The sequence below is a fragment of the Flavobacterium anhuiense genome, from assembly GCF_004151235.1.
Lineage (GTDB): Bacteria > Bacteroidota > Bacteroidia > Flavobacteriales > Flavobacteriaceae > Flavobacterium > Flavobacterium anhuiense_A.
The window spans coordinates 1-96934 of sequence record NZ_JUIV01000020.1 but is presented as its reverse complement, the minus strand read 5'-3'; the positions used below and the strand labels follow the sequence as shown (position 1 = coordinate 96934).

The 96934-nt window shown below is 33.2% G+C and carries 92 protein-coding genes and 2 pseudogenes; 49 read left to right on the top strand and 45 right to left on the bottom strand.

The genetic code is table 11. The features are described from left to right. Positions 1-120 precede the first annotated feature (120 nt). A complete protein-coding gene (locus NU08_RS19255) occupies positions 121-1161 on the bottom strand; it encodes a PLP-dependent cysteine synthase family protein (RefSeq protein ID WP_008462690.1) in 1041 nt (346 codons plus the stop codon). Between the two features lie 71 nt (positions 1162-1232). Further along, complete coding sequence (locus NU08_RS19250; protein WP_129748705.1) at positions 1233-3368, bottom strand: S9 family peptidase; 2136 nt, start codon at positions 3366-3368, stop codon at positions 1233-1235. Between the two features lie 69 nt (positions 3369-3437). On the opposite strand from NU08_RS19250, the gene NU08_RS19245 reads away from it, so the two are divergent. After that, the gene (locus NU08_RS19245) at positions 3438-3758 is read left to right on the top strand and encodes a YbaB/EbfC family nucleoid-associated protein (protein WP_129748704.1); all 321 of its coding nucleotides are present in this window, start codon (positions 3438-3440) and stop codon (positions 3756-3758) included. Between the two features lie 136 nt (positions 3759-3894). Here NU08_RS19245 and NU08_RS19240 read toward each other — a convergent pair whose 3' ends face one another. Then, the gene (locus NU08_RS19240; RefSeq protein WP_129748703.1) at positions 3895-4914 is read right to left on the bottom strand and encodes a threonine aldolase family protein; all 1020 of its coding nucleotides are present in this window, start codon (positions 4912-4914) and stop codon (positions 3895-3897) included. A gap of 152 nt (positions 4915-5066) precedes the next feature. Between NU08_RS19240 and prfB the strand changes: the two genes are divergently transcribed. The 8 genes from prfB to hemN all read left to right on the top strand — a co-directional run bounded on the left by prfB (position 5067) and on the right by hemN (position 12827). Further along, a protein-coding gene (prfB, locus tag NU08_RS19235; protein WP_119789908.1) for a peptide chain release factor 2 occupies positions 5067-6165 on the top strand; the annotation gives its coding sequence in 2 pieces (ribosomal slippage) (positions 5067-5129 and positions 5131-6165; 1098 coding nt in all). A gap of 61 nt (positions 6166-6226) precedes the next feature. Beyond that, a complete protein-coding gene (gene msrB, locus NU08_RS19230; protein WP_129748702.1) occupies positions 6227-6673 on the top strand; it encodes a peptide-methionine (R)-S-oxide reductase MsrB in 447 nt (148 codons plus the stop codon). A 327-nt stretch (positions 6674-7000) separates the two neighbouring features. Beyond that, positions 7001-7999 (top strand): UDP-3-O-(3-hydroxymyristoyl)glucosamine N-acyltransferase, encoded by a 999-nt coding sequence (gene lpxD / locus NU08_RS19225; protein ID WP_129748701.1) that lies wholly within the window; start codon positions 7001-7003, stop codon positions 7997-7999. 144 nt (positions 8000-8143) lie between these two features. Next, entirely contained in the window at positions 8144-9772 is a 1629-nt protein-coding gene (locus tag NU08_RS19220; RefSeq protein ID WP_129748700.1) for an acyl-CoA carboxylase subunit beta, read from the top strand. Between the two features lie 122 nt (positions 9773-9894). Then, positions 9895-10317 carry a DoxX family protein gene (locus NU08_RS19215; RefSeq protein ID WP_129748699.1) on the top strand — a complete coding sequence of 141 codons (423 nt, stop codon included), beginning with the start codon at positions 9895-9897 and terminating at the stop codon, positions 10315-10317. Positions 10318-10414: 97 nt separating this feature from the next. Further along, positions 10415-10762, top strand: a complete 348-nt coding sequence (locus NU08_RS19210) for a hypothetical protein (RefSeq protein ID WP_129748698.1) — start codon at positions 10415-10417, stop codon at positions 10760-10762. Between the two features lie 104 nt (positions 10763-10866). Beyond that, positions 10867-11343: a hypothetical protein gene (locus NU08_RS19205; RefSeq protein ID WP_129748697.1), complete on the top strand. Its 477-nt coding sequence runs from the start codon at positions 10867-10869 to the stop codon at positions 11341-11343. 119 nt (positions 11344-11462) lie between these two features. Then, positions 11463-12827, top strand: coding sequence for an oxygen-independent coproporphyrinogen III oxidase (gene hemN, locus NU08_RS19200; RefSeq protein ID WP_129748696.1), 1365 nt, complete (start codon positions 11463-11465; stop codon positions 12825-12827). A gap of 17 nt (positions 12828-12844) precedes the next feature. On the opposite strand, the gene NU08_RS19195 is transcribed toward hemN, so the two are convergent. The 8 genes from NU08_RS19195 to NU08_RS19160 all read right to left on the bottom strand — a co-directional run bounded on the left by NU08_RS19195 (position 12845) and on the right by NU08_RS19160 (position 21468). After that, a complete protein-coding gene (locus NU08_RS19195; RefSeq protein WP_129748695.1) occupies positions 12845-13546 on the bottom strand; it encodes a sulfite exporter TauE/SafE family protein in 702 nt (233 codons plus the stop codon). Between the two features lie 7 nt (positions 13547-13553). Beyond that, complete coding sequence (locus tag NU08_RS19190; protein ID WP_066032204.1) at positions 13554-14003, bottom strand: FixH family protein; 450 nt, start codon at positions 14001-14003, stop codon at positions 13554-13556. A gap of 12 nt (positions 14004-14015) precedes the next feature. Then, positions 14016-15434: a cytochrome c oxidase accessory protein CcoG gene (ccoG, locus tag NU08_RS19185; RefSeq protein WP_129748694.1), complete on the bottom strand. Its 1419-nt coding sequence runs from the start codon at positions 15432-15434 to the stop codon at positions 14016-14018. A 10-nt stretch (positions 15435-15444) separates the two neighbouring features. Further along, positions 15445-16383: a cbb3-type cytochrome c oxidase N-terminal domain-containing protein gene (locus NU08_RS19180; RefSeq protein WP_129748693.1), complete on the bottom strand. Its 939-nt coding sequence runs from the start codon at positions 16381-16383 to the stop codon at positions 15445-15447. Positions 16384-16385: 2 nt separating this feature from the next. Further along, entirely contained in the window at positions 16386-16580 is a 195-nt protein-coding gene (locus NU08_RS19175) for a CcoQ/FixQ family Cbb3-type cytochrome c oxidase assembly chaperone (protein ID WP_129748692.1), read from the bottom strand. A gap of 7 nt (positions 16581-16587) precedes the next feature. Further along, positions 16588-18771 carry a cytochrome-c oxidase, cbb3-type subunit I gene (gene ccoN / locus NU08_RS19170; RefSeq protein WP_129748691.1) on the bottom strand — a complete coding sequence of 728 codons (2184 nt, stop codon included), beginning with the start codon at positions 18769-18771 and terminating at the stop codon, positions 16588-16590. 2 nt (positions 18772-18773) lie between these two features. Continuing rightward, positions 18774-18965, bottom strand: coding sequence for a cbb3-type cytochrome oxidase assembly protein CcoS (gene ccoS, locus NU08_RS19165; protein ID WP_008462657.1), 192 nt, complete (start codon positions 18963-18965; stop codon positions 18774-18776). Between the two features lie 118 nt (positions 18966-19083). Then, positions 19084-21468, bottom strand: a complete 2385-nt coding sequence (locus NU08_RS19160; RefSeq protein ID WP_129748690.1) for a heavy metal translocating P-type ATPase — start codon at positions 21466-21468, stop codon at positions 19084-19086. Positions 21469-21670: 202 nt separating this feature from the next. Here NU08_RS19160 and NU08_RS19155 point away from each other — a divergent pair, with 202 nt between their 5' ends. Beyond that, on the top strand, positions 21671-22354 hold the full coding sequence (locus NU08_RS19155; RefSeq protein WP_129748689.1) for a Crp/Fnr family transcriptional regulator: 684 nt from the start codon (positions 21671-21673) through the stop codon (positions 22352-22354). On the opposite strand, the gene mazG is transcribed toward NU08_RS19155, so the two are convergent. The 3 genes from mazG to def all read right to left on the bottom strand — a co-directional run bounded on the left by mazG (position 22351) and on the right by def (position 24355). Further along, positions 22351-23121: a nucleoside triphosphate pyrophosphohydrolase gene (gene mazG, locus NU08_RS19150; RefSeq protein WP_129748688.1), complete on the bottom strand. Its 771-nt coding sequence runs from the start codon at positions 23119-23121 to the stop codon at positions 22351-22353. The two genes, NU08_RS19155 and mazG, sit on opposite strands and share 4 nt — an antisense overlap. Before the next feature lie 97 nt (positions 23122-23218). Next, positions 23219-23704 (bottom strand): DUF5606 domain-containing protein, encoded by a 486-nt coding sequence (locus NU08_RS19145; RefSeq protein ID WP_111366654.1) that lies wholly within the window; start codon positions 23702-23704, stop codon positions 23219-23221. Between the two features lie 60 nt (positions 23705-23764). Continuing rightward, positions 23765-24355, bottom strand: coding sequence for a peptide deformylase (gene def, locus NU08_RS19140; RefSeq protein WP_066032212.1), 591 nt, complete (start codon positions 24353-24355; stop codon positions 23765-23767). A 201-nt stretch (positions 24356-24556) separates the two neighbouring features. Between def and NU08_RS19135 the strand changes: the two genes are divergently transcribed. Continuing rightward, positions 24557-26779, top strand: coding sequence for an FUSC family protein (locus NU08_RS19135; RefSeq protein WP_129748687.1), 2223 nt, complete (start codon positions 24557-24559; stop codon positions 26777-26779). 41 nt (positions 26780-26820) lie between these two features. Here the strand turns inward: NU08_RS19135 and NU08_RS19130 are convergent, their stop codons facing one another. The 3 genes from NU08_RS19130 to NU08_RS19120 all read right to left on the bottom strand — a co-directional run bounded on the left by NU08_RS19130 (position 26821) and on the right by NU08_RS19120 (position 29644). Beyond that, positions 26821-28314, bottom strand: coding sequence for a malate:quinone oxidoreductase (locus NU08_RS19130; protein WP_129748686.1), 1494 nt, complete (start codon positions 28312-28314; stop codon positions 26821-26823). A gap of 126 nt (positions 28315-28440) precedes the next feature. Then, positions 28441-28854, bottom strand: a complete 414-nt coding sequence (gene ruvX, locus NU08_RS19125) for a Holliday junction resolvase RuvX (RefSeq protein ID WP_111424174.1) — start codon at positions 28852-28854, stop codon at positions 28441-28443. 157 nt (positions 28855-29011) lie between these two features. After that, positions 29012-29644: a PAS domain-containing protein gene (locus NU08_RS19120; RefSeq protein WP_008462642.1), complete on the bottom strand. Its 633-nt coding sequence runs from the start codon at positions 29642-29644 to the stop codon at positions 29012-29014. A gap of 262 nt (positions 29645-29906) precedes the next feature. Here NU08_RS19120 and NU08_RS19115 point away from each other — a divergent pair, with 262 nt between their 5' ends. Both NU08_RS19115 and NU08_RS19110 read left to right on the top strand, forming a co-directional pair. Continuing rightward, entirely contained in the window at positions 29907-30722 is an 816-nt protein-coding gene (locus NU08_RS19115) for a 2,3,4,5-tetrahydropyridine-2,6-dicarboxylate N-succinyltransferase (RefSeq protein WP_129748685.1), read from the top strand. 530 nt (positions 30723-31252) lie between these two features. Further along, on the top strand, positions 31253-32776 hold the full coding sequence (locus tag NU08_RS19110; protein ID WP_242502600.1) for an LTA synthase family protein: 1524 nt from the start codon (positions 31253-31255) through the stop codon (positions 32774-32776). Here the strand turns inward: NU08_RS19110 and NU08_RS19105 are convergent, their stop codons facing one another. Continuing rightward, positions 32777-33526 carry a glycosyltransferase family 2 protein gene (locus tag NU08_RS19105; protein WP_129748683.1) on the bottom strand — a complete coding sequence of 250 codons (750 nt, stop codon included), beginning with the start codon at positions 33524-33526 and terminating at the stop codon, positions 32777-32779. 127 nt (positions 33527-33653) lie between these two features. On the opposite strand from NU08_RS19105, the gene NU08_RS19100 reads away from it, so the two are divergent. Together NU08_RS19100 and NU08_RS19095 are read left to right on the top strand one after the other, a co-directional pair. After that, positions 33654-34718 (top strand): glycosyltransferase family 9 protein, encoded by a 1065-nt coding sequence (locus NU08_RS19100; protein ID WP_129748682.1) that lies wholly within the window; start codon positions 33654-33656, stop codon positions 34716-34718. Between the two features lie 21 nt (positions 34719-34739). Continuing rightward, entirely contained in the window at positions 34740-35510 is a 771-nt protein-coding gene (locus NU08_RS19095; RefSeq protein ID WP_129748681.1) for a glycosyltransferase family 2 protein, read from the top strand. On the opposite strand, the gene NU08_RS19090 is transcribed toward NU08_RS19095, so the two are convergent. Continuing rightward, positions 35491-36255, bottom strand: a complete 765-nt coding sequence (locus tag NU08_RS19090) for a Kdo domain containing protein (RefSeq protein ID WP_129748680.1) — start codon at positions 36253-36255, stop codon at positions 35491-35493. The genes NU08_RS19095 and NU08_RS19090 overlap by 20 nt on opposite strands. Before the next feature lie 83 nt (positions 36256-36338). Between NU08_RS19090 and NU08_RS19085 the strand changes: the two genes are divergently transcribed. Beyond that, positions 36339-37409, top strand: coding sequence for a glycosyltransferase family 4 protein (locus NU08_RS19085; RefSeq protein ID WP_129748679.1), 1071 nt, complete (start codon positions 36339-36341; stop codon positions 37407-37409). Positions 37410-37415: 6 nt separating this feature from the next. Here NU08_RS19085 and NU08_RS19080 read toward each other — a convergent pair whose 3' ends face one another. Beyond that, the gene (locus NU08_RS19080; protein ID WP_129748678.1) at positions 37416-38279 is read right to left on the bottom strand and encodes a hypothetical protein; all 864 of its coding nucleotides are present in this window, start codon (positions 38277-38279) and stop codon (positions 37416-37418) included. Positions 38280-38449: 170 nt separating this feature from the next. On the opposite strand from NU08_RS19080, the gene NU08_RS19075 reads away from it, so the two are divergent. Beyond that, a complete protein-coding gene (locus tag NU08_RS19075; protein WP_129748677.1) occupies positions 38450-39403 on the top strand; it encodes a hypothetical protein in 954 nt (317 codons plus the stop codon). A gap of 2 nt (positions 39404-39405) precedes the next feature. On the opposite strand, the gene NU08_RS19070 is transcribed toward NU08_RS19075, so the two are convergent. Both NU08_RS19070 and NU08_RS19065 read right to left on the bottom strand, forming a co-directional pair. Further along, on the bottom strand, positions 39406-40581 hold the full coding sequence (locus tag NU08_RS19070) for a glycosyltransferase family 4 protein (protein WP_242502599.1): 1176 nt from the start codon (positions 40579-40581) through the stop codon (positions 39406-39408). Between the two features lie 68 nt (positions 40582-40649). After that, the gene (locus NU08_RS19065; RefSeq protein ID WP_129748675.1) at positions 40650-41792 is read right to left on the bottom strand and encodes a glycosyltransferase; all 1143 of its coding nucleotides are present in this window, start codon (positions 41790-41792) and stop codon (positions 40650-40652) included. Between the two features lie 70 nt (positions 41793-41862). On the opposite strand from NU08_RS19065, the gene NU08_RS19060 reads away from it, so the two are divergent. Beyond that, positions 41863-42753 carry a hypothetical protein gene (locus NU08_RS19060; RefSeq protein WP_129748674.1) on the top strand — a complete coding sequence of 297 codons (891 nt, stop codon included), beginning with the start codon at positions 41863-41865 and terminating at the stop codon, positions 42751-42753. 23 nt (positions 42754-42776) lie between these two features. Then, on the top strand, positions 42777-43337 hold the full coding sequence (locus tag NU08_RS19055; RefSeq protein ID WP_129748673.1) for an L-threonylcarbamoyladenylate synthase: 561 nt from the start codon (positions 42777-42779) through the stop codon (positions 43335-43337). 243 nt (positions 43338-43580) lie between these two features. Here NU08_RS19055 and NU08_RS19050 read toward each other — a convergent pair whose 3' ends face one another. Then, positions 43581-44705 carry a cysteine desulfurase family protein gene (locus NU08_RS19050; protein WP_129748672.1) on the bottom strand — a complete coding sequence of 375 codons (1125 nt, stop codon included), beginning with the start codon at positions 44703-44705 and terminating at the stop codon, positions 43581-43583. 87 nt (positions 44706-44792) lie between these two features. On the opposite strand from NU08_RS19050, the gene NU08_RS19045 reads away from it, so the two are divergent. After that, a complete protein-coding gene (locus NU08_RS19045; protein ID WP_129748671.1) occupies positions 44793-45794 on the top strand; it encodes a hypothetical protein in 1002 nt (333 codons plus the stop codon). A 146-nt stretch (positions 45795-45940) separates the two neighbouring features. Here the strand turns inward: NU08_RS19045 and NU08_RS19040 are convergent, their stop codons facing one another. After that, positions 45941-46492 carry a Smr/MutS family protein gene (locus NU08_RS19040; protein ID WP_129748670.1) on the bottom strand — a complete coding sequence of 184 codons (552 nt, stop codon included), beginning with the start codon at positions 46490-46492 and terminating at the stop codon, positions 45941-45943. Between the two features lies 1 nt (position 46493). Further along, positions 46494-46667, bottom strand: a complete 174-nt coding sequence (locus tag NU08_RS22405) for a hypothetical protein (RefSeq protein ID WP_008462622.1) — start codon at positions 46665-46667, stop codon at positions 46494-46496. Between the two features lie 108 nt (positions 46668-46775). On the opposite strand from NU08_RS22405, the gene NU08_RS19035 reads away from it, so the two are divergent. Then, the gene (locus tag NU08_RS19035) at positions 46776-47060 is read left to right on the top strand and encodes a DUF2752 domain-containing protein (RefSeq protein WP_129748669.1); all 285 of its coding nucleotides are present in this window, start codon (positions 46776-46778) and stop codon (positions 47058-47060) included. A gap of 72 nt (positions 47061-47132) precedes the next feature. Here NU08_RS19035 and NU08_RS19030 read toward each other — a convergent pair whose 3' ends face one another. Further along, positions 47133-47834 carry a DUF1003 domain-containing protein gene (locus NU08_RS19030; protein WP_129748668.1) on the bottom strand — a complete coding sequence of 234 codons (702 nt, stop codon included), beginning with the start codon at positions 47832-47834 and terminating at the stop codon, positions 47133-47135. 191 nt (positions 47835-48025) lie between these two features. On the opposite strand from NU08_RS19030, the gene epsC reads away from it, so the two are divergent. From epsC to NU08_RS19015, 3 genes are all read left to right on the top strand, one after another. Beyond that, the gene (gene epsC, locus NU08_RS19025) at positions 48026-48817 is read left to right on the top strand and encodes a serine O-acetyltransferase EpsC (protein WP_129748706.1); all 792 of its coding nucleotides are present in this window, start codon (positions 48026-48028) and stop codon (positions 48815-48817) included. Between the two features lies 1 nt (position 48818). Then, complete coding sequence (cysM, locus tag NU08_RS19020; protein ID WP_129748667.1) at positions 48819-49706, top strand: cysteine synthase CysM; 888 nt, start codon at positions 48819-48821, stop codon at positions 49704-49706. Positions 49707-49850: 144 nt separating this feature from the next. Continuing rightward, a complete protein-coding gene (locus tag NU08_RS19015) occupies positions 49851-50837 on the top strand; it encodes an aldo/keto reductase (protein ID WP_129748666.1) in 987 nt (328 codons plus the stop codon). A gap of 64 nt (positions 50838-50901) precedes the next feature. On the opposite strand, the gene NU08_RS19010 is transcribed toward NU08_RS19015, so the two are convergent. Further along, positions 50902-51777, bottom strand: coding sequence for a sensor histidine kinase (locus NU08_RS19010; protein ID WP_242502598.1), 876 nt, complete (start codon positions 51775-51777; stop codon positions 50902-50904). 334 nt (positions 51778-52111) lie between these two features. On the opposite strand from NU08_RS19010, the gene rlmD reads away from it, so the two are divergent. From rlmD to NU08_RS18995, 3 genes are read left to right on the top strand one after another with little or no spacing between them, the layout of a single operon-like run. Next, positions 52112-53524, top strand: coding sequence for a 23S rRNA (uracil(1939)-C(5))-methyltransferase RlmD (gene rlmD, locus NU08_RS19005; RefSeq protein ID WP_129748664.1), 1413 nt, complete (start codon positions 52112-52114; stop codon positions 53522-53524). A gap of 7 nt (positions 53525-53531) precedes the next feature. Then, positions 53532-54074, top strand: a complete 543-nt coding sequence (locus NU08_RS19000) for a DUF6452 family protein (RefSeq protein WP_129748663.1) — start codon at positions 53532-53534, stop codon at positions 54072-54074. Further along, the gene (locus NU08_RS18995) at positions 54046-54882 is read left to right on the top strand and encodes a DUF6048 family protein (RefSeq protein WP_129748662.1); all 837 of its coding nucleotides are present in this window, start codon (positions 54046-54048) and stop codon (positions 54880-54882) included. Before NU08_RS19000 ends, NU08_RS18995 begins: the two co-directional genes overlap by 29 nt. A gap of 143 nt (positions 54883-55025) precedes the next feature. Here the strand turns inward: NU08_RS18995 and NU08_RS18990 are convergent, their stop codons facing one another. The 3 genes from NU08_RS18990 to NU08_RS18980 form a co-directional block, all read right to left on the bottom strand. Then, positions 55026-55718: an aspartate/glutamate racemase family protein gene (locus NU08_RS18990; protein WP_129748661.1), complete on the bottom strand. Its 693-nt coding sequence runs from the start codon at positions 55716-55718 to the stop codon at positions 55026-55028. 9 nt (positions 55719-55727) lie between these two features. Further along, the gene (locus tag NU08_RS18985; protein ID WP_111366710.1) at positions 55728-55964 is read right to left on the bottom strand and encodes a hypothetical protein; all 237 of its coding nucleotides are present in this window, start codon (positions 55962-55964) and stop codon (positions 55728-55730) included. A gap of 153 nt (positions 55965-56117) precedes the next feature. Continuing rightward, positions 56118-57275, bottom strand: a complete 1158-nt coding sequence (locus tag NU08_RS18980; protein ID WP_129748660.1) for a class I SAM-dependent RNA methyltransferase — start codon at positions 57273-57275, stop codon at positions 56118-56120. 136 nt (positions 57276-57411) lie between these two features. Here NU08_RS18980 and NU08_RS18975 point away from each other — a divergent pair, with 136 nt between their 5' ends. Together NU08_RS18975 and NU08_RS18970 are read left to right on the top strand one after the other, a co-directional pair. Further along, positions 57412-58176 (top strand): class I SAM-dependent methyltransferase, encoded by a 765-nt coding sequence (locus tag NU08_RS18975; protein ID WP_129748659.1) that lies wholly within the window; start codon positions 57412-57414, stop codon positions 58174-58176. Positions 58177-58263: 87 nt separating this feature from the next. Beyond that, positions 58264-58932: a ZIP family metal transporter gene (locus NU08_RS18970; RefSeq protein ID WP_129748658.1), complete on the top strand. Its 669-nt coding sequence runs from the start codon at positions 58264-58266 to the stop codon at positions 58930-58932. A gap of 72 nt (positions 58933-59004) precedes the next feature. Here NU08_RS18970 and NU08_RS18965 read toward each other — a convergent pair whose 3' ends face one another. Both NU08_RS18965 and NU08_RS18960 read right to left on the bottom strand, forming a co-directional pair. Further along, entirely contained in the window at positions 59005-61383 is a 2379-nt protein-coding gene (locus tag NU08_RS18965) for a TonB-dependent receptor domain-containing protein (protein WP_129748657.1), read from the bottom strand. Between the two features lie 156 nt (positions 61384-61539). After that, entirely contained in the window at positions 61540-62673 is a 1134-nt protein-coding gene (locus NU08_RS18960; protein ID WP_129748656.1) for a helix-turn-helix domain-containing protein, read from the bottom strand. 170 nt (positions 62674-62843) lie between these two features. Here NU08_RS18960 and murQ point away from each other — a divergent pair, with 170 nt between their 5' ends. The 12 genes from murQ to NU08_RS18900 all read left to right on the top strand — a co-directional run bounded on the left by murQ (position 62844) and on the right by NU08_RS18900 (position 72921). Further along, positions 62844-63656, top strand: a complete 813-nt coding sequence (gene murQ, locus NU08_RS18955; protein ID WP_129748655.1) for an N-acetylmuramic acid 6-phosphate etherase — start codon at positions 62844-62846, stop codon at positions 63654-63656. Positions 63657-63825: 169 nt separating this feature from the next. Further along, positions 63826-64047, top strand: a complete 222-nt coding sequence (locus tag NU08_RS18950; RefSeq protein ID WP_129748654.1) for a DUF6095 family protein — start codon at positions 63826-63828, stop codon at positions 64045-64047. A 27-nt stretch (positions 64048-64074) separates the two neighbouring features. Further along, positions 64075-64305 (top strand): hypothetical protein, encoded by a 231-nt coding sequence (locus NU08_RS18945; RefSeq protein WP_111424143.1) that lies wholly within the window; start codon positions 64075-64077, stop codon positions 64303-64305. After that, positions 64290-64604 carry a type II toxin-antitoxin system RelE/ParE family toxin gene (locus tag NU08_RS18940; RefSeq protein WP_129748653.1) on the top strand — a complete coding sequence of 105 codons (315 nt, stop codon included), beginning with the start codon at positions 64290-64292 and terminating at the stop codon, positions 64602-64604. Before NU08_RS18945 ends, NU08_RS18940 begins: the two co-directional genes overlap by 16 nt. Next, positions 64592-65164, top strand: a complete 573-nt coding sequence (locus NU08_RS18935) for a pentapeptide repeat-containing protein (protein WP_129748652.1) — start codon at positions 64592-64594, stop codon at positions 65162-65164. Before NU08_RS18940 ends, NU08_RS18935 begins: the two co-directional genes overlap by 13 nt. 2 nt (positions 65165-65166) lie before the next feature. Further along, positions 65167-65742 (top strand): DUF1572 family protein, encoded by a 576-nt coding sequence (locus NU08_RS18930; RefSeq protein ID WP_129748651.1) that lies wholly within the window; start codon positions 65167-65169, stop codon positions 65740-65742. A 15-nt stretch (positions 65743-65757) separates the two neighbouring features. Then, on the top strand, positions 65758-66222 hold the full coding sequence (locus NU08_RS18925) for a hypothetical protein (RefSeq protein ID WP_129748650.1): 465 nt from the start codon (positions 65758-65760) through the stop codon (positions 66220-66222). A 135-nt stretch (positions 66223-66357) separates the two neighbouring features. Further along, positions 66358-66729, top strand: a complete 372-nt coding sequence (locus NU08_RS18920; protein WP_129748649.1) for a DNA topoisomerase IV — start codon at positions 66358-66360, stop codon at positions 66727-66729. A 144-nt stretch (positions 66730-66873) separates the two neighbouring features. Further along, positions 66874-68793, top strand: coding sequence for a DUF294 nucleotidyltransferase-like domain-containing protein (locus NU08_RS18915; protein WP_129748648.1), 1920 nt, complete (start codon positions 66874-66876; stop codon positions 68791-68793). 2 nt (positions 68794-68795) lie between these two features. After that, positions 68796-69425: a PolC-type DNA polymerase III gene (locus tag NU08_RS18910; protein ID WP_129748647.1), complete on the top strand. Its 630-nt coding sequence runs from the start codon at positions 68796-68798 to the stop codon at positions 69423-69425. Between the two features lie 163 nt (positions 69426-69588). Continuing rightward, positions 69589-71067, top strand: a complete 1479-nt coding sequence (locus NU08_RS18905; RefSeq protein WP_129748646.1) for a hypothetical protein — start codon at positions 69589-69591, stop codon at positions 71065-71067. Positions 71068-71136: 69 nt separating this feature from the next. After that, positions 71137-72921 (top strand): cytochrome-c peroxidase, encoded by a 1785-nt coding sequence (locus NU08_RS18900; protein WP_129748645.1) that lies wholly within the window; start codon positions 71137-71139, stop codon positions 72919-72921. A gap of 66 nt (positions 72922-72987) precedes the next feature. Here the strand turns inward: NU08_RS18900 and NU08_RS18895 are convergent, their stop codons facing one another. Next, positions 72988-73491, bottom strand: a complete 504-nt coding sequence (locus NU08_RS18895) for a hypothetical protein (protein ID WP_242502597.1) — start codon at positions 73489-73491, stop codon at positions 72988-72990. Between the two features lie 83 nt (positions 73492-73574). On the opposite strand from NU08_RS18895, the pseudogene NU08_RS18890 reads away from it, so the two are divergent. Continuing rightward, a pseudogene (locus NU08_RS18890) lies at positions 73575-74531 on the top strand (AAA family ATPase); the annotation flags it as partial. 73 nt (positions 74532-74604) lie between these two features. Here NU08_RS18890 and NU08_RS18885 read toward each other — a convergent pair. From NU08_RS18885 to ychF, 9 genes are all read right to left on the bottom strand, one after another. Then, on the bottom strand, positions 74605-75354 hold the full coding sequence (locus tag NU08_RS18885; protein WP_129748643.1) for a hypothetical protein: 750 nt from the start codon (positions 75352-75354) through the stop codon (positions 74605-74607). Between the two features lie 162 nt (positions 75355-75516). Then, positions 75517-78231, bottom strand: coding sequence for a DNA gyrase/topoisomerase IV subunit A (locus NU08_RS18880; protein WP_129748642.1), 2715 nt, complete (start codon positions 78229-78231; stop codon positions 75517-75519). Between the two features lie 50 nt (positions 78232-78281). Then, on the bottom strand, positions 78282-80150 hold the full coding sequence (locus tag NU08_RS18875) for a DNA topoisomerase IV subunit B (protein ID WP_129748641.1): 1869 nt from the start codon (positions 80148-80150) through the stop codon (positions 78282-78284). 162 nt (positions 80151-80312) lie between these two features. Continuing rightward, the gene (pncB, locus tag NU08_RS18870) at positions 80313-81488 is read right to left on the bottom strand and encodes a nicotinate phosphoribosyltransferase (RefSeq protein ID WP_129748640.1); all 1176 of its coding nucleotides are present in this window, start codon (positions 81486-81488) and stop codon (positions 80313-80315) included. Between the two features lie 82 nt (positions 81489-81570). Beyond that, positions 81571-82545, bottom strand: coding sequence for a transglutaminase domain-containing protein (locus NU08_RS18865; RefSeq protein ID WP_129748639.1), 975 nt, complete (start codon positions 82543-82545; stop codon positions 81571-81573). Beyond that, positions 82546-83070, bottom strand: a complete 525-nt coding sequence (locus NU08_RS18860; protein ID WP_008462574.1) for an NADPH-dependent FMN reductase — start codon at positions 83068-83070, stop codon at positions 82546-82548. Between the two features lie 120 nt (positions 83071-83190). Continuing rightward, positions 83191-84105, bottom strand: a complete 915-nt coding sequence (locus NU08_RS18855; protein WP_129748638.1) for a YihY/virulence factor BrkB family protein — start codon at positions 84103-84105, stop codon at positions 83191-83193. A gap of 256 nt (positions 84106-84361) precedes the next feature. Continuing rightward, the gene (locus tag NU08_RS18850; RefSeq protein WP_129748637.1) at positions 84362-85039 is read right to left on the bottom strand and encodes a TIGR02117 family protein; all 678 of its coding nucleotides are present in this window, start codon (positions 85037-85039) and stop codon (positions 84362-84364) included. A 339-nt stretch (positions 85040-85378) separates the two neighbouring features. Beyond that, positions 85379-86473 carry a redox-regulated ATPase YchF gene (ychF, locus tag NU08_RS18845; RefSeq protein ID WP_091130460.1) on the bottom strand — a complete coding sequence of 365 codons (1095 nt, stop codon included), beginning with the start codon at positions 86471-86473 and terminating at the stop codon, positions 85379-85381. A gap of 294 nt (positions 86474-86767) precedes the next feature. On the opposite strand from ychF, the pseudogene NU08_RS18840 reads away from it, so the two are divergent. Next, a pseudogene (locus tag NU08_RS18840) lies at positions 86768-89471 on the top strand (TonB-dependent receptor). Positions 89472-89657: 186 nt separating this feature from the next. Here NU08_RS18840 and NU08_RS18835 read toward each other — a convergent pair. Together NU08_RS18835 and NU08_RS18830 are read right to left on the bottom strand one after the other, a co-directional pair. After that, positions 89658-90821: a hypothetical protein gene (locus NU08_RS18835; protein WP_165352487.1), complete on the bottom strand. Its 1164-nt coding sequence runs from the start codon at positions 90819-90821 to the stop codon at positions 89658-89660. Positions 90822-90991: 170 nt separating this feature from the next. Further along, positions 90992-91342 carry a 4Fe-4S dicluster domain-containing protein gene (locus tag NU08_RS18830; RefSeq protein ID WP_008462559.1) on the bottom strand — a complete coding sequence of 117 codons (351 nt, stop codon included), beginning with the start codon at positions 91340-91342 and terminating at the stop codon, positions 90992-90994. A 193-nt stretch (positions 91343-91535) separates the two neighbouring features. On the opposite strand from NU08_RS18830, the gene NU08_RS18825 reads away from it, so the two are divergent. The 6 genes from NU08_RS18825 to NU08_RS18800 all read left to right on the top strand — a co-directional run bounded on the left by NU08_RS18825 (position 91536) and on the right by NU08_RS18800 (position 96495). Then, positions 91536-92609 carry an acyl-CoA reductase gene (locus NU08_RS18825; RefSeq protein WP_129748635.1) on the top strand — a complete coding sequence of 358 codons (1074 nt, stop codon included), beginning with the start codon at positions 91536-91538 and terminating at the stop codon, positions 92607-92609. 93 nt (positions 92610-92702) lie between these two features. Next, positions 92703-93773: a 3-phosphoserine/phosphohydroxythreonine transaminase gene (gene serC, locus NU08_RS18820; protein WP_129748634.1), complete on the top strand. Its 1071-nt coding sequence runs from the start codon at positions 92703-92705 to the stop codon at positions 93771-93773. A 107-nt stretch (positions 93774-93880) separates the two neighbouring features. Further along, a complete protein-coding gene (locus NU08_RS18815) occupies positions 93881-94831 on the top strand; it encodes a D-2-hydroxyacid dehydrogenase (RefSeq protein ID WP_129748633.1) in 951 nt (316 codons plus the stop codon). A gap of 103 nt (positions 94832-94934) precedes the next feature. Beyond that, the gene (locus NU08_RS18810; protein ID WP_129748632.1) at positions 94935-95498 is read left to right on the top strand and encodes a DUF937 domain-containing protein; all 564 of its coding nucleotides are present in this window, start codon (positions 94935-94937) and stop codon (positions 95496-95498) included. A gap of 228 nt (positions 95499-95726) precedes the next feature. Further along, entirely contained in the window at positions 95727-96161 is a 435-nt protein-coding gene (locus tag NU08_RS18805) for a DUF6146 family protein (protein ID WP_129748631.1), read from the top strand. Between the two features lie 31 nt (positions 96162-96192). Beyond that, on the top strand, positions 96193-96495 hold the full coding sequence (locus NU08_RS18800) for a DUF6787 family protein (protein WP_129748630.1): 303 nt from the start codon (positions 96193-96195) through the stop codon (positions 96493-96495). On the opposite strand, the gene NU08_RS18795 is transcribed toward NU08_RS18800, so the two are convergent. Beyond that, a complete protein-coding gene (locus NU08_RS18795; protein WP_129748629.1) occupies positions 96492-96788 on the bottom strand; it encodes a hypothetical protein in 297 nt (98 codons plus the stop codon). The two genes, NU08_RS18800 and NU08_RS18795, sit on opposite strands and share 4 nt — an antisense overlap. Positions 96789-96934 lie beyond the last annotated feature (146 nt).

Sequence of the window (96934 nt, the reverse complement as noted above, 5' to 3'; positions counted from 1 at the left end):
AAAAAAAAAAAAAAAAAAAAAAAAAAAAAAAAAAAAAAAACTTATCACACAGAAAAGTTTATCACAAAAAAAACTCCATTCAAGAACGAATGGAGCTGTATATTTTGAAAAGTACTTTTATTACTTTACGAATTCAATTTTTTGAGCTTCTTCTTCATTAACACTATCAAAGAAACCTTGCTCGTTCATCCAGTCATCACTAAATACTTTACTCATGTAACGAGAACCATGATCTGGGAATATGGCAATAATATTGCTGTCTTTTGTAAATTCTCCTTCTTCAGCATATTGCTTAATGGCCTGCATTACTGCTCCAGAAGTATATCCAACAAACAAACCTTCTTTTCTGGTGATTTCTCTAGCAGAGTGAGCACTTTCCTCGTCGGTTACTTTCATGAATTTATCAATGATATCAAAATCTGTAGCAGACGGAATTAAGTTTTTACCAAGACCTTCTATACGATATGGGTAAATTTCTTTACTGTCAAACTCTTTTGTTTCATGGTATTTTTTCAATACAGATCCAAAAGCATCAACTCCTAAGATTCTAATATTTGGATTCTTTTCTTTTAAGAATTTTGCAGTTCCAGAGATAGTTCCTCCTGTTCCGCTGCAAGCAACTAAGTGCGTAATTTGTCCTTTTGTTTGTTCCCAAATCTCTGGACCTGTAGTGTTGTAGTGGGCATCAATATTTAACTGGTTGAAATATTGATTAATGTAGACTGACCCTTTTGTCTCTTCGTGCAAACGTTTGGCTACATTATAATAAGATCTTTCATCATCTGCAGAAACATGAGCAGGACAGACATACACTTTGGCGCCTAAACTTCTCAACATGTCAATTTTGTCTTTAGATGATTTTGAGCTTACAGCCAAAATGCAATTGTAACCTTTAATAATGCTTACCATTGCTAAACTAAATCCTGTATTACCAGAGGTTGTTTCGATAATGGTATCTCCCGGCGATAGAATTCCTTTTCTCTCGGCTTCTTCAATAATATATAATGCTATTCTATCTTTTGAGGAATGACCTGGGTTGAAAGCTTCTACCTTTGCGTAGAAATTCCCTTCTAACTCTTCGGTGATTTTATTTAGTTTAATAAGAGGGGTGTTTCCTATTAACTCTAAAACATTATTATAAGCGGTTATTTCTTCTTTCATAAAAAAATAGTTAATCAAAGGCCTTTTTAAATTAACCTTGATAGGTTGCAAATTTAACAAAAAATTTCTAATTAGCTTTTAATTTTTTCTAAATCTAATAAAAAACTAAATTCTTTTGCTAAGTCTTTTAAAGCCTCAAAACGTCCCGAAGCCCCACCATGACCTGCATCCATGTTGGTATCTAAAAACAAAAGCTTATTATTTGTTTTTAAATCCCTCAATTTCGCAACCCATTTGGCTGGCTCCCAGTATTGTACCTGCGAATCGTGTAATCCGGTAGAAACATACATATTAGGATATTCCTGTGCTTTTACATTATCGTAAGGCGAATACGACAACATATAATCGTAATATTTTTTATTGTTTGGATTTCCCCATTCGTCATACTCTCCTGTTGTAAGCGGAATACTGTCATCTAACATCGTGGTAATTACGTCTACAAAAGGCACCTGAGCAATAACGCCATTATACAATTCAGGAGCTTCATTTACAATTACTCCCATTAAAAGTCCTCCAGCAGATCCTCCTTCTGCATACAGATGTTCAGGAGAAGTATACTTTTGGTCAATTACAAATTTAGAGCAATCGATGAAATCTGTAAAGGTATTTTTCTTTTTTAACAGTTTTCCATCTTCATACCATTGTCTTCCTAAATCTTCTCCTCCTCTAATATGCGCTATAGCGTAAACAAATCCGCGGTCTAGAAGCGATAATCTTGTTGAAGAAAAATACGTATCCATTGTTATTCCGTACGAACCATACGCATAAAGCAACAACGGATTTTTACCGTTTTTCTCTAATCCTTTTCTATAAACCATAGAAATTGGCACTTTTACGCCATCTCTAGCAGTTGTCCAAACTCTTTCCTCTATATAATTCTCTTTATCAAACTTTCCACCTAAAACCTGTTGCTCTTTTAAGATTTCTTTGGTTTTAGTCTTCATGTTAAAATCAATTATAGAAGATGGAGTTGCCAATGATTGATAACTGTAACGCAAAATATCGGTGTCAAAATCAACATTGGTTGTAGTGTACGCATTATAGGTTTCGCTGCCAAAAGGAAGATAATAATCTGGTTCACCGTTCCAAGGCATTATTCGAATATGATTTAATCCGTTAGAGCGTTCTTCAACAACTAGATAGTTTTTAAATATTTCAATATCTTCCAACAAAACATCTTCTCTGTGCGGAATAAGATCTACCCAGTTTTTCTTTCCTGTTTTTTCTTCAGGCGTTTTCATCAATTTAAAATTGGTCGCCTTATCTTTATTTGTCAAAACATAAAACGAATCCTCGTAATGAGAAATGCTATATTCCAATCCGCGAACACGTGGTTGGAAAACCGTAAATTCTCCTTCCGGATTATCTGAATTCAAAATTCTATATTCAGTTGTCAAAGTACTTCCGCAACTAATAACAATATATTTTTTTGATTTTTCTTTACTGATAGCCACATTAAAAGTATCGTCTACTTCATTGTAAACTAAAACATCTTTATCTGAAGAAGTATTTAATTTATGTTTAAAAACTTTGTCGGCTCTTAATGTCACCTCATCTTGTCTAACATAGAAAATAGTATTATTATCATTTGCCCAAACAGAAGCTCCTGTAACATTTTCTATTTTATCGGCTAAGATTTCACCTGTTTCCAGATTTTTTATTTGAATAGTATAAATTCTTCTTCCGACAATATCTACTCCAAAACTGGCAAATTTATTATCTGGACTAATGCTTAAACCCCCTAGTTTAAAATAAGCATGTCCTTTTGCCATTTTATTACAATCAAAAAGAATTTCTTCATCTGCAGAAAGGCTTCCTTTTTTTCTAGCGAAAATTGGATAATCTTGACCTGTTTCAAAACGAGTTATATAAAAATATCCGTTATAAAAATAAGGAACCGAAGAATCGTCTTCTTTTATTCTTCCTTTCATTTCTTCAAATAGATTATCTTTTAATTTTTGGGTGTGAGAAGTCATGCTTTCGTAATAAGCATTCTCCTGATTTAAATAATCTATTACCTCTGGGTTTTCTCTGTCATTAAGCCAGAAATAGTTGTCAATTCTAGTTTCTTTATGTTTTTTTAATGTCTTTGGAATTATTTTAGCCTTTGGGGCCGATATATCATTTTGCATTGATTGAGCATTAATTTTTAAATATGAAGACGCAAAAATAGCACAAACCCAACAGAACAAAATTAATTTTTTCATAAAATATTCTATTGAATTAACACAGCAATATACTAATTTTGTCTGAAATAATTTAAAAAATCAACAAAAATGGATTTAATGGGAATGATGGGTAAACTTAAAGAAACCCAGCAAAAAATTGAAGATACAAAAAAGCGTTTAGATACTGTTTTGATTGATGAACAAAGCGCTGACGGATTATTAAAAGTTAATATTACAGCAAGCAGAAAAATAAAATCTCTTTCTATTGACGATTCTCTTTTAGAAGATAAAGAGCAACTGGAAGATTACTTAATTGTAACGCTAAATAAAGCTATAGAAAAAGCAACAAGTGTAAACGAAAGAGAATTAGATGCTGTTGCCAGAATGGATATGCCTTCTATTCCTGGAATGGATAATTTATTTAAGTAAGGGACAAAGATACAGAGATACAGAGAGGCAAAGGTTCAAAGGTTTTCTTTATTTGTCATAAAAAAAAGAGGATGTTTTTACATCCTCTTTTTTTATCCTTTGTTCCTCTGAACCTTTGCAACTTTGAACCTTTCTTTCAAAACTTCGAAAGTGTTTCCAACACATAAGTATGCATCACTTCTTTGTAATCCAAATGCGTTACAATTCTGAGTTTATTATGCCCTAAAGAACTTATTAGTATATTTTTCTGTTTCAATTTTTCAATCAATAATTGATCACTGTAACCTTCAGCTAATGAAAAAATCAAAATATTAGTTTCTACAGGCTCAATTGACGCAATCCAAGGTTTTGTGCTTAAGATTTTTGCAATTTCTTTTGCTCTGCGGTGATCTTCTGCCAATCTTTCGATATTATGAGCCAAAGCATATAATCCAGCTGCAGCTAAATAACCAACTTGACGCATCCCCCCACCCAATATCTTTCTGATTCTCAACGCTCTGTGAATATCAGCTTTACTTCCAAGCAATACAGAACCAATTGGAGCACCTAATCCTTTTGATAAACAAACTGAAATAGTATCAAAAATAGCTCCGAATTCTCTAGGATTCTGTCTTTTAGCTACCAATGCATTCCAAATTCTTGCTCCATCTAAGTGAAATTTCAAATTATGTGCATCGCAAACCTTTTTTATTTCTCTTAAATCTTCCAATTCATAACATGCGCCGCCACCTTTATTGGTCGTATTTTCTACACAAACCAAACTTGTTAGCGGACTATGATAAAATTCTGGATCGTTTATTGCCGCTTTTACTTGCGCCGCCGTAATCATTCCGCGATTTCCATCCAGGAGGCAGCAAGAAACGCCACTGTTAAAAGAAACTCCTCCTCCTTCATAATGATAAATGTGAGCATATTTATCAGCTATTAGCTGTTCGCCAGGCTGCGTATGCAGTTTTATTGCAGTCTGGTTTGCCATAGTTCCAGACGGAAAGAAAAGACCAGCTTCCATACCAAAAAACTCCGCTGTTCTGTTTTCCAATTCAATCACCGTTGGGTCCTGTTTGTATACATCATCGCCAACATGGGCGTTAAACATATACTGCAGCATTTCATAAGTAGGCTTTGTTATGGTATCGCTGATTAAATTTATTTCCATATTCTAAAAACTATATCTTATTTTTGTATGCAAAATTACGTATTACTTATAGTTATTCTCAGCAAGTTTTGGTAAAATTTAACTCGCTGGTTTCTCTAGACCAAATTAACGTAATAATTCTAAAAAACATATAAAAACCTATTAATTAATTTATGACAACAGCCGAACAAGTAAAAGGTATTGTGGAGCGCCTTGGTGCGTTGAGGAGGTATCTTTGACGTTGATGCCAAGCTAATCGAAATTGCAAACGAAGAAGAAAAAACGTTCGCACCAGACTTTTGGAACAATCCGAAAGAAGCAGAAAACATTGTAAAAAATCTTCGAAACAAGAAAAAATGGATTGAAGATTATGATAAAGCAGTTTCTCTCACTGAAGAATTACAGCTTGCTTATGATTTCTACAAAGAAGGCGAACTTTCTGTAGATGAATTGGATGAACAATATAATGTTGCTCAAGCACACATTGAAAACATCGAATTCAAAAATATGCTTTCTGACGAAGGAGACAGTTTAAGCGCTGTGGTTCAGATTACAGCTGGAGCCGGAGGAACAGAAAGCTGTGACTGGGCTGGAATGCTGATGCGTATGTACATGATGTGGGGAGAAAGTTATGGCTATAAAATAAAAGAACTTAACTTTCAGGAAGGTGACGTAGCCGGAATTAAAACCGTAACTTTAGAATTCGAAGGAGATTATTCTTTTGGATATCTTAAAGGTGAAAATGGTGTTCACCGTTTGGTTCGAATTTCGCCTTTTGACAGTAATGCAAAACGTCATACTTCATTTGTTTCTGTTTATGTTTATCCGCTTGTAGATGATAGTATCGAGATTGACATTAACCCTGCCGATATCGAAATTACGACTTCTCGTTCGAGTGGTGCTGGAGGACAAAACGTAAATAAAGTTGAAACGAAAGTACAGCTTGTTCACAAACCAACCGGAATCCAGATTCAGTGTTCTGAGACAAGGTCACAGCAGGATAACAGACAGCGCGCTATGCAAATGCTTCGTTCTCAATTGTATGAAATCGAATTAAAAAAACAGCAAGCACAACGTGCTGACATCGAAGCAAGCAAAATGAAAATCGAATGGGGATCGCAGATTCGTAACTACGTAATGCAACCTTATAAATTGGTAAAAGATGTTCGTACAGGTTACGAGACCAGCGATGTTGACGGCGTAATGAACGGAAATATCGATCCTTTCCTTAAAGCTTATCTGATGATGATGGGACAAAAGGAAGAGGAATAGTGTTCAGTCGCAGTTTTCAGTCACATTGAACCTGAAACTTGAAACTTTAAAACAAAAAGTTATGATAAAATGGGCAGATGTAATTCATTTTACAAATAAAGGAAATCCAACTCCAGACAAAAAAGTGGAGAAAACGGAAGAAGAATGGAAACAGATTCTAACTCCAGAAGAATTTCAGGTAACTCGTCTAAAAGGAACTGAAAGATCTTTTAGCTCTGAATTGTGCAGTTTATTTGATCCTGGAATTTACGAATGCAAATGCTGCGGAACGGTTCTTTTTGACGCAAGTGAAAAATTTGAATCAGGAACCGGCTGGCCTTCTTTTACACAGCCAATTAAAGAAAATGCTATTGGTTATCATGCCGACAAATCGTACGGAATGATTCGTGTTGAGGTTGTCTGCAATGTTTGCGATGCACATTTAGGGCACGTTTTCCCTGACGGCCCGCCGCCAACTGGCTTACGTTATTGCATAAATGCAGTTTCATTATCAAAAATTAAAGAATAACACATAAAAAAGCGGTTCATTAAAACGAACCGCTTTTTTTATCTCTCTCAATAAATACTTTAACAAAACAAATGTAAGCTATAACCTAGCAATTTAATTGTTTATTTTTTCCATCTAAATTTTAATTCATTTTAAACAAAACCACCAAGCCATTGTTATTCAATTCATTAAAAAAACTTCATTAAATTAATACCGTAAATGTTAATTTTTTAAAAATTGACGTATTGTTTTAAATATTTATTAAGAAACGCGAAAAAATAATTAGGTAATTAAAATGTAATTCATTTTATTTGGCAAAAAATAACCCTAGTCGATTAAAATTTGTCAATGAGATCCTATTCAATTCAAGAAATTAATGAAGTTATAAATGGCGTGATTTACGGCAGCACTTCGCAAAGCATTACCGCCACAGAACAATTAGAAAAAGCAACAACTTCGGAAATCTCATTTATCGGAAATAAAAAATACGAAAAATACTGGTCGACATCTAATGCTTCAATTGCAGTTGTAAACGAAGATATTTCAATAGAGCCTGGAGAGAATCGCGCTTTTATAAAAGTAAAAAATGCCGATTTGGCCATGTCCCAAATCCTCACCCTTTTTGCTCCCCCTGCCCCAATATTTCATCACAATATTCATAAAACAGCCACTATAGACGAAACTGCTATAATCGGCGAAGGTGCTAAAATTGGCGCTGGCTGTTACATTGGCCCAAAAGTTGAAATCGGAGCTAATGCCATAATTTATCCAAATGTTACCATTTTAGACGAATGCACAATCGGAAGAAACACAACTATCTGGTCTGGAACTGTTATTCGTGAACGTTGTCATATAGGCAGCGAATGTATTATTCATCCAAATGCCACCATTGGAGCAGACGGTTTTGGTTTTCGTCCTTGCGAAGAAAATGGCTTAGTAAAAATTCCGCAAATCGGTAATGTTATAATTGGAAACAGAGTTGAAATCGGAGCTAATACTTGCGTAGATCGCGGAAAATTTAGTTCAACTATTGTTGGAGATGGATGCAAAATTGACAATTTGGTGCAGATTGGGCATAATAGCAAACTCGGAAAGTTCTGTATCATGGCAGGAAATAGCGGTTTAGCAGGTTCCGTAACTTTAGGAAACGGAGTTATTATTGGCGGAAGCGCCTCTATAAAAGATCATACTACAATTGGAGATGGCGCTGTAATTGGTGCTGGATCTGGCGTCACTGGAGATGTTCCTGCTGGAAAAACTATGTTAGGATATCCTGCTGTTGAAGCTCGTGATGCTTTAAAACAATGGGCTTTGCTAAAACAAATGGTTTGTGGTCCTAAAAAATAATATCACTTAAAATCTAAAAAAGAAACATCCGCTAAACGGATGTTTTTTTTATTTAATACTATTTCTTAATTCATAAAGCAACTCGTTTATTTCAATTGATTTTGTAAATTAGCCAACACTATTTTATCAAATCAATACTATATCATGGATTTAAACTTCAATAAAAACGAAGATCACAATAAATTACTTCTTTCTGAATTAAAACAAAAATTTGCCAAAGTTAAATTGGGCGGAGGTGAAAAAAGAATCGAAAAACTGCATGCCGAAGGTAAAATGACCGCTCGCGAAAGAATTGCTTATTTATTGGACGAAAATTCTAAAAGTATTGAAATCGGAGGTTTTGCTGGCGAAGGAATGTATCCCGAACACGGCGGATGTCCTTCGGGAGGTGTTGTGGTAAAAATTGGCTATATCAGAGGAAAACAATGTATTGTAGTTGCCAATGATGCTACTGTAAAAGCTGGAGCTTGGTTTCCGATAACAGGAAAGAAAAATCTTCGCGCGCAAGAAATCGCAATGGAAAACCGACTACCAATTATTTATCTTGTAGATAGCGCAGGAGTTTATTTGCCAATGCAGGATGAAATTTTCCCTGATAAAGAACATTTCGGACGCATCTTTAGAAACAACGCCCAAATGAGCAGTATGGGAATCACGCAAATATCTGCCGTTATGGGAAGCTGTGTTGCTGGTGGCGCCTATCTCCCAATCATGAGCGATGAAGCTTTAATCGTTGACAAAACCGGAAGTATTTTCCTTGCGGGAAGTTATTTAGTAAAAGCTGCAATTGGCGAAACTATCGATAATGAAACTCTTGGCGGAGCAACAACTCATTGTGAAATTTCAGGTGTTACCGATTATAAAGCTAAAGACGATAAAGATGCTTTAGACAAAATCAAAAACATTGTAGATAAAATTGGTGATTTTGACAAAGCTGGCTACAGCAGAATCAAAGCCGAAAAACCTGCTTTAGATCCAAATGAAATTTACGGAATTCTTCCAAAAGCAAGAACTGAACAATATGATATGATGGAAATCATCAAACGTTTGGTCGATAATTCAGAATTTGAAGCGTATAAAGATGGTTACGGACAATCTCTTATAACAGGATATGCCAGAATTGATGGTTGGGCTGTCGGCATTGTGGCAAATCAGAGAAAAGTGGTAAAAACCAAAAAAGGCGAAATGCAGTTTGGAGGAGTTATATATTCTGACAGTGCCGATAAAGCTACTCGTTTTATTGCCAATTGCAATCAGAAAAAAATTCCATTAGTATTTTTACAAGACGTTACTGGTTTTATGGTTGGTTCAAAATCAGAACATGGCGGTATTATTAAAGATGGCGCTAAAATGGTTAACGCGGTAAGTAATTCTGTTGTTCCTAAATTTACAGTTATTGTTGGAAATTCATACGGAGCAGGAAATTACGCGATGTGCGGAAAAGCATATGATCCTAGATTGATATTCGCATGGCCAAGTGCAGAACTTGCCGTTATGGGCGGAACTCAAGCGGCAAAAGTATTGGCGCAAATAGAGGCTTCTTCTCTTAAAGCAAAAGGAGAAACAGTTGATGAAGCAAAAGAAGCTGAACTATTCGATAAAATAAAAGCCCGTTATGATGAGCAGACTTCGCCATACTATGCTGCTTCAAGACTTTGGACAGATGCCATTATTGATCCATTAGAAACCCGTAATTGGATTTCGATAGGAATTGAAGCTGCAAATCACGCTCCAATTCAAAAACCATTTAATTTAGGAGTCATTCAGGTATAACGATTTAAGAATTCTCAACAAGACGTTAAATAAAAAGTAAAAAACTTATTTTCAAGGTGTTAAAAATAAATATCTGATTAAAAATTAGTAACTTAGTACATAATTTTTAATCACACAGCATCATGGAAAATGTAAAAAGTTTGAATAAATGGGCAAATTCGCACACTTATTTACCAGTTGATTTAGTACGTATTGTTTTGGGTGGATTTTTATTTATGAAAGGTGTCTCTTTCGTTACCAATGTTCAATACCTGCATGATTTGATTTCCCCTATCGATAAGTTTGGAGGAGGTATGTTTATGCTGCATTACATTGCTCCAGCCCACATGATTGGTGGTATAATGATTATTTTCGGGCTTTTGACCAGATGGGCAATCGCAGCTCAATTACCCGTTTTATTCGGCGCTGTTCTTGTAAATTCTATGGGAAGAATGCATTCTGAAAGTTTAGTTTTAGCTATAGTCGTTTTATTAGTCTCTATATTCTTCCTCTTTTATGGAAGTGGCAAACATTCTGCTGATTATTTTTTTAAAATGCAGCAATAAACTCATAAGTCCTCAGTTACGCTGAGGACTTTTTTTTGAGTGTTAATTAATTCTATAAAATTTCTTTAATTGCGTTTTATGACTTAAATTCGCCGACATGAATTGGATTCGTAAAACCGTTATTCTTATTACACTTATACTTGCAGGGTTGTTTGCTTATCAGGCAGACCAAGCTTCTGTTCGCGTAATTGAAACGGAAAAATCCGATACCAACTTCAGCAAAGACATTCCCGATTCGTCTGCATTTATACAGCCGCAGGGAAGTTATCAGCTTGCGGCAAACATCAAAACAAATCCTACCGGAATAATTAAATGTTTTGACAACCTTTTACCACTAATTCCTCAGCATCAAACCGTTACACACAATACAGCATATACTAAACTCTTTACAACTCAAAGTAAAAAGGTTTTAGTCATACTCTATGCTTTCCATTTTTTCTGGTAAATAAATACTTGATTTTTCATTAGAAGACCTATTCTTTGTCACGCTTAAACGTTTTCAAACCGAAAACTGTTTTGCATATCATTTATTTATTACATTAAAACATTATGGAAACTACTACCACAATAATGGGAATTGTGATTTTAATTATTGTTGCTATCCCAATCTATTTTTCTGCACGTTCATCAGCAGCAAGTAAATCGAGAATTTTAAACATCAAAAAAAGATTTAACCCAAATCATCCAGAAGATTTTGATTTGACAGAATCAATCAACAATAAGACTTTAACGATTGATCAGAAAAACAATAAGTTTATTTTGATGAATTTCAATCCAAATCAGCAAGAGTCAATATATGTCGATTTAAATACAATTGCTTCATGCAAATTAGTTCCAACAACAGATGCTGGTTCTGATACTATTGTTAAAATCGACTTTGATTTTCAAGAAAAAGAAACTGGTAAAAAAATAATAATTCCATTCTATGATTTTGATGATGACCGCATCAAACAGATTAGCGTCTATCAAGATCATCAGTTTGCGAAAAAATGGCTTAAAATCATCCAAGATTCTATATCACGTTAGTTATTTAATTCAGAAAAGAGGCTCTATTTTAGGCCTCTTTTTTTTGGCCTTTACATGATATTTGTCATTTTATGTCTTGGTTTGAAGTTCTAATTTTGATGTAAACTAAATCCGTCATTATGAAAATTTCTTTGACTCAAAAGTATAATGTCCCAGGTCCAAGATATACTAGTTACCCTACAGTTCCATATTGGAATGAAGCTGACTTTACATCCGAAAAATGGATTACTACTTTAAAGCAATCATTTTCTGAAAGCAATTCAAAAAACGGAATAAGTTTATACATTCACCTGCCTTTCTGTGAAAGCATGTGCACTTTCTGCGGATGCAATAAACGCATTACAAAAAATCACTCAGTAGAAGAAAAATACATTCAGGCGGTTCTGAAAGAATGGAAAATGTATTGTGATTTACTTCCAGAAAAGCCTATAATCAAAGAAATTCATTTGGGTGGAGGAACACCAACCTTCTTTTCAAAAGAAAATTTAGAATGTCTTATTAACGGAATTTTTGATCATGCTGTAAGAGCAGAAAATCACGAATTTAGCTTTGAAGGGCATCCAAACAACACTACTCACGAACAGCTAAAAAAACTATATGATTTAGGCTTTCGCAGAGTGAGTTTTGGCGTTCAAGATTATTCTCCTACAGTTCAAAAAGCGATTAATAGAATTCAGCCTTTTCATAATGTTGCCAAAGTAACATTTTGGGCAAAAGAAATTGGCTATACTTCAATTGGACACGATATTATTTTCGGACTTCCATTTCAAACTATCGAAGATGTAGTAGATACAGTCGAGAAAACCAATTCTTTAAAACCAGACAGATTAGCATTTTACAGCTATGCACATGTGCCGTGGATAAAAGGAAACGGACAGCGAGGCTTTAATGACGAAAACCTGCCAAAGGATGCCGAAAAAAGAAAACTATATGAAATTGGTAAAAAGCTTCTGATTCAAAACGGATATCACGAAATCGGCATGGATCATTTTGCTTTAAAAGGCGATAGTTTATACAAGGCAGCTCACAACGGAAATCTGCATAGAAATTTCATGGGATACAGCGCTTCCAAAACTCAAGTTATGATTGGTTTAGGCGTTTCTTCAATAAGTGATAGCTGGTACAGTTTTGCTCAAAACACCAAAAGTCTAGAAGAATATTATGAAATTTTAGAATCGGATAAACTTCCTGTTGTAAAGGGTCATATTTTAAACGATGAAGATCTTATCATTAGAAAACACATTCTAAATCTAACCTGCGAATTGGAAACTTCCTGGACTGCAGAATCTTTAAATTTTGCTGAACTTCCTGAAGTTTTAATTGCTTTAAAAGAAATAGAAAACGATAATTTGATTATTATTGAAAACAATAAAATCACAATTACCGAAGAAGGGAGACCTTTTGTCCGTAATATCTGTATGGCATTTGACTTACATCTAAAAAGAAAGTCACCGGAAACAAACCTGTTTTCGATGACTGTATAATAACTTAAATATATCTTCTAGTGGCAGTTTGGAGTCTGCTGTACAAACAAACTCATGTTTGAGGGAGAGATATATGGAATTCCTAATCCCAATCCACGAAGGATGAATAAAACACCAATTATAACAGCTACATACGGAATTGCCTTTTGGATTTTATTTCTGAAAGGCAATTTTAATAAGGAGTTGACATAAACCACAACTGTCATTAACGGTATCGTTCCTATTCCAAATAAAAGCATGTAGAGAACCCCAAGACCAGCACTCTGCATGGCAATTGCTCCAAATAAAGCAACATAAACCATTCCGCATGGCAGAAATCCGTTTAAAAGACCAATAGTAAACAGCGATTTATAACTTTTGTTTTTAAACTGGCTCCCTAAATTCGATTTAATTTTAGAAATGATTTTATAAACAGGTTTAGAAAAATTGTATTGAGCAAATTTTTTCTCCGGAATCAAAACCACAACAATCATAATTACACCAATAATTATTGACATTTTCTGCTGCAATCCCGCCAGAAAAAAACCTCTTCCCAATAATCCAAAAATCAATCCAATTGTTGAATAAGCAGTTAATCGTCCAAAGTGATACGTCATAATCTGCATTGCCTTTTTAGCTTCATTTTGCCTATCTACAGGAAGCATCATAGCAATTGGTCCACACATACCAACGCAATGCAGACTGCTTATTAAACCTAAAAAGAAAGCAGAGAATAACATTTTATTTTTAGTTTACGTAAATAACCTCTTTAGTGAGATATTTTTTGCCTTCGTACTGCCATTCCATATTAACATCCCAACGTCCTTTTATTAATTTTTTCTGCGGAATAATGATTTCTGAATTGGTTAAAGCAATTTGAGTATTAAAATCGAATTTTTTATTTGAAGGTCTGTATAATTGAATATTTCCTTTTACTTTATCACTTTCAAATCCTGCAGGAAAAATTATCGCAACACCTTCTCCAGTATATTTGATTGATGGTTTGTGCTGCAAATCATGTGCATTCTGAATTCTTGCCATTTCTTCTTGAAAGTGTGTATCGTGTTTATAATATTCTTCTACAACCAAATCATTATCGTATTTAGAGTTTGACTGTACTTCAAAAACAAAATATAAAATAAAGGTCATAAACAATCCGAATGCAATGACGATACCTGTGCCCCAATTAAATTTCATAATACTATATTTTTAATTAAAACTTCTTGGTCCTAAGAAATTTGTAGTCGTTGTTTCTAGGAGTTCAGAACCATTATAAACTCCAATTTTTACTTTTGTTTTATCACTTTCAAGTAAAACCTCATCAATTTCAATAAATAATGTTCCTTGAGAAATTCCTTCTTTAGCTATTTTAAAGTGTTTTTTGCCAACGTTTTTAATTTCTCCTTTCTGATCAATTAATTCGAAATGTATATCGTTGTAATCTTTCATTGTTTTGTTTACGATTTTATAGGTGTAAACATTACTGATTTTTTCTCCATTATGTTGGAACAGCTGGCCAGGCAAGCGTAAAACTACTGCCTGTACATCTGTTCTCAAAAACAGCATTCCAACAAAAATACTCAATAAAATGAAGAGAACAGCTGTATATCCTTTCATTCTTGTTGTAAACTTGAAAGGTTCTTTTTTAGCAATTTCATCTTCCGAAGCATAACGAATAAGACCTTTTGGCAATCCTACAGATTCCATAATATGGTCACATTCGTCTATACAAGCTGTACAGTTTGTACATTCCAACTGTGTTCCATTTCTAATGTCAATTCCCATTGGACAGACGTGAACACATTGAAGACAATCAATACAATCGCCTTTTCCTGTTAATGCTCTATCTTCATTTTTTTTGAATTTTGCGCGTCCTTCTTCTTTTTCACCTCGAACAAAATCGTAGGCAACATTTATAGATTTATTATCCAAAAGAACGCCTTGCAACCTTCCATATGGACAGGCGATAATACAAACCTGTTCACGAAACCATACAAAAACAAAATAGAAAACACTAGTAAAGATAAGCAGTGCAATAAAATTGCTTGCCTGTTTTACAGGCCCTTGCTCAATCATTAAGAATAAGGTATCACTTCCTACCAAATAAGCTAAAAAGACATTAGCGATAAGAAAGGAAATTATGAAAAATATAGTCCACTTTAAAACTCGCTTTCTAATTTTTTCAGCATTCCATTCCATTCTTGCTAAACGAGACTGAGAACCTCGATCTCCATCAATCCAATATTCGATACGGCGGAAAACCATTTCGAGAAAAATAGTCTGCGGGCATATCCAGCCACAAAATATTCTTCCGAAAACAACAGTAAATAATATTATAAATACAACGCCGACAAGCATTGAAATTACGAAGAGGTAAAAATCCTGAGGCCAAAAAGGGAATCCAAAAATATTAAAACGACGTTCCAAGATATTGAACATCATAAACTGATTCCCATTAACCTTAATAAAAGGATTTATGAATAAAATTGCCAGCAAAACATAGCTGACAATTTTCCTATAATCATAAAATTTACCAGACGGTTTTTTAGGAAATATAAATTTTCGTTTACCACCTTCATCTATCGTTCCAATGGTATCTCTAAAAGCTTCGTCTGGTAAATTTGACATGATATTCTAATTATTTTTTAACTTCTGTGGTATCTTTTGTTGTTGCTGCAGCGGCATCGGTTTTAGGAGCACTATCGTCTACCCAAACTTCTCCTTCTGCTTCTTTTGGATCTTTTGGATTACTTCCTTGTAAAGACAGAATGTAACTAGCAACTTTTTGTATTTCTTTTGGTTTAAGAGTTCCTTTCCAAGCAATCATCCCTTTTCCATCTCTACCTCCATTTGTAATGGTGTGGAATAAATTTTTGATTCCTCCTCCTAAAATCCATCTATCGTCTGTAAGGTTTGGTCCAATCTGTCCTCCAGCATCGGCACGGTGACATGCCGCACAATTGGTTGTAAAGATTTCTTTTCCTGCCGCTAAACTTGGTGCATCAGTTAATAAAACAACTGTTTTTTCGTCCATCAAATCTGGGGCAGTTTTCATATATTCTTCAACATCTATTTTTGCCTGCGCCATTTCTTTTTTCAATTCCATTTCCTGATCATCAGCTCCTAAAACATCGTAACGAACCACATAAATTACTCCAAAAATGATGCAGATGTAGAATAAATATACCCACCATGGCGGTAAATTATTATCTAGCTCTTTGATTCCGTCATAATCATGATCCATTAATAAATCAGCTTCTTTTTCAATTGGCTCTGTTTTGGTCAATTTATGCATTAGGTTTTTAAACCAAGCACTTTCTTTGAAGCTTAAACTTTCTTCAAGTTCTTTTTGTGCTTTTTCTTCAGGCGATAATAATTGATACATTACTCGATTAACAGCACTAAGTGTAATCTCGATGGCAATCAGAATAAACAAAAAGACAAATAAAAAGAGTGATACCATTGGATATTTTACAAAAGCTGGCTTATCGCCTGAATCTATAAAATATTCCATCAAAGCAAATACGATGAAGAAAATCAACGGTACTCTAACATATACTGGGAAAAACTTTTTCATTTTTATCTATCTTTTGTAATTACACTAAGTCCTTCATCTAAAGGTATATTACTCATTTCTTGAATTTTTTCTTTTTTATAAGAGAACACCCAAACGCCTAATCCTACAAAGAAGAAGAAGAAAATCAAGAGGGAAATAATCGGGTATAATTCAACACCCGATATTGTTTCCATATTGTGTTTTATTTGTTCAAACATAATGCTGTTATTTAGTTTCTTTTACTTTAATATCAGTACCAAGTCTTTGAATATAAGCGATTAAAGCGACGATTTCTCTTTCGTTCATCGGAGTGAATTTCTCGCCTTTTGCTTCAGCTTTTTTACGGCTATCTTCGTAACTCTTAACGAAATCAGGATCGCTTTCTAAGTTTTTCTCTATCTTAACAGCCTGCTCTCTTAAAGTTTTCTGTGCATTTGCAACTTCTTCTGGAGTATATGGCACTCCTAAAGAAATCATTGCTTGCATTTTCTTCTGTGTCAATGAAATGTCCATTGGTTTGTTATCGAACAACCATTTGTAACCTGGCATAATTGATCCAGCAGATGTACTTTGCGGATTCCACATGTGGTTAAAGTGCCAGTTGTCATTGTACTTACCACCTACTCTCAATAAATCTGGTCCTGTACGTTTAGATCCCCATAAGAATGGATGGTCGTAAACAAACTCACCTGCTTTTGACTGAACTCCGTAACGTTCCACCTCGCTTCTGAAAGGACGAACTGATTGTGAGTGACATCCAACGCAACCTTCTCTGATGTATAAGTCACGTCCTTCAAGTTCTAACGGTGTATATGGTTTTACGCTTGAAATTGTCGGAATATTTGATTTTACCATAATTGTTGGCACAATCTGAATAATACCTCCAATTAAAATTGCGATTGTAGCCAGAATAGTTAACTGAATTGGTTTTCTTTCTAACCATGAGTGGAATTTCTCTCCACTCAATCTGCTACTTTTTATTGTTTGCAAAGCTGGAGCCTGAGCCAATTCATCTTCAATTGTATTACCAGCTTTTACTGTCATAATGATATTATAAACCAATGTCAGCATCCCCACTAGATACAAAGTACCACCAATAGCTCTCATCCAATACATTGGCATAATAGCAGTTACCGTTTCAAGGAAGTTTCCATAAGTTAAAGTACCATCCGGATTAAATTGTTTCCACATTGATGCTTGTTGGAAACCTGCCACATATAATGGAATTGTGTATACAATAATACCTAAAGTACCAATCCAGAAATGGAAGTTTGCTAATTTCTTAGAGAATAACTCCGATTTTGTCATTCTTGGAATCAACCAATAGATAATACCAAACGACATAAAACCATTCCAAGCTAAAGCTCCTACGTGTACGTGTGCGACGATCCAATCAGTATAGTGCGCAATAGCATTTACATTTTTTAAAGACAACATCGGACCTTCGAAAGTTGCCATACCATAACCAGTAATGGCTACGACGAAGAATTTTAAAACCGGTTCTTCACGAACTTTATCCCAAGCTCCTCGCAATGTAAGAAGACCATTGATCATACCTCCCCAAGATGGAGCGATTAACATAACTGAGAATGCAACTCCTAAATTCTGAGCCCAGTTTGGCAGTGCAGAATATAATAAGTGATGTGGTCCAGCCCAGATATAGATAAATATTAAAGACCAAAAGTGAATAATAGATAATCTATATGAGTAAACTGGTCTATTTGCAATTTTTGGAACGAAGTAATACATTAATCCCAAGAACGGAGTAGTAAGGAAAAATGCCACCGCATTGTGCCCATACCACCATTGTACAAGCGCATCCTGAACACCAGCATACACAGAGTAGCTTTTTAAACCTGAAACCGGAATTTCAATGTTGTTAAATATATGCAGTACAGCTACCGTCACAAATGTTGCGATATAGAACCAAATAGCTACATATAAGTGACGCTCCCTGCGTTTTATCATTGTACCAATCATGTTAATTCCCATTACAACCCAAATCAAAGCGATTGCAATATCAATTGGCCACTCTAACTCCGCATATTCTTTAGAAGAAGTATAACCTAGAGGAAGTGTAATTGCGGCAGCTACAATAATTAACTGCCATCCCCAGAAGTGAAGATTACTAAGAAAATCACTAAACATTCTGGCTTTTAGCAATCTTTGCAGCGAGTAATACATACCGGCAAAAAAGGCATTACCCACAAAGGCAAAAATAACTGCATTGGTGTGTAACGGTCTTAATCGGCCGTAACTCAGCCACGAAATCCCATCTGTCATGTTGGGAAAAAGGTACATTACCGCCAAGGTAAGTCCCACTAACATACCCACAACACCAAAGAGTATTGTGGCGTAAATGAATTTTTTTACAATTTTGTTGTCGTAATAAAACTGTTCCATTTCCATAATTATACTTGTTTTTCTTCGATTGGTGAATTATTATTTTGGGAATTAATTTTGGTTTCGTCATCAAAAAGAATTCTGACTGAAGGCGTATAATCATCATCATACTGTCCAGATTTAACAGCTACGATAAAGGCAATGAAGAAACAGATTGCCACAAAAATACTTACTGAAATTAATAGATAAATAACACTCATACCTTAGATTTATATTAACAAAATTACTTCGTTAAGGGCGCATAAAATATGATAATTATCATAAACAAAAAGATATGTTAAATTTATAAAAAATATCTTATAATATAATTTATAATGATTATAAATTTCTGTTACTGAAATAGTTAGACATCAACGTAACAAAACTTACAATTGTAATCGTGCTCAATGGCATAATGATAGCCGCAACTAGCGGAAGCAGATTTCCCGTAACTGCAAAAGCAAGCCCAACAACGTTGTACAGCAATGATAGCCCAAAACTCATTTTTATGATTAAAATAGCTTTATGAGAAAGCTTTAAAAAGTAATTGAGATGTGAAAATTCTGATGCATCTAAAATTGCATCGCAGGCAGGCGAAAAGACATTTACGTTTTCTGAAATTGAAATCCCTACATTACTTTGAGCCAATGCTCCAGCATCATTCAATCCATCGCCAACCATCATTACATTTTGCCCTTTTTCCTGAAGTTTCTTTATGTACTCAAGTTTTTGCTCAGGTTTTTGATTGAATATCAATTCAGTACCTTTTGGCAGAATGGCTTCCAGATTTGATCTTTCGCCATCATTGTCACCAGAAAGCACTTTTATTTTGTAATCTTTGCTCAGGTTTGCAAAAAGCTTTTCTAAACCTTCACGATATTGGTTTTGGAAAGTATATTTTCCGAAATATATCTCCCCCATTTTAATGTGTAATGCTGTTTTTTCTATTTCCGAACCATCTGCAACTATATCATTTACAAATTGCCCTGAACCAATTTTTATTTCCTTTCCGCCAATTATTGCTAGAATTCCTTTTCCTGTAATTTCTTGAAACTCTTCTACAACAATGCGTTTAGCTTCTGGCAGAAAATCGTAAAGCATTCGGCTTAATGGATGGTTTGAACCTCGCAATACATTTTTAATCAATACAATATCTGAATCTGAAATAGAATTTCCTTCATACATTATATTCGACTTTTTGTTAGTTGTAATAGTTCCTGTTTTATCAAAAACTATTGTATCAACTTTGGCAAGCTGTTCGATTACAACAGCATTTTTCAAATAAAATTTCTTTTTACCTAAAATTCGCAATATGTTTCCAAAAGTAAACGGGGCGGTGAGAGCCAGTGCACACGGGCAAGCTACGATCAATACCGCTGTAAAAACATTAAAAGCAGTATTAGCATCTTTAAAAATCCAATAACCAAAACCAGCAAATGCAATGAGCAATAATATGGGGGTAAAATATCGACTTATTGCATCTGTTATGGTCTTATGCTTCTGGTCTACTTTTTTCTGAAAAATCTCGTTGCTCCATAATTGGGTTAAATAACTTTGAGAAACAGAGTGCAAAACTTCCATTTCGATTACTTTACCAATCTGTTTTCCTCCCGCAAAGACTTTATCTCCAGATTTTTTAGTAATTGGGACTGCTTCTCCTGTAACAAAGCTATAGTCAATTTCGGCGCTTTCGCTAATTAAAATTCCGTCAACAGGAATAAGCTCCTGATTTCTTATTAATAATCGGTCTCCTTTTAAAACATCATAAATCGCTACATTATCTTCAGAAGCATCTTTATTGATTTTAGTAACCGCAATTGGAAAATAGGATTTAAAATCCCTTTCGAAACTTAAAAAACTATACGTTTTAATTTGAAACATTTTGCCAAGGAGCATAAAAAATATCAAACTGGCCAAACTGTCAAAAAAACCTGGACCGTGATCCATCAGCATATCATAAGTACTGCGAATAAACATCACTATAATTCCTAAAGCAATCGGAATATCAATATTAAGCATTCTCGTTCTAATACTGTGATATGCAGAAACATAATATCCGCTCGCTGAGTATAAGAAAGTGGGTAATGCTAAAAGAAAAATAAGCAATCTGAAAAACGGCTTATAACTATCGAGCCAGAACTCTTTCATTTCGAAATATTCTGGAAATGAAAGCAGCATAATATTTCCGAAACAGAAAAATGCAACACCCAATTTATAGGTTAAACTTCTGTCGATTTTTGCTTTTGCTGATCCGTAATTTTCTAAACTAATATAAGGTTCATAACCTATAGAACTTAGGAGATAAACTATTTCTTTTAACGAAACTACATCTGAATTAAAGGTAATTCTAACTTTCTTTTCGTGAAAATTAACTTGAGAAGTGCTAATTCCTTGCTGAAGACGATTTAGGTTTTCTAAAATCCAGATGCAAGAACTGCAATGGATATGCGGAATATTTAACGAAACAATCGAAGTGTTGCCTTCTTGAAACTCTAAAACTTTTGCTAGAATAGTTTCATTTTCTAAAAAATCATATTTTCCTTTGATGTCTTGCGGTGTGGCTCCTGGAGACTTTTCAAAATCGTAATACGATGTTAGGTCGTTGATGCTGAAAATTTCGTAAACTGTTTTACAGCCAGTGCAACAAAACTTTTTATCATCAAAATCAATTTCTTCATTTTGTTCAATAGTTAAACCACAATGAAAACAACTTTGCTCCCTCATAAACTTGTTTTTATTTGCCACAAATTTCCAATTAAAGCACAATTATTAAGATGATAATTGTCATGTTATTTTGAAATTGGATTCCTAAATTTATAAAATAAAAAGCTCAAAAAAGAACTAACCCTAATTTATAATAAATTTACCTTCTAAAGGTGGTTAAAACCCTCAAATATCCTTACTTTTGCAGCAAACAAATATTGTCATGAATAAATGTGATCAATGCATTGTACGCCAGTTAAGCTCATTAAAAGCCCTTAACAAAGAAGAAGTTATTAAGTTAGCTAGCAGCAAAACGACTTACAAAATTAAAAAAGGTGAGGCTCTTTTTGAAGAAGGCGAAGTAACAAATGGTGTTTTCTGCGTAAAAGACGGTGTTGGAAAACTTTCAAAACTGAGCGCAAACGGAAAAGACCAAATTGTTAAATTGGTAAAATCTGGCGAACTTCTTGGACAGCGTTCTATGATTAGCAATGAGCCTGCAAATTTGACTGCAAAAGCGATTGCCGACATGGAAGTTTGTTTTATTCCTAAAGCTGAAATCATCAATTTCTTTAATAATAACAATCAGTTTTCTTTAAATATGATGCAATCTGTTTGCGAAGATTTAAAGGAATCTGAGAACGAAAAAATTGCTTTAGTTCAAAAAACAGTTAAACAGAGACTTGCCGAAACTTTACTGCACCTACATGATGAATTTGGCGAAGATACCGACAAAACACTAAGAGTGCAGCTAACAAGAGAAGAACTTGCGGGTATCATTGGTACTGCAACAGAAAGCTGTATTCGTTTATTATCTGATTTTAATAAATTAGGATTAATAGAGTTAGTTGGTAAAAAAATTATGCTTAAAGATGTTCGTGCTTTAAAGAAATTGGCCGACAACTAAAGTTTTTTAGCCTCGTTCCAAAAGACATCCATTTCTGTTAGTGTCATATCCATTAATGGTTTCCCTAATTCGTTTGCTTTACTTTCTAGGTATTGAAAACGTTTAATAAATTTTTTATTGGTTCTTTCTAAAGCATCTTCTGGGTTTACATTTAAGAATCTTGCGTAATTAATCATAGAAAACAAAACGTCTCCAAACTCGTCTTCAATTTTATCTTGATTTCCAGTTTTTACTTCGTCTTGCAATTCCTGCAATTCTTCTTGCACTTTATCCCAAACCTGATGAGGTTCTTCCCAGTCAAACCCTACTCCTTTCACTTTATCCTGAATTCGGCTTGCTTTGACCATTGCTGGAAGACTTCTAGGAACGCCTTCTAAAACAGATTTTTTGCCTTCTTTAAGTTTTAATTTTTCCCAATTTTGTTTTACTTCTTCCTCATTTTCTACCTTTACATCTCCATAAATATGAGGATGGCGATGAATCAATTTATCACAGATTTCATTACAAACATCAGCAATGTCAAAATCATTGGTTTCACTGCCTATTTTGGCATAGAAAACAATATGAAGCAACAAATCACCCAATTCTTTTTTAACTTCATTTAAATCATTATCCAAAATAGCATCTCCTAACTCATACGTTTCTTCGATTGTTAAATGTCTTAATGTCTGAAGAGTTTGTTTTTTATCCCACGGACATTGCTCACGAAGTTCATCCATGATATTCAATAGTCTCTCAAATGCTTTTAACTGATTTTCTCTGCTCATTTTGAACTTTCTTTTGATTTAAACTCGATTCTGTAAAATTAAAAAATCCTGTCAAGAAAACATCTTAACAGGATTATATATGTTTAAAGAAAAACGACTATTCTTCTTTTTTAGCTTTTGCTTTTTTAGCCGCTGGAGCTTTCTTAGGTTTCTCAGCAGCAACTGGAGCTTCTTCTTTTGGTTCTTCAGCTGCAGGAGCTAAATCTGTTACCAAACCTTTTGCTTGAAGCGTGTTGTACCAGCTTAATACTTTTTTGATATCTGATGGATAAACTCTTTCTTCATCGTAATCAGGAAGAATTTGTTTAAAATAAGCAGATAAAGTAGCGTTATCTTCTTTATGAGAAATAGCTTGTCCTTTGTTTTCTTTAACAGAAATCTGCTGCATTACTTCAGTTAACGGTTTTTCGCCTTCATAAGTATAAATCGAAATTTCAGACAATAAACTTACATTGCTTTTTAGATTTACAGTAATCTTCTTCCCATCAATTAATGATTCCGCCACAAAACCTGTACGAGTTTGTACTTTTAATTCGTATAAACCTGGTTTTCCTGAAATGGCTAAAATTTTCGTTAAATTCATTTTTATTAAAATTAGTATTAAGAATTTTATTTATTTTTTGCTTCTAAGTATTTAGAAAACTTATCTTGCTTTTTTAGCTGCGTAAAATTTCATTCTATATTCCTGAGACGTTTTTCCCTCAGTAATATTTTTCAATTTCTTTTGGATTAAACGTTTTTTTAGAGATGAGATTTTATCTGTAAACAAGATTCCTTCAATATGGTCGTATTCATGCTGGATAACTCTTGCAATTAACCCGTCAAACACTTCCGTTTTCATTACAAAATCTTCTTCACAATATTCGATTGTAACAGTTGGTTTTCTGTAAACGTCTTCACGCACATCAGGAATACTCAAACAGCCTTCATTAAACCCCCACTCTTCTCCTTCTTCTTTAACGATTTTAGCATTGATAAAAGTCTTCTTAAAGCCTTTCAAATCTTTTTGTTCCTCTGAAGGAAGATCCTCATCATCACTAAAAGGCGTTGTATCTATCACAAACAAACGAATTGGCAGTCCAACCTGCGGTGCTGCAAGTCCAACTCCATACGCATTGTACATCGTCTCGTACATATTTGCGATCGTTTCTTTTAGGTTTGGATATTCTGGTGTAATATCCTGCCCTACTTTTCTTAAAACAGGATCACCGTATCCTACAATTGGTAAAATCATTTGTTTTTATTTATGTTTTAATGTGCTGTAAAAACAGAATTAAAGTTCTGATATTTCAGCTGGCAAAAATAGTAAAAAATAGTCAATGAATAATTCTAATACTGCATTATATCATATTTTTTGCAAGCCATTAAAAATCTCATCTATAATTATGCCAAAATCACTCCTACAATTCTTACCTTTGTTAGTAAACCTCTTTTTATGATTGACCGAATTTCGAAATTTACTAACAGCACTTCCTTTCTAAATGCCTCTAAAGTAACTATTGCTTCTGTTGTTCCTGTTTTAGTTTTAAATTTTCTTGGTCATTTTGAAATCGGATTTACAATTGCGCTTGGTGCATTTTACACTTATCCCAGCGACATTCCGAGTTCTCTCAGCCATAAAATAAAAGGGTTAATTGCCGCTTCTTTTATTGTTTCTGGAGTTAATCTTTTGGTAAATCTCGTTTATCCGTTTCCTTTACTTTTTTATATCTTTTTAGGATTTCTGCTTTTTTTATGTTCCATGATTTCGGTTTACGGACAGCGAGCTACCTTAATTTCTTTCTCAGCTTTATTATCGATTTCCTTATCTTTTGGACATTTGCACGAAGGTTGGGAAGCTTTTGAATATTCAGGTTTCATTTTTATTGGAGGAATTCTATATTTAATAGTATCCCTTGTTTTTCATTTCGTACAGCCTTATAAATATGTAGAATTACAAATTGCCGAAGGAATAAAACTCACTGCCAAATACCTTAAATTAAGAGGCGATTTATGGAGTCCAGAAGCCAACAGGAAAGCAATTATAGAAAAGCAGCTGGCTGTACAGGTAGAATTAAATCTTATTCACGAAGATTTAAGGAAAATGCTCATTGGAAACCAGAATACCTCTGGAACTACGAGCCAGAATAGAAAAATGCTTTTGGTTTTTATCACTTTAGTCGAAATTCAAGAATTGGCGCTATACACTTCTTTCGATCACAGTAAACTTCATGAAAAATTTGCCAAACATCCTGATGTTTTAAGAACGTATCAAAATGTAGCTTACAAACTGGCTTCGACTCTCAAAAAACTTTCAAAAAATGTCAGTCATATTAGTGTTTATGTTGACAAACATGATTTGAAAAACGAATTGGATGCTCTTGAATTTGCCATTTTTGACTACGAAAAATCATTAGGAAAAGAAGAAGCTGCTGAAGGCGTTTTAATGCTGACCAATATGCTGAAATATGCTAAAAATCAGGTTGGAAAAATTAAAACCATCCAGCGTGCGCTTTCTTTAGCAATGCAATCTTACAAACTGAAAGATCAAGACAAAGAGCTTGAAAAATTCTTAACGCCACAATATTATCCGCTTCGAACTTTAATTGAAAACTTAAGTTATTCTTCTTCAATTTTCAGACATTCGATACGATTAACGATTACTATCTTGATCGGTTTTTTTCTTGGACAACTTTTGCCATTTCAAAACGTGTATTGGATTCTATTAACCATTGTCGTAATCATGCGACCTGGTTATGGTTTAACCAAAGAGAGATCGTACAACAGAATGTTTGGTACTGTTCTGGGAGGAATTATTGCTTTTGGAATTGTATCTGTCATTCAGAATCATGTTGCGTTGAGTATTTTCTCTATTGTATGTATGCTGCTCGGAATTTCATTTACCCAAATCAATTACAAGATTAGTGCAACATTTGTCACGATGTACGTCGTATTTATCTACGGAATTCTAACCCCAGATATTAATGAAGTAATTCAGTACAGAATATTAGATACGCTCGCGGGAGCAACTTTAGCTTTTATCGCTAATCAGTTTTTATGGCCTGCATGGGAATTCATCAATACGCCTATTCATATTGAAAACACCATTCGAGCCAATAGAAATTACCTAAAAGAGATTGCAGATTTTTATAATAAAAAAGGAGAAGTTCCTACTTCATATCGTTTAGCAAGAAAAAATGCTTTTGTTGAAATAGGAAACCTGATGACTTCTTTTCAGCGTATGATGCAGGAACCTAAGTCGAAACAAAAAACAATGCCTTTGGTAAATAAATTAGTGGTTTTAAATCACTCTTTATTATCTGCTTTAGCGTCACTTTCAACTTATATTCAATCTCACCAAACCACTTCTGCATCTGATTCTTTTAATTATATTATTAAAACTATTCTAGCCAATCTAGATCATTCTATTTCTGTTTTAAGAAACGAAGTTGTGGTACAAGATACTTTTTTCGAAAAAGAAGATGTGACCTTGCAATTTGAAGAATTAAAACGTAGACATTTTACACGTTTGGCAGAAGATGACGATTTGGATAAAGAAACGCGTCAAGCCAAAATGCAGGAAGCACAAATGGTAATTGAGCAATTAATCTGGATGAGCAATCTAGCAGAAAAAATTCTAAAAAATACAACTGACTTAAAAGCAACAAATCCAGATTAATTCATCTGGATTTGTTTTTTTTTTATTGAAATATGAAAAGCTTAATTTAATTTTAAAACTTCTGCTGTTTGTTTTCTAAGCTGTTCTAAAAGTTCTGGCTTGTCGTTTAAAGTCTGTCCATAAGATGGAATCATTGTTTTCAATTTCACTTGCCATTCTGGTGTTTTAATTTGGTGAGTAAAACATCTGCTTATCAAATCAATCATGATTGCTACAGCTGTAGAAGCTCCTGGAGAAGCTCCTAATAAAACTGCTAAAGTTCCATCGTGTGTATTAATAACTTCTGTACCAAATTCTAAAACCCCACCTTCTTTTTCATCTTTTTTGATTACCTGAACACGCTGACCAGCTTTTTCTAATTTCCAGTCTTTTGAGCGCGCTGTTGGAAGATATTCGCGTAAAGCTTTCATTCTGTCTTTTGGGGACTGACGAACCTGCTCTATCAAATATTTCGTTAATGGAATATTATGATATCCTGCAGCCAACATCGGAATTAAGTTGTTACGTTTAATAGATAGAGGCAAATCTAAATAAGAACCATTTTTAAGGAAACGAGTTGAGAATCCTGCGAATGGCCCAAAAAGAAGCGCTTTTTCACCATCAATTACACGAGTATCGATGTGAGGAACAGACATTGGAGGAGCTCCAACACTTGCTTTTCCATATACTTTTGCTTGGTGTTTCGCAATTACTTCTGGGTTTGTACATTTTAGCCATTGGCCGCTTACAGGGAAACCTCCATATCCATATCCTTCTGGAACATTTGCCTTTTCCAATAAAGGAAGAGAACCTCCTCCTGCACCAATAAATACAAATTTAGTATACGCTTTACGAGTATTTCCCGTTGACAAATCTTTAATTTTAATTCTCCAAGATTTATCTTCACGCTGTTTTAGTTTTTTAACCTCATGATTGAAGAATAAAGAAACACCATCTAGTTTCTCTAAGTAATTGAACATACTTCTTGTTAAAGCACCAAAATTAACATCAGTACCAATTTCCATATGTGTTGCTGCTAATTTTTCGTCAGCACTTCTGCCTTCCATTACCAATGGCATCCATTTTTGAAGCTGTTCAAAATCGGTACTAAAAGTCATGTCAGCAAAGATTGGATTGCTCTGAAGCGCTTCGAATCTCTTTTTTAAATAATTTACGTTTTTATCTCCCCACACAAAACTCATATGAGGCACGCTTTTAATAAAATTATCCGGAGACGGCACTTTGTTTTGTTGTACCAAGTAAGACCAAAACTGGCGAGAAATCTCGAATGATTCTGCAATGCTTATTGCTTTTTTAGGATCTATGCTTCCGTCTGCCTTTTCTGGAGTATAATTTAGTTCACAAAAAGCAGAGTGTCCCGTTCCTGCATTATTCCAAGCATCAGAGCTTTCTGCTGCAGCAACATCTAATCTTTCGTAAATTTCAATTTTTATATCTGGTTGTAATTCTTTCAAAATTACTCCAAGAGTGGCACTCATTATTCCAGCGCCAATGAGTACTACATCACTATTTGAACGTATGGTTTCGTCAGGCATAACAGTATTTTTATTTAAAGTGCAAAGGTACTTTTTTAATTGCAAAAAAAAACTAATTTTTAGATGATAAAAGTTAGGATTTTCTAAAAACCATTAAATTATAAATAAAAAATACGACGAACAGCGCTATTTTTTTGCGGAAAGATAATCTTGAAGCAGAATTGTAGCAGAAATTTCGTCTATTAAACCTTTGTTCTGACGCTGCTTTTTACTTAAACCGCTGTCGATCATGGTTTGAAATGCCATTTTTGAAGTAAAACGCTCATCAACACGAATCACTTTCATGTCTGGAAAAATATTCGAAAAATGAGTCACAAAACCATTAATTACAGAAGCGCTTTCTGATGGCTGTCCGTTCATCTGCTTTGGTTCGCCAATTAAAACCGCTTCGACTTTTTCTTTAGCAAAATAATCTTTCAAAAAGTCAACCAAAGTATGGGTCGGGATTGTTGTTAAACCCGAAGCGATAATCTGCATTTCGTCTGTAACTGCAATTCCTGTGCGTTTTTGTCCGTAATCTATTGAAAGGATTCTTGGCATGTTTTAAACTTTTTAGCAAATTTAGTCTAAAATATTTTTCTAATTTTCCATTTCACTCAAAATAAACTTCTTCAAGACTATTTTCAATAAAAAAATCCGTCCTGAAAACTCAAGACGGACTTTTATCCAAATATTCAAACCTAAAAAATAACTCAATTTATCTTCCGAACAAACGGCTGAAAAAACCTCTGTGTTCTTCTTCCTCTCCTGCATCCTCTTCTTCAGAATAATTAGCAAACTTAGATTGTGACTTTTCATGTTCGTAAATCAGCTCCTTAATATATTCAACGTAAGTTCTCTTTTTCTCTTCTAAGAATCCGATCAAATACTTTTCGCTAAATTCTACTCCGCTTGCTGCTTCGATCTGCAATAACTTTTTATACAAAGGTTCAATATGCATCGCAATTACTTCTTGCGGTACAGCTTGTCTTCTTCCGAAATAATTTACAATAACGTCGTTTTCGTCGCGGGCAATTTCAAAATCTGTAATTACCCAATAGTATCTTCCTGACTTTGCAAGGTTTTTTACAATAGCATGGAAGTTTTTTCCGTTTTTAAGATTTTCCCAAAGCACTTTAAAGATTACTTTTGGCATATCTGGGTGACGTATGATATTATGAGGCTGTCCCATTAACTCATAGTCTTCGTAACCGCAAACATCTACAAATACTTCGTTGGCATATTCAATAATACCGTATGCATTTGTTTTACTCATAATAACCTGAGTTTTATCCCAGCTTACTTCTTTGTCTATAATTACTCTGTTTTGAAGGTGATTTTCTTGATTCATATTTTACTGCTTATATGATTATTTATGGAATGGAATGTTGATCAACACTGCGAAATTAAAGCGAAGAAAAAGTACAAATCCTGACTTTTGTCATATTTTGATATAAAAAAAACTTTTAGTGGTTATAGTATTAGTCAAAAACACATATAGCTTTTAGCGTTTCTACAAATAAGAAACAAAAAGTTAAATTTGTAACACTTTCAGGCGGTTTTGCTTTTTTGCATTTCTACAAATACGTTATCTTTGCCAAAAAATTAAACGTATGAATTCTTTACAGACTATAATTGAACAAGCTTGGGAAAATAGAGCTTTATTGCAAGAAACTACAACTACAGATGCCATTAGAGAAGTGATCGAATTGGTAGACGCAGGAAAATTACGTGTTGCTGAACCAGTTGGTGACAAATGGCAAGTAAACGAATGGGTTAAAAAAGCAGTTGTAATGTATTTCCCGATTCAGAAAATGGAAACATGGGAATCTGGTATTTTTGAATACCACGATAAAATGTTGCTAAAAAGAAATTATGCTGAAAAAGGAATCCGCGTGGTACCAAATGCTGTTGCTCGTTATGGTGCTTACATCTCTAGCGGTGTAATCTTAATGCCAAGTTACGTAAACATTGGTGCTTATGTTGACGAAGGAACGATGGTTGATACTTGGGCAACTGTAGGAAGCTGTGCTCAAATTGGTAAAAATGTTCACTTAAGTGGTGGTGTTGGTATTGGTGGTGTTCTAGAGCCGTTGCAAGCTGCTCCGGTTATTATCGAAGACGGTGCTTTTATCGGATCTCGTTGTATTGTTGTTGAAGGTGTTCACGTTGGTAAAGAAGCAGTTCTTGGAGCTAACGTATGCTTAACAGCGTCTACTAAAATTATTGATATTACGGGTGATGAGCCAGTTGAAATGAAAGGTTTCGTTCCTGCTCGTTCTGTGGTTATTCCTGGAAGTTATACTAAGAAATTTGCTGCAGGAGAATACCAAGTTCCTTGTGCGTTAATTATTGGAACTCGTAAACCTTCTACAGATTTGAAAACTTCTTTAAACAATGCGCTTCGTGAGTACGATGTTGCTGTTTAATTAATATAAAAAATCTTGATATAAGGGCGGTATTTACTGCCCTTTTTTTATATACACTCGGAAACAACAAAACAAAAATTAAACAAAATTTTAACAATTATTTAAAAATAAGAAAATTATTCTAGATTTGCATTTTTTTTAAAACCAACCAAAAACAAGAAGACGATTTATTTAAATGCTTTTTAATGAAAAATTACACATCCAGTTTAAAACTATTTCTTTATAGATATTTCATAATTTTTTTAATCTACCAAATTTGTAATATCCTCTTTTATATATTAAATTCTAAATACTTTGATCAAATAACCTTTCAAAATGTTTTAGGAAGCATTTTGTTTGATCTCTCAGCTATTTCATACATAACTTTTATTTTCTTAATAGCGCATGCAATTCCTGGAAACTTTAAGTATCGCCAGAACTATCAAACAATATTAAAAATTTCATTCTTTTTAGTCAATCTTCTGTTCATTGCAGCGAATCTAATTGATATTATATATTTCCGATTTACAGGAAGAAGAAGCACTTATAGCATGATTACTGCTAAAGGAATGGAAAAAGAAGCTTTAGGCTTACTCTTTTCTTTTATCAAAGAATTTTGGTATATCCCATTATTATTTATTATTCTTAGTATTCTTTTTTGGAAATCAATACCAAATTTTAAAAGCAAAAACGAAATCAAAAGTTTTACCAAAGAAAAGTTCCTAAAAGAATCTTTTTGTTTTCTAACCTCAGTTTTTCTATTACTAATTGTTGGTCGTGGAGGATTTCAGAAAAAACCTCTCAGAATTGTGGATGCTGCTAATTATAGTTCTCTCAATAATGCCCCGCTCATTTTAAATACTCCTTTTTGCATATTAAAAACAATTTCACAAAAGGAAGACATCGAAAAGGTTAATTATTTTGATAAAAAAAATCTTGATTCTATCTACAAACCCATTTTGTCTTTCAAAAATACGGGAACTGTAAATAAAAAAAATGTCGTAATAATCATCCTCGAAAGTTTTGGAAATGAAAATGTTAGCAAAAAACAAACTCCCTTTTTAGATTCTTTGATTACAAAATCTTATTATTTTAAAAATGGATTTGCAAACGGAAAAGTTTCTATTGATGCCGTTCCATCAATTATTTCGAGCATACCTAGTTTGATGAACAACTCTTTTATTATTTCTAGTTATTCTTTAAACAAAACGAATAGTTTACCTAAAATTCTTAAAAAAGAAGGATATACAACTTCATTTTTTCATGGCGCTTTTAACGGAAGCCAGAATTTTGATCAATATGCAAAAGCTGCAGGATTTGAAAAATATTATGGAAAAGATGAATATGTGGGACCTGAAGCTTTTGATGGAAAATGGGGAATTTATGATGAAGAATTTTTACAGTTTTTTGCTGGAAAATTATCTAGTTTTAAAGAACCTTTCTTCAGTACTATTTTCACTATTTCTTCTCATAATCCGTACAAGATACCAGAACGATACAAAAATAAATTCCCTAAAGGAACAACAGTCATTCAGGAAAGTATTGCATACACTGATTACTCTCTGAAACTATTTTTCAAAAATGCTAAAAAACAAAAATGGTATAACAATACATTGTTTGTAATTTCTGCTGATCATACTTCTTCTAGCGGAGAGTCAGAAATAGACAAAACCTCAATTGGAAAATTTCATATTCCAATTTTATTCTTTGATCCAGGCAATCCACAGTTTTCTGGTGTCAACAATCGAAACTTCCAACAGATAGATATTATGCCTAGCATAATAGATTATTTAGGCATAAACACTGATTTGATTTGTTTTGGAAAAAGCTTCAAGAGCAGTCAGAATTTTGCTGTATTCTATTTACAAGGAATTTACCATTGTGTTCAAGACGACTATTATATAGCCTTTGCAAACAACCAAGTTATTGGATTGTATAATTGGAAAAAAGATCCTTTATTAAAAAACAATTTACAATCTCAAAATACTTTTAAAGCATTAGAAATTTCAAATTTCTTAAAAGCTTACATTCAAAACTTTAATGAAAGAGTAGTTGAAAATAAACTTAGCCTCTAATTATCTTTTTGCTTTTTGAAGTTTTATAAGTTTAGCATATTTCATAAAAGAGAAAAAAGCCTGAATCATTGCGATTGATAATCCGTCAAGACCATTGAAGATTCCTCTTTTAAAGAAATAACAACGAATAAAAGCTACAGTACCATTAAGAACAGGTTTGAAAGCATTAATTCTTTTCCCCTGATCAAATAATTGCTGTGCATGCCAACCAGAATATTGATTCTTTTTAGCAATAATCTGATCAAAAGAATCCCATCCGTAGTGGAGAATATGTACAGCAACTTTTTTCTCATTTTGAGCAACAATCTTCTGATGTACTTTAGAATCGGAAGGATGAGCTGTTTGTTTATTAAAAAAACGAACTTTATGATCTGGGTACCATCCAGAGAAATCAATTAGTTTATCTGCTAAAAAGTTTTTTACCCTAAAACTCAATGCATCATAATTTCCTTCTAGATACTTTTTATTTAGAATAAATTCCTCAGCATCCTTATCCAAAAATTCATCTGCATCAAGATTTAAAATCCAGTCATTTTTACAAAAAGGAAGTCCGTGAGTACGCTGTGGACCATCTCCTAAAAATATCTGCTGAATAACCTGTGCTCCCTTTTCTTTAGCTATTTCTACCGTACGATCTTTACTGAAAGAGTCTACAATAATAACTTCGTCGCAAACTTTAAATAAGGCATCTATACATTTTCCAATGTTTTTTTCTTCATTGAAAGTAATAACCAGACCGCTAATTCCCATTGTTCATTTTAATTTGTTGAGCACAAAAATATAACTTTTTAATTTAGTTTAATCTTATTAATACCATCACTTGTACACTTCATAAAATAGTTTGTACTTTAGCCTTCTAATTGAACAAAAAAAATAAATGAGAATATTAGTCATTCAACAAAAAAGAATTGGAGACGTCTTAACGAGCACAATTATCTGTAACAACCTTAAAGCCAAGTTTCCAGATTCTACAATTGACTACATGTGTTATCCTAATTCGATCGATGTTCTTTTAGAAAATCCGAATATCGATAACATTATTCCGATGACTAATAAAATTCGAAAATCAACTTTTGAGTTCATTAAATTCATTTTTGAAATTCGAAGAAAAAAATATGATGCTGTAATAGACGTATACAGTAAATTAGGTACAAGCTTAATCACATTTTTCTCTGGCGCAAAATATAAAGTTTCTTATCATAAATGGTATTCTAAGATTTTTTACAATTACAGCTATGAGCGTTTCGATGCCATAAAATCAGAATTTGGTTTGGCAATTGAAAACAGATTATTGTTGCTTAAACCTTTCTTTTCTGAAAAAATAACAAATGTAAAACCAAAGATCTTTTTAAAAGAATCTGAGATTATTGAAGCAAAAAATCTTCTAAAAAGCTACAATATAGATTCTGATAAGCCATTGATCATGTTTGGTATTTTAGGAAGTGAACATTACAAAACCTATCCGCTTGACGGAATGGCAAAAATTATTGATTTTACAGTAGCCAAAACAAATGCAACTATTCTCTTTAATTATATTCCAAACCAAAAAGAGCAGGCTTTAGAAGTATATAATCATTGTTCTGAAGAAACAAAAAAGCATATCATTTTTGATTTGTATGCTACCGATTTACGCCTTTTTTTAGCAATCCTTTCTCAATGCGAAATGCTGATAGGAAATGAAGGGGGTGCTGTAAATATGGCAAAAGCACTTGAGATTCCAACCTTCTCCATCTTCACTCCGTCTGTCAGAAAAGAAACTTGGCAGCTGTTTGAAAACGAAGCAAAAAATGCTTCTATTCATTTGAAAGACTTAAAACCCGAGATCTACGAAAAGCATACTGAGCAATACATCAAAGAACATACTTTTGAATATTATGCTGAATATCCGTTGGAATTAATGCTTCAAAAACTTGATACTTATTTTCAAGAATATAAAAATTGAGAAAAGTAAAAGAAATCTCCAATGAATAGTGAAAAGCAAAAATTATCTGTCCTGATTATTACGCTTAATGAAGAACAGCATATAAAATCGCTTCTTGAAGATCTTGATTTTGCTGATGAAATAATTGTTGTAGATTCCTATAGCACCGACAAAACAATCGGCATAATTGAGTCTTTTACGAATGTAAAATTAATCCAGAATCATTTTGTAAATTATACATCTCAGCGAAATTTTGCCTTAGACCAAGCCAAAAATCAATGGGTTTTATTTATTGATGCTGATGAAAGGCTAACACCAGAATTGAAATCTGAAATTATTGCTACATTTAATTCTAAAAAAACAGCAAGCGCCTATTTTATCTACCGCATTTTTATGTTCGAAGATAGTAGACTGAATTTCAGCGGTTGGCAGACCGATAAAATTTTCAGACTTTTTGACAAATCAAAATGCAGATATAATGAGGAAAGGACCGTTCATGAGAAATTAATTGTAAAGGGACCAATTGCTTCCTTAAAAAACAAAATCATACATTTTTCTTACTCTTCTTATGAAGATTACAAAGCAAAAATGCGTAATTATGGAATTCTTAAAGCCAATGAAAAATTCTCAAAAGGAATAAGACCTTACTTTTCAATGCTTTTCCTCCATCCTTTGTACACTTTTTTATATCAATTTATAATGCGTTTTGGTTTTTTGGATGGCAGAAAGGGTATAATTGTATGTTATCTGAATGCTTACAGCGTTTACATTCGGTACAAGGAATTAAGAAGAATTACTTCTTCCAGAATTTAAGTTTCTTTTTCAAGCGCTTTTTTCGGTAGAAATTCTCTTGAAAATCTGAGGTATATTTCCATAAAGTAACGAAAATCTTTTCTTCAGGTTCGTTATAATACTTAGCATATTCATTGCTCATTGTTGCAACCATTTCTTCTAAAGGTGTCAAACGGCAAAGGTTTTTCATACGCATTTCAAAAGACATCGAATTATGAAACTCCATTCTATTTAAATCTACTAGAAAGAAATCATAATTCCCGCTAGCATTCTTTTTTATTAAAGTATTTCCTGGAGAGTGATCTAAAAATTCGATTCCTTTTTCATGAAGATCAAAACTAAATTTAGTAAACTGTCTCAAGATGTTTTCGCGGTCTGGGAAATCAGGAATTTCTACAAGTTCTCTATAAGTTAAATCAACATTGAGGTGCTCACTTACGTAATAACTGTCTTTAAGTCCCAAAATGCTAAAATTTTCAAGAAAAGCAATTGGCTCAGGAGTTCCTATTCCTTTTTGCAATAATATAGTAGCATACTCAAACGATCTCATTGCTTTCGATTTCCTAAAATACCGATAGGCAACCTTATTAATTAAATTTGGAACTTTAAATGATTTTATATTGATTGCCTTTCCATTTAAGTCAAACAATTTTATTTTGTTACGATCTCCATTTCCAAAAAGTTCACCTTTAACATTAAACATTTTGATTGTCTTAAGTATTGACTCAGTACTATTTTCGAAAATTGGATTTACTTTAAAATTCATCAGCTTCTTTTTATAAACAACAAAAATACATATACGATCTAAGACTTCAAATTATTATTGTATTTTCGTAAAAAAAAGAAAAAATGTCATTTAAGATTTTCCTGGAAACACATAACATAATTAATAGAGCAGCTGGCTTAGGAACATTCAATTATGAATTAGTAAAAGGTTTATCTACTTTAGATTTTGAAAACTGTGAATTGACTCTAAACTCGTCGAATCCTGATATCTTGAGAAAAGAATTTAAAGACAAATTTAAATATCATAAATACAACAGTCTTTCTAGACATTCTTTGTTTAGGATTCGAAAAAAATATGATTTATGGCATTCTGTAAATCAAAACACCAAAGTTGAGCCTTTTTATTGCAACAAATATCTATTAACTGTACATGATGTTCACTTTGTAGACGAAATTTCTTCAGACCCTAATCATAGAGTAAACAAATTATTTAAGGCTAAGCTAGAAAAATCGACGGCAATAACTTATATATCAGAATTTGCAAAAGCTGAAACTCACAGACACTTCAATGTTCCAAATATTCCTGAGTATGTAATTTATAATGGAAATCCAATTTCTACAATATTAGATACTTCAAAATATATTACAGACATACCTCTTGACAAACCTTTTTTCTACACTATTGGAGACTTTATAGAAAGAAAAAATTATGAGTCAATTATAAATATGATGAAACTAATAAAAGACTTTAATTTGATTATTTCTGGAAACAACAATAAAAAATATGGAGAAGAAATAAAAAAATTGATTGCAGATAATGGCTTAACAAAGCAGGTATTTTTAACTGGGAAAATAAGTGATGAAGGAAAACAATTTTTCATGAAAAATTGTACTGCATTTCTTTTTCCATCTATCAGAGAAGGTTTTGGACTTCCATCAATTGAAGCAATGACTTTTGGAAAACCTACATTTTTATCAAACAAAACTTCTCTTCCAGAGATTGGAGGTAATGCTTCTATCTATTGGGATAACTTTGATCCTGAGTATATGAAAACTATTTTATTTGATGGACTTCATGAGTATGAAACCAATAAAGTTGAAAGAGAAGCTATCATAAAAAAACGAGCAGCCGACTTTGATTGGAAAAGAACAGCTGCCGATTATTTTGATGTATATACTAAAATTTTATATTAGTCTCTTTTAAAATAAAAATTTAAACCACTGCCCAAAATTCTTCATCGAAATAAATAATTTAGAGAGTGTAAGTTTTTTTTCTTCCTGAATAAATTTTTTGATTTCGATAATATTTTTAGTTGGAAAAAAATCTAGCCTTTTCCATCGTTCTGGTTCTATATAATAGAAATTTCTAAACTCTTTAAAGTTGTTTTCATTTACTTTAATCCATTTGTTTAAGAAATCTTTATTTGTTTCTTTATTGTGTCCCCAATTTTCAAATTTAAATCTCAATTCTTCTTCGGTTCTCGATAATGATTCGTGCAAAACAAGATTATTAGTATAAATAACCTGTCCTTTTATCCTTCTACCATTAACGTACTCAGGATTATTTGTCGCAAAAATGGCTTTAGTAGGTTTATCAACATACAAAATGCCATTTGGAGTATATTTATATAAAATAACCCAAAATGCTGCAATTTGAATTGGCTTTTTTAATGGTTCTTTAATGTAAGAATCATACTTTCTAAGATCAGATATAAACTTCTTAAAATCTACAAAATACTCGTCGCAATCAATTTGGATAAGCCAGTTACCTATACCCATTTTTTGAGAAAGAAGTTTTCGCTCCCTGATCTCACACTGCATTGTTGTGAATCCAGGAACATAAAAATCATCTTCATATATAACTATTTTTTTATTGACATCAAAAACCTGAAGCCAATCAAAAAAGGAATCATCAATATTAAAATATTCACCATTCCACGTTCTTCTTTTTTTATCAATTGCCAAAAAAATTGTATCAGCATCATTATATGTTGTTGGCAAAGAATTTTTTAGTAATTCATAATCATATGAAACTAAATAACCTACTTGTATTTTACCTATCATCAAAGTCAATATAAAACTTGTTGCAAGTTACTATTTAATATCTATTTTTGTCAAAAATTGACAAGAATAATATGATTCAAAAATCATACCTGTATTTTTTTTAATTTGGATTCGCTTCTGATTTAAAAACTAGATATTTATCAAAAAATTATCCTAAAAAACGCCCTATCATGAAAATTTGTTTAATCAGTTTTGATTTCTTTAATTTTGACCACAATATTATTCTTGAATTAAAAAAAAGAAATATAGAAGCTGAACATATCGATATTTCTAAATTTAAATACAAATACACTTCAATTTTCGATAGAATAACAAATTTTTTTAATAAAAAAGTTCTTAAAAAAAACAAGAAAATAATTGAAATGGAAAAAGACGCACTTAGCCGTCTTCATAACTTAGGGCATCAGGATATCATTTTAGCAATACGTCCTGATTGCTTATCAAAAGAAACTCATTTAGAAATAAAAAAATATACCGATAAATACATTGCATATATATATGACAGCTGTCAAAGATTCCCAGTTGATCACTTGCTAGATGGTATATTTGATAAAATCTTTTCGTTTGATTTTACAGATGTTAAAAAATATAATTTCACGTTTATATCAAATTATATTTATAACGAAAAAAAAGAACTGAATGCACCAAACATCAATGAAAACATTTTTATAATTGTATCTATTGATGAACGTTTTGATTTTTTGAATAATCTTGCCAATTATTTATCAATGAACAACATTAAATTTAAATTTATTGCAATAGGAAAAAGGGCGCCAAAAAATATTAACAGCAATATAATCTTTCAGCGCAAAAAACTTTTTGCAAAAGATCTTAAGGATGATTTAGAAAATTCTAAAATATTTCTTGACCTAATAAGACATAATCATAACGGATTAAGTTTTAGAATATTTGAAGCCTTAGCCATGCAAAGAAAAATTATTACAACTAATCACACTATAAGCCAGTACGATTTTTACAACCCAAACAATATTTTAATTCTCGATGAAAACAAACCTATAGCAATTAACCCAGATTTTTTCAACACTCCTTATGAACCGCTCAATGATGATGTTTATTACAAATACACCATTGAGAATTGGGTAAAAACAGTTTTTAACATTTAGTCTTATTCTATTAAACTAAGAATTTTCTTTTCAATTGAATTGATAGAAAACGGCTCAATTATTTTTTGAGAATCAGCACTAACTTTTTCCCACATTTCTTTATTCGTGTATAACAAGATTATATTATTGACTATTTCCTGACTCGAATTTCCAACTAAAACATTTTTATTTTCCCCAAAGTCAAAGCCTTCTGCTCCAATACTTGTAGTCACGAGCGGTAAGCCAAATTCTAAACTCTGCCCTATTTTACCTTTTATTCCTGCACCATAACGAAGAGGAGCAGCAAATATTCGTGAATTTAAAAAATACGGAGAGACATCTTCAACGTAACCAACAATCTTAAAATTTTCAGAATTTAATTTTAAGATTGATTCGGGAGGATTGCTTCCTATAATTGAAATTGAAATTTCTGGATTTACTTTCCATACCAATGGCATTATTTCTTCTGCAAGATAATTTACAGCGTCTACATTTGGCTTATGGTCAAAACCTCCAATAAACAATAGATCTTTACGGTTTTCAAAAGAAATAGGATCTTCATTTTCAAAATATTGATGAATATTTCCAATGCTTATTACTTTAGAATCTTCATCATAAAATTCTTTTAAAGCATCTTTTTCAGTATCTGAAATCACGATTATCTTATCTGCATTTTTACAATTTTCAAGCTCTATCTTCAAAAACTTATCTGCTTTTTTTATCGCATCTAAATCACCAGTAAGTTCAAATTCTCTCTTAAATCTGAGATAGTGAAAATCCACCATATCAAAAAACACTTTTGCAGCAGGTTTGTTCTTTTTAATAATTGAATAATATTTCGCAAAAATCTCTGGTCTATGCAGCCACACAGAATCAGTAAAAGGAAGAACCTGTTTTATAAATTCACTCTTTGTAATTAAATTCCCATTTTTATCAACTGCAGGTTCATAAACCACCACACCCAAATTTCTAAAATATTCTACATAATCGCTTGTAAAACGATATTCTTTAAAATCTCCAAGCAAAAAAACACCAATGTTATTTTTAAGAAGTAGCTTTATAATTTCAGTTAATCTACGTGAGCCTGAATCCTTATTATATTCAGGTATTTTGGTATCAATTATAATAACGTTCTTGTTATATTCTAAATTATTGGCAAAGTCGATTACCTTTTTTTGTTTTTTAAGCTTTTTAGCCAACGATTTTAATCTAAAAAATAACTTAATTGATTTAAACATTTTCTGTGAATTGTGTTTTGAATTTAATATTACTGTTGGAAAAAAATAGCATCAAGAACTTCGTATGTTCTTTTAGTATCAAAATTATTTTCGAAAAAACTTTTGGCTTCTAAATGGTGTTTATTGTAAAACTCAGAATCATTTAACAACCTTTGAATATAAGCTGAAAATAACAATGGATCATTTGAAGTAAGACATCCATTATTTGTTTTATTGATCAAACCATCAACACCTCTTTCTGTACAAACCACGGGTAATCCATGAGATAAGGATTCTATTACTTTTATTTTTACCCCTGTTCCTGACAACATCGGACAAATAGTAATGCGTGTTTTTTTATAAACTTCGTTTAAATCTTTTACCAAAAGTAAATTTTCGACATTTTGTAATTTAGGAATGTGTTTATTAATCTTACCAACGACAGTGATTCTAATGTCTAATGGCAAAAGAGGATAAACTTTCTTAAAAAACCAGTCTGCCGATTTTACATTATGAAAATTTTCGCTAGCTACATATACTATATCAATAGTCTTTTCTGTATTTAATGAAATTTCAGTCTTTGGCAAACTATGAGCCACCAAGTGCACAGGTATTTTTAGGAACTGCGAAAAAAGATATTTTTCCTCATTCGAAATTACCCAGACACAATCGAATTTTTTCATCAAATCAATTTCTTTTTTAAAATATCTATCAAGAGAAAATTTTTTATTATCCTGAAATTGAGACGTTAAAAAGTCGTGAGTATCTACAATCCATTTTGTTTTATTTCCGTTTAATTCCATATTAAAAAGTGATGACCAATAGACATATGAAATTATAACAATATCATAGTCTCCATCATTAATTATCTTTAAGAACTGATCTTTATGTCCGAATTTCGTACGATCAAAATCCTTAAATCTACTGTTTAATTTCTTAGGGAAAGAATAATCCAAATAATAGCGAATAATATTTTCGCTCTTTTTTTTCTTTTTCAAAAGATAACCATTTTGAATTAATTTTTCTTTTTTCAACTCTTTAATAGAATCTTCTGTAAAGACATCTGAATGCTCTCCCACAAAATCAAGATGAATACTTCGGTCTTTAAAATAATTTAGAAGAGATAAAGCCCTTGAATTATTTCCCTGACTATAAGAGAGAGGATTTTCAGGGTAGAAATATAAAATTTTCATTTGAAGGTCTTATTTTAAAACCCAAAAATAGTTTATTTTTGACATTTTAAAACAGCAGTTTAAGGACAATATGACAGATATAGTTATTTTAATAAAAACATATAAAAAAGATTACAAAGCTTACACCAAACTAATACGCTCTATATCCGAATTTAATATTGATGATATTCCTGTTTATGTAGCAATCAATGATGAGGATTATGATTTTTTTAAAGCTGAAAATCAAAACAGTAGTTTGAATCTTTTAAAGGATTCTGATATATATAACTGCCCGATAAAAGATGCTTGGAGATATCAACAGGTCATAAAAAGTAAGTTTTATCTCTTAAATGTCTGCAAAAATTATCTTTGTATTGATTCTGACAGCGAGTTTATAACCCCTTTTCGAAAAAGTGATTTTCTTTTTGATGAAAACACACCTTATACAATTATTCACGAATCGAAGTCATTTTTGGAAATGATTAATAATATAGAATTAGATTCTGATACTGTCTTCTTTAAGAGCGCCCTACAGACCACTAGAAAGTTAATTGGTAACAAACATACCAAAATTTGGGATTATGGCCCATCTCCTTATTTATGGTCCTGTTTGGTATGGAAAGATTTTAACGAAAATTTTCTTTCTTCAAAAAATATGACGTTTGAAGATTTTATGAATCAAATTGACTTGGAAACACCACCATCTGAAACAGTCATTTACGGAGAATATCTTTTAAAAACTAATCTGATTCCAATTTATCCAATTGAGGGCTTCTTTAAAGTATATCACTTTAAAAAACAATTTTCTATTGAAAGACGATTCCATAATATCGAAAAACTAAAAAAAGTATACTTAGGCGTCATTTTCCAAAGTAATTGGGACAACAAAAGTATAGTAATCAAATATTTAAAACGAAAAATCAGAAAAGTCAAACTGATATATTCAAAAATTAAAAATCTTTTTGTTTCAGATAAAAACTAAAACAGAATTCAATACAACAAATCATGAACGAAGAAATAATCAATGCTTACGAAGTTATAAAAGAAGGAGGAATCATACTCTACCCTACTGATACCGTTTGGGGAATTGGCTGCGATGCGACAAATGCAGAAGCCGTTGCTAAAATCTATAAATTAAAACAGCGAGCAGAAACTCAAAGCATGATTGTTTTAATGAATAGCGAAAAAATGATGTACAACGTTTTTAAAGACATTCCTGAAGTTGCATGGCAAATTATGGATTTATCTGAAAAACCAACTACTTTAATTTTAGATGACGCTAGAAACGTTGCTCCAAATATCATAGCTGCCGACAAATCTCTTGGAGTTAGATTGGTAAAAGAGCCTTTCTGCTACAAATTGATGGAAAGAATGAAAAAACCTTTGGTTTCTACTTCGGCTAATATTTCAGGACAACCAACACCGCAAAGTTTCAAAGACATTAGTCCTGAAATCATTAATGGCGTAGATTATGTTGTAAAATTAAACCAAGACAAAATCAACGGAAAATCTTCAACCATTATCAAATTAACCAAAGATTCTCAGGTAAAAGTAATTCGCAAATAGTTTTTTTGTTTCAAGTTTCAGGTTTCAGGTTCTTGAAAAACTTTGAGTACAATTTTTATCGAAAAGTTCACAAAGAAAGATTTATTAAGAATTAAAAAAGTTCGCAAAGTTTTATCAAAATAAACTTTGCGAACTTTTTTAATTTTAATGTTCTAAAAAAATCTTCGCGCTCTTTGCGAAATTCTTAGCGCGTTTCGCGGTTAAAAAAAACTTAGAATCTCAGAACCTTAGCATCTTAGCAACTTAGACAGTTTTCAAACTCTCAATAAGCCAATCGATATCTTCTTTGGTATTATAATGACTAAATGAAATTCGGAGATTTGGTAATTTTAAATCAGTCTCCGAAAGCATTTCGTTTAAAACATGTGAAGGCTTTATACTTCCAGACTGGCAAGCGCTTCCTCTAGAAACCGCAATTCCTTTCATATCTAAACTAAAAAGTAGCATCGAAGTTTTATCTGATGAAAACGGCAAAATGATATTAATGATGTTATAAAAATCATCCTTTTTTCCGTTGATTCTAAAATCTGGGAAATGAATTTCTAACTGCTCAATCAGATATTTTTTTATACTTGAAATATAAGCTCTTTCTTCATCTAATTTTTCATAAGAAATAGACAAAGCTTTTGCCATTCCAGCTATCTGATGCACGGCTTCAGTTCCGGCACGAAGGCCTTTTTCTTGTTCTCCTCCAAATAGCAATGGCTGCAAACCAGAATTTTTTCGGATAAAAGCAAAACCAATTCCCTTTGGGCCATGAAACTTATGCGCACTAGCCAAAATAAAATCAACAGGAGTCTTTTGCAGATCGATTTCTGTCTTCCCTACTGACTGAACCGTATCTGAATGAAACAATGCATTGTATTGCTTGCAAATCAAGCCAACGCGATCTAAATCTAAAATAGCTCCCGTTTCGTTATTAACATGCATTAAACTGACTATCGTCTTTTTTTCACCAGACAATAAATTTGATAAATGTGTTAGATCTAAACTTCCGTCTGCATTGACATTAACGTAATCTACCTGAATATTATATTCTTCTTGAAGCGCCCAAACGGTATGCAAAACCGCATGGTGTTCTATCTTTGAAGTAATGATTCTTTCTACTTTCAAATCTTCAACAGCAGAACGCAAAATCCAGTTGTCGGCTTCGGTTCCTCCAGAAGTAAAAATGATTTCTTGAGCAGTGCAATTTAAATGCTTCGCAATACTCTTTCTTGAAAGTTCTAATATTGTTTTACCGTTTCGTCCAAAACTATGTGTAGACGATGGATTTCCGTAATCCTCAAGCATTATTTTCGTCATTTCCTGAATTACTTCAGGACGCATGGCAGTTGTTGAGGCATTATCTAGATATACTTTTTTCATTACTGCAAAGTTAACAAATATCAATTGTCAAATCTTAAATATCATTTGGCATTTTTTTCACTATTTTTGACACAAATAAATTTTACGATGAAAAAATATGCCGCCCTCCTATTATTTGCTCTATTCTTAAACGGATGCGATGATGGAGATTTGACCGTAGATGAAATAGACTTTGCTGATATTGAAACATCTCAAGCCTGTGACCCTACAACTAACACCTTGATTTACAAATTAAAACCTCAGGAGGCCCTTTTACTTCAAATGCCAGAAGGAGCAATTATTAACGACAACGGAACTAAAACATACACAATAGATTCACAAGGCAATGGACCATATCGAGTAGTTTATAGAGCATATGATGGGACTGTTGCAAAAGAAAACATTTGCGGTACAATTCCTCCAACCAATCCAAAAGTAACCGAAGAATGGCTTGGAATTGAAGGAGTAATAGAAATAGCAACTAAACAAATAGATCCAGAGAACACTAATGAAGACGGAGGAACCCGAATTACAGGTTATGAACACACGATTATTTTTAGAAATATAACATTTCAAAAACCAGCTGGAAAGCAAACAGAACCTGAGTTTATATTTGGAAAATATATCACTAATGTAACACCAGCCAATCTTACTTTCAAAACCAATCCAAATGGTACGGCGTATGAATGTGATGAAGTCGCCAGAGTTTACAATTACAACAATACTTTTTATCTGTCAATTGATGACATCGATCCTGCATTGTTTGAAAATGCCGTTACCCCAAGTGGTCAACCTCGTACAAGTTTAATAACATCAACGCAGAACAAAGTGTTTTACAAAACTGCAAAAGAAGGAACTGGGTCTATAACGCCAGCTTTTGTTTGTTCAAAAATACAACCATCAGCGCCTGCAATTGAAGAAACATGGACAGGCCAACTTGGCAAGCCAAATGAAAGCGGAATTATCGAAGTAACCACTACTGTAGTCGGACAGCAAGTTTTTGAACACACAATTGTGCTTAAAAATGTAATTTTACAAAAGGGAAACAGCAGCTTTAAATTGGGAAATAGTTTTGTTCTAGGAAAAATTACAAGATCAGCTACAAACTAAAAAATTGATTTCTGAAAAGAAATCACCAGAAATAATTCTTACAAAGAAACGTCTGTTTTTTGAGATGATTTTACAACTAAATCGAATCAAAAAACAGACGTTTTTTTATGCTTTAAAACGAAGTATTTTGCGTTTAAAAAGCTCCTTTATTTATTATTTTGCCTAATATAAACTTCTGTCGCACCAAGACCATATTTTTGATAATTGGCATCTTGAAAATCAATTCCGTCATAACGGCCTAATAAAAAATCAAGTTCCGCTTTCAAAATTCCTTCGCCAACACCATGAATAAAAACGATTTTTGGAATGCGGTTTCTTATTGCAAATTCGATATGCCTTTTTGCCGTTTCGGTCTGTAATGTCAAAATATCATAATTTGACATTCCGCGTTTATTAGGAACCAATTTTTCAATGTGCAAATCAAATTCAGGAACGCCAACATCACGTTTATCTTTCTTTTCTTTTACAAAACTTCTCGGTTTTGGCTCTGTTTTCTCTTTTGAAACTTCATCTAAATTAATTCTTTTAATAGAATTCATTAAATCACTGGTTTCTTGAATTTTAATTAGTTCTTTGACTAAAAATGTCATCAAAAATCCATCTTCGGTTTCAATCAAAACTTCGTTGTTTTTAACCGACACTACCGTTCCGTTTATGGCTTCATCGAGTACTGAAACCTTATCTCCTTTTGCCAGCATCTTACTCCTCTTTATCGTTATTTTTACTTGGCGTTTTTGCACTCAATTGCATCATTCCGAACATGAAAACTACAATCGCAGCAATCATGATATAGATGTTTTTTTCTTCAGAAACCTGCTCGTATAACGCAACCGAAATTGCAAGAATCATTATTATAATTTTAAAAGTTTTCATCCTTTCTTTATTTTAAGATTTCAAAAATATAAAACTTTCAAATAGTACTTCTATACTACTCTAAACGTTTGTCATATTTTTTTAGTAAAATTGCAAAAAAGATATGCCATGAGTTTAGAGAAATATATGATCCCTTGTATGTTCAAAACTGTGTTTGGTTATGACTGTTTGGGGTGTGGATTTCAGAGATCTCTATTCTTACTTTTTCAAGGCGATTTTTTAGCTGCTTTTAAAATGTATCCCGCAATTTATACCTGCCTGTTACTCTTCATTTTTATAGCATTTCATTTTTTAGATAAGTCAAGAAATTACAAAAAACTAATCTGGAAAATGGCAATCATAAATCTATTTTTTATGCTTGGCGGTTATTATCTGAAGCACTTTTATTTTTAGATTTTAGATTTTCTAAAGGTCTCTTTGCTCCTTTTAGAATTTGGGATTTAAAAATTGGAATTTTAACAGCTTTTATTTCTTAATCTGATTCAAAATATCATTCATCATTTCGATTTGCACTTTTTGAATTTCGATTAATTCTTGTTGCTGATGCATAATTAAATGATCAATTTTATCATGAATTAATCTAATCTCCAATTCCGATTTCAGATTGATCATATAATCTTTCTTAGCTCGATTGCGGTCTTTTTCTTCCTGACGATTTTGACTCATCATAATGACAGGCGCCTGCAAAGCTGCCACACATGACAAGATTAAGTTTAAGAGAATAAACGGATACGGATCAAATCCTTTGTTTAAAAAGATAAAAACATTTGCACCAATCCAAACTGAAATAAAAATTACGAACGAAATTATAAAAGTCCAGCTTCCTCCAAAATCAGCTACTTTATCAGCCACCTTCTGCCCTAAGTTTCTGACCTCTTCTTCATCTTCCACAATACTTACAATAGACTTATCTTCTTTCAATGAAGAAATAACATTCTTCTCCATTGCAGAAAGTGCTCCTATTTCAGTCGATAGATAATTTGAAATATATTTTTGACGGTAAACATTTAATTCATTTATAGAAATACAGTCTTCAGTGCTAAAATCAGGATATTCTTTTTTAATTAATCCTAAAATCGGATCGTGAATCGCTCTTCCGTATATTTTCTCATTTTCAGGAAAAGAAATCCCAGAAATGTCACTTTTAAATGTTTGGCTGTTTTTCATTTTTAGTATATTTTAAAAGCTAATTTACGCAATAAACTTCTTAAGAATTGCATAAAAAAGAACCGTGTATAATTCGTTTTTTATCACAAATCAAACTTTTCGAACAAAATTTCTTTCGTTAAATCGTGATTTTATTTCCAAAAAACGCCTTACTTTTAACGTTCCAAAATTATTCATTCATTTTTACCATTGTGACAAAAGACAATATCATACAAAATATAAGAGCTTTAAAGAGCCACTCACACATAAATTACGGCATTAAAACCAAGACTGAAGACTTTACAGAAAAGCTTTTTTATACGCTATTTGATTCAAATGCAGCTTTGGACGAAAGTATCGATGAATTAGAGTTTCGCTTTAAGGAAATCGCGGTTTTGGCGTGCAAAAAACCTCAAAATTTATGCGAATCTATTTGGGATCGCTTTTTAGAAAAACTTCCTGGGGTTTTGGAAAAGCTAAATCAAGATGCGGAATATATTCTTGAGAACGATCCCGCTTCAAACAGCATTGACGAAGTATACTTAGGCTATCCTGGATTCTATGCCATCGCTATTTACAGATTAAGCCACGAATTATACCACCTCGATTTATTGCTTTTTTCACGATTAATGAGCGAATATGCACATAGAATTACAGGTACAGATATTCATGCCGGAGCTGATATTGCATCGCCATTTTTTATCGATCACGCGACAGGAATTGTAATCGGCGAAACAACTGTTATTAAAAAACATGTAAAAATCTATCAGGGTGTTACGCTTGGCGCTTTAAGCGTAAGTAAAGAAATGAAAAATGCGAAAAGACATCCAACTGTTGAAGCAAATGTCTGCATTTATGCCAATGCAACAATTCTGGGCGGAGAAACTGTAATTGGAAAAAATAGTATTGTTGGAGGAAATGCTTGGGTTACAAAATCGATTCCTGAAAATTCTATCGTAACCAACACGACTACAACTGAAGTTAAAATAAAAGAGAAAAAATAAAATGAATTCACATAAATTATTAAACCTAATTGGCAATACTCCTCTAATGGAAACAGTCAATCTAGTTAAAAATAAAAATGTAAAGCTTCTGCTAAAACTAGAAGGAAATAATCCGGGAGGAAGCGTAAAAGATAGAGCCGCATACAATATGATTGCTTCAGCATTAGAAAGAGGCGACATCAAAAAGGGAGATAAATTGATTGAAGCAACCAGCGGAAATACTGGAATTGCTTTGGCGATGATTGCACAGTTATTTGGCATCGAAATCGAATTGGTTTTACCAGAAGATTCAACCAAAGAACGTACTCAAACTATGCGTGCTTATGGCGCCACAGTTATTCTTACGCCTGCTAGCGAAGGAATTATAGGTTCTAGAGATTATGCCGATAAAAAAGTGGCACAAGGCGGCTATTTGATGTTGAATCAGTTTGCAAATGATGACAACTGGAAAGCCCATTACAAGACAACAGGTCCCGAAATATGGAATGATACTGACGGAACTGTAACGCATTTTGTTTCGGCTATGGGAACAACTGGAACCATTATTGGAACTTCGACTTATTTGAAAGAAAAGAATCCAAATGTTCAAATTATTGGTGCACAACCTAGTGATGGTTCTCAGATTCCTGGAATCCGTAAATGGCCGCAAGAATATCTTCCGAAAATATTTGATGCTTCTAAAGTAGATACCGTTGTCGATGTAAGTGAAGAAGAAGCACGTGCCATGACCAAAAGACTAGCTTTGGAAGAAGGTGTTTTTGCAGGAATGAGCAGCGGAGGCTCTGTTGCCGTTGCCTTAAAAATAGCCGAACAACTAGAATCTGGAGTCGTAGTTGCCGTAATCTGCGATCGTGGCGACCGTTATTTGTCTTCTGATTTATTTGATTAAAAAAAGATGCTAAGTTGCTAAGGCTCTAAGCTTCTAAGTCAAAAAACAATAAAAACTTTGTCACTTAAAGCCTTAGCAGCTTAGAAACTTAAGAGAAAAAAAACTTAGCATCTCAGCGACTCAGAACCTTAGAATCTTAAAAAAATGAACTACAGAAAACTAGGAAAAACAAACTTTAATATCTCTGAAATCTCACTTGGCACTTGGCAAGTTGGTGGAAAATGGGGATCAGGTTTTGATGATAAAACAGCCGACGAACTTTTGAACACGGCTATTGACAATGGTGTAAACTTTATTGACACTGCCGATGTATACGAAAACGGATTAAGTGAAACTGCCGTTGGAAGAGTCGCTCGTTCACGTTCTGAACGAATTTTTGTTGCCACAAAATGCGGACGCCAGATAAATCCGCATGTTAATGAAGGATATACTCCAAAAGTGCTTCAAAAATTTGTTGAAGACAGTTTAAAAAGAACTGGTTTAGAAACATTGGATTTGATTCAGCTACACTGTCCGCCAACAGAAGTTTATTATCGTCCAGAAATATTTGAACTTTTTGACCGATTAAAGGATCAGGGAAAAATTCTTAATCTTGGAGTAAGCGTTGAAAAAGTGGAAGAAGCATTAAAAGCAATTGAATATTCTAATGTAACTACGGTTCAGATAATTTTCAACCTATTTCGTCAGCGTCCTTCTGAATTGTTTTTCGCGGAAGCAAGAAAAAAAGACATTGGAATTATCGCAAGAGTTCCGCTAGCAAGCGGACTTTTAACGGGTAAATTTGATTCAAAAACCACTTTTGAACCTCAGGATCATCGTAACTTTAATCGTAACGGAGAAGCGTTTGATAAAGGAGAAACTTTTTCTGGAATTGATTATGAATTAGGATTGAGAGCTGTTGACGAATTAAAAGCATTATTTCCTGAATCAAAAAATCTAGCTGCAATTGCGCTTCAATGGATTTTGAGTTTTGACGAAGTAAGCTGTATTATTCCAGGCGCATCAAAAACAGAACATGTTTTATCCAATTTATCGGTTTATGATGCTCCTAAATTAACTTCTGAGCAGATTACAGCGATGAACAAAATTTACAGCGATTTGATCAAACCTTCGGTGCATCAACTTTGGTAGTAAACCCAAAGAAAAATAAAAAAGGGTTATTAAGTTTTCTAAATCTTAATAGCCCTTTCGTATTTTAAACATCAAATTCAATTCTAAACTCAGCGCCTTTATTCTTCCCTTCGCTCGATGCCGTTAATCTTCCTTTATTTCTTTCAATGATTTTTTTGCACAAATACAATCCAATCCCCGTAGAACCTTCACTTGCAGTTCCAAGTCGGCTCATTTTCGTGAATTTTTTAAATAATTCTTCAATCTGATTTTTATCAAAACCTATTCCGTGGTCTTTTACTGTTATAATCAATTTTGAGTTTTCTGAAAAGATTCTGGCTTTTATTTCACTTTCAAAATAGGAAAACTTAATCGCGTTGCTAATCAGATTTACCAAAACCTGAATCAAAAGTCCCTCATCGATTTTCAGTTTAGCTTCTGAACATTCTATTGCTAAATCTAGTCTTATATTTTTATCAAGTAATCGCTGTTCGACTTGTTCATTAATAAAAGGAAGAATATTAGAAAACGAAATGGTCTTAGCTTCTTGGTTCTCTTTTGCAACATCATCCTGTTCTTTTAGTAACTTGATGAAATTTTCGATATATCTAAATTGAAGATCAGTCGATTCGCAAATCAATTCGGCCATATTCTTAACCGATTCTGATGGATTTTCGCTTATAATCAATTGAGCCAAACCTTGCGGATTTCCAGCAAAATTTTTCAAATCATGCGAAAGCATATAGATTAAATCCTGTTTTTCGTTGATAAAATTCTCAGCTTCATTAATAGATTCTTGTATGTTGCACAAAAGCAGTCCAGCTTCATCTGTATATTCTGTTGGCAGATCAGACAATTTTCTTGAAGTTCTATAATCATCCAAAGCCTTTGAAGCTGTGGCAATGGGCTTTATCAGCTTGTTTAAAACCAAAAGTGTTATTGCTGTTGCCAACAATGTCATAATTAAAGAAAAAATAAGAATGGAAGTCGATGAAACCTCATGCTCGAAAAACAAAACGAAAAATAAAATGCCAATTAAAGGAATATGAATACCTATAAAAGCGACAAATAGGAATTTAAAAGCATAACTTTTTTTAAGAAAGCTGATTTGTGAGAGTTTATGATACAACTTCATAAAAAGACAAGAATAAGCGTAGATTAATAGCTATTTTTATTGGGGATAATTGCTAAAACAAAATTAGCTTTTATAGCCAATTAAACTAATATTTTGAAGAATTTCTAAATTTTTTCAAAAATTAAATTTGTAAAAGTTTTCAAAGGCTTATTTTTGCGCTATGGGAAGAAAAAATACAGACAAAGTTGTCTTTCATCAAATTCAAGTTCTTGATGCTGGTGCAAAAGGGGTTTCAGTAGCCAAAGCACCTGACGGAAAAGTAATCTTTATTCCGAATGTGGTACCTGGAGATGTTGTAGACGTACAGACATTAAAAAAAAGAAAGGCTTACTACGAAGGTAAAGCTGTAAAATTTCACGAATTATCTGAATATAGAGTAGATCCGATATGCGAACATTTTGGAGTGTGTGGAGGTTGTAAATGGCAAAATATGAAATACAGCCAGCAACTTGCATTTAAACAAAATGAAGTTAAAAATCACTTACAAAGAATAGGGAAAATTGAGCTTCCAGAATTTGAAGATATTTTAGGTTCTGAGAAACAGTTTTTCTATAGAAATAAAATGGAATTTTCTTTTTCTAACAGCCGTTGGCTTACAGAAAAAGAAATTGGAAGCACGGAAGACTTAGGAAATAGAAATGCTTTAGGATTCCATATTCCGAAAATGTGGGATAAAATTCTTGACATCAATAAATGTCATCTGCAAGAAGATCCCTCAAATGCTATTCGTAACGAGATCAGAGCTTTTGCAAACGAGCATAATTTAGCATTTTTTAATCCGAGAGAACATTCTGGATTATTGAGAACTGTCATGATTCGTACTGTCTCTACAGGAGAAATTATGGTTTTAATTCAGTTTTTTGAAGATGACAAAGAAAATAGAGAATTAATTCTTGGCCATTTATACGAGAAGTTTCCACAAATCACTTCTTTACAATATGTGGTAAACGGCAAGCAAAATGACACTATTTACGATCAGGATGTTATTCTTTACAAAGGAAGAGATTACATTTTAGAAGAAATGGAAGGTCTAAAATTCAGCATTAATGCAAAATCTTTCTACCAGACAAATTCTGACCAAGCCTACGAATTATACAAAATAACACGTGATTTTGCTGGTCTTACAGGAAACGAGACGGTTTATGACTTATATACAGGAACAGGGACAATTGCTCAATTCGTTTCTAAAAAAGCAAAAAAAGTAATCGGAGTAGAAAGTGTTCCAGAAGCTATTATTGATGCTAAAGCCAATGCAGAGCGCAATAATATTACAAATTGCGAGTTTTTTGTTGGTGACATGAAAGTAGTCTTCAATGAAGCTTTTATTGCACAGCACGGTAAACCAGATGTTATTATTACAGATCCGCCTCGAGACGGAATGCATAAAGATGTTGTGGAGCAAATTTTAAAAATTGCACCAAAAAGAGTAGTTTATGTAAGTTGTAATTCTGCAACTCAAGCACGTGACTTAGCTTTAATGGATGAAAAATATAAAGTGACGCGCGTGAGACCTGTAGATATGTTTCCGCAGACACATCATGTTGAAAATGTTGTACTTTTAGAACTTCGATAAAAAATAGATGAAAAAACTAATTTCTCTTTTACTGCTCTTTACTTTTGGCTTATCCAGCTGTGAGAAAGATGATATTTGCGATGCCAATACACCAACTACACCTAGATTGGTGATTACATTTTTTGATATTGCCAATCCGACAAAAACTAGAAATGTGAGTAACTTAAAAGTTATTGGTGACGGAATGGAACAGGGAATTGTTTTTAATGAAAGTCTCGCCGTTGATGATCCGTTGAGATATGTAACCAGCGGAAGTAGTGTCATGATTCCTTTAAAAATAAATGACAACACAACAACCTTCAAGTTTATTTATAACTCTTTAAGTGAAACGCCTACAACGATCAATACTGATGTTATAAAATTCAATTATACGACACAAAATGTGTATGTATCTAGAGCTTGTGGATTTAAAACCATTTTTCAGTTAACAAACGTTGCACCTTTTGTTCACACTGATCCAGACGGAGATACTTTTTGGATGACCGAAGTTGATTTAGAAAACCCTAACATTGAATTTGAAAATGAAACACACATTAAAGTTTATTTTTAGTCTTTCATTATTGTTTTCAATGTTTTTAGGTTTTGCTCAGGATGTGCCTGAAATTTCTAAAAATAAAGACACAATAGTGGCTAAAAAGCCTCAAACAGAAAAAACTGTAAAAACGGTAAAACCAGAAATTCAGGAAGCTCCAAAAGATAGCGTTGTAAAAACTGATCGCTACGGACTTCGTGTTGGTGTTGACTTGTACAAACTAACTCGCGGACTTTACGATAAAGATTACAAAGGAATTGAATTTGTAGGAGACTGGCGTTTGACAAAAAAATATTATATAGCCGCAGAATTAGGATACGAAGACAAAACTACAGAAGACGACCGATTGACTTCTTCTGCTAACGGAACCTATATTAAAGCAGGTTTTGATTATAATTTTTATCAAAACTGGTTAGATATGGAAAACCTGATTACGATAGGAATGCGTGGCGGATTCAGTACTTTTAGCCAAGAGCTAATTAATTACAAAATCTATAATCCGAATCCATATTGGGGTGAATTGCCTCCGATAAATGAAGGTCAAAAATACAGCGGACTTACAGCAACTTGGATCGAGGTTGCAATGGGATTAAAAGCAAAAGTTTTCAATAACGTATTTGTCGGTTTTGGTGTTCAGCTTAAACTTTTGGCTACTAACAAAGAGCCAAACAATTTTGAAAACCTTTATATTCCAGGATTCAACAGAACTTATGACGGAAGTTTTGGAATTGGTTTCAACTATACGGTTTCTTACTTTATTCCGATTTACAAGAAAAAAACAATGGCATCTGAAATTGCAAAGAAAGAAGAGCCTAAGAAGAAATAGTTTTTTTTTTAGACGCTAAGATTCTAAGATACTAAGGTTCTAAGATTAAAAAAAAAGGGGAAAATTCAATTTGAATTTTCCCCTTTTTTTATGATGTTTAGAAACTAAGCAACTTAGAACCTTAGTAGCTTAGCAACTCGAAACTATGTTAATTGAAAATTAATTGCTGCTTGTGTGTGTATTAAAGTTGTGTCAAAAATCGGAACATTTAAGTCTCCTTCTTTTATGACTAGCGGAATTTCAGTACACCCTAAAATGATCCCCTCTGCTCCGTTTTTTATCAATTCATTTGCTATTTCTAGATAACGTTTTTTTGTCTCTTCTGTTGCAAGTCCTCTTCCTAATTCTTCAAAAATCGTATAATGAATGAAATCTTTGACTTCTTCGCTTACTGGAATTATTGTTTCAATTCCTTTGTCAGCAAGTTTGTCTTTAAAGAAATCCAATTCCATAGTAAATTTCGTTCCCAAAAGACCTACTTTCTTCAGCTGTTTTTTCTCAATTTCAATTGCTGTTTCTTCAGCAATATGAATAAGAGGAATATCAATAGCATTTTGCAGTCTATCTGCAATTAAATGCATGGTATTGGCACATAAAAGAATAGCTTCTGCCCCGCCCGATTTTAAAACTTCTGCAGCTTTCAAAAGCATACTAAAAGTCGAATCCCAATCGTTGGCATCGTTATTCTTTTTAATATCGGCATAATTAAAAGAGTAAATCAAACACTCAGAGAAATTCAATCCGCCGAGTTTTTCATTAATCCCTTTATTAATTAAAGTATAATAATCTGATGTAGAAACCCAGCTGATTCCGCCGATAAGTCCAATTTTCTTCATATATTTTGATTATTCGATTTCTTTGATTCCTTTTATAAAAAGCCATTTCATAAAAAGCTTTTCGCCGTCTTTGGTTCTCACAGCTTGAAATTTAGGACCAATAATAGTTCCAATTACAAATGCCGTCATCGGAATCCAAATTCCAGTCAGTCCTGTATAAGCAGCAATCAAATATCTAAATGCAAGAAATAGAATTGCAAAAGCTGCTAATTGGTATAAAAAAGCTCGTAGTTGTAGTTTTGACATGTTTTTTTAGAGTTGCTAAGGTTCTGAGATGCTAAGATGCTAAGTTTTTCTTCTTGCAACTTATATTCTTAGAAACTTAAAATTTATTTTAAATTATATTTTTTTCATTTCACTAAAATTCTTAGCATCTCAGAATCTTAGTATCTTAGAAACTTATGACTGAAATTTCGTTCTCTTACTTCCTTCGTACATTTCGTATTTCACCAAACGCGCTTCAAGACTTCCGTTGAAAAGTTTGATTTTTCTTGACGGTTTTAATCCTACAAATTTTAAAGCTTCAAGATTTGCCGTGATAAACCAAGCATTTGTTCCAGGATAATTTTTCTTCAAAGTGTTTCCAATATTAGCATAGAATCTTTCCATATTAATATCTAAACGCTCATCGTAAGGCGGATTGAAAACGATATGAAGTTTTCCTTCTGTTTCTTTTTCCGTGTCAAAGAAATTTTCTTCGTAAACCTTAATATAATCTTCTAAATTGGCATTTCTGATATTGTCTTTGGCTTTGTTTACAGCACTTGGTGCTTTATCAAAACCTTTAATCGTATAATGAAACTCGCGTGTTTTTTTCATTAAACTATCCACAATTGTATCAAACAAATCATTATCCCAATCTTTCCATTTTTCAAAAGCGAACTCTTTTCTGTTGATGTTTGCTGGAATATTGCAGGCAATCATAGCCGCTTCTGCCAAGAAAGTTCCAGAACCGCACATTGGGTCAAGAAAATGGCTTTGCCCTTCCCATCCAGACAATAAAAGGATTCCAGCTGCTAAAACCTCATTAATTGGCGCAATATTCGTAGCTGTTCTATAACCACGCTGATGAAGAGAAGCCCCAGAAGTGTCTAAAGCTACCGAAACCTGATCTTTATCGATATGAATATTAATGCGTAAATCTGGATATTGCTTGTCTATGCTTGGTCTTTGCCCTGTTCTTTCTCTAAACTGGTCTACAATTGCATCTTTACATTTCTGAGAAACAAATTCAGAATGATTGAAATAAGTAGAATGCACCGTGGTATCAATCACAAAAGTCTGATTCGCATTTAAATATTTTGACCAGTTTAAACCCGAAATACCTTTGTATAAAGCCTGCTCATTATTTGCTCTAAAAGAATAAATTGGTTTAAGGACTTTAAGAGCCGTACGCAAAGAAAGATTGGCTTTGTACATAAAACCTTTATCTCCTTTAAAGCTCACCATTCTCACTCCTTTTTCAACATCCTGAGCGCCAAGTGTGCGCAATTCTTTTTCTAATATTTCTTCAAAGCCAAAAAAACATTTGGCAATCATTTTAAAATTTTCTTCCATTTCTTTTTCAATTAAAAAAAGCCAATCGCTATAACATTTTATTATACTGGTATAAATACGTATCGTAGCGAAATAGTTATTTTTCGGCAAAAATACACTAAATTTGCCGGACTTTGAATTAATTGAAATAGAATAAATGTCTCAAGAACATAACGCATCAACCCCAAACCAAGAAGACGATAATCAAAACTGGTATTCTTCATGGTTTGATACGCCATATTATCACATTCTTTATAAGGATCGTAATTATCGTGAAGCTCAGATTTTCATGGACAATTTAACGCATTACCTTAATTTGCCTGAGAAAGCAAAAGTATTGGATTTAGCGTGCGGAAAAGGCCGTCATTCTATTTATTTAAATCAACTTGGCTATGATGTTTTAGGAGCAGATTTGTCTGAAAACAGTATTGCCGAGGCCAGCAAAAACAGCAACGAAACACTGCATTTTAAAGTGCACGATATGCGCGAGCCGTTTGAAGAAAAGTTCGACGCTATTTTTAACCTTTTCACTAGTTTTGGCTATTTCGAAAGCGACGATGATAATCTAACAACCTTAAAGGCAATTAAGGAAAGTCTGTCTGAATATGGTTTTGCTGTTATCGATTTCATGAACGTGGCAAACGTTATTGAAAATCTTGTGCCTGAAGAAGTAAAAACGGTTGACGAAATAGATTTTCACATCAAAAGATATGTTGAAGACGGACATATTTTCAAAGAAATTGATTTTGAAGACAAAGGCAGAAAATATCATTTTACAGAAAAAGTAAAAGCACTAACTTTGAAAGACTTTCAGGATTTAATGGACGAAGCTGGAATTTTCCTTCTGGACATTTTTGGAGACTATAAACTCAAAAAATTCCATAAAACTGAAAGCGAAAGATTAATCATGATTTTTAAATAAATTGGTTAATCATTTAATTGTTTAACCGTTTAATCGGCAAAGAAAACAATTAAACGATTAAACGAATCAACGGTTAAACAAATATAAATGAACTATTTATTACCCTTATTTTCTGTACTTTTAGGATATAGCGCGGCTTTGTTTATAAAACCCGAAAACAAAACCAATTTAAAATTGCTACTGGCTTTTAGCGGTTCTTTTTTATTGTCATTGACCGTAATGCACCTTCTTCCTGAAGTTTACGAATCGCATAATCATAATATCGGAATCTTCATAATGGTCGGAATTTTATTCCAGATCGTACTCGAATTTTTCTCAAAAGGAGCAGAACACGGACACGTTCACGGACATGCAAAAATGTCTCAAATTCCGTGGCTGTTGTTTGCCAGTCTTTGCATTCATGCCTTTTTAGAAGGCTTTCCAGTAAGCCATCACCACGGTTTGGCTGTCGGAATTGCCATTCATCACCTTCCAATCGCTGTAATCTTAACGACATTTTTCATTAATGCCGATTTAAACAAAAAAGCCATTTTTGCGTTCATGCTTACATTTGCTATCATGACACCGCTAGGAACAGTAGCTTCTGAATATTTGCCTTTTTTGAGTAAATATTACACCGAAATAACAGCAATCGTAATTGGTATTTTATTTCACATTTCATCAACGATTATTTTTGAAAGCAGTGAAGGGCATAAATTCAACATTGCCAAAGTTTCGATGATTGTTCTCGGAATTTTATTGGCATTCTTTTTATAATGTGTCAATTAGGAAATGTGTCAATTAGAAAATTATCATTATCTAATTGGCACATTTTTTTAATTATCTAATTTAGTTAGCCCTCTTCTTCTCGTCCTGATTTCCGAAAGCGCGTTCCTTAACATTAATCTTTTTATTTCCAAAATTGTAAATCACAGACAAACGCACAAAACGATTGCTTTCATTTTGGCTATAAACCTGTTTCACACCATTTACAACCGAAGTGAAATCTTTTAAATAAGAAGTATTAAAAATATCATTGGCTAAAAAGGCAATTTGAAGCGTTTTATTCAACAAATCTTGTTTGAAACCAATATCAAAACTTGAAACATAACCAACCTCATACAAACCGCTTTTAAAAGGTGAACTATAATTGAAATCAATTTGAAGTTTCGTGTTTTTCCCTAAAACAAATGTATTATTTGTCGTGAAATCAATCTGTAAACTATTTGATGGCGTTGCATTTATGCCGTTTATAAACTTCGTTTCAGACCCCAAAAAGTACAATGTATTTTCGCTTTGCCACCAGTCTGCAAAAGTTGCCGAATAAGTTTCACCAACACCGTAATTCAAACCATTATAATAATTCTCACGCGTTACGATTTGCGTATTTGTTTCTGGGTTTGAGGTAAAAACAATTCCATATCCGTTTGTAATGGCATTTACAAAAACACTTGTTCTTAAAACTTCTTTATAAGAATGCGACAATTCAAAATTATCACTAAATGAAGGCTTTAAAAACGGATTTCCCTCAGAATAACTGTTACTATTAATATAAACCCTAAAAGGATTCAGCAAATCAAAACGAGGTCTATTGATTCTTTTCCCATAATTCAAACTAAAACTATTATTCTCGTTTTTCTTGTACGAAGCATAAAAAGTCGGAAACAGCTTCAAATAATTATTTGTATTCTCCTGATTCAGCGTTTCAGAAAACCCGTTAGTCTGGGTATTTTCAAGTCGCAAACCCATTTGAAGATTCCACTTTTCGTTTATTTTTTTATCTCCATTAATGTAAACCGCCTGATTATTTTCAGTGTATTTAAATCGATTTGATTGACTCGGATCTAATTCTGGAGTTCCTGTAGCAGTATTGTAAAAAACGACATCGCTTATGCTATTGGTAAAGCTCATTTTTGCTCCATAAGATAAATTAAACGATGGCAAAGGATGCTCCATATCTGCCTTAAAACTCCAATTGTCAATATCCTGATTTGAAATATTTCTCCCTGACTGATTTACATCAATAAATATCATATCCGGCGTATAATTATTAGCAACAAAATTTCGGTCGAAATTAGAACTGAAATCAAAATAATCCACATCAAAAGATAGTTTTCTTTTTGAATCCAATTTTGTAATCAAATGCGCGTTGTAGGTTTGATTTCTTGAACCTTTATCGGTATAACTATCATTTAGCGTCACATTATCCAATTGGTTTTGATGATTATAATTATCAATTCTAATATCCGATTTAAAATCTGGATTATTTCTGTCGTTTAAATATTGAAAACCAATTGTCGTACGCTCTGAAAGATCATAATCTAAAGCTAGTTTTCCCGAAAGATTTTCTGTTTTTACTTTTGTTGTACTGTACATGTGCGATAATCCGTCAGGAAAATACATTTTTAAATCGTCTGTTGCGTTCAAATAACCTGTTTTACCATTAATGCTGGCAGAAAATCTAAACTTATTTTTATTATAGAAAAAGTTGTCTCTCAAAGTCCCAATCCCATATTTATTCTGATCGTAAGAAACCGTCGTAGTATTTTTCCAAGAATCGCGAACTCCTTTTTTCATGATAATATTAATCAAACCTCCAGTTCCTTCTGCATCATATTTAGCAGGCGGATTACTAATGATTTCAATATTTTTAATATCAGCAGACGAAATAGATTTCAAATAATTATTCAATTCCTCTCCTGTCAACTCAATTATTCTGCCATCAATCATAACACGAGAAGTTCCTTTTCCTAATATCGTAATGGCATCATTTTTTACCACAACTCCCGGTGCAGTATTAATGGCTCCCAAAGCGTCTCCACCAACCGTTGTAACGTTATTTTCCAGATTGTAAATCAGACGATCTGTTTTCTGCTCGACAGTTTTCTTCTTATTCTGAACTACAACTTCTACCAAATGTGTTGCACTTTCTTTTAAAATAATTATTCCTAAATCAGTATCCTTTTCAATAATGGTTTCTTTTTCATATTCTTCAAATCCCAAAAGACTAATCTCTATTTTATAAGTTCCTTTTTTAAGATTTATTTCAAAAGAACCATCTTGTTTGGTTGTAGTTCCATCAATAATTTTTCCTTCTGAATTTGATACTGAAATATCTGCCCATTCCAATGGCATTTTTTCGCTGGCTATTTTTCCTTTTAACTTAAGTGATTGTGCTAAACAAAATAAAGGAAATACTAAAAAGATAAGAAGGTTTACTTTTTTCATGGTTTCTAATTTTAACTTGTTCGATTAATTTGAAGCAAAGTTGCCTTAGAAAATCTGCCTATGCGACCGACAAAAAAAAGTCGAACCAATTTCTATTTCTAAAACTGGTTCGACTTTAATTAGCTTGAAGTACGACTTTTTACAAAGCGCTTATTTTTAACTATTTCTGTATGCTGTAGGCGTCAAATTTGTATATTTTTTGAATGAAGTATTAAAAGAAGATTTCGAATTAAAACCCACTTCATACAATATTTCCAACACTGTAACCTGGTTTTTCGATTGATCTTTCAGAATATGCATCGCTTTTTGAATGCGGTATTCATTCACAAAATCAAAAAAATGCTGGTCCATATGATGATTAATTAAAACAGATAAATCTCTAACAGGCATATTAATTTGATTTGCCAATTCTTGAATCGTAAGCGATGGATCAAGAAACGGCTCTTTATCTACCATGTATTGTTTTAGTGCCGATATCTGAGTATTAATCAGATCGTTTTGCTCACTGCTAGTTTCTGTTTTTTCTTCAACCTCAGGCAGAATATCTTTGGTCAGTTTTAATTTAGAATTTACTCCTCTAAAAAGCTCTGGATGTTTTAAAGCTTTCATTATAAACCAACAAGTTATAAATAAAGCAATAGTTCCAACAAGCACATTTGCCCATAAAAAAACTTCTCTAAAACCGCTATATCGAAGTACATTTTTTAATGCGACAATAGAATGCGCCACTAGAAATACGCAAGTCATTTGAAAAAGCCATTTATAAGTCGAAATACCTGTATTGGCATAATTCTCCAAATAGATTTCTTTATACTTCTTCAAAATCAGAAAAACGCTTACGATATAAAAACCATACTGCAATTCGATTAAAATCTGAATAAAATAGATTTCAGACATTTCATTTAATGTGCCAATGAAACTTCCATTTACAATACTTAAATATATTCTAGGTATAAAAATTAAATTGACTATCACAAAAGGAAGCAGATGAATTAAATGTTTCCATTTCAATCGAAAATCTGAATAACAAACAGCTAATACATAAAGATAAAACGATGGCATTCCCAACAGACAGAAAGTTGCTCTGAAAATTTCTAAATTTCGGTGATCTTCTGTATACAAGTACATAAAGAAACCGCTAAGATCTATAGCCGAAAAAATAAAAAACAAAGCAAAAATGCGGTTTGACAGTTTATTTTCTGTTTTAACAGTCAGTAAAAAAAAGGCCATTAATAAGGAAACAAAAACAGAAATTCGAGCAATTCCCTGTAATAAATCTAATTTGTCCATTTATCTTTTATGAATATTAAACAAATATAATATTTTAGTTTATGTAACAAAGCCTTATTAAAACCGTCTTTATGCAGAAAACTAGAAGAAAAAAATTGATTTTAAATCTCTGAGACTTTGCAAGATTGATATAAAATATATTAATTTTGACGAGTCTAAATAACGATAAAATGACATTTACGAAAACTACTGAACAAGCCTCAAAATATGAACATTTAGAGAAGATGTCTGTTCATGAACTGTTATCTAATATAAACCAAGAAGACAAAACTGTGCCTTATGCAGTCGAGAAAGCTTTGCCGCAAATAGAAGCTTTGATCCCGCAAATTGTTGCAAAGTTAAAGCTAGGCGGCAGATTGTTTTATATTGGAGCAGGAACTTCTGGTCGACTTGGTGTTGTTGACGCTTCTGAATGTCCGCCCACTTTTGGCGTTCCTTTTGATTTAGTAAATGGCATTATTGCTGGCGGTGATACAGCCATAAGACGTGCTGTAGAAAACGCCGAAGACAGTACAACAAATGCTTGGATCGATCTTCAAAATCACAACATCAATTCAAACGATGTGGTTATTGGAATCGCTGCTTCTGGAACTACTCCTTATGTTATTAGCGGTTTAGAATCATGTAATAAAAACAATATTGTAACGGGATGTATTACTTGTAATGCAGGGAGTCCGCTGGCATTGACGGCACAATTTCCAATCGAAGTTGTAGTTGGCCCAGAATTCGTTACAGGAAGTTCTAGAATGAAAGCTGGAACTGCACAGAAATTGGTTTTAAATATGATTTCGACTGCTGCAATGATTCAGCTTGGAAAAGTGAGAGGAAATAAAATGGTTGACATGCAGTTAAGCAATATCAAACTCGTTGATCGCGGCGTCAAGATGATTATGGATGAAATTGCGGTTTCTTACGAAGAAGCTTCTGAATTATTGAAAAAATACGGCAGCGTGAGAAATGCTGTTGACAATTATAAAAAGTAAAAAGTTTTTACGGTGCTTATTTAACCGCAAGGTTCGCAAGTTTTTTCAAAGCTTTGCGAACCTTGCGTTTTATTAAAGTTTCTAATGTAAAAAAACTTTGCGACCTTTGCGGTTAGACAAAAGTCAAACAACTTGAAACTTGACACAAGGAAAACCTGAAACTAAAAACATGGCAACAAATAAAGAATTACTTATAAAAGGAGTGAAATATTTATCAGGCGCTCTGCCTCTTATGTTTCTTGGCCCAACATTGATTTATAATGCTTTTCAGAATCAGGGCAACAATTGGCATTACCTTGTTTTAGGAATCGGAATTGTAGCTTGCCTTTCTTCTATGTTTTTGATCTTTTTAGGATTGAAAATTATTATGAAAGGTATATTTAATGACTAATTTGTATCTTTACTAAAATTCTTTGTTATGGATATACAAGCAGAAATAAACTGGATTCATCAAGAAATTGATAAAGTAAAAGACCCCTCTTTTGTAGAAAAATTAAAACATCTCTTACAATCAATAAATAATACCGCAATTGATTCGGATGCAGCTTATAATTTAGATATTGAAAATGCCTTAGACGATATTAAAAAAGGTAATTTTTATACTGAAGATGAAGCTAAAGAAATTGCAAAAAAATGGGGAAGAAAATAATTTGGACAAAAAATGCTTTGAGCCAATTAGAAGACATTCATTTTTACATTTTCTTTGAAAGCAAATCAATCACAATTGCTGACAAAGTAGTTAATACTATTTTTGAAAGTACCGAAATACTTAAAACACAGCCTGAAATTTATAAACTTGATAAACAAAAAGCCAACAATGATGGCAGTTTCAGAGTTTATTCTGTTTACGATTACGCTATTTCTTATCAAATAACGAAAGAGAACATCTATATACTTCGAGTGCGTCACAATGCACAAAAACCTAAAAAATATTCATGGAAAGTCTAATTCATATTCAGAAAACATTTGAGAAAGTTGTTTATATCGATAAACGAATAAACAATCGCGAGTTTGAAGATTGTGTGTTTAAAAATTGTGACTTTTCCAGCAGTAATTTTGGTTCTAATACTTTTCTTGACTGCGAATTTATTGACTGCAATTTGTCTATGACCAGCTTGGCAGGAACGAGTTTAAAAAATGTCACTTTCAAAAACTGCAAACTTCTAGGAATCGCTTTTAACGAATGTGATGATTTTTTATTTCAGGTATATTTTGAAGATTGTACTTTAGATTATGCCTTATTTTCGAATAAAAAAATGCCGAAAACCAAGTTTATCAATTCTTCTGTGCGTGAAGTAACTTTTATAGGAACTAATTTAACGAGTTCTGTTTTTGACAATTGCAATCTTGACGGCGCTATTTTTAACGAAACCCAATTGGCGGGAGTTAACTTTAAAACAGCTTACAATTATAAAATTGACCCTGAATTTAATCCGATGAAAAAAGCCCAGTTTTCTACTGAAGGAATTGTTGGATTATTAGATAAATATGACATTAAAATCATTTGATTATGAATGCAGATCAATCTTACCTAGAAAGTGTCAAAAAGCAATTTTTATATTATAAAATGCTTGGCGAAAAAGCAATTGACCAACTTGAACCATCACAGCTTTTTGTTTCTTTTAATGACAACACCAACAGTATAGCGACAATCATAAAACATATTTCTGGCAATATGCTTTCTCGTTGGACAGATTTTTTAACTTCTGACGGCGAGAAAGAATGGCGATACCGTGATTCCGAATTTGAAAACGATTTACAATCTAAAGAAGAAGTTTTGGAAGTTTGGAATAAAGGCTGGAATTGTCTTGAAAATGCTTTGGAAAGCTTAAAACCTGAACAGCTTTCAGATATCATTTACATTAGAAATGAAGGCCATACGGTTATTGAAGCTATAAATCGTCAATTAGCACATTATCCTTATCATGTCGGACAGATTGTTTTTTATGCTAAACAATTGAAAAACAGCGAATGGAATAGCTTATCGATTCCGAAGAATAAATCGGGAAATTATAATGCCGAAAAGTTTGCCAAAGAAAAAGAAATCAAGAACTTTACCGATGATGAATTAAAGAGATTGAAATAATTTATCTTTCTAAATATGAAATCAAAAGATAACGAAACGCATCAATTTTTACCAAGCGGAGAATGGGAAGGATTTTATTGCTATTCTAATTCGTCTGCGCAACATAAAATGTCTATTGAATTGAGTTTTTCAAATTCAATTATTACGGGTTCTGGAATTGATGATGTTGATTCTTTTCGATGGAATGGTTCTTATAATTTGGAACATTTTAAACTTAAAATGGTAAAAACTTATCCAACACATATTATTAATTATGCTGGAGATATAGACGAAAACGGCATTTGGGGTGTTTGGGATAATCCTGAAGACTTGAGTTTTTTTTCTGATTTTTCGCCAAACGTTCTTCAACAAATTAAAGCTATGACAAAAGGAGGTTTTCATATCTGGCCAAAAGCAAACAAAAGCGAATCTAAAGAGGAAGTCAGAGAAGAAGTCAAAGAATCTAAAAAACTGAAAGAGTTTTATATTCAAAAAGTTTAAATTATATACAAGTGTTTCTTGTTATCCTAATGCCCTAGCCCCGATTGCAATGGAAATCCTTTTTATTTTTTCTTTAAAAATAAAAAGATTGAAATGGAAAGCGGGATTAGCTCCTAAAAAAACAACTTAATTAAAATGAAAAAAATACTATTCTTATTTCCGGTACTTGCTTTAGTATCTTGTTATAATACAGAACACAATTGCAAGGATTTTAAAACTGGAAAATTCAAATTTGAAACAGAAGTCAACGGCATTAAAAAAACAACTTATTTTGAACGCAAAGACGATATTGAAATCGAAACTTTTGAAGGCAAAACAGATACGGCGACCATTCGTTGGGTAAGTGACTGCGAATATGTGCTGCAGAAAAAGCATCCAAAAAATATGGCTGAAGAAAAAGCCATCAGCATGAAGATTTTAACGACTTCTAAAGATTCTTATACTTTTGAGTTTGGTCTGGTTGGTTCTGAAGAAAAACAGCGAGGTACAGTTTATAAAGTAGATTAAAAGAATTAAGCTTTTTTGCCACAAAGGCACAAAGACTCCAAGGATTTATTTCTTTGCGACTTTGTGCCTTTGTGGCAAATTATTATAACGTGTTTCTTTTACATTTCTATTTTAAATAGTACATTAGAACTTTAATCCAACCAAATGAAAAATACCATTTCACAAAGAGTTGCTGACTTTTTAAAAGGATATCCGCCGTTTAATTTTTTGCATCAGAGAGATTTAGAAAAACTGTCTGAACAGATTTCGATTATATATAAAGAAAAAGATGCTGTAATTTTTGCCGAAAATGACAAAACGCACGACTCATTTTATGTAGTTCATAAAGGTGCTGTCGCTCTGAAAAAAAGCACTAAAAATACGGTTTTGGACATGTGCGATGAAGGCGATATTTTTGGACTTCGTCCGCTTTTAGCGCAGGAAAACTATATTATGGAAGCGGTAGCGCATGAAGAAAGCATTTTGTACGCTATTCCGATTGCCGTTTTTAAACCTTATGCGCTAGAAAATAGAAATGTTGGCAATTTCTTGATTGAGAGTTATGCTTCTAATACGCGAAATCCGTATTCGGATATTCATAAAGATAAATTATATGGTGACGATCAGCTGAATGAAAATCTGCATTCCAGCAATCATTCCTTCGATTTAGCGCCCATCAAATATTCGAAAAAAATAGTTACCTGCAGTCCGTCAACGACAGTTAAGGATGTTGCTAAAATTATGAATAAGAAAAAAGTCGGTGCCATTTTGATTGTAGATGAAATGCTTCCGATTGGTATTTTGACGGATAAAGATCTTCGAAATAAAATTGTCACTGGAGATTTTCCTATAACGACAACTGCCGAAACAATAATGACAAAACCGGTTATTACGTATCCGAAAAAAATGACGGTTACCGAGGCGCAAATGGCGATGATGAAAAGCAATATCAGCCATTTATGTTTGACAAAAGACGGGACTGTAAATACAAAAGCAGTTGGAATTTTGTCAAAACACGACGTTATGGTGGCGCTCGGAAATAATCCAGCGGTTTTGATAAAAGCGTTGAAACGTACCAAAAAGATTAAAGAGATAAAACCAATTCGTAACCGAATTATGCAATTGCTTCAAGGTTATTTGGATCAAAACATTCCAATGACTTTGATTACCAAAATCATTACCGAATTGAATGAAGCCTGCATAACTCGAGTTATCGAAATTTGTATAGAAAAAATGAGCAGTCCGCCTCCTGTAAAATTCGCTTGGCTAGCACTTGGAAGTCAAGGACGTGGTGAACAAATGTTGCATACTGATCAGGACAATGCGATTGTGTACGAAAATGTAAATGAGGTTTTTAGAGATGAAACTAGAGTGTATTTTCACAAATTTGCTAGTCTTGTAAATAAAGGCCTTTTTGAGATTGGTTACGATTATTGCCCCGCCGACATGATGGCTTCAAGTCCAAAATGGTGCATGAGTTTGGACGAATGGAAAGCTCAAGTGCATCATTGGATTACAAATCCTGGAAAGAATGAAGTTTTACTTTCATTCATTTTCTTCGATTACAGCAAAACTTATGGCGATTCTGAAATTGTTAACGAATTGTCTGATTCTATTTTTGAAACCATAAAGGCGAACCCGATTTTTTATATGCATTTGGTGAGTGGTGCTTTGCAAAGCCCTTCTCCTACAGGTTTCTTTAGACAATTTCTGGTTGAACAAGACGGCGCAAACAAAGATAACTTTGACATTAAACGAAGAGCTTTAATGCCTTTAACCGACGCAGCGCGTGTTTTAATTTTATCGCATTCGGTAAAAGGAATCAGTAATACGGCAGAGCGTTTTGAGAAACTGGCTGAACTGGAACCAAATAACAGAGAATTATATTTATCGTGTTCTTATTCGTTTAAAGCTTTACTGAAATTCAGAACCAAACAAGGATTACTGCATCATGATTCTGGTCAGTTTATCGAATTGGAATCTTTAACCAAAATGGAAAAAATTAAACTGAAACGTACTTTTAAAACGATTAAAGAACTTCAGGAACTTATTTCAGTACGTTATAATATCTCAAATCTGGTATAATAATGAGCTTATTCAATTTTTGGAAGAAAGAAGAAAATAATCCATTCGATGAAAATATTACCATCGAAGAAACTCGTTTTGTAGTTTTAGATACCGAAACTACTGGATTTGATTATGACAATGATCGCATTTTATGCATTGGTGCATTGATTCTTCAAAACGGAATTATTAATGTTCAGGATAGTTTTGAAGTTTATTTGGAACAAGATCATTATGATAAATCGACCGCTCAGATTCATGGTATTTTAAAAGATCTACTTGTCAAACGTCCTACCGAATTAGAAGCTTTACAGCAGTTTTTAGACTTTTTAGGAGATTCTATAATCATTGCGCATCATACCATTTTTGATGTTACGATGATTAATAGAGCTTTAGAACGAAACGGACTTCCGCAATTACAAAACAAAACTTTAGATACAGCTTATTTATACAAAAAGACTTTAATTCAATCACATTTATTTGAGCGAAAAGACCATTATACCTTAGATGATTTAGCCGATAAATTTGACATTTCAAAAAAAGACCGTCATACTGCTTTGGGCGATGCTTATATTACTGCGATAGCTTTTCTTAAGATTGTTAAAAAACTGAAAGAGAAGAAAGCAACCAATCTAAATCAGCTCTTTAAATAATTTTATGATTTTTTTAGGAGTCTTAAATTTACATTCGAAACTTTCAATTTACCATTTCATAATACAAGACTTACATTTATTATCATTAAGAAAAAATTAACGTAACGTGTACTTTGTTTTAGAGAGATAGCTTTGCCTTAATCAAAAAAATAAAAAACACTTTATGAAAGCTAACTTTTTAAAATCAATTACCTTGCTTGGACTTGCAGGTCTTTCTGCAATAAGCTGTCAAAATGATGACAAAGATTCAAAAAATGATGTAAACGCAAGTATCGATTTTACTTCACATTCAAAAGTACCTCCTTTTGTGTATGCTCAAACAGGTTTTGAAAACTTAAAAATCAGTACTTTAATTACAAGTGCAGATGTACTTCCAAATTCACCTTCTTTTGTTTACGGAGCGCAGCCAGACGGAGCTGGATTAATGAAAGATCCAAATGGTGATGGATACATTATGATTACCAACCACGAAATTATCCAATCGGTGTCAAGAGTATATTTAGATAAAACTTTCAAACCTGTAAAAGGAGATTATATCGTTGATGGTGTTGGAGGTCTTACTCGTTTATGTTCTGCTACTCTAGCAACTCCAGAAATCCATGGGTTCGGACCAATCTTTTTAACTGCCGGAGAAAGCGGTCAAGAGAGTATGGTTCATGGAATTAATCCTCTTGGATTGTCTACTGATAAAGCAAGAACTGACAGAGTGTTGCCAGCTTTAGGAAAAGCAAGTATGGAAAACGCTGTTCCGCTTCCAAAAGAAGCTTATCCAGGAAAAACAGTTATTCTTATTGGTGAAGATCAATCATATTCAACTTCTCACGTAAGTGCTGGTCAGCTGATTATGTATGTAAGCACAGTTGGTGATTTGTCTAACGGAAAATTATACGCTTTAAAAAGAACTGACGGAAATCAGGTTGAAACTACTATGACTTTAAACAATTCATATCCAGTTGAATTTGTTGAAATTCCGAATGCTAAAAACTTAACTGGTGCTGTAATCAATACAACGGTTAATGACTTAAAAGCAATTCGTTTTTCAAGAGTTGAAGACGTAGATTACAGAAAAGGAAGCGCAAGCAACAACAGAGAAATCTACTTTACTGCAACTGGTCAGGCAACAAATAATGCTCCTGTTGAAGGATATACAATGTGGGGAAGAGTTTATAAAGTAAAATTAGACGCAACAAACCCATTAAAAGGAACTTTAGAATTGGCTGTGGAAGGTGATAGCACTCCTGGAACAGGAATCATTAATCCAGATAACTTATGTGTAACTGAAAACTACGTTTACATTCAGGAAGATGGCGACAGCTATTATGCAGATGCAAAACACGATTCATATATCTGGCAGTACAATATTGCTACAAAACAAAATAAACCGTGGTTAAACATGAACCACAAGAGAACAGATACGGCTTGGAACACACTTTACAACCAAACTGGCGAAATGAGATTTGGAAGCTGGGAATTTGGAGCTATGCAAGACATTTCAGACATCATTGGTGTACCAGATACTTTCACGGTAAATATTCACCCTCATACTTGGCAGAGTGATGCATTCAAGAATGCTGACGGTTCAGGAACTCAAACTAACAAAGAGGGAGGACAAACTGTAATTATTAGAAACGTACAACGCTAATAATTTCTACCGAAATCTTATTGACAACCCTTATTTTTCGATAAGGGTTGTTTCTATTACAACACCACTATGAAATTAAAACATCTTACTTTTCTATTCCTATTGCTTTCTTTTTTCTTTTCATGCAAAGAAAGCGAAGCTTCAAAACCAACGGTTAAACAAGAACTACTTGTCGATTTAAGTAAACTTAGCAATGAAATTACTCAATTTCAAAAGCTTGTAAAAAGCAATTCTTCGCAGAAAGAAATTGTAAAGCAATTTAAAAAATCTCGTCTGGCATACAAAAAAGTCGAATGGGCAATTGAATATTTCATTCCTGAAACAGCTAGATTCATGAACGGTCCCGCTCTTGACGAAATGGAATTGGAAGAAAACCGATCTTTTGAGCCGCATGGTTTTCAGGTTATGGAAGAAATGATTTATCCTGAATACAATCCTGAAAGCAAAGAAGATTTAACGAGAGAATTGAATATTTTTCAATCCAATATCAAACAGCTCAAAAGCACTTTTGAAGTGATTACTATTAGCGATGATTACGTTTTGGATGCTATGCAGCAGAATGTTTTTAGAGTTATTGCTTTAGGAATCACTGGTTTTGATAGTCCGATTTTGCAGTCTTCAATTCCAGAAGCTGGCCAAAGTTTAATTTCAATTCCAGAAACACTTAAAAAGATTGATACTGATAACAAATCGGTATCCGAATTAAGAGAGTTAACAAAAAACGCACAAAAATACTGCTCTGAAAATAATAATTTCAACGCTTTCAATCGTGCCGTTTTTATAACTGAATATTTGAATCCGATTTCAAAAAAACTGAAAACTTTTCAGAAAGAAGAAAACATTAAAAATGTAAAGAAAAGCAGTCCGTTAAAACCAACAATTGAAACTTTATTTGACAAAGATGCTTTTGATGTAAATGCATTTGTGCTTTCTAAAGAATATAATTTCACTAAAGAAAAAGCGATTTTAGGCGAAAAATTGTTTTATGACACAAGTCTTTCCAAAAACAATGACCGAAGCTGTGCAACTTGCCATAATCCTGAAAAAGCTTTTACTGATGGCTTAAAAACTAATATTTCATTAACGGGAATGAATTTACCACGAAATACTCCTACTCTAACCTATGCTTCTCTGCAAAATGCTCAATTTTGGGATATGCGTCAGTTGGATTTAGAAAAACAGAGTGTAGATGTGATTCAGAATAAAGACGAAATGCATGGTTCGATGGAAAATATTCATGCTAAAATTCTACTTGATAAAGAATATGTAAAACTATTCAAAAAAGCCTTTCCAAAAACATCAAAACCAGAAGCGTGGCAGATTCAGAATGCTATTGCGAGTTATGTACGTTCTTTAAATGCTTTTGATTCTAGATTTGATGAATACATGAGAGGAAATAAAAACGTCCTAAACAATGAGGAAATCGAAGGAATGAATCTTTTTATGGGAAAAGCAAAATGTGCAACTTGCCATTTTACACCTTTATTTAACGGAACGGTTCCACCAAGTTATTCCAAAACCGAACACGAAGTTATCGGAACTCCAAATGAGTCTTCGGGAAAATCCTTAAGTCCAGATAAAGGCCGTTACGTATACAATAAAATGCCTCAATTGGTTGGTGCTTTTAAAACGCCAACTGTAAGAAATGTAGCTGTAACTGCTCCATACATGCACAACGGAGTTTTTAAAACGCTCGAAGAAGTAGTTTCATTCTACAATAAAGGCGGTGGAATTGGTTTAGGCTACGAAGTAGAAAACCAAACGCTTCCTTTTGACAAACTGAATTTAACGGTAAAAGAAGAAAAAGCTCTTGTTGCTTTTATAAAAACGCTCACGGACAAGAAATACCAGTAAAACCAAAATAAATCTCTATTAAATAAAAACGCCGAAAAAATATTTTTTCGGCGTTTTTTCATTCTTTTATTCTTCTATGAAAAGGCGATAAGGAAATACATTTGACGACCTATTTTTTAAGTTCTTTATAAAACTTTCAGACAGATAATCCCATTCTGTAGCTGATAGATAATTTCTCTCTGTTGCATTTATTTTTAGATAAATATCTACCGTTCTACTAAAACCTGCTTTTACAGAAATTTCTTTTCGCGTTCCTTTTTCTATTCTAATATCTGTTAAACAACTTTTAAAATGATTAAATCCAAATGCTTTTATATCTGCAAAAGTTACGATTCTGCCACGAGTAAGTAAAGCATTTCGATAAGCCAAAATACGGTCTTTATTATTTTGCTTGTTCATACCGCCAACAGTATTGGTAACCAAAACTGCTTCTTTACTTACAAACAGTAAATCGTCTTTCGATTCTAAAACAGTTCCTGCTTTGATGTCATTTCCTTCTTCTGCACAAGTAGACCAATAATGTATACTAAATGACTTTCCTATAGATTCATCAATCTTTGGCTTAATCATCAGGTACGGATCATTATTTTTAGAAAAACTGCTTTCTCTCGCCTGTTGTTCTACAGAAGCTAAAAGCTGATTTATTTCAAGGAATTCCTGCTGGAAAACTTAAAGAAGAAGAGAAACAAAGACTTAATACTATTGAAGAGGTTTTAGGACGAAGAGTTATCGGTCAAGATCACTGCATTGAGACAGTTGCTGGTTCTATTTTAGAATCGCGTTCAGGACTCAGTAAAGCTGGTCAGCCAATCGCTTCTTTCTTTTTCTTAGGACCAACAGGAACGGGAAAAACCGAATTAGCTAAATCTTTAGCTGAATTTCTTTTTCAGGATGAAAACGCAATCATTCGTTTTGATATGTCTGAATTTAAAGAAGAACATTCGGCTGCACTACTTTATGGTGCACCTCCAGGATATGTTGGTTATGAAGAAGGTGGATTATTAGTAAACAAGATTAGACAAAAGCCCTACTCTATTGTTTTATTTGATGAAATTGAAAAGGCACATCCTTCCGTTTTTGACGTATTTTTACAGATTATGGACGAGGGAAAACTACACGATCGTTTAGGTAAAGAAGGCGATTTTTCCAATGCCATAATTCTCTTTACTTCGAATATTGGTGCAGATCATATCGTAAATACATTCAACAATGCTGAAATTCCAACTTCAGGTTCTTTGATGGAAATTATGGCAAATTATTTCAGACCTGAATTTTTGGGAAGATTAACTGAAATAATACCTTTTGCGCCTATCAGCAAAGAAAATGCATTGAAAATTTTTGAAATCCATCTTAAAAAGGAATTTATGGATTTATTAAAAAACATCAATATTAAAGTAGAGATTCCGATGGAAGCCAAGCTCTATCTTGCTGAAAATGGTTATAATGCTAAATATGGAGCAAGACCTATTAAAACCATTATCAGAACTCATTTAAGAAGACCTCTAGCTAAAAAAATAATTTCGGGAGAAATAAAAGATGGTGATATTGTTTCTATTAGTATTGAAAACAACGAAGTAAAATGGGTTATAACAGAACCTATTTCCGTTTAGAATTAATTGATCTATCAAATAAAAAAACGCTAAGAATAAATCTTAGCGTTTTTTATATAAAATCTATTTTTTATTAATATGTATACTGAATAATTTCAGGAGAAGTTGAATCAGAAAAACTTGTAGTCTTTTCTATTGGAAAATTATTTGCATCATATTTATAAGTAGTTATATCTATATCTGTATGAACATTATTATCAGATCCTGAAATGTAAGTCCTTTTAGTTACATTATTAATGGCTGGTTCATCATCTAATAATAAATTCCAACCAACAACATTTTTAAGAGGGCTATTTTTTGCATCATACTCGTAGATTTCTACAGAATTATAATTAGAAAATGATCTTTCCGCTTTAATTAAATTTCCATCTCTGAATGTTAATGTCCCAGTTTGCCCATTTTTTTCTTCAATTCCTGTTTCGATATTTACCTTAAATTGTTCATAAGAAACCGTTCCATCATTGTTATGAGTATATTTAGTCTTATGATTATACAAATCATCATACTTTTCAACGTAACTTGTCATCAGCCCATTTGTATAACCATATACAATAGAACCGTCTGGTAATCCGTCCACATCAAATTCCTCAATTTTTGTTATTTGATTTCCTGTATAAGTAAATTTTCTTTGTGAACCATCTTCTTCAGTTATACTTACAACCTTATTGCCATTATATTGAACGGTTCTTGTAATTGGGCTTCCATTTTCGAATTCAGTTATTTTTCTAACTAAAATAGAAGATGCCGAATCTGATGAATCGTCTTTTGAACAAGAAGCAAATACAAATGCAACGGCACTTAATAAACATAAAAATTTTTTCATGATTTTGATTTTAAATTAATTCACGAATTTAGACATCAAAATATGACAAATACTCCAGTTAAAGTTTAAATTATAACAAAATAAGACTTATTAATTTTATGTTAAAACATTTATTTTTAACATAAAAAAACGCTAAGAAATCAATCTTAGCGTTTTTCATTTCTATTCTAAAACCAAACCTATTTGGCCGTCATCGTCTAATTCTGTTTCAACAGGATCATCTTCTGGGATTTCTGGTTTTTCAGGAACTTCTTCAACTGGCTCTTCATAAGGAAGCGGATCTAATAAATTTACTTGTCTTAATTTATCAGTTGTCAATTGATTTCCAAGAGCTTTGAAACCTTTTACGGCTATAAAGTCTTCTACATCAATATGAAGATCGTCTTTTTGAACGCCTTTTACTTTCGCAAAAACTAATTGTGCCACTGGGCGATAATCAGTCGAAACGATTTCTAACTGCGAATTTGGGTGATCTGTAATAAAGCTTTCTTCTTTTCCTTCATTTTCAACCAAGAAACGCTTCAAGAAATAACGCTCTTTTTCTCCATCATAGTAAATCGCAGAAATAGGTTTTTTAGGTTTCCATTTCTCCAAAACAATCATATCTTCATCAAAATGCGTAGATAACTCTGGAATTATTACTTTTAATTTTCCTGACTGGCTAATTACTAATATTTTATCTGTCGGCTTAAACTCTCCTAACAATTCCCCTCTTGCATCAACATTTAAGCGTTTTACAGTATCATCAAACCAAACTTTTCTTGGCAATAAAGTCGAAATCCCTTTTTCTTTTAATTCGATTTTCTTGATTGGATATTTGGTCACTAAGTTTCCTTTAGAGCCACGTCCTTTGATTGCTAATTTTGCAAAATCAATATCGAATTTCAGTTTCTTAATCGTTCCAACTTGACGCAGTAAAATAGTTACAACCTCAGCTTCCCCATTTGGATTATGCGAAAAATAAACCACCTGAGAACCGTTTGTTCCATTTGTCAAATCGTACGCTTTATCACGCGTTACTCCAGTAACATTAAAACGTTTTATATACGAAGGACCAGATTTTCCATCACGATACATCATATTATAAATGGTGCGTTTATCGTTTTTATCAAAAACGGCAGCGTGTATAATGTCTTTTCCGATAAAGGTTTTAGCATCTACTTTTGTAATCATCATGGTTCCGTCTCGCAAAAACACGATAACATCATCAATATCAGAACAGTCGCCTACGTATTCATCTTTCTTTAAACTAGTTCCTACGAAACCTTCTTCGCGGTTTACATATAGTTTTGTGTTTCTTAAAACAACTTTTGTAGCTTCAACATTATCAAATACGCGAAGTTCTGTTTTACGCTCTCGTCCTTTTCCGTATTTCTCTTTCAGTTTGGTAAAATAGGCAATGGCAAAATCGGTAAGATGTTCCAAATTGTATTCTACCTCTTTCATTTCCTCTTCTAATCTAGAAATTAATTCATCTGCTTTATCAGAGTCGAAACGTGTGATACGAATCATTGGAATTTGAGTCAAACGCTGTAAATCATCGTCGTTGATTTCTCTAACGAATGATTTTTTGAAAGGCTCAAATCTATCATACAAGTATTTGTATAATGATTCTCTGTCTCCGTATAATTTGAAGTCAATATACATTTCTTCACGAATGAAGATTTTTTCTAAAGTAGAGAAATGCCACTTATTTTTTAATTCTTCTAATTGAATTTCAAGCTCTTGTTTTAGCAAATCAACCGTTCTTTCGGTTGAAATTTTCAACATTTCAGAAACTCCAATAAACAATGGTTTATTATCTTCAATCACACATCCTAAAGGTGCAATAGAAGTTTCACAGGCCGTAAATGCAAATAAAGCATCGATCGTTTTATCTGGCGAAACACCAGGGAAAAGATGAATCAGAATCTCTACATCGGCAGCCGTGTTATCTTCAATTTTCTTGATTTTGATTTTACCTTTTTCATTGGCTTTCAAAATACTATCAATCAAACTCGATGTATTGGTAGAAAACGGAATCTGCGTAATGACCAAGGTGTTTTTGTCTAATTGCGAAATTTTAGCACGAACACGCACACGTCCGCCACGCATTCCGTCGTTGTAATTCGAAACGTCAGCAACACCGGCTGTTGCAAAATCTGGATAAAGCGTAAACGATTTCCCCTTTAAGATTTTAATCGAAGCGTCAATTAATTCGTTAAAGTTATGAGGAAGTACTTTTGTAGAAAGTCCAACCGCAATACCTTCTGCTCCTTGTGCTAAAAGCAATGGGAATTTTACAGGAAGATTAATTGGTTCAGCTTTTCGACCATCATAAGATAGTCCCCATTCTGTAATTTTTGGAGAATACAAAACCTCCAAAGCAAATTTGGATAAACGTGCCTCAATATAACGGGGAGCTGCCGCACCGTCACCTGTTAGAATATTTCCCCAGTTTCCTTGACAGTCAATCAATAAATCTTTTTGACCGATCTGTACCATTGCGTCACCAATACTCGCATCTCCATGTGGGTGATACTGCATGGTGTGACCAACAACATTGGCAACTTTATTATAACGACCATCATCCAGCTCTTTTAACGAGTGCATAATACGACGCTGAACAGGTTTGAATCCGTCCTCGATAGCAGGAACTGCACGTTCCAAAATTACGTACGAAGCATAATCCAAGAACCAGTCTTTATACATTCCCGTTACTTTAGTAATAACGTCTTCGCCTTCTTCTTCTTGATTTTCGTAAAAATGTGCTCCTTCAAAATGTTTTCCTTCTCCATCAATCACATCATCATCTCCATCTTGAATGTTATCTTGATTTTCATCTTGATTATTCTCGTCGTCGTTTGGAATTATGTTATCGTCTTCTTCGTCTTTCATATATTTTGTTCAGTATAACTACTAAAAATTCTTCTATAATTCTTTTCTTTTTAAGCCTCCTCAAGCTCATCAATCTCCACCTTCAAATTCTTGATAATAAAATCTTGTCTGTCTGGCGTATTTTTCCCCATGTAGAAAGACAATAACTGCTCGATTGAAGTATGCTTATCCATCATAACCGGATCAAGGCGAATCGTATCTCCAATAAAGTTCTTGAACTCATCTGGCGAAATCTCTCCCAAACCTTTAAATCGGGTGATTTCGGGTTTTGGTTTTAATTTTTCAATCGCATCTTTTCTTTCTTCTTCAGAATAACAATAAATCGTTTCTTTTTTATTTCTAACCCTGAAAAGCGGTGTCTGTAAAATATACAAATGCCCTTCTTTGATTAATTCAGGGAAAAACTGCAAGAAAAAAGTAATCAACAATAAACGAATGTGCATTCCGTCGACATCGGCATCGGTTGCGATTACGATGTTGTTGTAACGCAGTTTTTCTAATCCATCTTCGATATCTAATGCAGCTTGCAATAAATTGAATTCTTCGTTTTCATATACAATTTTTTTAGACATTCCATATGAATTCAAAGGTTTACCACGTAAACTGAAAACTGCTTGCGTATTTACGTCACGTGACTTTGTAATTGACCCAGAAGCCGAATCTCCCTCGGTAATAAAAAGCGTACTTTCTAAGTTTCTTGGGTTTTTGGTATCTGGAAGATGCGCACGACAATCTCTTAATTTTTTATTGTGAAGATTGGCTTTTTTAGCACGATCTGTTGCTAATTTTCTAATTCCTGACAATTCTTTTCTTTCGCGCTCTGCCTGAAGAATTTTACGCAATAAAGCTTCGGCTGTTGGCGGATTTTTATGCAGGTAATTATCCAGTTTCGTTTTGATGAAATCGTTAACGAAAGTACGAACAGAAACCGCTGGCGATCCATCGTCAGAACCCATATCAGTAGAGCCTAATTTTGTTTTGGTCTGAGACTCAAAAACCGGTTCCATTACTTTAATACTAATCGCACTTACAATCGATTTTCGAACGTCTGACGCATCAAAATTCTTATTGTAAAACTCACGAATCGTTTTTACAACCGCTTCACGGTAAGCCGCTAAGTGCGTTCCTCCTTGTGTTGTATTCTGACCGTTTACGAAAGAGTGATATTCTTCACTGTATTGGGTTTTACTGTGCGTCAATGCAACCTCAATATCGTGGTCTTTCAAATGGATAATTGGATATTCTAAATCTTCTTCGCTGATAGTTTCTTCCAACAAATCACGAAGTCCGTTTTCTGAATAATACTTTTCTCCATTGAAAATAATCGTCAAACCATTGTTTAGATAACAATAGTTTTTAACCATTTTAACTACATATTCTAAACGGAATTTAAAGTTTTTGAAAATCGTTTCGTCTGGCGTAAAAACTACTTTTGTTCCTTTACGTTTTGTCGTATCGATTATATCTTCTTCTAGAACTAAATTCCCAGCAGAGAATTCCGCTCCTTTTTGTTTGTCATCACGAACAGATTCTACACGGAAATAAGTCGAAAGTGCGTTTACTGCTTTTGTTCCGACTCCATTCAGACCTACTGACTTCTGGAAAGCTTTTGTATCGTACTTTCCTCCTGTATTCATCTTCGACACTACATCGACCACTTTCCCTAACGGAATACCACGTCCGTAATCACGAACCGTAACCGTTTTGTCTTTGATACTTACTTCAATAGTTTTTCCAGAGCCCATTACGAACTCATCGATACAGTTGTCTAAAACCTCTTTTAGAAGAATGTAAATACCATCATCCGGCGCAGATCCGTCTCCAAGTTTTCCGATATACATCCCAGGACGCATACGGATATGTTCTTTCCAATCAAGTGAACGAATATTATCTTCGGTATATTGATTTTGCTCTAGCATATATGATTTTAGGATTTTTTGCTAATGTACCATTTCTTAACAAAAAATGAAAGCGTATTTCTTTTTTGTTATGAATAATAACAGTTTAAAATCTATTTAAGTTGATTTTAAAATAAAACGGCGTAAAAATTATAAAAACCTGCCTTTTCAGCAAAAAAAATACTATTTGATTCCGAGTACTTCTTTTGCCAAAGCAATCATTTCGGGTGTTCCCGTATTTTTGTTCTTTTCGTCAGAGAGTTTTACAACACCTTGCCAATGTACATTATCAGGTTTTGTATCCGTTAATTTTATAACCATATTCATGGCTGGAAGTCCTACGTCGTTAGTGAAATTTGTTCCAATTCCAAACGACATTTTTATTTTATCCTGACAGAAATCGGCAATCTTTTTTACTTTGTCGTAATTGAGCGAATCTGAAAAAACGATAACTTTTGATTTCGGATCAATTCCCATTTTGTTATAATGAGAAATTACTTTCTGAGCAAACTCAATCGGATCGCCACTGTCATGTCGAACGCCGTCAAAAAGTTTGGAATATTTTTTATCAAACTGATTGAAAAATATTTCTGTAGTATACGTATCGGTTAAAGCGATTCCGAGATCACCGCCATAAACTTTTGTCCAATTTTCAAGGCTTATAAAATTCGCCACCTGAAAACCATATTGCGCAGCATGAAACATAAACCATTCGTGAGCGTGTGTACCTAAAGGTCTTCGATTATTGACCATTGCAAAATGCACATTACTTGTACCAATAAAACTCTGTCCTCCATACGTTTGCAAAGTCTCATTCACAAGACTCTGCACATCATAAGAGTGACGGCGTCTTGTTCCAAATTCTAAAATAGAAACGCCAAGTCTATTGTAATTCTCTATTTTTTCTTTCGTAAGACTTTTTACAGCTTCATCATTTAAACGAATTAAATGATTGGATTTATAAAAAAGTTCTGAAATCAAAGCCATTAAAGGCACTTCCCACAAAATAGTTCTGTACCAATACCCTTCAACGGTAACTTTTATTTCTGAACCTTCCTGACTAATCTGAACTTCAGACGGATCAAAACTATGGCCTTGCAGAAAATCTAAATAAGTTGGGTCAAGATAAGGACAATAATGTGCTAAATAACTTTTCTCTTCTTTTGTTAGACGAAGATCTGCCATTGCATCAACAGAATTTCGAAGTAATTCTGCAAATCCCTCAGGAAAAATATGTTTTCCACGGTTTATAAAACCATACCGAACTTTTGCTTTTGGAAAAAGTTTAATTACAGCATGCTGCATTGTAAATTTGTAGAAATCATTGTCTAAGATTGATTTCAGAAAAGTTGTTTCCATAGCATTCAAATTCGGATCATTCTTGCTAAGATACGTCAATTTCAGAAAAGATGGAAATTACTGGATTCTTAGCTCATTATTTTTAAACTATTTTAAAAGAAACGACACTATTTCCATCTACAAAGACAGTAATATAATCACCTATGTTACTATCTATTGGAATCTGAAATTCTAAACCTCCTCGCTTCTCTTTCGAATTTTGAACTTTAACCGCTTTATTATATTTATTCAAATAAAAAACCTGATTCGATTTTGAAAGATTTTTGATTTCTACTGTAATCTTATCGCCATTTCGCGCTTCAATTATCCCAGAATCTGGCGATTTAATTTTATAATCTTTTTCGATTGTAGTATTATAAATCAAAGGTCCATTAAGAAAATCTTCTTTACTTAACCTATTTCCCAAATAGGAACCTGAATCTGGAAAATGCTTCGCAAAGAAATAATCTGGATCTGTATCAAAATAAGCAGGATTAAAATCATTGACCATTCTGCCTTTACTGCTGTCGTAATAGCCTTGCCCCCATGTCACATCTAAAAGACGCCATTTTTTATCAATCAAGACCATATTCCAAGCATGATTGGATGAAGTGGTTTTTCGACCAATATCTCGCACTGAAATTTTAGAATCGCCACGAATGATTTCACATTTAATTCCCATTGCAGTAGCTAAATGCTGGTACAAAGCCGTAAAACCTTCACAAACTGCTTTTTTAGATTTAAAAGCTTTCTGAATCAGATTATCATTCAGCTGTTTTATTTTTCGCTGTTTTTCAGCTTCAGAAGAATAGCTGAAACCTTGAACTCTTGGCGGATTCAAATAGGCATTATAATCGTATCTTATATTGAAGGCAATCCAGCTGTAAATAGCACGTGCGCGATCATAATCCGAATCAAAATCTTTTTCGATTCTGTCGGCTAATTTTTCGGTGCTATCAAAGCTTTTTGGGTATTTTGCAACTATTTTATCAACTTCACTAATCTTTTGAGCAAAAGTAAAATTGATGAAAATACTATTTAATAAAAGGAAAATAAGGGCAATCTTTTTTTGTGGCATTTAAAAATTTGATTTAATAATATCTTTCAGTTCTTGATCTAATTCAGGATTAGAGATTTTATTTTCTTGTAAATCAAAATTCGAGCCAAACGCTGGTAATGAGAAACTTCCTTTAATTTCTGCACCATAACGCGGGAAAAGATTCTGCGCAATTCCTAAAACAGATGCACCTCCTCGACCTCCTGGTGAAGTTGCCAATAATAACATTGGTTTGTGCTGAAAAACGTCTTTTTCGATTCGAGAACTCCAATCGAAAACATTTTTGAAAGCAACAGAATAATTTCCGTTGTTTTCTGCCATCGAAACCACTAGAATATCAGCTTCTTTAAGTTTATTCAAGAATGCTTGCGCTACTTCATGCTGACCGATTTCTTTTTCAAGATCTACGCTGAAAACTGGCATTGCAAAATCATTAAGATCTAAAACCTCAACATCTGCATTTTCAAATAAACTAGATGCATAAGTTGCTAAATGTTTGTTGATTGACTGCTTGCTGTTACTTCCTCCAAAAGCTACTATTTTCATATTTGCGGTATTTGTTTTTTTTTAAACCATATAAGTAATATAAGAAAATTTAAGTTTGACATCTTTAATTTAAAGACAAAGCTTTTTAAATGAACTTATATCACTTATATGGTTCAATAATTAATTTTCTATTTCAAATATCTCTTTTTGTATTTCTACAGAATAATCATTTGGTGAAATACTTCCGCCGAAAGCTTTCGCATAGACTTTAGTAAATTCTGCTCCAAAATATAAAATAATAGCCGAATAATATACCCAAACCAAAATTATAATTACAGAACCCGCTGCACCGTAAACGCTTGCAACGGTTGAATTTCCTAAATATACTCCAATTGCAAATTTACCTATCATAAATAAAATCGCAGTACTTGATGCTCCAATGAAAGCATCTTTCCATTTGATGATTCCGTCAGGTAAAGTTCGGAATATAATGGCAAAAAGCAATGTTATGCTGGCAAAAACAATTACCAAATTAACCACATAAAAAAAGTAAACTGTTGTGTCTGGAAAATAGAGTTTTAAACGAGCATTTAAAAGATCCAGAGTAGCATTGACCATTAAACTGACTAGCATTAAAAATCCAACTGAAACAATCATGGAAAAAGACATCAATCTGTTTTGAATGAACTTTTTCAAACCTTTATTAGGCTTTGCGCGAAGTCCCCAAATATAATTGATAGAGCTTTGTATTTCTGCAAAAACACCTGATGCTCCAATTAGTAACATGACAACCCCAAAAACGGTTACAAAGACATTACTGTCTGATAGTTGAACATTTTTGATTGCCTCCTGAATCTGTACAGCAGCATTATTTCCAACCAATCGATTTATCTGACCATATAATTGACCTGTGACTGCCTCTTCCCCAAAAAAGAAGCCACAAATGGTGATTATAATAATCAATAAAGGAGGCAAAGCAAAAATGGTATAATAAGATAATGCCGCGCTTAACTTTATAGCATTGTCATCATTGAATTCTAAAAATGTTGTTTTTAATAAATACCAAGTTTTTGAAAAGATATTGTGATTTTTCATATGCTCATCTTTTGATATTCACCCAAATTTAAGCAATAATGAAATTTCGGCTCTTTTGTGATTTTATGGGAATTTTATATTTTTCCCATCTACCAATATGCAATTCCTAACGGAATACTACTTTTCAAGATCCATGATTTGAATTAACAATATTAAATCCTTAACAAAATAATCTCGTAGAGATTTAATATTGGTAACTCAAAAAAAAAAAAAAACGACACTCTAAATTGTCCTGTAGGGACTTAACATCAAAAAATTATTTATAGTGACAAAAAATCCCTTTATCATAGACTGTCCATAAACTTGCTTTTTGATTCGCTGCTTTTAAAGCATTATTTGCCCAAGTATTGCATGTATAAAAAAGGCTGTAACTTCCTTTGGCTTCATAAAAAGCATCTTTTCGCCCGTAGCTGTGACCTTCAATCCATTGTGGATGAATTGGATCGCTAAAACTATTAGAAATATAATTGACTAAATTTTGATAATTTTCTTTTGATACCAAAATACGTTTGCAGTCATCTCCTTCTCTTAATTGTTTAAAAAACGTTGCATGCACTGCAGAAGAACTAATTCCAAATGCGGCTTTAAAAGCTGTACTTGCTTTTAAATCTGACCATTCTGGAGTTTCTAAATAAAAGCCTTTATCTCCCCAACCAAATGCGATATAATTCATCAACGAATCCTTTGATTGAGTTTGATTGAATTTAATTTCGTTTCTCAAATCTTTTATTTCATTTTTTACAGGAACTACAATATCAGTATGCACTCCGTTTGAAAGAATGTAAATCGGAATTGCGTCTCGTTCTTCGACTTTTGCGATATCTGAATTGACTGTAATTTTAGAAATAATCAAAACAGAAGAAATATAAAGGGCAATAAAACTGAAAATTCCGAAAAGCGTCCAGCCTAGAATTTTGAATGACTTTTTTAGCATTTTGATTGGTTGATTTTAGATTAGTAATTGGTTATTTTTTCTATAACCAATTTTTGAGCCAAAAATTTTTCAGTTGCTAAAATGGACCGCGGATTTTATTGATTCGCTTTCGCGAAAGCGCGGATTTAAACGGATTTTAATTTTCAATTTTGTCATCCTGAGCGGAGTCGAAGGACACGCAAGTAGCTCTACAATCTAAATCGCTAATCTTTGCGCGGGCTTCGACTCCGCTCAGCCTGACATTCCAAAACTTAAGTACTAGACATAAAAAAACTGCTGAATCTCTCCAGCAGTTTTAGTCTTTATTCTTTGTTCTTTACTCTTTCTTCTAAAAAAAAATTAAACGTTAAAACGGAAATGCATTACATCACCATCCTTTACAATATATTCTTTTCCTTCCACTCTGAATTTTCCAGCTTCTTTTGCTTTTGCCTCAGAACCATAGTGAACGTAATCGTCATATGAAATTACCTCTGCACGGATAAATCCTTTTTCAAAATCAGTATGAATAACACCCGCTGCTTGTGGTGCAGTTGCTCCAATTGGAATAGTCCAAGCACGAACTTCTTTTACACCAGCCGTAAAGTAAGTTTGCTGTTTTAACAATTTGTAAGCTGCACGAATTAAAACTGATGCTCCTGGCTCTTCTAATCCCATGTCTTCAAGAAACACCTGACGCTCTTCGTAGCTTTCTAATTCTGTAATATCAGCTTCTGCTCCTACTGAAAGTACAATTACTTCAGCATCTTCATCTTTTACTAATTCACGAACCTGATCCACATATTTATTTCCGTTTACTGCAGAACTTTCATCAACATTACAAACGTATAAAACTGGTTTTGCAGTTATCAATTGAAAACTTTCCAATAAAACTTCTTCGTCATTATTTTGAGGAACAATTGTTCTAGCAGATTTCGCTTGCAAAAGAGCTTCTCTAATTCTGTTTAGCAAAGCTTCTTCTGCCTGAGCTTCTTTATTTCCTGTTTTTGCAGCACGTTTTACTTTCTCCAAACGTTTTTCGATTGTTTCTAAATCTTTTAACTGCAATTCGATATCAATCGTTTCTTTGTCACGAATTGGATTTACGTTTCCATCAACGTGCACAATGTTATCATTGTCAAAACAACGTAAAACGTGAATAATAGCATTACACTCTCTAATGTTTCCTAAAAACTGGTTTCCAAGACCTTCACCTTTACTTGCACCTTTTACTAAACCTGCAATATCTACAATATCTACAGTTGCCATTTGTACACGCTCTGGTTTTACTAGTTCTTCTAGTTTGTTGATTCTTGGATCTGGAACGTTTACAACACCAATATTTGGTTCGATTGTACAAAACGGAAAGTTTGCACTCTGCGCTTTTGCATTAGATAAACAATTAAATAATGTTGATTTTCCAACATTTGGTAATCCTACAATTCCTGCTTTCATCTGTTTGTTTCTATTTATTTTGTTCGGTCTTCTATTCTAGACCTCAAACACTAAACATTGTTTTTTAGTGCGTTATGATTTTATCTGATTTTCTGATTTCTGCCAAAATGATATTTTTTGGCATTAAAATTTTGCAAATATAAGATTTAATAGCTCTTACGCGAAGTAAAAATGTTCAATAATATAATTTTAGACATATGCAATGAAATTTTTAAACATTTTATTAATATTTTGTTAAAAAAGATTACTTTTATAAAACTGATCAACAAAAAACAAACCAAAAAACCACTTACCATGAAAAAGATTGCATTATTGTTATTTCTGCTGAATTCAGCATTTCTCGTTGCACAAAAAGAGGTCTCGGGTATTGTAAAAGATAAGACCGGTGCACCACTGCCAGGTGTAAACATTGTCGAAAAAGGGACTTCAAATGGTGTTTCTACTGATTTTGAGGGTAGTTTTAGAATAAAAGTAAAAGAAGGTGCAACTTTAGTTTTTAGTTATGTAGGATTTACGACAGTTGAAAAAGCAGCTTCAGGAGATAAAATAAGTATTACATTAAGCGAAAACGACGGTCAGGTCTTAAATGACGTTGTAGTCGTTGGTTCTAGAAATGCAAAAAGAACCGTTGTAAACTCGGCCGTTCCTATTGATGTAATCAATGTAAAAGATGTTACGACGCAAAGCGGAAAAATCGAAATTAATCAGTTGTTACAATATGTAGCGCCTTCATTTAATGCCAATAAACAATCGGGATCTGATGGCGCTGACCACGTCGATCCGGCTTCTTTGAGAGGTATGGGACCAGATCAAACTTTGGTTTTAATTAACGGAAAAAGAAGACATCAATCTTCTTTAATCAATTTATTTGGAACTCGCGGACGTGGAAACACAGGAACAGATTTGAATGCTATCCCTGCTTCTTCAATCAAAAGAATTGAGATTTTGAGAGACGGTGCAGCAGCACAATACGGTTCTGACGCTATTGCTGGAGTTATTAATATTGTAACTAATGATAGCGTTGATCAATTTACTGGTTCTGTAACTTATGGCGCCTTTAATACTCATGCGAAAGGTGATTTCCCAGAAGGAACTGCCAATACAAAAAATTATAGATTAGACCGGCACGGCAATGGAAATTCATTTGGAAAAAATCAAGATTTTGATGGCGGATCAGTTCAAATAGGAGCCAATTATGGAACAAAGATTGGAACTAAAGGTGGTTATGTAAATGTAACAGGAGAATTTTTGAATAAAAATAAAACATTAAGACCTGGTTTTGACTTCAGAAAAGGATTTGGAGAAGCCGAAATCCAAGGTGTAAATTTATTTGTGAATCTTGCTATTCCAATAGCTGACAAAACTGAGTTTTATGCTTTTGGAGGAAGCAATTTTAGAGATACTGATGCTTATGCTTTTACCAGAAATGACGGAGAAAGAGTTGTTGAATCTGTGTATCCAGGCGGATATACCCCAAGAATTACATCAAAAATCAATGACAACTCAATCGCAGCAGGAATAAGAACCGAATCTGGCGGAGGCTGGAAATGGGATTTTAGCAATACTCTCGGAAAAAACAAATTTCATTACGATATAAAAGGAACTATAAATGCATCACTTGAAGAAAAATCCCCACACGAGTTTGATGCAGGAGGCCACAGCCTACTTCAAAATACTACAAATTTAGATGTTTCTAAAAACTATGAAGACATTTTAGAAGGTTTAAATATTGCTTTTGGAACAGAATTCAGAGTAGAGCAATTTGAAATTTTTGCTGGCGAAGAAGGTTCATACGCTACTTATGACACAAACGGAAAACCTATTACAGATCCAACAACCCAAAGCGCTCCAATCGACCCGATATCTGGAGAGCCAAGACCGGGAGGCTCTCAAGGTTTCCCAGGATACAGCCCTTTGAACGAAGTCAATAAAAGCCGTACCAATTTCTCATTATATACTGATGCCGAATTAGATATTACAAAAGCATTAATGGTTAGTGGCGCTGTTCGTTTTGAAAATTATAGCGACTTCGGAAGTACTCTAAACGGTAAATTAGCTTCAAGGCTTAAAATTAATGATCACTTAAATTTAAGAGGTTCTGTAAGCACAGGCTTCCGCGCACCATCTTTAGCTCAAATTTACTATAATTTGCGTTTTACCAATTTTAGTTCAGCTGGAGCGACAGAAGTATTATTGGCCTCAAATGATAGTGAAGTAACTAGAGCTTTTGGAATTCAAAAATTAAACGAAGAAAAGGCAATAAATGCCTCATTAGGGTTTACTGCTAGCTATGGCGATTTCACAGCAACTGTTGATGGTTATTTAATTAATGTAAAAAGACAGAATCGTACTAACAGGTTATTTTGATGCATCTGCTTTGCCAGGAAATATAGATAAGGCTCAGTTTTTTGTGAATGGAGTAGATACAAAAACGAAAGGTTTGGATATTGTGTTAGCATGGAAAAAAACAATAAACGAGAACCATTTTAGCGCAACTCTTGTTGGAAATATCAATGATATGAAAATTGACAAAGTAAAAAATGGAACCTTAGACGAAAAAACATTTTTTGGAGAACGTGATAAAGCATTTTTACTAGCCTCAGCCCCTCCAAGCAAATTTGGACTTAACCTGAATTACGCAAGAAAATGGTTTGATGCTGGACTTGCCTTTACAAGATTCAGCGACGTAAAACTTTTAGATTATCAAATGGATGAAGATCCAGAGGACTACAGAACTTCTCCAGATGAAACTGACGAACAAGTTTTTGCAAACCAAAAGAAAGCGGCAACTGACACTTACGGAGCAAAAATTGTAACTGATTTAACTTTAGGTTTTAAACTTTCCAAATCAACTAAAATTAGCATTGGAGCAAATAACTTATTTAACATTTATCCTGATCAACAAGATGACTGGGTTGAAGCTGGAGGTTATTGGGATGCCGTACAAATGGGTTTCAGCGGAGCTTATTACTATGCTAGACTTGGATTTAATTTTTAAGAAGGGCTTCGACTCCGCTCAGCCTGACAATTGAATGAGTTTTTTTGTCTTCCTGAGCGGAGTCGAAGGACACGAAAGAAACTCTACAAAGTATATCACAAATCATAATGGCTTCGACTTTGCTCAGCCTATCAAAACAAAAAAATCCTGAACATAATATTCAGGATTTTTCATTTCTATTTATAATTACAATTTAAACTCCAAAGAGGCAATGATTGCTTTTTCTTCATCGGTTGCTGTAAATCCCGAAATGTCCCAGTAATTCGTCAGGATTTTGTTTTTCTTATTAAAAAGTGATTTTTCTTTAAATACATCACTTTCGTTATAAGTGAAATTTTGTTTGTTGAATCCTGTTGTCACAAAACTATTTCTTACTTGAATATTTTTAGTTTTATCTTTTAAAACAACATTATAACCAATTTCTTCATTTGAACTCAATAAATAATAATCAGTTCCATCCCATCTATAATTTACTTTAACAAACGATTTTGTGATGTTTTTTGGACCTTCTTTTGCCTTCTCTTCCACTTTATCAAGAGTTGAAGGCGTAACAGAAATAGTAAATTCTACGATAATCTTCTTTAAAGGATCATAAATGATTTCAAAAATATCAATTGCTTCTTTGGCTTTATCTAACGGAACAACAGACATTACATAATAATCCTTGTTTTTTGAATGCCCCTTTGTTGTAAAATCATATTCCTTTTTGGCTTTTGAATCCAATAAAGGTTCTAAGTATTTAAAATTTGAATAATTCTCCATTATATCATTCAAATTATATCCTTTCAAATCAGCACTTACATCTGCTTCTAATAATCCGTAGGAACGATTTTGCTCAACCAGTAAAGTGGTTGCATTATTATTTTTATCAAATTGAAAATTCACCAATCCATCATTATAATACGTATACTGATTGTCGAGCATAAAAAACTCTCTTACATATACTTTCTGCCTATGAGAGATACTAATTTTCTTTGTAGAATTGTTAACCAATTTCTGCAGTATTTTTTCTGGAGATTCCTTAGACAAAACCACTTCATCCAATTTATTGTTTTTACTCTTTAAATAAACAACAAATTTTTGATCTCCATTTAAAGAAGTCCAGCGTACCGTCAAATCTTCGTAATTAGTTTCAGAAACCTGAACATTAGATCCTCCTGTCAGCATAAAAGTAACTTTTCCTTCTTCGTTGCTCAATAAAATCTGTTGGGTTTTCATTATTTTAACCGTAGCATTTTGTATTGGCTCCAAGGTTTCTATATCTTTAACAATAATAGAATACTCCTCCTTTTGTGCAAAAACGCTTACGCAATTGAGCAAAACAATAAATAAAAGTAGCAATCTCTTCATAGGCATTGTTATTTTTTCAACTAAAGTATTATTTTTCTAACAATTAAGCAATAGCCTAAAAATAAAACATTCACTATCAAGAAACTGACTTTTTAAAATACTTGAAATCAGGGTAAAAAAAATCCCGAGATATAAGCCTCGGGATTGTATTTATAGGATGTATGAAACATTTATTCAGCATGCAAAAATGCTTGTCTTTGCAATAAAGTTTCTTCGTCTTCCACATGATTATCATCAGGCACACAACAGTCAACCGGACAAACAGCAGCACACTGCGGTTCATCATGAAAACCTTTACATTCTGTACATTTTCCTGGTACTATATAATAGATTTCGTCAGAAATTGGAGTCTGCGCATCATCAGCGTCAACTTCAGTTCCGTCAGGTAAAACTATTTTTCCAGAAAGACTAGTTCCGTCTTTATATCTCCAATCATCTGCTCCTTCATATATTGCTGTATTTGGGCACTCTGGTTCGCAAGCCCCACAATTGATGCATTCGTCAGTTATAATAATTGCCATCTTTTTTAGTCTTAAAGTTTAAAAGTCACAAAGTATAAAGCCATAAAATTTGTCATAAAGTTTGAAAGTATTTAAAGTAAAAATATTAAAGTCTTTTCAACTTAGGACTTTCGACTTTCCACTTTTGTCTTTCGACTTAATTATGCTTATTTTTGTGCAAAATTACAATCAAAACAATTCATAAACAAACATTATGACATTAGAAACAAAAAAAAGTGTTTTTGTTGAATTAGGAAAATTTTTAAGTCAGTTTTCTGAAGATGCTTCTTCACAAAAATCTGACGTTTTATATAATGATATCTTTTTTGAAGATTTCGAAAATCTAATTCGTCTTTCACAATCTCATAATGGATGGTATACTCCTGAACAAGTATATTTCTCTATACAATCTTGGGCCGAAGCGCTAACAAAAGAAAACATTGACAAATGGCTTTCTGCTTATTACTTCGACTCCGCTCAGGATGATAAAAATGGAAAAACTGTTGCTTTAATTTTAGCTGGAAACATTCCATTGGTTGGTTTTCATGATTTCTTATCAGTATTAATCACGGGAAATAAAGCTTTAATCAAAACTTCGTCAAATGATCAGCATTTATTGCCTTTTTTGGCTAAATATTTAATTGCTGTTGATGAAAATCTAAGAGACCGCATCACTTTTGTAGAAGGAAAACTAGAAAACTTCGATGCTGTAATTGCCACTGGAAGCAACAATACTTCTCGTTATTTCGAGTATTATTTTAAAGATAAACCATCAATTATTCGCAAAAACAGAAATTCGGCAGCGATTTTAACTGGAAAAGAAACCAATGAAGATTTAGAAGCTCTTGGCGAAGATATTTTTAGATATTTTGGTTTAGGATGCCGAAATGTTTCTAAACTTTATGTACCGAAAGGCTATTCTTTTGATGCTTTTTTTCAGGCAATCTTCAAATATCAAGACGTTATTCACTATGAAAAATACGCCAATAATTATGATTATAATAAAGCTGTATTTTTGATGAGTAATTTTAAATTATTAGATAATGGATTTCTGACTTTAAAAGAAGATTCCAGTTACGCATCACCAATTTCAAGTGTTTTCTATGAATACTACGAAAACCTTGAAGAATTAGAAAAACGACTTCAGGATGACACAGATCAAATTCAATGCATTGTCAGCAATAATTTAACCCAAAACAGCATTGCATTTGGCGAGACGCAAAAACCTCAATTGTGGGATTACGCAGACAATGTCGATACTATAACGTTTTTGTTAACAACAAAGTAATAAATTGTTTAATTATTTCGAATATTTTAACGCTTTTTCGGCTCTTATTACCGAAATTTGCGTCTTTAAAATTTTCGACTATTAACAACAACCATGAAAAAACACAACTACAGCGCAGGACCAAGTATTTTACCTCAGGAAGTTTTTGAGAAGGCATCAAAAGCAATTTTAAATTTTAATGATTCAGGGTTATCTATCCTTGAAATCTCGCACCGAAGCAAAGATTTCGTTGCAGTTATGGAGGAAGCTCGTTCCCTTGCTTTAGAATTATTAGGACTTCAAGGAAAAGGTTATCAGGCTTTATTTTTACAAGGTGGTGCAAGTACAGCTTTCTTAATGGCACCATACAACCTAATGAAAGAAAACGGAAAAGCTGCTTATTTAGATTCAGGAACGTGGGCAACTGCGGCAATCAAAGAAGCTAAACTTTTCGGTGAAACTGTTGTCGTAGCTTCTTCAAAAGAAGACAATTATACTTATGTTCCAAAAGGTTACGAAATTCCAGCTGATGCTGATTATTTCCACTGCACAAGTAACAATACCATCTTTGGAACTCAAATGAAAGAATTCCCAACAACAAATGTTCCTGTTGTATGCGATATGAGTTCTGATATTTTTTCACGCGAATTAGATTTTTCTAAATTCGATTTAATCTATGCTGGAGCTCAAAAAAATATGGGGCCTGCTGGAACTACATTAGTAGTGGTTAAAGAAGAAATCTTAGGCAAAAACGGAAGAACAATTCCTAGCATGCTAGATTACGCTAAACACATTAAAGGAGAAAGTATGTACAATACTCCACCTGTATTTGCTGTTTATGTTTCTCTTTTAACATTACAATGGATTAAAGAAAAAGGCGGAATTGCTGCTGTTGAAAAATTAAACAATGCTAAAGCTGAATTACTTTACGCTGAAATCGACAGAAACCCATTATTTAAAGGTGCTGCTAAAGTAGAAGATCGTTCAAACATGAACGTAACTTTTTTACTGACAAATCCTGAGCACACAGAAACTTTCGATGCTTTATGGAAAGCTGCAAATATTTCTGGATTGCCAGGACACCGTTCTGTTGGTGGTTACAGAGCTTCTATCTACAACGCTATGCCAATTGAAAGCGTGCAAGTTTTAGTTGACGTAATGAAAGCATTAGAAACTAAAGTTTAGTTTTCAGTCGCAGTTACAGTTTACAGTACAAAAAAAAAAGAAAAAACGAAAATTGGCTGATCGATTAAACAATTAAACGATTAACCAAATAAACAATAAACACAACAATGAAAGTATTAGCAAATGACGGAATTTCTAAAAGCGGAATTCTAGCCTTAGAAAAAGGCGGTTTTGAAGTTATCACTACAAAAGTAGCTCAAGAACAAGTAGCTAACTATATAAATGAAAACAATATCGACGTAATTTTAGTTCGTAGCGCAACTAAAGTTCGTAAAGATATTATCGATGCTTGTCCTGGAATCAAAATCATCGGTCGTGGTGGTGTTGGTATGGATAATATCGATGTGGATTACGCAAAAAGCAAAGGAATCCATGTAATCAACACTCCTGCTTCATCTTCTGAGTCGGTTGCAGAATTAGTTTTCGGACACTTATTCTCTGGTGTGCGTTTCTTGCATGATTCTAACAGAAATATGCCTCTTGAAGGTGACTCAAACTTTGACGGCTTGAAAAAAGCTTACGCTAACGGAACTGAATTAAGAGGAAAAACTCTAGGTATAGTTGGTATCGGCCGTATCGGACAAGCTACTGCAAAAATGGCTTTAGGTCTTGGAATGAAAGTTATCGCTGCAGATAGTTTTATTCCTGAAGTAGACGTAAAAGTTGAGTTTTTTGACGGACAGTCAATCACAACTAAAATTGTTTCTCAATCTTTAGAGTCTTTATTTAAAGAAGCAGATTTCATCACATTACACGTTCCTGCTCAAGATGGCTACATCATTGGAGAAAAAGAACTTGCAATCATGAAAGATGGTGTTGGAATTGTAAACTGTGCTCGCGGTGGTGTTATTGATGAAGTTGCTCTTGTAAAAGCTTTAGATTCAGGAAAAGTTGCTTTTGCTGGTTTAGACGTTTTCGAAAGCGAGCCAAAACCAGAAATGGCAATCTTAATGCACTCTAAAATCTCTTTAACTCCTCATATTGGAGCTGCTACAGGAGAAGCACAGGATAGAATTGGTACAGAATTAGCATCACAAATTATTACTTTGTTAAGCTAATTAACTATAATCAAATTACTTAGAAAGGGATTTATTAACACTGTTTAATAAATCCCTTTCTTTTTTTGTTTAAATTTGATTGATAATCTAAACCCTAAATATCATGTTTGAACAATTAACCCAATTAGTACAGCAATACGGAGGCGATGCTGTGGTAAACAATAACGCTGTCCCAAATGAACATAATGACGCCGTAATAAGCGAAACAAGCAGTTCTATTTTTGAAGGATTAAAAAAGATTGTTTCTGAGGGAAACACAGATCAGATCGCCGGATTATTTAATGGAAACTCTCCAATAGACAGTTCAAATCCTGTTGTTCAACAAATCCAACAGCAATTGAGCGGAAATCTTGGAGAAAAATTTGGTTTGAGTAGTGCAGATTCAAATGGAGTTGCTTCAAATTTAATTCCGCAGATATTAGGCTCTTTAGTCAATAAAGCAAAAGATCCAAACGATAGCAGTTTTCAAATTTCAGATATTATAAATTCTATTTCTGGAAACAGCGGACAAGCTTCTGGAATAATGGATACGATTTCTAAATACGGAATGCAATTTGGACTTGACCAAAACAATGATGGAAAGGTTGACGTTGCAGATGTATTGGTTGTAACCAAAAGCAAAGGAGGAATTGCAGGTTTTATTGGAAAACTTTTTGGAAGTAAATAGTTAAATACTAAGACTCTAAGTTTCTGAGATCCTAAGATGTTAAGCTCCTGAGATATTAAGCACTAAGGCTGTTTGCTCTGCAAACAGCTTTTTTATTTATTACATTCAGCATCTCGAAAGAAAATTCAGAATCTCAGAATCTCAGAAACTCAAAAACTTAGAAACTCAGAATCTTATCACCTTGTTAAAACTCTTCTTATTTTCGCGATTAATCCGTAAATTTAAACTATGAAAAAAGGCATTTCCATATTAATTGTTTTATTTACCATTATTGCGTGTTCTACAGCTTCTAAGAATATTGCTAGCACCGATGTTGCTGCAAACAAAAAGGGAGGTGATACTGTCAGAATTGCAAATGATTCATTAGAATACGAAGTCATTATTATCGATAATGGATTCACAAACTGGCTCGCCTCTCGCGCCTATCCGCGAAACTATCACTCCTTGCAATATCTCGAAAACAAAAATTATCTATATGTAACAGAATGGAACAATCGTGTCTTACAGCCACAGCGCTACAATCCTAATTTGTACGAAATGTCTATTGACTACCGCCCAGACATTCATTATGGCTACGAAGTAAATTATTTAATTTACAATTACATGATTTATTTCCAAAATACTTACAAACAAAAGCTTTGGGGTAACGTTCCTTCAAGATAATATACTATATTTGTAATCATTACAAATAGCAATGAACAGATTAAAAAAACGCTGGGGAATCACCTCAAATTTACAAGCCATAATTATATTTATCGTTTTTGCCATCACAGGATCGGCATCTGCTTGGCTGTCTAAACCTTTCTGCGTTTGGCTGGGAATTACCAAAGAAGATTTTGGAGGCTGGTTTACACTTATCCGTCTTATTATTATCTTCCCAATTTATCAGATTTTATTGGTTGCTATAGGAACTGTTTTTGGGCAATTTAAATTCTTTTGGAACTTCGAAAAGAAAATGCTTAAAAACATGGGACTTGGATTTTTATTTAAAGATTAAACCGCCGTTTTTCTTCCCTGAAAAAAATAAGTATAAATCCATGTCAAAGTAAAAGATGGAATAATATCTGTAAAAGGAATAATTTCTTCTAGAAAAGTCAAAACTCCGGCAACCTTCCCTACTCTTCCTTTATACATTCTCGCCATAATTACGCCTGCAATAGGCGCCCAGATTACATCAGAGAACTCACCTAAAAACGGAATCGAGAAAGAAATCATACCAATTCCATCCAAAACCAATCCGATGATTAATTTTGACATTCTGTTATCTTCTACAACTTCTAAATCTTGCATAACACATTCACTTTTAAGTTAATCGAAATTAAAAATAATTCTCTAAAGTAATCTTACTTATTTATTAAATTTAATTTCCAACATTCCCATATCAATTTACGTACCGATTTTAGATTTTAGATTTTAGATTTTAGATTTTAGATTTT

Coding starts and splice junctions, on each gene's coding strand:
- NU08_RS19145 (WP_111366654.1), bottom strand. CDS start 23,704: ATGAATTTAACGAAAATTTTAGCCATTTCAGGAAAACCAGGTTTATAC.
- ccoG (WP_129748694.1), bottom strand. CDS start 15,434: ATGTCAAATTTACCAGACGAAGCTTTTAGAGATACCATTGGAACGATA.
- NU08_RS18805 (WP_129748631.1), top strand. CDS start 95,727: ATGAAAAAAGGCATTTCCATATTAATTGTTTTATTTACCATTATTGCG.
- NU08_RS19100 (WP_129748682.1), top strand. CDS start 33,654: ATGAGAATATTAGTCATTCAACAAAAAAGAATTGGAGACGTCTTAACG.
- NU08_RS19115 (WP_129748685.1), top strand. CDS start 29,907: ATGAATTCTTTACAGACTATAATTGAACAAGCTTGGGAAAATAGAGCT.
- NU08_RS19135 (WP_129748687.1), top strand. CDS start 24,557: ATGATTGACCGAATTTCGAAATTTACTAACAGCACTTCCTTTCTAAAT.
- ychF (WP_091130460.1), bottom strand. CDS start 86,473: ATGAAAGCAGGAATTGTAGGATTACCAAATGTTGGAAAATCAACATTA.
- NU08_RS18835 (WP_165352487.1), bottom strand. CDS start 90,821: ATGAAGAGATTGCTACTTTTATTTATTGTTTTGCTCAATTGCGTAAGC.
- rlmD (WP_129748664.1), top strand. CDS start 52,112: ATGGGAAGAAAAAATACAGACAAAGTTGTCTTTCATCAAATTCAAGTT.
- NU08_RS19110 (WP_242502600.1), top strand. CDS start 31,253: ATGATTACTGCTAAAGGAATGGAAAAAGAAGCTTTAGGCTTACTCTTT.
- def (WP_066032212.1), bottom strand. CDS start 24,355: ATGATTTTACCAATTGTAGGATACGGTGATCCTGTTTTAAGAAAAGTA.
- NU08_RS18800 (WP_129748630.1), top strand. CDS start 96,193: ATGAACAGATTAAAAAAACGCTGGGGAATCACCTCAAATTTACAAGCC.
- NU08_RS18860 (WP_008462574.1), bottom strand. CDS start 83,070: ATGAAAATAGTAGCTTTTGGAGGAAGTAACAGCAAGCAGTCAATCAAC.
- NU08_RS19010 (WP_242502598.1), bottom strand. CDS start 51,777: ATGACATTGTTGGCAACAGCAATAACACTTTTGGTTTTAAACAAGCTG.
- NU08_RS19160 (WP_129748690.1), bottom strand. CDS start 21,468: ATGAGGGAGCAAAGTTGTTTTCATTGTGGTTTAACTATTGAACAAAAT.
- NU08_RS19215 (WP_129748699.1), top strand. CDS start 9,895: ATGGAAAATGTAAAAAGTTTGAATAAATGGGCAAATTCGCACACTTAT.
- NU08_RS18825 (WP_129748635.1), top strand. CDS start 91,536: ATGACATTAGAAACAAAAAAAAGTGTTTTTGTTGAATTAGGAAAATTT.
- NU08_RS19060 (WP_129748674.1), top strand. CDS start 41,863: ATGACAGATATAGTTATTTTAATAAAAACATATAAAAAAGATTACAAA.
- NU08_RS18915 (WP_129748648.1), top strand. CDS start 66,874: ATGAAAAATACCATTTCACAAAGAGTTGCTGACTTTTTAAAAGGATAT.
- NU08_RS19155 (WP_129748689.1), top strand. CDS start 21,671: ATGAATAAATGTGATCAATGCATTGTACGCCAGTTAAGCTCATTAAAA.
- NU08_RS18830 (WP_008462559.1), bottom strand. CDS start 91,342: ATGGCAATTATTATAACTGACGAATGCATCAATTGTGGGGCTTGCGAA.
- NU08_RS19205 (WP_129748697.1), top strand. CDS start 10,867: ATGGAAACTACTACCACAATAATGGGAATTGTGATTTTAATTATTGTT.
- NU08_RS19090 (WP_129748680.1), bottom strand. CDS start 36,255: ATGAATTTTAAAGTAAATCCAATTTTCGAAAATAGTACTGAGTCAATA.
- NU08_RS19065 (WP_129748675.1), bottom strand. CDS start 41,792: ATGAAAATTTTATATTTCTACCCTGAAAATCCTCTCTCTTATAGTCAG.
- NU08_RS18855 (WP_129748638.1), bottom strand. CDS start 84,105: ATGAAAAATCACAATATCTTTTCAAAAACTTGGTATTTATTAAAAACA.
- NU08_RS18910 (WP_129748647.1), top strand. CDS start 68,796: ATGAGCTTATTCAATTTTTGGAAGAAAGAAGAAAATAATCCATTCGAT.
- NU08_RS19220 (WP_129748700.1), top strand. CDS start 8,144: ATGGATTTAAACTTCAATAAAAACGAAGATCACAATAAATTACTTCTT.
- NU08_RS19180 (WP_129748693.1), bottom strand. CDS start 16,383: ATGAAAAAGTTTTTCCCAGTATATGTTAGAGTACCGTTGATTTTCTTC.
- NU08_RS18930 (WP_129748651.1), top strand. CDS start 65,167: ATGAATGCAGATCAATCTTACCTAGAAAGTGTCAAAAAGCAATTTTTA.
- NU08_RS19130 (WP_129748686.1), bottom strand. CDS start 28,314: ATGCCTGACGAAACCATACGTTCAAATAGTGATGTAGTACTCATTGGC.
- NU08_RS18905 (WP_129748646.1), top strand. CDS start 69,589: ATGAAAGCTAACTTTTTAAAATCAATTACCTTGCTTGGACTTGCAGGT.
- NU08_RS18895 (WP_242502597.1), bottom strand. CDS start 73,491: ATGATTAAGCCAAAGATTGATGAATCTATAGGAAAGTCATTTAGTATA.
- NU08_RS19000 (WP_129748663.1), top strand. CDS start 53,532: ATGAAAAAACTAATTTCTCTTTTACTGCTCTTTACTTTTGGCTTATCC.
- NU08_RS19085 (WP_129748679.1), top strand. CDS start 36,339: ATGTCATTTAAGATTTTCCTGGAAACACATAACATAATTAATAGAGCA.
- NU08_RS22405 (WP_008462622.1), bottom strand. CDS start 46,667: ATGAAAACTTTTAAAATTATAATAATGATTCTTGCAATTTCGGTTGCG.
- NU08_RS19105 (WP_129748683.1), bottom strand. CDS start 33,526: ATGGGAATTAGCGGTCTGGTTATTACTTTCAATGAAGAAAAAAACATT.
- murQ (WP_129748655.1), top strand. CDS start 62,844: ATGACATTTACGAAAACTACTGAACAAGCCTCAAAATATGAACATTTA.
- NU08_RS18965 (WP_129748657.1), bottom strand. CDS start 61,383: ATGAAAAAAGTAAACCTTCTTATCTTTTTAGTATTTCCTTTATTTTGT.
- NU08_RS19050 (WP_129748672.1), bottom strand. CDS start 44,705: ATGAAAAAAGTATATCTAGATAATGCCTCAACAACTGCCATGCGTCCT.
- NU08_RS19255 (WP_008462690.1), bottom strand. CDS start 1,161: ATGAAAGAAGAAATAACCGCTTATAATAATGTTTTAGAGTTAATAGGA.
- ccoN (WP_129748691.1), bottom strand. CDS start 18,771: ATGGAAATGGAACAGTTTTATTACGACAACAAAATTGTAAAAAAATTC.
- NU08_RS19095 (WP_129748681.1), top strand. CDS start 34,740: ATGAATAGTGAAAAGCAAAAATTATCTGTCCTGATTATTACGCTTAAT.
- NU08_RS18810 (WP_129748632.1), top strand. CDS start 94,935: ATGTTTGAACAATTAACCCAATTAGTACAGCAATACGGAGGCGATGCT.
- NU08_RS19075 (WP_129748677.1), top strand. CDS start 38,450: ATGAAAATTTGTTTAATCAGTTTTGATTTCTTTAATTTTGACCACAAT.
- NU08_RS18865 (WP_129748639.1), bottom strand. CDS start 82,545: ATGCCACAAAAAAAGATTGCCCTTATTTTCCTTTTATTAAATAGTATT.
- NU08_RS19195 (WP_129748695.1), bottom strand. CDS start 13,546: ATGTTATTCTCTGCTTTCTTTTTAGGTTTAATAAGCAGTCTGCATTGC.
- mazG (WP_129748688.1), bottom strand. CDS start 23,121: ATGAGCAGAGAAAATCAGTTAAAAGCATTTGAGAGACTATTGAATATC.
- NU08_RS19030 (WP_129748668.1), bottom strand. CDS start 47,834: ATGAAAAACAGCCAAACATTTAAAAGTGACATTTCTGGGATTTCTTTT.
- NU08_RS19120 (WP_008462642.1), bottom strand. CDS start 29,644: ATGAATCAAGAAAATCACCTTCAAAACAGAGTAATTATAGACAAAGAA.
- NU08_RS18950 (WP_129748654.1), top strand. CDS start 63,826: ATGGCAACAAATAAAGAATTACTTATAAAAGGAGTGAAATATTTATCA.
- NU08_RS19080 (WP_129748678.1), bottom strand. CDS start 38,279: ATGATAGGTAAAATACAAGTAGGTTATTTAGTTTCATATGATTATGAA.
- NU08_RS19175 (WP_129748692.1), bottom strand. CDS start 16,580: ATGTTTGAACAAATAAAACACAATATGGAAACAATATCGGGTGTTGAA.
- NU08_RS19055 (WP_129748673.1), top strand. CDS start 42,777: ATGAACGAAGAAATAATCAATGCTTACGAAGTTATAAAAGAAGGAGGA.
- NU08_RS18880 (WP_129748642.1), bottom strand. CDS start 78,231: ATGAAAGACGAAGAAGACGATAACATAATTCCAAACGACGACGAGAAT.
- NU08_RS19250 (WP_129748705.1), bottom strand. CDS start 3,368: ATGAAAAAATTAATTTTGTTCTGTTGGGTTTGTGCTATTTTTGCGTCT.
- NU08_RS19240 (WP_129748703.1), bottom strand. CDS start 4,914: ATGGAAATAAATTTAATCAGCGATACCATAACAAAGCCTACTTATGAA.
- ruvX (WP_111424174.1), bottom strand. CDS start 28,854: ATGCCAAGAATCCTTTCAATAGATTACGGACAAAAACGCACAGGAATT.
- NU08_RS18925 (WP_129748650.1), top strand. CDS start 65,758: ATGAAATCAAAAGATAACGAAACGCATCAATTTTTACCAAGCGGAGAA.
- pncB (WP_129748640.1), bottom strand. CDS start 81,488: ATGGAAACAACTTTTCTGAAATCAATCTTAGACAATGATTTCTACAAA.
- serC (WP_129748634.1), top strand. CDS start 92,703: ATGAAAAAACACAACTACAGCGCAGGACCAAGTATTTTACCTCAGGAA.
- NU08_RS18940 (WP_129748653.1), top strand. CDS start 64,290: ATGGGGAAGAAAATAATTTGGACAAAAAATGCTTTGAGCCAATTAGAA.
- hemN (WP_129748696.1), top strand. CDS start 11,463: ATGAAAATTTCTTTGACTCAAAAGTATAATGTCCCAGGTCCAAGATAT.
- NU08_RS18945 (WP_111424143.1), top strand. CDS start 64,075: ATGGATATACAAGCAGAAATAAACTGGATTCATCAAGAAATTGATAAA.
- NU08_RS19035 (WP_129748669.1), top strand. CDS start 46,776: ATGAGTTTAGAGAAATATATGATCCCTTGTATGTTCAAAACTGTGTTT.
- NU08_RS18850 (WP_129748637.1), bottom strand. CDS start 85,039: ATGCTAAAAAAGTCATTCAAAATTCTAGGCTGGACGCTTTTCGGAATT.
- NU08_RS19190 (WP_066032204.1), bottom strand. CDS start 14,003: ATGAAATTTAATTGGGGCACAGGTATCGTCATTGCATTCGGATTGTTT.
- NU08_RS18980 (WP_129748660.1), bottom strand. CDS start 57,275: ATGGAAGAAAATTTTAAAATGATTGCCAAATGTTTTTTTGGCTTTGAA.
- NU08_RS18985 (WP_111366710.1), bottom strand. CDS start 55,964: ATGTCAAAACTACAACTACGAGCTTTTTTATACCAATTAGCAGCTTTT.
- NU08_RS19245 (WP_129748704.1), top strand. CDS start 3,438: ATGGATTTAATGGGAATGATGGGTAAACTTAAAGAAACCCAGCAAAAA.
- NU08_RS18990 (WP_129748661.1), bottom strand. CDS start 55,718: ATGAAGAAAATTGGACTTATCGGCGGAATCAGCTGGGTTTCTACATCA.
- cysM (WP_129748667.1), top strand. CDS start 48,819: ATGAATTCACATAAATTATTAAACCTAATTGGCAATACTCCTCTAATG.
- NU08_RS18975 (WP_129748659.1), top strand. CDS start 57,412: ATGTCTCAAGAACATAACGCATCAACCCCAAACCAAGAAGACGATAAT.
- NU08_RS18875 (WP_129748641.1), bottom strand. CDS start 80,150: ATGCTAGAGCAAAATCAATATACCGAAGATAATATTCGTTCACTTGAT.
- NU08_RS18995 (WP_129748662.1), top strand. CDS start 54,046: ATGAAACACACATTAAAGTTTATTTTTAGTCTTTCATTATTGTTTTCA.
- NU08_RS18795 (WP_129748629.1), bottom strand. CDS start 96,788: ATGCAAGATTTAGAAGTTGTAGAAGATAACAGAATGTCAAAATTAATC.
- NU08_RS18885 (WP_129748643.1), bottom strand. CDS start 75,354: ATGAAAAAATTTTTATGTTTATTAAGTGCCGTTGCATTTGTATTTGCT.
- NU08_RS18935 (WP_129748652.1), top strand. CDS start 64,592: ATGGAAAGTCTAATTCATATTCAGAAAACATTTGAGAAAGTTGTTTAT.
- NU08_RS18920 (WP_129748649.1), top strand. CDS start 66,358: ATGAAAAAAATACTATTCTTATTTCCGGTACTTGCTTTAGTATCTTGT.
- NU08_RS19210 (WP_129748698.1), top strand. CDS start 10,415: ATGAATTGGATTCGTAAAACCGTTATTCTTATTACACTTATACTTGCA.
- msrB (WP_129748702.1), top strand. CDS start 6,227: ATGATAAAATGGGCAGATGTAATTCATTTTACAAATAAAGGAAATCCA.
- NU08_RS18815 (WP_129748633.1), top strand. CDS start 93,881: ATGAAAGTATTAGCAAATGACGGAATTTCTAAAAGCGGAATTCTAGCC.
- NU08_RS19040 (WP_129748670.1), bottom strand. CDS start 46,492: ATGCTGGCAAAAGGAGATAAGGTTTCAGTACTCGATGAAGCCATAAAC.
- NU08_RS18900 (WP_129748645.1), top strand. CDS start 71,137: ATGAAATTAAAACATCTTACTTTTCTATTCCTATTGCTTTCTTTTTTC.
- lpxD (WP_129748701.1), top strand. CDS start 7,001: ATGAGATCCTATTCAATTCAAGAAATTAATGAAGTTATAAATGGCGTG.
- NU08_RS18970 (WP_129748658.1), top strand. CDS start 58,264: ATGAACTATTTATTACCCTTATTTTCTGTACTTTTAGGATATAGCGCG.
- NU08_RS19015 (WP_129748666.1), top strand. CDS start 49,851: ATGAACTACAGAAAACTAGGAAAAACAAACTTTAATATCTCTGAAATC.
- ccoS (WP_008462657.1), bottom strand. CDS start 18,965: ATGAGTGTTATTTATCTATTAATTTCAGTAAGTATTTTTGTGGCAATC.
- NU08_RS19045 (WP_129748671.1), top strand. CDS start 44,793: ATGAAAAAATATGCCGCCCTCCTATTATTTGCTCTATTCTTAAACGGA.
- NU08_RS18960 (WP_129748656.1), bottom strand. CDS start 62,673: ATGGACAAATTAGATTTATTACAGGGAATTGCTCGAATTTCTGTTTTT.